This is a genomic window from Helicobacter cetorum, from assembly GCF_900198405.1.
Taxonomy (GTDB): Bacteria; Campylobacterota; Campylobacteria; order Campylobacterales; family Helicobacteraceae; genus Helicobacter; species Helicobacter cetorum_C.
The window spans coordinates 1-115343 of the sequence record NZ_FZMR01000002.1 but is presented as its reverse complement, the minus strand read 5'-3'; the positions used below and the strand labels follow the sequence as shown (position 1 = coordinate 115343).

Below are 115343 nucleotides of genomic sequence, written 5' to 3'. Positions count from 1 at the left end.
TTAATAGATGGTTTGATAGCTTTAGCATAGCGTTTCATAACAACAGAAACAGACACGGCTGTAGTGATAGGGTCAAGATTGTTTGTTGGAGCGAGTAAGGAATATTGAATAGTAACAATTTGATTGATAATACTAGCAACCATAAACTCTGTAGGCTGATAGATTGAAACATCAAAATTCTTTTGGCACACCTTAAGGGCATGGGATTTATTAGAAAGATTGGTAAAAATAGTGTTTAGGGTATCTTGTTTAATTTTTTGATAAGCATCATTGACTACAAACGCACTTCTTGGAGTTAAATAAGTTTCGCTTGTTAAAAAACCGATTAACCCTAAAACAAGAATAACTACACGCATTAAAAACCAAACACATAATTCAAATAGATAGAATACACCCTTCTTAGCTCCACATCAGTTCCATGGCTTGTATAGTAGGGGGCATTGATAGTGGGGATACGCACGCCATATTCTGCACCATGCAAGTAATTAGGCACATTATAAAGGCGTTTTTTAAACTTAGCCCCAATGCTTGAACCTCCTTTTTGAGACATGCTCACACCGCTTGCACTCGTCCAATGCACCCGCACCCCAAAATTAAATATAAACTGCACATAAGTGGGATCAACCTTACCTACATGCTCATATTTACGCAATAAATCAGACTTCCAGCTTTGCCCCGCAATAGCCACGCCTGTAAAAAACCCTACATCAACATGGCGGTTACACATCTCTTTATGATAGACATTCCATAACGCATCGATGCCAGCTCCCCAAGTGAATAAATCTAAATTATTATTATAAAGCCCTAAATCCACTTGAGCATGGTTATAATCAAAAAGTCCGTAATATCTCAAACCAAACCAATTCTTTTTGCCAAAGAATTGGCGATAACCTAGCATGATATTCAAACCATTGAGTGTTGCGGTCTGTTGGCTTTTACCCGGACGAAACGCTGGAACATAAGGAGTAGAGCCGGGTCTGCTTGGATTGTTATTGACCATAGCGATTTGATTTTGAATGAATTGGTTTTTGCTTTGGTGGCTATTGGCAAATTCTTGCATGCCACCTACTTGATAGCCAATCCCAAAAAAATATCCGTTTTGCTCCGCTTGTAAAGCTCCTCCAAAAAGTCCTATAGCTAAAGCATATTTTTTCATTTTTTATTCCATTGTGTAGTTGGTGTCATTACTTTTTCAAACCATACTCAAAGAAAGTAAACTCAAAAAGCTAAAAGAGCATCAAAGAGGCGTTAAAAAACACATTTGTTAAGCAATAGAATTTAAAAGGGTTTGACTTTGAGCTTCTAACTGCTTAAAGCCTTCTACAAGCTCATGCATGTTATGTTGGTCATATCCCTCTAAACAACGCTTGGAAAAATCTCTTGTAGTTGTTAGAAAAGCTTGCATAGGATACGCCTGCAAAATTGAAGAAAGTTCATCTAAATCTGCCTCTAATCGTTCAGCTTGAGCGTTAGAATGCACCGTATCTCTATACAAACGCATTTTAAATGCCATAAGATGAAAAGAGGCAACAATCTTAGAAAGTTGTTCTTTAGCAGAATTTGCAATGCTAGAACCTTGCTGGCTTTGAGCATGAAAAGAATTAAGCGTTTGGCTAAAGACTTGAATTGTTCCTAATGCGGTTTGCAAAAGTTCATTAGCCTCATTAAAAGCTTTTAAGAGAGCGCTTGTTTGCTCATTAAAGATTTTAAAAGTTCTTTGCACACTTTCTACTGACTCTGAAGTTTTTTCACTTAATTTTCTTACTTCATCAGCCACTACAGCAAAACCTCTGCCATGCTCACCTGCTCTTGCAGCCTCAATGGCAGCATTCAAAGCTAAGAGATTGGTTTGACTAGCTACTTCATCAATGCTAGAGACCACTTTTGAGGCCTCTTGGAGTTCTTGATTTAGAGTATTAAGCGTATTGCTAGAATGCTCATTAGTCGCACTTAGGGTATTCATATGCTCTTGCATAAGAGCAAAATCCTTAAGTGCCTCTTGGCTATTTTGAGCCACTTCTGCACAAATAGAATTAGACTGCATAAGTAAATCCGAGCTATGAGAAAGCCCTTCTAAAATCTTGGGCATTCCAGCTGTCCCCATACCCAATTTTTCTAATTCATTATTAAGCTCATGCATAACTAATGCTTGCTTAGCACTCAAGATTCCATTTACGCCATCTTTAATCGCTTCAGCATTTGAGCGAAAAGCCTTACGAAATCCTAAAGTAAAAACATTACGATAGGTTACGCCCTTTTGAGCCAAATTAGTGCAAGTAGAAACTTCTCTTTGAAACGCCTCCACTTGATCCAATAAATCATTAACTTTTAATGACAGAGGATAATATATGCTTGATGGGTCAATTGTCGTAATGCGAGATTCCAATTCGCCATTAGAGGCTTCATCTACAACTTTTTCAATCAGTTTTAAATCTTTTGAATAGGTCTTTTTGCTGAGTCCAAACATTTTTGAGAAACCTTTTTTAGGAATTTTGCAATGCGTTCATAAGCGCATCAAAAGTGGTTTTATGAGTTTGTAAAAGTTCGCCTAAAGCTTTTTGAGCCAGTGCCATTCCACCAACTTGTCGTTCGCATTTTAAAAGAGTTTGATAAATTGATGAAATCTCATTTACAGCCTTAGGATTAGGCTTTCTACGCACTGAATAATAGCCAATAACATTGCCATGCATATCAAATGATGGCGTTACATTGGCAAACACCCAATAAAAATCTCTTTTATCTAAACTCATGTTTTTTACAAAAACATTCGCCTCATTTTTAGCTTGAATAGTTTCCCAAAGGTATTTAAAGGCAGTCTTTGGCATATCAGGGTGGCGGATAATATTATGAGGTTTTCCTAACAATTCTTGCAAGCTTTTAGCTCCAACAATCTGAACAAAAGGCTCATTAGCGTAAGTAATCACACCCTTAGTAGTGGTCTTAGAAACCAAGAAACCCTCTTCTTCTACAAAGCGTTCCATAAAAATCCTTGAAATTTCTTATAAAGTTTTGAATTGCTGAATTGCTGAATGAATTATACCAAACTATTAGTAAAAACAAGCTTAATTTAAATAAAAGATATTCGTGTAATTTTTTATTTAAAATTCTTGCATTTTAAGCTTTAAGATTTTTATGTTTTCATAGAGCTATGGGGTATGTTGGTTATGATAAACAAATGATTTGCATGGATTTAAAATGCGTTTGGTATCAAAAGCAGGGTTTAATAAATCTTTTGTAGGGTCATAATCTTTGGTTCTAATGCCAATAAGCTCTAATAAAGTGTGCAAGAAATTATCGCTCATAAAGGGTTTATTGAGGGCGTTTTGCATGGCTTTGATTTTATCTTGGTGGCGTTTAACATAAAGGGGCGAGGCATAGATAATAAAGGGTATTTCTACGCCATAAGCATTGCAATGATGTAAGGCTTTATCCCAGCTTTCATAGACATCTTGAGCATGGTCGCTGATATAAATAATCAAACTTTCTTTATCTTTAAAAAACGAAACAATATGCTTTAAAACACTATCGGTATAATATAAAGAGTTAACATAGTCTGCTACCACTTGTTTATCGGCATTAGTGCGTGTTTTTAGATGAGAAAAATCAATATCTTTGGGTTTAAATTTTTCAAAACTTTTGGGGAAACGGACATTATAAAGAATGTGAGAGCCACTTAAATGGAACACAATAAAATTTTTATCTTTAAGATGGGCTTGCTTTAAAAAAGGCAATAGCTCTTCATCATAAGTGTTAATATAATCTGCTTTAATAAAGTGGCGGTGTTTAAAGGCAGAAGATAGGATTCCAAAGCTATTGCTATGTTCTTCCCAACCTTTTTCTTGATTGGAAAACCAAAAGCTTTCATAACCAGCTGTATTGATAATAGACCCTAAATTAGCATAAGTATACCATGGCTTTTTTGCTGTAGGTTTTTGTGTGTCATTATTGGCATAGGTTAATAACACCTTAAAGCTTGCAGATGTGTGTGAGGCAGGACTAATCACTGCATTAAAAATATAGGCTTGAGAATGTGTAGGGCTTACCACCCCCCCAATATTTTGGGCTAACGCACTCGTAAAGGGGGTGTCTAAAAGGGGGTAGCCATAAGCTTGCATAAATTGATGAGACGCTTTTATGGCATGGGGGATTTCTATAAATAAAACAATCGCACTTAGAAAAAGGGCTATTTTTTGAGGTATTTTTATTTGATAATTAACTCTATAGATTAAAAAGATGCCTAGGGTAATAACTAAAATTGCTATAAATAAAACACCTTTAGAGTGTAAGATAAATTCCTTGCCTTCGTTTAAATTGGTAGAGAGTATAATATCTACTAGCTCTTGGTCTAATGGCATATCAAAAACAAGTTTGCCTATAATAGCCAACATGCTAAACCCTAGCCAAAGAGTAAAAACGAATGGTTCTAGAATCTTTTTTAAAAAACGATTACAAAAAGAAAGAACACAATACCATACCAAACACCAACTCAGAGCATAAAAGAAAGCCTTAAAAACAAATTTTAAAGAGCTATCTATATAAAAACAGCTGGCTAAAGTGTTAGCAAGCACAAGCAATAAAAAAGAAAAGTTTATGGCAACAAAAGAACGAGATTTAAGCATTAAATTCCTTTTAAGATTTTACAAAAAGTTATATAAGGGCTATTCTAATCCTAATTCTTTGGCTAAAAATTTTCCGGTATAGCTTTTAGTTTGTTGATGATTTTGTGCGACTTCTAAGGGCGTGCCACTAGCAATGACTTTTCCGCCCTTATCCCCCCCATCAGGCCCCATATCTATAATATAATCAGCGTTTTTTATGATGTCTAAATTATGCTCAATCACTAACATAGAGTTTCCTAATGCCACTAAGGAGTGTAAAACTTGTAAGAGATTATTTACATCTTCAAAATGCAAGCCTGTGGTAGGCTCATCTAAAACATAGAGCGTTTTTCCGGTGTCTTTTCTACTCAATTCTTTAGCTAACTTAATCCTTTGGGCTTCGCCCCCACTTAGCGTAGTAGCGTTTTGCCCTAAAGTGATATAGCCTAAGCCCACATCTATAAGCGTTTTTAACTTCACAGCGATTTTAGGAAATTTAGCAAAAAACTCATAAGCTTCTTCTACGCTCATGCTTAGCACATCAGCAATAGATTTTCCTTTAACCTTGATTTCTAAGGTTTGGGGGTTGTATTTAGTGCCTTTACAGCTATCACATTGCACTAACACATCAGGTAAGAAGTGCATTTCTATTTTAATATCCCCATCGCCTTGACATTTTTCACACCGCCCCCCCTTAACATTAAAACTAAAACGACTCGCACTATAGCCTAAAACCTTAGCTTCTTTTTGCTCAGCAAACAAATTTCTAATCTCATCCATAACCCCTGTATAAGTAGCAGGATTGCTTCGTGGGGTTTTTCCTATAGGAGCTTGGTCTAAATAAATCACTTTATCCAAATGCTCCAAACCTAAGATTTCTACACCATTTAAGCTTTTAGCTTTTTTGGCATGGTTTAAGAGAGTTTGAGCTGTGGGTAAAAGGGTTTGCAAAATAAGTGAGCTTTTACCGCTCCCACTCACCCCTGTAATACACACTAATTGTTTTAAGGGGATAGTTACGCTTAAATTCTTAATGTTATTGATATTCACATTTTTAATTTCTAAAAAATGTTTTTCTTTAGGCAATTCAAATTTAGGGCGTTCAATCTTTTTAGTGCCATTGAGATACAAAGCAGTAGAATGCTTATTTTGTAATAATTCTTTTACACTCCCACTAAAGACTACTTCACCCCCATGTCTTCCAGCCTTTGGTCCTATATCTACAATAAAATCCGCATGCTTAATCGTCTCTTTGTCATGTTCTACCACAATGAGCGTGTTCCCTTTTTTTTGTAAATTTCTAAGGGTATTGATGAGTTTGAGCGTGTCTTTTTCATGCAGACCGATACTAGGCTCATCTAAAACATATAAAACTCCTGTCAAGCCACTTCCGATTTGACTAGCAATTCTTATTCTTTGACTCTCCCCCCCACTAATGGTTCTTGCATCTCGCCCTAAAGTTAAATACCCTAGCCCCACATCATATAAGAAAAACACCCTTTCTAAAATCTCTTTTAAAATCGGTTCAGCGATTTGCTTTTCTTGCTGATTAAGATAGCTAAAATGGTTAGGTTCTTTGAAAAAGTGATAGACTTCTTCAATAGGCTTAGTTAAAAAATCCGCCATTTTCAAGCCAGCCACCTGAACGCTCAAACTTGATGCTTTTAAGCGATGCCCCTTACAAGTAGAACAAGTTTTCTCACTCATATAATCGCTTAAATCCTTTTGCTCTTTAAACATATCATAGGCAATTTGGATAATGCCTTTCCAAGGGCGTTTTAAGGGGCTATTTTTAAAATTAAAGCTAATTTCAGTGCCATTTCCATATAAAAGAGCGTCTTGTTGCTCTTTATTTAATTCATTAAAACAAAGTGTGGTATCAATACCATTACATTCACAAAAGCCTTCAAACATTTGAGCGTAATAATTGCGGTTATACCCAAAAATCACTTTGATAGCCCCATTATTTAAGGGGGTGCTAGGCTCTAAAATCTTACCTACATCTAGGCTAAATTTTGTCCCTAAGCCTAAGCAACTCTCACACGCCCCCTTAGGCGAATTGAATGAAAAACTAAGTGGCTCTAATTCTTCAAAACTAATCTTGCATTTAAAGCATGCCTTATGCTCGCTATAATGTTTTTTAATGCTAGGAGCGTTTTCTTGCAAGATTTCTATTTCTAACTCGCCATAGCTTTCTTTAAGGGCTTTTTCTACAGCACTAGCAATTCGTGAATGATTTTCACTATTGACTACAACTCTATCTACCACAGCTTTAATGGTGTGCTTTTTGGTCTTGTGTAGATTGATTTCTTCATCTAAACGCACCATCACCCCATCAATAAAGGCTCTCACATACCCCTTTAAGCGTAAGCTCTCTAATTTATCATTAAAAGTGCCTTTTTTATCCTTAATAATAGGGGCTAGAATAATGATTTTAGAGTTTTCTTCTAAGTTACAAATTTGAGAGATAATATCTGTCGCACTCATAGAGCTAATAGGCTCTGAACATGTAGGGCAAAATTGCTCTCCAATCCTTGCAAATAATAACCTTAAATAATCATAAATTTCAGTGATAGTGCCAACGGTTGAGCGAGGGTTTTTAGAAGTGGTCTTTTGCTCAATGGCAATGGCAGGGGTAAGCCCATCAATTTTATCTACATTAGGCTTACCCACCTTATCTAAAAATTGTCTCGCATAACTAGATAAACTCTCTAAATACCGCCTTTGTCCTTCAGCATATAAGGTATCAAACGCTAGAGTAGATTTGCCTGAGCCACTCAGTCCGGTAAAAACAACAAACCGATTTTTAGGGATTTCTAAAAAAATATTTTTAAGATTATTTTCCTTAGCCCCTTGAATAATGATTTTATCTTGCAAGAGTTTCCTTAATAAAGAGAGTAGATTTAAAAAACGCTATTATACTTTAAATAGACTAGACAAACTAGCTTTATTATGCTTTTATAAACGATTAGATTTAAAAATGTTTGCTTGTAAGCGTAAAATATGCTATTATTTCGCAAGAATGAATTTAGAAATAGGAATGCAAAGGAATGGAATTGATGAAGAAGTTTGTAGCTTTGGGGCTTTTGTCCTCCGTTTTGAGCTCCTCATTATTGGCTGAGGGTGATGGTGTTTATGTAGGAGCAGGTTATGAAATCGGTCAAGCTCGTGTAAAAACCAATGTTTTTAATTGGACAGACGGTGGTTGCGGTTGGCAAGGGTGTCCTCCGGGATTAACAACGACTAGACATAACATTCAAGGCACGCCTATAAATTGGCACTCTCAGTTTGCTACCGGTGCATTAAATGGTTTTGGGCTTACGCTAGGCTATAAGAAATTCTTCCAATTCAAGTCTTTGGGAATGACAAGTAGATGGCTAGGCTTTAGAGTTTATTCAATGTTTGATTATGGGCATGCGACTTTAGGTCATCAAAACAACTATACTGGCAAGCTTCAATTAGATATGGTTTCTTGGGGATTTGGCTTAGATGCGTTGTTTAATATCATTGATAAAGATAATGCATCTTTTGGTGTTTTCTCTGGATTCTCACTTGGCGGAAATACTTGGAAGAGTTCTGCAACAATGGCTTGGAGAAGACAAATTGAAGCTTTAAAAGGCTATAGCAACGCTCCTTCAACCGTTGATTGGCAAGTATGGCTAAACTTTGGTGTGAGGACTAATCTATACAAGCATAATGGCGTAGAATTTGGCGTTAGACTTCCTATGCTAATCAATAATTACTTGAGTGCTGGGCCTTTATCCTCACAATATTACTATCATTTAAAAAGAGACTTTTCGCTTTATGTGCGCTATCTCTACACATTTTAGTAGGGGGTTCTTGTGCCTTAAGGCACTGGCTTTTTTATAAGTGTATTTTTAACTCTAAAAGGTTTGTTTAAATTCCAAAAAGAGAGGTTTAATTTTGAATTTACACACTCTAAAAAGCAAAATCATTATTGGATTAAGTTTAAGTTTCAGTGTTCTTTTGATTGCTGTATGGATTTTTTTAAGCAGAGATTATAAGAGTGTAGCACACGAGCAAGGCCTACATGTAACTAAAATGCTTAATCAAAGCATTCTTAATACCGTAGTTCAAGCTATTACCGTAGGCACTAAAGAGGCTATTCATAAGGCTATTGAAGATAGTAATAAGATTGATGGCGTTAAAGTAAAGTTTTTTCCGGGCGAGGGGGATATTCGCTTATTTAAATACAACATAAGATTTGGTGAAAATTACCCACAAGAAGTTTTAGAATATTTTAAAGATGTAGCTAAACCTCAATACAATGTAGTGAATGAAAAAGATGGTTTTGTATGGCTCTTACAGCCCTTGACTAATGCTAAGTCTTGCATGGTTTGTCATGTCAATAATAAAGAAGGCGAAATGCTTGGGGTTATGGAGCTTAAACTAAACCTAAATAAGATTTATGCCTCTATTTCTCATCACCAACACAATACGATTGTTACAATCATCATAGTAGTATTGGTGCTATTAGCTATCTTGCTAATTACGGTTAGAAGAGATTTATTTAAGCCGTTAAGAAAACTGATTGAATTAAGTAATGGCTTTGTTAACACTTCTAAAGTGGATTTAAGCAAACGCTTAGGCATTAAAACTAAAGATGAAATTGGGATTGCTGCTCAAAATATTGATGGCTTTTTGGATAAAGTGCAAGAAGTGATTGTAGAGAGTGGGAAGATTTTTGAAAAGGATAAAATTCTTTATAGCGATTTAGGTAAAGTAAGCAATGAATTGGTTGGCATGGGTAAAACTCAAGTAGAGCATATGAATAACATGAATGAGGCTATTGTTAATAGCAATGAGTTGCTTTCTCATGCTCAAAATAATCTTAATGAAAGCACAGAAAACCTAAACAACTCTTTTGGAGTTTTGCAAGAGTTTCGCATGGAATTGGAGGCTGTAGTTGATGCTAATACCAACATGAATGAAAAGCAAAACATGATGAGAGAGAATTTTAGCCATTTGCAAACCCAAGCTAATGAAATTAAAAATATTGGTGCGATTATTAATGATATTGCTGATAGAACTAATCTCTTAGCTTTAAATGCTGCTATTGAGGCTGCAAGAGCGGGCGAACATGGTAGAGGCTTTGCAGTCGTGGCTGATGAAGTGCGAAAACTCAGCGAACAGATTAAAAAATCTTTGGGTGAAATCAATGTCTTAGTAGGGACTTTAAATGAAAGCATAGGTTCTAATGGTGCGAACGCTAATGAAATTGTAGAAGAAAGCAACAGCGTGAATGAGAAAATTAGAGAGCTTATGGAGAAAAACCACGATGTAGTGCGTATGCTAGAAGAAAGTCGCAATAAGATTGTAGGTGGTATTGAAGAAAATAGTGAAGTTTCTAGCAAGATTAATGGTATTAAGAGCTTGAGTGCGTCTGTATTAGAGACCTTTAATGTGGTTAAAGAAACTCGTGAGCGTTTGGATAATAATATCAAGCAATTACAAGAAAATACCATTCTTTGGGGTAAGGAATTTGATAAATTTAGCTAAAGGTTTTAGGGGAGATTTTTGCAAACGATAGAAAATTTGCATAAAAGCGTTTTATTACAAGAAGTCTTGCAAACTTTTATGCCTTTAGAAAAAGGGATTTTTATAGATTGCACCTTGGGATTAGGGGGGCATTCTAAGGCTATTTTATCTCAAAAACCACATCTTAAGCTTGTGGGCATTGATAAGGATAAATTTGCTAGAGAAAAGGCCAAAGAGCGTTTAAAAGCATTTGAAGGTCGCTATAGTATTTTAAAAGGGGGTTTTGCAAAATGCTTTAAAAAAGCCCTAGAAACTTATGGCGAGCAAATCAAGGGTGTTTTAATAGATTTGGGGGTAAGCTCCTTGCAACTTGATGATAAAAATAGGGGCTTTGGTTTTCAATCACACACGCTAGATATGCGTATGGACTTAGAGAGTGAGCTGAATGCTAAAAAAGTTATCAACTCTTATTCTGTGGTAGCTTTAGAAAAAATCTTTAGAGATTATGGCGAAATAAGAGAATACAAAAAAATTGCTTCTAAAATTGTAGAGAGACGAACTAAAAAACCCTTTGAGGACGCTAAGGATTTAAGCGATTTTTTAAGCTCTCTTTCCAAGAATAAAAAAATCCACCCAGCTACCTTGATTTTCCAAGCTGTTCGTATAGAAGTGAATAACGAATTAGGGGAGTTAAAAGAGTTTTTAGAGTGCGCTAAAAATCTTAGGGGAGCGATTTTATGTATTATTTCTTTTCATTCTTTAGAGGATATGCTAGTGAAAAACGCCTTTAAAAATTATGCAAAAAATTGTATTTGTGATGCTTTAAGTTTCAAATGCACTTGCTCTAATGATAACGCCCTAGGCGAGATACTTACCAAAAAGCCCATTGTTCCAAGCCAACAAGAAATTGCTAATAACAGACGCTCAAGAAGTGCTAAAATGAGAGTTTTTAGGTTTAAAGCATGAATACGCTAGAGGAAAATCCTCTAATTCACCAAGAACGCTTTGTGCGTGTAGAGGATAAGGAAAAAAAAGAACTTTTTTTTGAAGACCAAGAGGAAGTTTCGTATGGACTTTCTTTAAAATCTTTATTATTGGTTTTAATTATAGGGGGGATATTTTTAGGGATGCTAGTGCCTAAGATTTATTTCAGTAATAACATTTATTATACAAGCCGTAAAATTAATGCCCTAGAAGACCAAAAACGCCTGCTTTTAGAAGAACAACAAATCCTAAAAAACGAATTAGAAAAAGAGCGTTTTAGATACTACATAGAAAATAGCGAAAATATCGGCGATATTGCATTTTAAAGAGAGTTTGGGGGGGGGGGGGTGAAAAAGCTGGGCGCTAACTATCTCATTATGTCTTATCCTTTTTGGGTTAAAAAGACATCTAGCCTTTATTGAACCCTCTAATACCTACAAGACCTTTAAATACTATTGCTTAACGCTTTTGGCGTTTAGCTCTCTATAAAAACAGCTTGACATATAGATAAGTTGATTAAATTTAAAAGGTTTTAGAAGTTTTGAAATTTTTAAGATTAGATTTTTTAAAACTCACTCTCTTTTATAGCCCTTTAGGGCAAAAAATAGCACATAAAAGTAGCATAAAATCGGCACGATATAAGCCCATAGCAGTGAATGATGATTTTCAATCAATTTGTCAATGATGTAGCCTTGCAAAGGAGTGATGATAGCCCCTCCAATAATAGCGATATTCATAAAGCCTGCTCCAAGCGCTGTGAGATGTTCCAAATTTTTGAGAGTTAAAGCACTGATAGTGGGGTATATAATAGAGTTAAACACCCCAACTAAAATAAACAGCCATAGGGGGCTTTTCTCTTTTAAGATTAAAATAAGGCTTAATACCAAAATGCCCATGCAAGTGTTAAAAGCCAAACAGATGTTAGGGGAGATTTTTCTCATCATAGTTTCGCCTAGTAAACACCCCAAAAACGCACTCCCCCAAAAATAAGTTAAATAAACAGACGCATCTTGCTTAGATATATGAAACACATCTTTTAAGGTTAGAACTAGAAATGACCCAACACTTGTTTCTGCCCCCATAAAAAAGAAAATTCCTAAACACCCTAGTATAAAATGCTTGTGAGACAAAAGGTTTTTAAAAGAAATAGGAGTGTTTTTTGGAAGTTTTTGAGAGATTAAATGAGAATAAAAATAATGCAAAGCAAGAAAGACAAAAACAAGAGCTAAAAAAGCGCTTGCAAGATATAAATAAGGGAGTTCTACTTTTCTCATTTCAGCGATTTTGTCTAAATGAATAGGGGTATTAAAGATAAAATGCGTGCCAACAAAGGGGGCTAAAGTCGTGCCTAAAAGAAAAAAGATTTGCACAAAGAGCATGGTGCGTTCTTCCTTGCCACTAGAAATACGCAAGATAAAAGGGTTGCTCGCATTAGATAAAAAGACCATGCCAGAAGAAAGGATAAATAACGCCACTAGCATTAAAGAATAAGAAAAAAAGCTTGCGATAAAAAACATTAAAAAACACCCCAAAGCACTCAATATTGCTCCTAAGACAATGCCTAGAGCATAACCTAAATGACCCACAATTCTGCCTGAAACACCCCCTATAAAATACGCCCCAAAAAAGACAAGCTGTATAAAAGAGGATTGAAAATACGAAAGGTTAAAAAGGGGTTTTAAATGAGGGATTAGCACATCATTAAGCACCATAGAAAATCCGATTAAAAACGCAAGCGATGCGAGACTTGCCAAAGAAGTGGTCTTAAACAAAACAATCGCCCCCTAAGAGATAAATCAAGACTAAATTGTAATCAAATGGATTTAATATTAGTTTTATGAGAGTATAATTGCAATGTATTTTCTAAAAAATTTAGGGAGTTTATAACAATGACAATCATTCTTAAAAATTTGTCTTCTCTCTCTCTCTCTCTCTTGTAAGATTAAAATTCCTTACCACTCTTTATCTAGGCTCTTACCTAACCACTCAATTTTTCAAATTTCGCATTTAATTTTTTCAACCCCATATTTGAGGCGTTTTCTAAGCGTTTGTGGGGTTAATAAAGTTAAAAAAAAGGACAAAAATGGCGTATTCAAAAATCAAAGCTTTTAATAGCAAGTTTAAAGAAAATGAAAATCAAGGTCTTGTAATTTGTGGGCTACAATTTGGAACTGATGGAGATAATAAGCCACATAGAATTGCTAATTTATTAGATGATTATCAGGGCAAAAAGCATTGCTTTTCTAATTTTGTCAATTATCCTAGCAAAAATGATTTTGCTTTTCAAAAACGCATTACTAAATTTTTTGGTTTATGGGATTGTTGCTTGGAAACAGACTTTGATAAAGTGGGGGCGTTTGAAAGAAGTCTTATAGGGATAAACTGGCTTAGCAATGGAGCAGACAGCATGGATAACGAAAACTACCATTCATTTTTTCAAACAGAACATAAAGAAAACTTTTTATATCATTTAGAAGTCCTAGAGCCTAAGTTATTATTCTTTTTTGGAATCAATATGCTAGAAGCCTTAAATGATGAGAGAATTAAACCTTATGCTGAAAATTTTCTAGGTAAGGCTAAAAATGAGCCAAATTATATCACTAAGCCTTTTGAAGGCAAGTCTTTTAGAGTAGGGTTTCAAAGTTTTGAAAAATGCGAAGTGGTAGCTTTCCCACACCCTACAGGCACTATAGGGCTAAGTGATGAATACATCGCTCTTTTTAAAGATGATGTTAAACCTTTAATTGAAAATTATAGAAAGTTTAAAGGTGTGTGAAATTTAAGAGTTTCTAGCGTTACAGCTTTGTAACGCACTTTTTTTGTGTTTAAAAATACTAATAAAGGATTTAAAAATGGATAAAGAACAAATAAGAGCGATGATAAATAAAAGAAAAGAAAATTATTCTAAGCATTTACTCAGACAATTTGATGAGTTAGAAGAATGTGTTATTAAAGATTTTTTGGCGAATTTAAAAGAGTATTTAAAAGAACAGGGATTTGAGAAAGTAAATCATTGTGGGAATTTAGTTTATATAGAGATTGAAGATTTTGGCATTCAAATTGTCTTGCAAAGTCGTAAGTGTTCTATGGTTTTTTCTATTCAAGGAACGGGGTTAAAAGATAGCACGCTGATGAGCTGTAATCTTATAGAGCAATTCAAGCTTAAAGAAAAAATGTTAGATAATATCATAGAAAGTGAGCTATGTGAAATGGAGTTAGGGGATTTTGTTTTAAACTTTTTTAAAGAAAACAAGCAAAAATTATTAAAGCTCAAAGAAAAATACAAACAAGACAGACAAATTGAAGATGAGTTTTTAAAAACAGCTGTTAGTCTTATTCAAGCTAAAATCCCTACAAATTATCAAGTAGAATATTCTAATTTAATAGAACATGAGATTTCTATTATTTTTAATGGTAATGATAGTTGCTGTATTCAAATAAAAGGGTTTGAAGAAAGTGGCGAAATGAGTTGCAAGGGTTGTTATAAGAATGAAGAATTAGAAGATAATCTACTTGATTGGATAAGAACAAACAAAATAAGTGTAGAAGAGTTTGTTAAAATAGTGCTATGCTTTTTTGACAAACATATAGGCTGTATAACACAACAATACACACAAGAACAAGAAAAACAAGAATCTACAAAGTCCTTAATTGCAGTATTGCAAGAGAAGTTTAAGGGGACTAATTTTTATGTGTATCCAAAAGAAGATGCGTTTGGAGGGTTTTATATCAGCACGATAGAAAAGAGCGTTAAATTAATCAATGCTAACGCAAGTGCAATAGATTATGATGGGCGTAGCAGTTTGATTAGATGCTATCAGGCAGGCGACACTAACTTTAGACAAATCCAAGAGATTTTACAACAAACTGAGCCACATTTTAATAAAACGCAACGCAATCATTGTTCTTTTGATATAAGAAGCTTAAAAAAAGAGCTTAGTTTAGAAACGCTAAGCGCTAAAGATATTGTAAAAATCGCTGATTATATTTATGCGTATTGTTTAGAGCATAAAGAATGGCTTATATATATGGATAATCTTATTAAAAAATCTAATTCTTTAGTAAGAGATTTTATAACAAAGACTTATGAATTTTTAAAAGAAAAGTTTGAAAAAGAACCTAATTGGGAGCTAGAATTAAAAGAGAGTAAGGGTATTTTAGAATTAAATCTTAATTTTAAGGGCGAAATCAAAGAGGCGCAATTTGCTTTTAAGTTGCTAAAAATTAGAGGGCTTTCTTGTGTGGAATATATAGTAAATTGTGGCATTTTTGAAAAATGTAGGCGTAGTGGAATAGATTTGTTAAAAACGGCTTATTTAATTGAAAATAGCGCACAAAACTTCAATACCTACTTTAGTAGTGCATGGCTAGATTATCGCCTTGTAGAAGACGCCCTAAATTTAGAAAAAAGCTTTTTAGAGAGCTTAGAAAATACAAGTTTGAACGCTGAAAATTACAGCGTCTTTGTCTATAATTATTTCAAAAAACGCCAAGAAGTAATAGAAGTCCTAAATGAGAATATAGAAGAATTGATTTTAACATAAAGGGTAAGAATGCTAGATTGTTTTATTAAAAAGTTCACGCATTATTTAGAAGAACAAGCCAAAAGCTTAGAACAAAAGGGTGTTATCGCTAAGACTGATTTAGATGAATTTTTTGCTAGATTGCAAGACATAAGAGAACACCATGCTAAAAAGCAAGAATTGATTATGGAATTATTAGAGCTAATTTTTAAAAAGGCTCAAATAGATAGCATAGAAGGGCTTGTAAATAGCTTGTATTTTTTTGGATTAGATGAGGATATTAAGATTAGAGATAAGACTTGTATTGATGGTGGTTTGCAAAAATTATTAGATAAACTATTGTATGAAATTGCAACACCACTTATTTGTTCTAAAGAAGAGTTAGAAGCCTTTATTCAAAAGGCAGAAACTTTAGAAGAAGAGTTTGCAAAACTTGATGCCAAGCATAGAAACCATGCGAATTTAAAAACCATGATGAAAGTTTCTAGTTTAGGCGAAAATTTAAGAGCGGTTTTTCAAAGGAATTTAGATTATGAAAGGAACAGACATGAATAAAGAAAAATTTAGTCAAGAGGTTTTAAAAGAACTTAGAGATTTATTCAACGAAAATCTATGGAAAAAAAAGCAAGATATTAATGATGAATCGCTAGAACAATTTTTGAGAATGCTTGAAAAAGGGCAAAAGGAAAAATCAACATTTACTAAGGCGTATTTTAAGCACATCATCAATTTTGATTTAAAAGATTGTAAACTTGTCTTAGAGATGTTAGAAAAAGAAGGCATGGTTTCTAAGCCTAATATTTTTGGCTGGCGTAAGATTACTAGGGATTTTCAAACAGAGTTGTGCGAAAGGATACAATCTTTAGAAGAAATGGTGTTGTATGCTAATGGAGGAGCAGGGTGGGGGGGTGATTGGCATTATGATAGGTTGCGTTATATTGGTGAGCAAGTTTATGAGATTGCTGATGAAAAAAGAAAAACGAATGACTTGCTTAGAAATATTAATTTAGAGCTTAAAAACGCTAATAACGAAAGACAAAGAACAAATGAATTGCTAGATAAAATAGCTGATTGCTTAGATTATTTGTCTAATGAGATGAGGTTTTCAAAATGAGTGGTTATAAGCGATTTTTAATGAAGTAAAGTTTTTGCTTAAAACAAGTTTGAAATAAAAGTCTCAAAAAAATGAGACCAAATATTTTTAAAGGCATTTTTTAAAATCTTTTGAATGTGGAATAACACGCTATTTATTGCGCATTAAAGATTTTTAATTATAATGCTTTTAAAGTTTATGGAGTGTATAACAATGACAATCATTCTTAAAATTTTGTCTTCTCTCTCTCTCTCTCTCTTGTAAGCTTAAGATTTTTTATTATTCTTTTATCTAGTCTTTCAGTTTTTAAAAATCACAATTTAATTTTTTCAACCCCATATTTGAGGCGTTTTCTAAGCGTTTGTGGGGTTAATAAAGTTAAAAAAGGAGAAACTAATGGTCTTAACTCGCTTTTTAGGGAGTAGAAAATGAGCGATTATAAAACTTTTTTTAGAAGAGCAAAACTCGCTTTAAAAGAGCTTGAGATAAAAAGAGCTAGGGGCTTGCATGATTACAATGTGTTTAGTGTGCTGATGTGTGATGAAAAAAGGCATTCTAGCTTTTTGCATTCATTCTTAGACCCTATGGGAGTACACTACCAAAAAGACTTGTTTTTAAAGGCGTTTTTAAAGGCGTGTCATCTAGAGAGTTTTGGTTTTAATAGCATGAATGCGAAAGCAGATAGAGAACATGATTTTATAGATATTTATTTAGGCGATGGTATTAAGCATATCATTTTAGAGAATAAAATCCATGATGCTGAAGATAAACCAAAGCAAATTTTTCGTTATATTCAGCAAGTAGTTGAAAAATATCAAGTTAAAGATACACAAGATATTTGTGTTTTGTATTTGACTAGAGAAAAGCGCTTACCTAGTCAAAACAGCTTAGGCGATTTCAAGTTAGATGAGAGCAATACAAAGCTATTTTATACGGGTAGTGATGAAAACATTCTTAAATTAGAAAATGTAGAGCAAGGCATATTTTTTAAAAACCTTTGCTATAAGGTAGAGATAAAAGAATGGATACAAGAATGCTTAAAAGAAGTGGCGAATTTGCATGATTTGAGCGTGATTTTCAAACAATACGACAAATTATTAGACAAAATTTATCATAAGGAGCAACAAGTGAATAAAGACTTAAGAGAGTTAATTGAGAATGATTACGAAGTAGCAGAAGAAATAAGCAAACATTTTGATGTGATAAAAAAAGAGAGAGAAGCAACAATACATATGGAAAAAGCCACAAAAGTCGTTACTTTTCTAGCACAAGTTAAAGAACAAGTAGAGCAAAAAATGAGCGCTGATGATAGAGCAAAGTGGGTTGTGAGCAGTAGTTGCACGGCACAAGATTTTAATAAAAGATATGTAGGTTGTTTGGAGATTAAGCAAAATAATGAAAAAATGCAATTTTTTCTTGAAACAGAAAATTTGAATGTGTATTTTGGAATTACAGGGCACAAAGCACTCAAAGGTAAAAACGAGCAAATAAAAAAAGATTTTAATCTTGTCAATTTTAAAAAACCTGGAGAATGGGGGCTAGATTGGTGGTATCTGTCTGAAAAGCTTGGTGGTAGTAAAAACTTTGCAGACAATATCTTTAATGGAACTTGGAGTGTAGAAAATTTTAGTCAAGCTATTTTAGACTACTTCAACAAGCATAAAGAATTAGTAGAGATGCTAAACGCTAACATGGATAAATACATCTCATAATCAAAGGAATTTTGATGTCATATTCAATGGAGCATTTATATTAAAAAGATTGTGGGGTTAAAATCCCACAAGATATGCAAAAAAATTATAGATAAAAGAGTGGTGTGCGATAAAAACGAAGTTTTTCTTGTATGAACGCTATTAAAAGAGATGTTTTTAACTCAAGGGGGGACTAATATTGCCATAGCGGATTTAAAAATGATAGCCACTCATAAGCATGGCGTAAAGGAAACCTATCTTATAGCACTTAAAAATGCCCTAAGCCCTTTGGGCTATAGTCTTAAAGATTTACGACAAGCTTAAAAGTAAAGCCTTCTTTTTGTGGTGCTATGGCGTGGTTTTATATGTAAAAGGGTTATGAAAGTGAGAGTTAGAAAGTTATAGATTGTATTGAAGAAATATTGGCTGAAGATGCAGAATTAAAGTTTGGGTCAAAAACAATCGATGCTGAAGATAATATTAAGGCAATCTTAATGTTAAAAATTTTTTATCAAGCCTTAAAGACTTTTCTTAAGATTTTAAACAAAGTCTTGGCTTTAAAAAATCTTTTGATGATTTTTATTTAAACCCTTTTTTAATATTTGGGCTTAAATAAAGCTTTATTAAGCAATAGATTGGTTGTAACACCCACGCCCACACCTATAGCCAAATTATCCGTAGCTAATACAACCGCTACAACAATAAGCATGTTGATAGTGTCTTGGACTTTTATATTCCTAATGTTAGTAATGGACTGAATGTTAAAGGTTGTGATAGAAATCATAATCATTACAGCAACCACCGCTGCAATAGGAATTTTGGTAACATATTCATTAAAGACAAGCACCAAAACCAATAGAGAAAAGCCTGCAAAAAATGTAGAAAGCCTTGTGGTAGCTCCTGATTTAGCGTTGATAATAGATTGTCCCACTAATGCGCATCCGGTCATTCCACCCAAAATCCCCGAAGTAATGTTTCCTAATCCTTGTGCTTTGGCCTCTCTATTTTTATCGCTATTATCTCCAATAATATCATCTAAGGTTTTTGCGGTGAGTAAGCTTTCTATCGTTCCTACAAGCGCTAAGGATAGGGCATAGGGAAGTAATTCTATAAAGATCTTTATGTCTAGTGGGGGCAATACCATGAACTGAAATTCCATTTTACCTTGTTCAATAGTGCCTAGATTAGGAACTTGAAAATCAAAGATGAGAGCTATAGCACTAACAGCTATAATACACACGAGATTTGAGGGGATTTTTTTAGTGATTAAAGGGAACAGATAAATGATAAGAATGCCTATAAGAACCAACAGATACATTGCATAAGACTGATTTTCAAAAAATTTGAACTGCTCTTTTAAAAGCAAAAGTCCTAGAGCGTTCACAAACCCAAACATGACTGATTGGGGAATGTATTTTAAAAGTTTGCCAATTTTAAAAATCCCAAAAAAGATTTGTATCACGCCTGCCATAATGGTAGCAATACCAACATACTCTAGCCCATAATTTTTGCAAACACCAACTAACACCAAAGCTACTGAGCCAGCCGCAGCACTAATCATAGCCTTTCTCGCACCAAAGAGAGCTAATATAAGCGCCATATAAAAGGTAGTAAAAAAAGCAATGCTAGGGCTTAAGCCCACCATAATAGCAAATCCTGCTGTTTCTGGTATCATAGAGAGTCCTACCACAAAGCTAGATAACAAATCTTTATGGATATTTGAAAGCCATTCATTTTTGATTTTTTTTATCATTAAGAACCCCTTATTACAATATAGGTTATCAACATTGAGACTGAAGAGAGTTTTTGAGCTTGTTTTCTTATTTGATTTTATCTGTATTTAAATAGATTTTAATTGCTTAGAATAAATCTTTTAATATATTCTAAGATGCAGAATTGGCGTTATGCTTTCTTAAACTTTTAAATACTAGACTGCTATCTGCTATGTAAAAACTGCTTAGTCTTATGTTTTGTTAAATAAAATTTTAATAAATTTATTTAAATATAAAGTTTTTTGCATTAGAAAAGACATTATTTTTTAGTCTTTGTTTTTCATTGAGTGTTGATTTTAAAAAATATTTGTTTTATAAAAATCAATCTCATTTTTTCTAGTTGTATTCAACTAAAAACGCTATAAAAACGCCTTTTATTTTCTCTTTAAATTTCATTTTTTAGATAATTTTATCAACTTAAATTCTTTTATTTTTTAAGGAGATATGAATGCTAATAAATGCTATCACATCATTCATTATTTTTAAAAAGTGCATTTAGCACTTTTAAAAATACTCACTGATAATACCCATTTTATCCCCCTTTGGTTTTAAAGACATCTAGTCTTTTTTAACTCCCCAAACCACCTAATAACGCCTAAATAGTTACTGCTTAGACTTAGTCAAGCTATTTGTATTGTTTATTTTAAAAACGCTAAAAGCATTTTTTTATTTTTTAGTTATCCATACATAACTAGAACAGAGATTTTTTAATCTCATGGATTATTGCAAACATTGATAGAATTTATTATTCAGCTATAGAATACTTATGATGATAATTTAAAACGAACTTGATTTTTTAAAAAAGCTTCTTAGAAATTTGAGATTTAAATATTTTTAAGCGGTTTGATTTTGCTCTAAGAAAGAGCCAAAAGACATGAGCTTTTGATAGCGTTTATCAAGGAAATGAGGGTCTTGTTGAATGGTTTGCAAGCTGTCTAAAAAGTATTCTTTAATGGTATTAGCTGCTAGGAGTTTGTCTCTGTGTGCCCCCTTGCTTGGCTCTAAGATAATATCATCAATAAGCCCCGCCTCTTTTAAGTCTGTTGGAGTGATTTTCATCGCTTTTATAGCTACTTCAGTTTTGCTTGGGTCATTCCATAAAATGGCTGCACAACCCTCTGGAGAAATCACGCTAAAAATTGAATATTGCATCATGGCTAGTTTGTCAGCTACTGCAATCGCTAACGCACCGCCACTACCACCCTCGCCAATAATCACTGAAATTGTAGGGACTTTTAGGGTGGAAAATTCTTGCAAGTTTTTTGCGATGGCCTCACTCTGCCCTCTTTCTTCTGCACCAAGTCCGGGATACGCACCAGCAGTATCCACTAGCATAAGGATAGGCAAATTAAATTTCTCAGCAAACTTTGCAACTCTTAAGGCTTTGCGATAACCTTCAGGGTTTGGCATACCAAAATTCCTTGAAAGTTTGTTTTTAGTGCCTCGCCCCTTTTCTTCGCCAATAACCACTGCCGGAATATTATCAATCTTGCCAATAAAGCACACAATAGCTTTATCGTCTGCATAATGTCTATCGCCAAAAATCTCATATTTATCTTTCAAAATCAAGTCAATATAATCCATAGCATAAGGTCTATCGGGGTGTCTTGCTAATTGGAGTTTTTGAAAGTCGGTAAGATTAGAATAAATGGTTTTTACTTCTTTATCTAGCCTTGATTCTAAGATTTCCTTAGCATCTTCATCACCTCTAATGAGAGCTAATTCAATCTCGTTTTGAATCTCTTTAATATGATTTTCAAAGTCTAAATAAGTCGCCATGTAAAAGTCCTAATCTTAAGTGTTTGGCATTAAGCTTTTTTAAAGATTACAACACCATTAGTGCCACCAAAACCAAATGAATTACTCATAACAGCATTGACTTGCTTTTCTCTAGCTACATTAGGAATATAGTCTAAATCGCATTCTGGGTCAGGCGTCTCTTGATTGATGGTTGGAGGTAAGATTCCTTTATTCATAGCCATGATAGAAATGACCGCCTCTATAGCACCTGCTGCACCTAGACAATGCCCAATCTGCCCTTTTGTAGAGCTTACCGGAGGCACATTGTCCTTGCCACCAAAGACATTACGCATAGCAATAGTCTCATACAAATCGTTGTAATGAGTGCTAGTTCCATGTGCATTGATGTAACCAACTTCTACTTGAGCCATTTCTAAAGCCATTTTCATAGCTCTATAAGCTCCCTCGCCATCAGGTGCTGGGGCAGTAATATGATTCGCATCGCCACTTTCGCCATATCCAGCAAATTCAGCATAAATCTTTGCCCCCCTCTTTTTAGCACTCTCATATTCTTCAAGCACTAAAGCCCCAGAACCCTCTCCCATAACAAAGCCATTGCGCTCTTTATCAAAGGGTCTTGAGGCTTTTGTAGGCTCTTCATTCCTTGTAGAAAGCGCTCTAATACTAGCAAATCCACCAATACCCACAGGACAAATCGTAGATTCTGCTCCTACTACAAGCATTCTATCCGCTCCGCCAAGCAAAATCGTTTTCACTGCCTCAATAATCGCATGAGTTCCTGCTGCACAAGCAGTTACACTAGAAAGATTAGGTCCTTTAATGCCAAATTCAATAGAGGTAAAGCCACCAATCATATTGACTAATGCTGAAGTAATGAAGAAAGGATTGACTTTTCTAGGCCCTTTTTCAAAGCAATAAATAGAGTTAGCCTCAATATTTCCTAATCCACCAATGCCAGAACCAGAGCTTACACCCATGCGATTAGCTAATTCTTCGGGGCATCTATTTTGAGCGTCTAAAATCCCACTATCTTTCATGGCCTCTCTTGTAGCTTTTAAGGCTAGTTGTATAAAACGCCCTGCCTTTTTTACATCTCTAGGATTCATCACCTCTGTAGGGTCAAAATTAGTAATTTCTCCAGCAATACGCACAGGAAAAGCACTAGCATCAAAACTTTCTATAGTTTTGATACCGCATTCACCCTTAGCGATAGCCAAAAACGAATCTTCTTTATTTAATCCTAGCGAATTGATCATTCCCATACCAGTTACTACAATCCGACGCACAAATAGCTCCTCACTTCAAAACTTTATATTTAAATTCAATTAAGCTTTTTAAAATCAAAGCTTGAGGGGCTAAACCCTCAAGCTAATAGACAATTAGGCTAATTTCTTATCTTCAATAAATTTGACAACATCGCCTACATTAACAATTTTTTCTGCTTCCTCATCAGGAATCTCAATGCCAAACTTTTCTTCTAGTGCCATAATCAACTCTACAACATCTAAAGAGTCAGCTCCTAAATCTTTTACAAATTCTGCCTCTTCAGTAACTTGTGCTACATCTACATTCAACTGCTCAGTAATCACTGCTTGAATTTCTTCAAATAATGCCATTTTTAAAACTCCTTAATTAAAAGTATTCTTTAATATCAAATCTGCTTTAAGCAAAAAACTACGCAATTAGACATCTTTAAAGCACTTATTTATGCTCTAAAACATCTAAAATCCTATATAACAAATAAATCACGATGAGAAAAAGTATTAGGTAAATAATCCCCATTTGACGATAACCTCTTTGTATTTCGGAATAACAATAAAACGACATAATGATAGCATGGTTTTTGTTACTTGCCAAATATTACCATTAAAAGTCGTCCCACTAGGACTACATATAAAGTCCGCCATTAACCTTAAGTGTCTCTCCGGTAATATAACTAGAATGATCGCTCAAAAGAAATGCTACCGCTCCTGCCACTTCTTTAGCAGAACCTAATCTGTTTAAAGGGATATTTTTAACATAATCCGCTTTTAAGTCATCTTTCAAATTAGCGTTCATATCTGTTTCTATAAAGCCGGGGGTTACACAATTAAAACGAATGTTCCTCAAAGCTCCCTCATAGGCAAAAGATTTACTCATAGCAATCATACCACCTTTGCTTGCAGAGTAGTTTGTCTGCCCCATATTACCTCTTTCACCAATGATAGAGGCGATATTGACCACACTTCCAAAGCGACTTTTACTCATCGCTTTTAAAGCCTCTCTGCAACCAATAAAGGCTGAAGTCAAATTATTTTCAATTACATGATGAAAATCTTCTGTTTTCATTTTAATGGCTAGTTTATCTCGCACAATGCCAGCATTATTTACTAAGTAAGACAATGAGCCATCGCTTTCAACAATAGTGCGTATCGCCTCAGTAAAATCAGCCTCAGAAGTCGCATCAAATTTAATTACTGCCGCTTGATGACCTTGAGCCTCAATCTCAGCTTTTAAAGCATCTGCTACTTCAGCGTTACTGCGATAATTTATCCATACCTTTAAACCCATAGATGCGAGTGTTCTTGCGATTTCTGCACCAATGCCTTTGGAGGCTCCGGTAATGAGAACATTTTTTCCTGTAAATTGCATTACTCAATAATCCTTAAAATTTAATCTCTAACGCTTGCGTTGCATTAGAATCTTTTAGGCTTGTCAATTATAGTCTTGACTCATAGCGTCTTAACATATAAAGGCGCTTTAAGATTTTTTTCTTAGCACTGATTTTTTGCTTTTTACGCTTTTCAGTTTTAGATTCAAAAAATCTTCTTGCACGACACTCAGTTACGACTAAGTTGCGGTCAGTCTGTTTTTTAAATCTTCTGTAAGCCTCATCAAACGCATCAGCATCTCTTACTTTAATACCCGGCACTTGCTATCACCTCTTTTCTATGGCTTAAAGTCATTGCATTTTGCAATAGCCACAAACGAAGTGGCATTATATAAGACTAAAAGGGATATTGTCAATAAAACAATCCCTTTTTAATATTTATTTTGTTTAAATCAATGATAAATTCATTTTTTTCTTGCGATAGAATTAATGAGATTATAGGGGTCAAAGGCTACGGTCATATAGACTTGATAGGACTGCATCCAAGGGGTATTGTTTTTAAAACCTTCATGCATAGAGTTTAAGACAAAGTTTACTTTAACTGACGCAAAGTCGTTTTTCCAATTATAATACAAGTCAAAACGATTATACATGTTAGCTTGGAAGAATTGCACCCCACGATAAATAGGGGTAGGGCAATAAGAAGGAGTGCAATACAAATCAATATCCTTATACTGATTGTAATAGGGCATTTCTGGGTTTTGAGCAAAGTAAAATAGATTGTGAATGCCAAAGCCTTTAAATTGGAGTTCCACATCAAATTGCCCCCCAACGCTGTTATTAAAAGGCACATTTTTTTCTTTATTTCTTAATCTTGAGGCTTCAGAGACCATGCCAAAACGAGCGTTGATTTTATCCATAAAGGGTGCAAGCTCAAGCAAACTGCTTTCTACATAAGCGTTATAATAAAGTCTATCTAAAAGATAAATAGCGCTACTATTAATAGCTCTTTGTGTATTGAAAGTAGAGCCATCAGCCCCATTTAAGAGATACTTATCTTCATTGTGGAATAATACAAAATTCCCCCCAACTCCAAGGTAGCCCTTAAAGAAATGATAATCCACAGAGCCATTCATTTGGAATCTATCCATTGCATTACCATAGGGGTTTCTTCCAAATTTACAAGTGCTATAGCAATTACCGCCAAACCAATCTAGCATAAACTCTGCATGCCCATAGTAAGATTTTAAGGGGGAATAGTGGCTTTGATATTGCAGTAAAAATCCTCTTGCGTTGGGGTCAATGAACCAATAATATGGGGCAAAAACATTCAAGCCATAACTTCCTAGTTGGTTTTTTCTAGGAAAGATGCCTCCATAAAAACTAAAATGCTTGCCTCTAGCCTTATAATACATCGTAGGACCCCAAGAAGAGGGGAAGTTTGTGGTGTAATTGTGGAAATTTTGAAAAAAATATGCCCCAACAATAAGGCTTTGCTCGCCATATTTAGTATTAAATTGAATGCCAAATTCTGGAGTGAGACGGCTTTTTAGGGTTGTATTGGTATTAACCCAATAAGGTGTCATGCCCTCATGGTCCATAATAAACATATTAAAGCCTAGATTATACTTAAAGATATTCCAATCAAATGCTTGAGCGTTTGCTATGAGCAAGGAAACAAAAGAGAGGTTTTTAAGGAAAGTTTTTTTAAACACTATGTTACCACCATTATTTATTGAGATTAAAAGATTAATGTGGGGTGAATGGGAATATTCTATCATGCCATGCTTTGAGTATGGCTTAAAAAATTGTTTATTTTAGATTTAATGTAAAATAGTGTTTAATTTATGCTAGAATAATTATTACTATATAACTTAAACAAGGAGATTTTATTATGGATTCTGTAAATAAAAATATGAGACCTGGTCGTAAGCGTGTTTCTGTAGATGAGTTAAAAAGAAACTTTTCAGTTACTTTCTATTTATCTAGGGAAGAACATAATATTTTAAAGGATTTGGCTACTGAAGAAGCAGAAAGTGTCAATTCATTCGTTAAGCGTCATATTTTAAAGACTATCATTTATAAAAAGAGCTAATTAGCTCAAAGGGTTTTACAAGCTCCTAGCTTGTAAAAACTTCTTCTTAATTTTTAAGAACAGCATCCATTGGAGCAATTCTTTGTTTTAATCCCCATAGAAGAGCGATTCATTAAGCAAAATCCCTTGCCCTCTAGGTAGCGTTTGGCATCAAATCCAGCTACAAATAGTCCTCCAGCAAACAGGGCTAAATCTTTAATAACCAATCTTCCTGCACCAGCTAACCATGGAAAATGTTGGTTGACAAATACTTCAGGTGTGGTAAATAAAAAGGATAGGGTAGTAATAGTCATTCCAGCGACAAGTAAGCCCCCAATAATTCCAAGTAATGGCATCCAAAGTCCTAAAAACACTAAAACGCCTAAGGTCATAATGGTAATTCCAAGCGCCTCAGAAACAAGGTAAGTGCGATTTTCTTTGTGCCATTCTTTGTTTTCAATGATTTTAGGGTCGCTTTGCATTTCTTCTTTCATAGATTGCCCCTCAGCCATTTTATGTTCTTTATATTCAGGTTTTTTAAATTTATACATAAAAGAAAAGAATGGTGAGTTAGCCACAAAAGGTGCAATTCCTTCGGCCTCATAGGCAACAAATTTTAAGCCACCAATCCAAATAAAAATGATAAAGATAGCTATGTGCATTAAATAGCCACCTAAATTTTGAAGTTTTGTGATTGATTCTAGCAATGGTTTTAATATTGGCATATGTAAATCCCTTTTTATGATATTTTTTAGTTGCTAAAAATAGCGTTCACTATGATAGCATATCGCATGTCAAATTACTATAAATTCATTTTGATTATCATTATAAGAAGATAGATTCTGTAACACTCATGCCAATATAACGCACCGCACCCTTATAAAAGATTTCATTATTTTTAAGAGATAGCTCTAAACGCTCTTGACTTTTGGGGATAAGTGTGGATTGATTTGATGCATTATAAAATAAATGTGCGATGATAAATGTAGCTGCCATGCCTGTGCCACAAGCGAGCGTAAAATCCTCAACCCCTCTTTCATAAGTTTGTAAAAAAATATTTTTTTCATCTTGTATATAGGCAATATTAACATTAGCATTATATTTTAAACGCAAAGCTCTCAGCTCTAATAAGTTTAAAGAATGTAAAAGCTCTTTGTTTTTAACAAAACCTACTAAATGTGGCACACCGGTATCTATGAGATAGAAAGTAGGAATATTTTCTAAAATAGCATGGTTTGAAAAAGATTCTTCATAACAACTTTTTAATTCACTAGTAGATATTTTATCTAACATTTGATAATTCCCTAAATTGCTTTCTACAATATTAGGTTCTTCTACTTGGATAGAGATTTCTCTTTTTGCAGCTAAAAATATATGTTTAGCTTTAGCTAGTTGGTGTCTATAAGCATGCAGTCCTACACAACGGCTTGCATTCCCACACATGCTCGCTTTAGAACCATCAGAATTGTAAAAATCCCATGCATAAGCATAATGAGAGTGGGGCAGTAGCACTACAAGCCCATCAGCACCAAAGCCCTCATGCCTATGGCACACTTGTTTGGCTAGTTGCGAAAAATCTTGTTTTTTTAAGCAATGTGTTATTAAAAAATCATTCCCACTGCCTGAATATTTATAAAATACCATTGAACGAACCCTTTTTAGTCAATTATAAAGTAAAAGAAAAATTTTATCCTTAAAAAATAATGGTTTTTTAGCTAACATTTTACTATTTAGTTTTTGGATTATAAGGGTGAATTTTAAATGAAAGCGCAGTATTTTTTCTGGATTCTTTTTGGAGCTGGATTTTATTGGATGTTGTATCTTTACCAAGATTTTTTAATGGATGCATTGATTGCTGGGCTTTTATGCGTGGGGCTTTTTCAAGTTAAAGTATTTTTGAACCGCCGTTTTTCTAATGCTATAAGCTCGCTTATATGCGTGTTAGCTTTAGCGAGCGTGATAGTAGTTCCCTTATATTTTATTGCCTATAGAGGGTCTAATTTTATTTTTGAAATCAATTTCAACAATCTTTCAGCACTAATTAGTTGGTTTAAGGTAGCGGTATTGGAGTTATTATCGCATTTTCCAACTATTAGTGAGGGAGCTAGAAAGCTTTTAGAAAATATTAATGCCTCTTCTGTTACAAGCTCTTTATTTAAAATAAGCAGTTACATTGGAAAGTATAGCTTAAAGCTCATTACAGATACAGCGTTTGTATTAGGGCTATTATTTTTCTTTTTTTATTATAGCGAACGCTTTTATCATTATTTGCTAGGGGTTTTACCCCTTGAAACCAAGCAAAGTGAGGGGATTTTTCAAGAGGTAGCAGGAATTTTGCGTATCGTGCTTTTAACTTCTATGATTACGGTGTTTTTAGAGGGGCTTGCTTTTGGTGTGATGATTGTTTGGTTTGGGCATGATGGCTTATTTTTAGGGATTTTATATGGGTTAGCGAGTTTGGTGCCTATTGTAGGGGGGGCTTTAATTTGGGTTCCTGTAGTGGTTTATGAGCTTTATTATGGGCATGTGAATAGCGCTATTTTTATTACTGCGTATTCTATTCTACTTATTGGTGTGCTAATTGATAGTGTGGTTAAGCCAATTTTAATTGTTTTTATCAAGCAAAGAATGTTTAAAACAACCCTTAAAATTAATGAAATGCTTATTTTCTTTTCTATGATTGCTGGTATTTCACAATTTGGTTTTTGGGGGATTGCTGTAGGGCCTACGATTACAGCGTTTTTTATCGCCTTATTGCGTTTGTATGAAAGCTATTTTTCTAAACATAGGGAGTTGTGCGAATGCTAGGAATGTTGCTGTTGGCGTATTTTGGCATAGGTGCATCGTTGGCATAAAGGCTCAATAGCCTGATTTTTTAAAAAATGTGTTTTAATAGCTATGGCTTTTGGGCTGTTTAAAATAGTCTTTAAGGGTGTAGTTTGGATAGTGCCAAGATTGATAGTAGCGTTAGTATCCATACAACATGGCACAACTACACCACTAGCTAAAATAGCGATTTGTTCTATTAAGCCATAGCAATAGGGGGTTTGTGGTGTTGTTTGAGAATGTGTAATGGGTGCTGTTTGGAGGCTTGGCCATTCAAAAGTTTTTTGAATGTTTAAAAAACTTTTTTTGAATAAACGCACTCTATTTTGTGTTTCTAAACTTTCTAAAGAGACATAATTGAAAGCTTTTAAAAATCTTTGAATAAAAGGAAAATGTTTTTTAAGGGTGGTGTTTTGAATGCGTAAATTGAGAAACACTTCACTACTTACTTTGAATTTATAATGACAAAGTTCTAAAACACGCTCTATATATCGCTCTTTATCTAATCTATTTGCTGTATCTAGCCCTGCGTCTAGGGATATAGAGACTTGCCAAAGCGCTTGGTGTAGCAATAAAGAAAAATCGTATAGATACGCTCCGCTTGTAACTAAATCTATTTTTAAGCCAAAATGTTTAGCTACATCTAAATAGAGTTTTAAATTTTTAAGCTTGCAAGGGTCGCCTAAAACATGCAAGGTAATCATTTTAGTTAGGGGTGCGACTTGTTCGCAAGCTTTTTGAAACAGCTCTAAGCTCATCACTCCCCTTGTATTCTTGGGGTTAGGGCAAAAGCTACATTTTAGCCCACAAACATCACTTAATTCTACATAGATTTTTTTAAAACGGATTTAAAATCCTTATTAGACATTAAAGCGGAAGTGCAATATATCGCCATCTTGAACGATATAGTCTTTGCCCTCAATGCGTAATGCTCCTTTTTCTTTCGCACCTAATTCGCCCTTATGGGTTATGAAATCTTCATAGGCAATCGTTTCAGCCCTAATGAAACCTTTTTCAAAATCTTTATGGATAACCCCAGCAGCTACAGGTGCACTACTACCTTTTTTGATTGTCCAAGAACGCACTTCTTTAACTCCAGCAGTAAAATAGCTAATCAGACCTAGTTCTTTAAAGCTTAAGCGAATGGTTTTTTCTAGTCCGCTCTCTTCTGCTCCTAAACTCTGTAAAAATTCTTTCACTTCTCTTTCGTCCATAGAGACCATTTCTTCTTCTAACTTAGCACATAAAACAACAAATTCGCAATTTTGAGTTTTTGCATGATTTTCTACTTTTAGGGCATGTTCATTGAGAGTGCTTAGATTTTCTTCATTGACATTAGCCACATAAATCATTTTTTTATTGGATAAAAAGCGCAATTCTTTATCTAATTCTAAAAAGCTCTCACTATCTTTTTCTTTAAAAGACTTAGCCGGCTTTAACTCTTCTAAATGCGTTTTTAAGCTCAAGGCACATTCTAAAAGATTTTTAGCATCTTTGGAGCTTTTTAGCGATTTTTGCAAGCGTTCAATGCGTTTGTCTAAAGTGGCAATATCTGCTAAAATCAACTCTAATTCAATCGTTTCAATATCATTGAGTGGGTCAATTTTATCGTTCACATGCGTGATATTGCCATCTTCAAAGCAACGCACTACATGTAAAATCACTTCGCATTCTTTAATATTGGCTAAAAACTGATTGCCTAATCCCTCGCCCTTACTAGCCCCTTTAATCAATCCTGCAATATCTACAAATTCTACTACAGAATATAAAATGCGTTCAGGGTTGACAATCTTAGCGAGTTCATCTAAGCGCGGGTCAGGAACATTTACGATTGCTTTATTGGGTTCAATCGTGCAGAAAGGGTAATTCGCACTCTGAGCGTTTTGGGTTTTTGTGAGTGCGTTAAAAGCACTAGACTTGCCTACATTAGGCAAGCCAACAATACCTACAGAAAGCCCCATTCTATGCCTTTTTCAAAAAGTCTTGCACGAATGCTACACATGCTCTAACGCCAGCACCACTAGCTCCATAGCTATTGACATCCCATTCTTTTTCTACATAAGCAGGCCCTGCAATATCAATGTGTAGCCACTTGTCTTTGTATTCTTCACGCACAAATTCGCTTAAGAATAATCCAGCTGTCAAGGCACCACCATAGCGTGAAGATGAAATGTTGCAAACATCAGCGATTTTAGTTTCAATAAGTTTAGCTAAATGGCGGTTGAATGGAAGTTTTGCTAAAAGTTCGCCTGATTCTAGTCCGGCTGTTTCAAACGCGCTTTTTAGTGCCTCATCATGCCCCATAACCGCAGAGGTGTATTGTCCAAGTCCTACTACGCAAGCTCCGGTTAAAGTAGCGAAATCTACCATTACATCAGGGTTTAAATCTTGGGCATAGCTCAAGCAGTCAGCTAACACTAAGCGTCCTTCAGCATCGGTATTACGCACTTCAATGCTTTTACCCTCTTTAGAAACAAGAATGTCATCAGGTTTATAAGCATCTTTACCAATCATATTTTCTGTGGCACCAATAATGCCATGCACTTCAGCATCTACTTTGAGTTTAGCCAAAGCATTTAGGATACCAATAACCGCACAGCCACCGCTTTTATCAGCTTTCATGGTTACCATAAATTCAGAGGGCTTTAAGCTTAAGCCTCCGCAATCATAAGTCAAGCCCTTACCTACAAGCACAATTTTTTTCTTAGCGTTTTTAGGCTTATAAACTAAATGGATTAAGCGTGGGGGATTGCTAGAAAGAGATGCTTTATTAACGGCTAAGAAAGCATTCATCTTTTTTTCTTCTAGGAATTTTTCATCATGGGCGTGAAATTCTAGGTGGTTTTCTTTAGCAACTTTCTCTGCCACTTCAGCCATATAAATGGGAGTAGCCACCATAGGGGGAGTATTGATTAAGTCTTTAGCTAAATTCATGCTCTCTGTTAAGATGTTAGCATACTCTAAAGCACTTTCAGCAACCTTATGCAAGGTTTTAGAACATGCTTTTTCGCAAGGAGTATATAAATCTAAAGCCACGACAACTTCTTTAAGTGCGACTTCTTTTTTCTTAGATTTATAGGTATCATATTCATACATGCCTAGTTTTAGCCCCAAAAAGAGTGCTTTGAGATTTTCTAAAAGCGCTTTATCTTCAGCATAAGGTTTATGACAATTATAAACCCCCACTTTCACGCTTTTAAAAGGGAGTTTTTTAAGGGCTCTAATAGCTTGAAAACTAGCCTCCCTTAATAAGTGGGTGTCATTTTCTTTAACGCCTACATACAAAATTTTGTTTTTTTGGTCTAAAAAAGTGTCTTCGCCCTCATAGTTAAAAGTTTTAAAAACTTCTTTATCTTTTACCCAAGCATGTTCAAGGTCTTTATTGAAAATAAAAACTAAGCTTGCCTCAGCATGCGTTTTCTCAAATGTTGTAGATTCTAGTTTAATGTGTAACATTGAAATAACCTCTCTTTAATTTAATTACAAAATTATAAAACATTTACCTATCTTTTTTGCTGTAATATTGGAAATACCATATTACTAAACTCAAAAAAGACGCCAACAACAATAATAGCATATAAGGGTGTTCTTTCAACCAACTCAAAGATTGTAATAATTCTTCTCCTAAATGCCATGCTAAGATGATAGTAATGCTTGCCCATACCATCGCACTAACTAGGTTGATAAGTGCGAATTTTAAGGCACTATAGCGAGTTAATCCAATGCTGATAGGAATTATTGTGCGCATGCCATACATGTAGCGTTGGATAAAGATGATAAACCAACCGTATTTTTGTAATAATAAATGCGCTAATGCTAATTTTCTTCGTTGTTTTTCTAGCTTTTTTTGAATATAAGTTTTGTTAGTGCGACCAATATAAAAATAGATTTGATCGCCTGCAAAACCTCCAAGTCCTGCTACTAAAATAGCTAAACCCAAGTGCATATGTCCTGTATAGCTTGCAATGCCAGCTAGAATTAAGCCAATCTCACCTTCTAAGATACTCCAACCAAATAAAATCAAATAGCCCCAAGTGGGTGCATGCTGATTCCATAAATTGATAATATGCTCTTCCATGTTTTATCCAACTAGCATTCTAGCACGCAAAAAGTTTTGACTTGGTCTTCTAAGAGTTTTATGCCGGGTAAGTCTCTAAGCCCTAGTAAAAAACAAGCCTCTACACATATAACTTGCAAAGATTTTATCATTTTAAGGCTTGCTAGAGCTGTGCCTCCTGTAGCAATTAAATCATCTATAAGCAATACTCTAGCCCCCTTAATCCCCCTAAAAGCATCGGTGTGCATTTCTATGCTGTCTGTGCCATATTCAAGCGCATAAGTTTGTGATATAGTTTGACTAGGGAGCTTGCCTTTTTTCCTAATAGGCACAAACCCTACACCAAGCGCATAAGCTAGAGCAGAGCCTAAAATAAATCCTCTAGCCTCAATGCCTACCACAAAGTCAAGTGGCGTATTTTCATAGCGTTTTTTAAGTTTGTCAATAAGTTCTTTAAATAATTTATGATGATTAATAAGAGTGGTTATATCTTTGAATAAAATGCCTTTTTTTGGGTAGTCTTTGACTTCTCTAATGTGTTGTAAAAGTTCGTTTCTAAAAGCCTCATTCATTGTGTTTTTTATCCTTCAATACCTATTTTTATATTATATTATAGCGTTTTTATAGAAGTGCCTCTATTTTTTGCTCTAATTCTTTAATGCGGTTTTTGTATTTGTCTGATTCGCTTTTGTATTGTGTGTTGCGTTGCTTGAGAGTTTTTAACTCTGTTTTTAAAGAGCTCATTTCTTGAGTGAGAATATCAATATTGCCTAAAGCCCTTTGAAGCTGTAATTGGTGTTTTTGGATTAAAATTTCAGCCTCTTGTAAGGTGAGTTTCATAGAGGCTGTAGTGCGTTCTTGGCGTTTAGCCACAGTTTTAAAAAAGAAAGTTCGCACACCCATATAAACCACCAAAACAATAGCAATGGTAAATAAAAGCCATTGAGAAAACATCTTAAATTACTATCCCTTAAAAAGAATTGTGGATAATTTTAGCACAATTCTTTTAATTCCTTTTTTAATTTCTATCTATCTTTTGGGTGCGTTCTATATGTCTGCCTCCCTCAAAATCTGTAGAAAAGAAAGCCTCTAAAATGCTCTCTACAACTCCTAAGCCACTAATCCTTTCGCCCAAACACAATACATTAGCGTTATTATGTAAGCGAGTCATTTTAGCCATAAACATGTCTGTGCAAAGGGCTGCTCTAATGCCTTTAAAGCGATTGGCTGACATACTCATGCCAATTCCTGTAGCACACACTAAAATGCCAAAATTATGTTCGCAAGATAAAGTTTTTTCGCAAATAATTTTTGCATAATCAGGGTAGTCTACTCGCTCTTTAGCTAAAAAGGCATGCACCTTAAAATCTCTTTGTTCTAAAAATTGCTTGACAAAAGTTGCAAGCTGATAGCCTGCATGGTCGCTTCCAATAAAAATTTCATGGATAGTTAGAGGAGTTTGTAGGGTATTCATAAAGAAGTCCTTAGTATTAAAGATATGTGTTGAAAATTCTTACCAAGATAGCAAGAAAGAAAATAAAAATCGTGTGGGTGCATGGATAAAAAATTCTGATAACTGAGGGATAAATAAAAATAAGAATACAACTAGCATAGAGTAACGCTCCATTTTAGAAAACCACGCCAATATGCTTGTATTTCCAAAGTGCAAGGCTAAAAAACCAAGTGCTTTTGAGCCATCTAATGGAGGAATAGGGAGGCTATTAAATATCCCTAAGATAATATTATAAAGCATGCCTTGAGCTAAAAAGGTTACCAATATAAGTTGCCAAAGCTTTAAGTTTTCAAGCCCTAAATTGACAACACCAAAACTTTGAAAAACAAAATGTGCTATTAGTGCCAAAACCACTGCCAGAATAAAATTATACATAACGCCCGCTAAACTCACTACTACACAAGCTAAAGCTCCCTTTTTTAATACAATATGGCGTATATCTATAGGAACAGGTTTAGCCCACCCAAATAAAAAGGGGGCTTGAAAAATGAGTAGTAAAGCCGGTAAAAGCACAGAACCCATCATATCCAAATGCCTAATAGGATTTAGGCTCAAGCGTTTAGCATCTTTAGCACTTGTATCGCCAAACAATAAAGCGCTATAACCATGCATGATTTCATGCCCAATAATTGCAATTAACAAAGCAAGAATTTTAACGAGGGTTAAAAGAATGCTTTCTATTGAAAAATCCCACGACGGCATAAAATATCTTAATGGTGCGATATAGGCTGAGGCTTTTGCTGCTCTTTTTTGAGAGCTTTTTCTAAAGCATCTATGGTCTTAAACATGCGTTTCCAACGCACCAAATAGCGTTTTTTAGGATTATTTTCAGCATCAACTTCCAAACTATTTTTTAAGTTAAGACTGAAATAGACAAGCCATGGCGAACCTACAACATTTTTATAAGGAATACTCCCCCAAAAGCGCGAATCGCTAGAATTATCTCTGTTATCGCCTATCATAAAAAACTCATTGGGGTTAATCTTTTTGTAAAAAACGCTTTCGCCATCTACTTGCACAAGTTGCATACTCAAGCTATTACCTCCGCCTTGATTGGCAAGTTGTTCCATTACATTAAAGGTTTCATTATTTTTTTGGTAGTGGATTCCTAGGTGTTTTGGGGCATAGGGGTTTAAAACAAAGGTTTTTCCCATAAATTGTTTGGTTTGAGCGTTAGGAAAATGTTTAGCAATATAGTTTTCATCGCCATCGCTTTCAAAAGGGTACAAATAAAGCCCTTCTTGGGTAAATAGCACCTCATCGCCCCCAACAGCAAAATTTCTTTTAACATAGTAAGATTTTTTTTCATGTGGAGGGATAAAAACAACAATCTCTCCACGCTCAGGGTGCTTGCCCTCTATCAAATGTCCATTATTTTTAAAATCGGGTATTATAGGGAGTTCAATCCATGGGATTTTAGGAATGGGTATGCCATAAGAAAACTTTTTGACAAAAAGCATATCGCCCTCATAAAGTGTGCCAACCATAGAGCGAGAGGGGATAATAAAAGCTTGTGCGACAAAAAAGACTACCAATAAAACAATGATAATTGTTCCAACCCAACTAGAGCAAAACTGATAAAGGGAGCGTAAAAATTTCATATCAATAACTAATCCTTAAAAATTTTGTTGTTTTTGAAAAGCTAACAGAGTGTTTTCTAAGAGTGAGACTATCGTCATAGGCCCTACACCTTTAGGCACAGGAGTGATAAAGCTCGTTTTTTGCTTAGCGTTTTCAAAATCTACATCGCCAACAATATGCCCATTGGTTAAACGATTAATGCCTATATCTACAACGATAGCACTATCTTTAAGCATATCTGCAGTAATTAAATTAGGTTTGCCAACTCCTACGCATACAATATCAGCTTTCTTGGTATAAAGAGAAATATCTTTAGTTAAGATATGACACACACTAATAGTAGCACCAGCATTTAACATAAGCATGCTTAGGGGTTTTCCAATAATATTGCTCGCTCCAATAATGGCTACATCTTTGCCTTTCACATCAATATGATAATGTTCTAAAAGACGCATAACTCCCATAGGGGTGGCTGGTAAAAACGCCTCTTTTTGTGTGCAAACTCTGCCTACATTAAGCGGATGAAAGCCATCTACATCTTTATTTGGGTCAATGGCCTCTAAAACTTCTTTAGAGTCAATATGACTAGGCAAGGGGAGCTGAACTAAAATTCCTGAAATATCGTTACTAGCATTAAAAGTTGCGATAAGCTTTAAAAGCTCTTCTTGGGTAATACTAGCTTCTAAAGTTTGCAAATCAAATTTCATGCCAACCCTTTCGCAAGCTTTCACTTTCATATTGACATAAGTAACGCTCGCAGGGTCTTTGCCCACTAAAATAACAGCTAGTTTAGGGCATTTATTAGAATTTGAGGTAATGGTATGGATTTTATTTTTCAAGTCTTCTTCTATAGAACAAGCCAATGCTTGTCCATCTAATAAAACACAGCCCTTATCTGCCATATCGGCTATCCTTTAAATACGATTAAAATTAAAACGGACTTATTTTAGCAAAAATTACTCTTTTAGCCAAAATTTATTGATGAGTGTTTTGCAAGATGTCTGCTTTGATAGCTAGAATTTCTTTGGCTGTTTGTTCTAAAGTATGAAAAGTAATGCTATAAGAGCTAGGGGATTTTTTATAAACTAAATCATAGTATTTGGTGGTTAGAATCTCAGCGATTTTTTCTAAATCTCTATGTTCCCAAAGGCGTTTTAAATCTTCAAAAATAGCTTTAGTGGTGTAGGGCTTAATGGTTGTTATTGCCTCTTTAAAAACGCTATCTTTTAGGTTGGAATACATGCTAACTAGGCGTTTAATGCGGTGTTCTAAGGGGGCGTTAACAAAAATAGTATGAACGGAATGCTGATAGGCACTAAAAATAGAATTAGGGATAACCAAGCCTCCAAGGGCTTTTGGCTCTTTTTCTATCAATAAAAGCGGTTCATGTTTTTTAGAGTGCAATTCGTAATATAGAAGGTTTTCAAACATTTTTTGCGTGGGGCGTTTGGCGTTTGTAGGGTTGCCAAAGCTAGAGCCATAATGCTTGGCTAATCTTTCTAAATCAATGCTCCACGAAGAAAAATACTCTATTAATTCTGTTTTTCCACAACCGGTTAGCCCGTCTAAAACGATTAATGGTTTTACAAAAGGTTTTTTAAATTCATTTAAGACTATGTTGCGATAGGTTTTATAGCCCCCTTCAAATTTTTGCACTTGAAAGCCCACTTCTTCTAAAATAATGCCAAGTGCTGAACTGCGTTTACCCCCTCTAGCGCAATAAACTAAAAGCTTGTTTTTAAGGTGTAGTGCGGTAGTGGGGTCATTAAGGCTTTTTTCTAAAAATTGTGCGATATTTCTGCATGCTATGCTTGAGCCTAAAATGCGTGCTTTTAGGGGCGATTCTTGTTTATAAATTGTGCCTACAAGCGCGTGTTCTTCATTGCTAAAAACCGGAAAATTTAAAGCGTTAGGAATGTGAGATTCTTCAAATTCTTTAGGAGTTCTTGCATCTAAAATAACATCAAAAGGTTCTAAGGTTTGAGTAGTATTCATTATTTAGGGCTTTTTAGGAATGTCTTGCCCTTGATAGAGTAAATACCAGCTAATAGCTCTCATGTATTCTAGTTGCTGATAGAGCTTTGGAGCGGTTATTTTATCTTCTTTTAAGGGTTGTTGGTTATTTAGGTAGCGGAAGTTAAAAGAGGGGCTATAAAAATAATTTTTTGTAGCAATCGCTTCAAAGCCAAGAGCATAATTAGGGTGGCTTTTTGGATTTGCAATATTATTAGAAAATAAAGGCTTGCCAAAACTTACGAATTTAAAATCTTTAGGAGCGACTAATTCTATAATGGTTGGGGCGATGTCTAGATGAGAGCCAACTTCACTAATCATTTTAGGTTTTAAGGTGGGGGCATAGAGAATGAGGGGGATAGATTTGATAGTATAAAGGTCATTTTTAGCGTATTCATAGCTCCTATCAAAATGGTCTCCTGTAATGATAAAAAGCGAGTTTGGGAATTTTTGACTTGCTTTTTTAATAAAATTTACCACCACTTTATCATACCAATAGACATGCCCTAAAAAATTAGCGTTGGGTAAGTTCTCAGATTTTGGGGTTTGTTCTACAAAATGCTGAATTTTTTCTATTGGCACATCAAAAGCTTTAAGATTCACATTTCTAGTTACATGATTACTTAAAGTCATCACCATGCTGAAAGTTTTTTCATTAGGGTTTGTATTATCTATAATATAATCAAATAAAATATTGTCATGCACACCCCAATTACTCTCTATGGGTTTGGGGTAGGGCTTATTTTTAGCGTATTCTAGTAAGTGGGTGTTGAAATAGAGCGCATCAAAGCCTTGTTTTTTAGTGAAACTATCTAGTTTATTCCAAATGCCACTACCGGCATAATAAAAATTATTTTTAAAGCCTAAGTTTTTCATTTGAACGCCAATAGCTGTAGGAAAGCTAGGCATAGCAACCCCAGAGTTTACTAGATTGTTATCGTTGATATAGGGTAAGCCCGTGATTTGCACATCTAGGCTTTTAACGGTGCGTGGAGCACTCTCAATAAAAGTAGGGAGCATATAGCCATGTTCTTCTTTGGCTAAATTTTGTAACGCACTTGTTAGCCCTATGCTATCAAACTTTTTATCAAAATGCCATGAGCTTAGAGATTCTGAAATGATGTAAAAAACATGCTCAATTTTTTGATTAGAATTATTATAACTTGTTTGAGTTAGTAACTCATAGAGATTATAAGGGGGGTTAGCTTGTGTGTTAAAATAGCTTTGAATGACTTCTAATAAAGGGGTTTTGGTAAAATCGCTTAGCTTGAGATTATGACTGCGTCTGTAGTTTCGCACCACTAGATAAAAGCTACGGAAAGCCCCCGGAGTGATTTTGCGTAAAAATGGGTCTTTGACCGGTTCAAGATGAAAATCTAAAGACGCGCCAACAAAGCTAAATTGGGCATTAATATAAAGCATCATGCAAAGCGAAAAGCTTAAAAATAAGCCAAGGGTTTTTGAAACTTTTATATTGCTTGCATTAAAGAAAGTGTTTAAAAAGGTCATTTTTGAAAAAAGAATTTTTTGGAGCTTGAGATAGATAAAAAAGACTACCCCTAAAAGCCCCAAAAAGAGTATAAAGCTAGAGATAATAGGGTATTCCCCACTTAATCCCATGCTCAAAAGTGTGAGTTTGTCTTCAAATAACACTTCTAGTAAATTTTCATCAAAGACATTGCCATAAATGCCATAATAGACTATATTAGCTATGTTAAAAAATAGGGCAAGACCCAAAGAAAAACAAGCAAAAAAATTAAGGGTTTTATTTTGGCGTTGAGGATTGAATAGTGAGAAAAGCCCCACCACCATAAAAATAATCGCCATAGTTGCCACGACACGATTATCGTATTTACCCCCATCTAGTAAGACCTTTATTATATCGCCTAAACTAGCCTCTTGCAAAGCTTTTTTGTAAAAACCGGTATAAAGGATAAAGCCTATACGATTAAAAACAAACAACAAGCTCATAAAAAAGGTGAAATAAAAACCTTTTAAAAAGAGTTGGGATAAAGGGTGTAATAAAGTTTTCATAGGATTTATTATAACCTTTTTTTATAACAATATAAAAGATTTAAGCAAGAGATAAGGAATAAGGGGGCATCAAATAAGGTATCTAAGAGTTGCAAATTGGTTGAGAATATATAGCTAAGGAGTGCTAAAAGGGCTAAAAAGCCTAGCAAGGAATTACTTAAAAATAAGAACGCACAAAAAATTCCTGCAAAACCTACCGAAATATAAAAGTGATGATAGATTGAAAAAGATAAAAAACCTAAAATATCGCTTAATAATAGTAGGCTAAAACACGCAATGATAAGATTAGAATAGAAATTATCTAAAGGAGCTTTTTTAAAGAGATTGAAAAAAAATCCTACATAAGCGAATATTATAAGCGTGCTAAAAGTGCTTAAAGGAGATATAAAGCTTAATGCCCATTGGTTTAAGGATAAATGGTAGATAATGGGGATATTGCTGAGTATCAAAATAAAAACAGAAAAGAAAAATTTAATCTTAAAAGCTTGGTTTTTAAAAAAAGAAAGCATAAGAGCGAGCCATACGAGCGAAAAAGAAAGGGCAGAAGTCATGGGTGTGTGTAAGAAAGCGAATTGAGATAGGCTAAATTAAAGCGGATATGGCGAATCATTTTGCGGTTATAAGTGTAGGTAATGTCTATAAAATCATCATTAATGATTGAGCTTGGGTAACTCACTTCTTCGCTCTTGTCTAAAACGCTTAGAGTATGAAAGGTGCTTGGGTTTGTTAATTGTGAAAGCAATAATTCTTGACGGCGTAAAGAAGGGTTGTCTGGATTATGGATTAGATAAAGCGTTTGATTAAGGTTGAATAAATTTAGTGAATCGTCTAAATTTTTAAGGTTTGTGGTTATTGGGGGTTGCCATTTTTTAAAGGAAGTGCAAGTTTGCAACATCAATGAATCAAAAAAATTATGGTTTCTAAAAGCCATTATGGCACAATTTTTAAAAGGTGTGATTGAGGGTTGTAATTGGTGGTTGAGCGAATTGGGGCGTAAAAGTTGCACAGGCTTGGCTAAAGCGTCAAATTTTAATAACAAAGGGTATTGAGTGGCTAACTCATGATAGAGTGGTAGCACAAAACCGCCATCAGTGGTGTTTAAGGGTTTGGTTCTTACTAAATGGCTCAAATTTAAAAAAGGGCTTAAATGAAGACTTCTTATAAATTGAAAAGGTTTATCAATAGAGAGGCTTTCAAGTTGGTAGATTTTAGAAGTTGCCCATCCGCCCATGCTCACTCCTACTACAAACAATATGATTTTATTTTGATGCCAAAAGAGTAGGGGATTTCCTAGTTTTTTAATGTATTCATGGGTTTTTTGTGAGAGTAATTCTCTAGTTAAAAGGGTAAAAGCTTTGCTCCATTGATTAGTTTTAAAATCATAAAGATTAGCGCTAATTTTAACATCTTTTGCCCCCTCTCTAGTCCCACTAAAATATGCTACTAGGAGCGTTTGATTAGGTAAGCTTATAAGAGAGCTTGCATGCACCATTAAAGCCTCTTTAGGCTTAGGTATATCAAGTTTTGAAAAATAGGGTGTGCTTTGAGCAGATATATTTTCATTATGTATAAAGGCGTAATTAGGGTTTTTATGCCAATAAACAATGATGACTAGCACGCTTAAAAGCGTTAAAAAAAACGCTAGATTTTTAAGCGTTAAGAAATGCTTTGAATCTTCCAAGAAAGCGTTTCGCCTCCCCTTAAAATAGAGATTTGTTTATCATTAGTATGTGTGGGAACTTTAAAAGGCTCTTTAGTTAAAAGAACTTGTTTTTTAGGTAAGTTTTTTAACCCATAGATAAATTTAGCGTTATCACTCACAAAAGCTTGTAAATTATCTAAAGCGTTGTGTCGCTCAAAAAGTTCGCATAATGCAGGGAGTAAAATGGGTGCAGAAAAAATCCCAGCTGGAGCTTTATTGCTGTGTTTTTTAGAAACTAAGTGTGGAGCGCTATCAGAGCCAAAAGAGACTTTTTTATGTGCTTTTAATGAAAGGGCCAAAAGAGCGTTTTGGTCTTCTTTGGTTTTAATGAGAGGTTTGCAAAAGCAATGTGGATTTAAGGCTTGACCTAGTAAATCGTCTAAAGTCATGCTTAAGTGGTGCAATGTTAAGGTTGCATAAAGGTTTTTATGTTTTTCTAATAAATCAATGCTACGCCTATCGCTTAAATGCTCTAAAATGATTTTAAGCTTAGGAAAAGTGGTAGCAAAGGTTTCTATCGTGCTATGGCATAAAAACTCTCTATCCATACAAAAACCCTCTTGTTCTGCATGAATACAAAGGATAAAATCTAATTTTTGGGCGTTTTCTAAGATTTCTAGGGTTTTTTCACTGAGTAAATTAGAAGTGCCACTTTGAGCGTTTGTTGTCATGCCTTTAGGATAGAGTTTTAAAAGTCTAATACCTTGATCTTTAGCGTTTTGTAGTTCGCTCAAACTCAAATCATCATTAAAATACAAACTCATTAAAGGCTTAAAGTTTTGACAATTTTCTAAAATCTCTTTTTCATAATCAAGTGTAATTTGAGTATCAATAAGGGGCTTAGTGAGATTTGGCATAATCACAGCAGAGCTAAAAGGCTCGCTAGAGTAATTTAATACTGCTTTTAAAATCTCTCCCTCACGCACATGCAAATGAGCGTCTATTGGGTCATTTAAAGTTAAATGCAAAGCTCCCCCCTTTTTAGCGATACATAAAATAACGCACTTTAATGCGGATTAAAGTGGTGGTTTTGGGGCGTGGATAATCCTTATAAGCAATTTGAATGGTCTTTAAGGTGTTATCATCTAGCATTTTATATTCAGATCCAATGATAATTTTAAGACCTGTAATATCGCCATTAGGATGCAAGTAAAATTCTACCGCATTCAATCCATCTTGTCCTAAATAAGCCGCAGCTGAGGGGTATTCTAAATATTTTTGTGTGATACGCCCAATTTCACGCAAATTGCTCTTAATAAAATCTTTTTCAGCCGTGCCTAAATCGCCAAATTCTTCGCCATATAAGTCATCAATATCTTTTCTAGTTTGTTGGTCTAGCCCTTTGTTATTGTCATTTCTTGCTTGTTGTGGAGGTGTGGTCTCTGTAGGCAAGAAAGAGAGTTTGTTGGGGTCAAACTTTTTCTCAACAGGTTTTTTCTCAATAGGTTTTTTCTCAACCTTTTTTTCTACTTTTTCAATTTTTTTCTCTTCTACTTTTTCTACTTTCTTAAGTGCTTTATGGTGAGTAGGTTTTGGCTTAGGCTTAGGCTTGGGTTTTGGCTTAGGCTTGGGTTGAGGCTTTGGTGGGGTAGGAGGCGTGGGCGGAGTTGGTGGAGTAGGGGGTTGTTTAGGACCAGATAGCGTTGGCTTTGGAGCTCCGGGTTGGTTCTTGCTTGGGTCTTGTGAATGCCCTCTTTTTAAAACAAGCAAATTGCTAGGGTCGACTTTAACTAACTTTTTGTTGCTTGGACCAAGTATTTTAGCACTATACTGAAAAAGAAAATAAATCAGTGCATGCAATAATAAAGACAAGAGCAAAGAGAAGAAAAAATTCCTATTAGAATAATCAACAGGGTCAAAATTACGCCCTAATTTAGGCTGTGGCTTAGAAATATCTGGCATATAAATTTCCTAATTTTGAATTCTTAACATTAAGTTCAGCTTCTTTAATAAGAGCTTCTTTAGACGGCTTGAGACTGACCTTTCCTAAAAGTAAGCTATGTTTGTCGCTAAGTAGCACGAGATAGCGTTCCCATTCTATATCTATAGAAATAATTTTATGGCGTGCATCAATTTGTTTTATAGTATTTATCTCTAGTTTAGCCCCTTTACTTAAGGGTAACTTTTCAGTAATAAACTTTTTTCTAACAAAATATAGAGTAATTAACAAGACAACAATCACGCCTAGAACCTTATACGCTTGATGGCTTAAATCTAAAGGGTTTTTTAATCCAAGCGCATTCAAAGGACTTTCCACTCGCACTTCTTTGGGCGAAAGCGTTGGGGTTAGCTCTTTTGTTATTGACTCTTTATTTTCTGTGTTAAGTGTCGTTTGAGAGTTGTGAGAGATTATGCTAAAACCTTTAGGCACAAATACAAAGCGCACTTGTTTAGAATCCTTGCTTTTGAGTGCTTGAATTTCTAAATCTAAGGGACTTTTAGCCTTTTGAGACAAGAGATACAAATCATTTTGATAAGAAAAAATTTCCAAAGATTTTAGAGAGGCTAGAGAAAATTCCATAGTCTTTTTAGAGTCAATACTCACGCCCTTTAGCACGATAACCTTTTGCCCCTCAGCATCTACAATTTTGGGGGTTTTATCTATGGGTTTTTCAAAGCTAAGTGTGGTTTGCACAGCTTTTAAAAGAAGTGGGGGTTTAGAGCTTGTGGAGTTAGTGAAATTAGGTTGAATGTCTATAAGAGTGTTTTGCCAATCAACAAGTTTAATAGGAGTATTATCTTGTAAGGTTAATGGCTTTGTCTCTTCAGCAAACAGCATAAAAAAAGCACTCAATAGCAAGGATAAAATTCTCATGAATTTTTAGCTAAGTAATATACAATGGCGTTAGAATCAAGAATTTCATTCAAACGAATCGCTAAGTTACGCTCAAATACCATGACCTCGCCCTTGCCTATAACACGCCCATTTACAAAGGTATCCACACTCTCCCCAGCTGGCTTTTGCAAATCAATGACAGAGCCTTTTTCAAAGCGTAAGATTTGTAAAAGAGGGATTTGTGTAGAACCTAACTCCGCACTAAACACCACTTCCATATCCAATAAACCTTTATAGTCATGGATTAGTTCTTCTAAATAAGTGGAAAGCTCAAGCTCTTTTTCTTTATGAGCTTTTTCTCTCTCTATGACTTCTAATCTACTGACCTCTGATTTTTCTGGCATGGAAATTTACTTCTTTCAAGATTTATAATTTACTCTGACTCTAAAGCTTAATGATACTATAATTCTTGCAATAAATCAAAGCTATTAAGCTTTAAAACTTTTCTTAGAAACGCAAAATTCTTGCAAAAAACATTTTTCACACAGCGGATTTTTAGCCCTACAAGTATAACGCCCAAATAAAATGAATGCATGATGAAGTTTAGAAAGTTCTGTTTCAAAAAGTTCATTCAAGTCATTTTCAGTTTTTATAGGTGTATTAGCCTTGCTTAGCCCCAAGCGGTGTGAGGTGCGAAACACATGAGTATCTACTGCCATATAATTAGCGTTAAAACACACTGATAGCACCACATTAGCGGTTTTTTGTCCCACGCCATTTAAGCTCATCAATTCTTTTTGGGTTGAAGGGATTATCCCTTTAAAATCTCTCACTACTTTTTGCGCCATTTTAATTAAATGTTCGCTTTTATTATTGAAGTAAGAAATAGATTTAATGATTTCTTTAACTTCTTCTAAAGGAGCTAGGGCTAAATCTTGCACGCTTGGATAGGTTTCAAAAAGTTTTGGCGTTATGCTATTAACCCTAGCGTCTGTGCATTGCGCGCTTAAAATGGTAGCCACTAGCAATTCATAGGGGTTTTTATGATGTAATTCTGTGGTTAAATTTGGATAATGGGCTAAAAGTAATTCCTTGATTTTTAAGGCTTTTTGGTAGCGTTTAGTGCGTTTTAAGCTCATTTTAAATTCTCTAGAGGTTTAACAATAAGACATTTAGCCTCATGAACTCTTAAAGCCACTTGAATATGATTGATTTTAATAGAAAGCGTAGCTTTTTGCATAGAATGGTGCAATAAAGTGCAAACTACTCCATTAAAAATACCAAAAGATAAAAAGCGTTTTTTTAATCCTTCATCGCAGTTAGTAATTTCTATAATTTCGTATTGTTGGTTTTTTTGAGCCTCGTTTAAAGTCATTTTACTTCCTTTCTTTTTCTCTAATATTCTTTTTGATTTCTTCTACAATCACATCAATGGGTGTAAAAATACGGCGTAGAATTTTTAAGGGGGCTTGGGCAATGTCTTTTGCTAGAGTAACTTTAGTAGTAGGATTATCTAGCGTGCCTTTCACACTCACATTAGTAGAGATTTTTCCATTTTTACCTAAGATGAGATACCCCACAATAGGGATATTACTGATAACATTGCTTAAAGCTTTGATAGTAGAAACTTCTAAATTTAAATCTAGTTTGTTTCTGTCTAGTTCTATGATGCCATTGCCTACAATATCTAAGGTTTTTCCAACGAGATTGATTTGTTCTAGTCCTAAATATTGTTTAGTAACTCCAAAAACAATGGAACCTTTTTTAATGTCATAGCCATTCGCTCCTAGATGAGGGTTTCTAAAAACAATAAGCGAAGGAATAGTGTTGATAAGATTGACCATATTTTGCATGAGAGCGAAATTTTTTAAGCTTGTATTTTGAACTTTTAATTCGCCATTAAAAACTTGGTCTTTAAAGGTTCCAATAAGAGTGTATAGCCCCCCTTCTACAAAATCTTTTTGTAAGACTGAGTTGATAAAATCCCCACTAAAATTATGGGCTTTAAGATACAAAGCTCCATGCACTAAGTCTGCAAAAATCATGCCATTTTTATAATTACCATCTACTTTTACTCTATTATCTTGAGCGACTATGTCAAGGTTTTCTAAAGGGATAGGCATTTTTTTATACACTAAAACAATGTCTTTAGCTTGAATATGTGTCGCTATAGGAATAATTTTACGAGCTTTTTCATAGCGTTGTTTAGCAGCTATGAAAATGTCTTCATCATGGATTTCTTTTGGCGTGGGCTTTTCTCTACGCTCTTTTGAGAGCAATTTAACAATGGCTGGCATTTTGCTATCTAAAAATTCATCAATATTAAAATCAATATTATTGATGACAATATCCTTTTGGTCTCCTTTTATCATTACAGACACATTTTTATTGGGAGTATAAACATAAATTTCATCTTTATTGATAGAGCCAAGCAAGGAAAGCATATTGATATGCGAGCCGTCGGCGCGATAAGCGGGCAAATCTACTTTCAAGTCTTTAGCTAAAAAATCAATATTTAAAAAATCGCTTGTAGAGACCTCTAAAGAGCCATCTTCTAAAGTGAAATAATTCATAATGGGGGAGTAGGGCTTGATTTTTTTCAAATCCTTGAGTCTAAAGATATAAGCATTATTTTTAAATTCACCCTCCAATAACAATTCAGGGACATTCCATTGCATATGTGTTGGGTCAGAAAAATCAAAGCTTAAAGAAAGGCTTTTAAGGGTATCTTGCGTAGCATAAAACACATTCTTGCTGAATTTATCTTCGCTTTGAGCTTTAATGGTGTCTATGATTTTTCTTCTAAAAATGGCTGAATTTTCGCCTGCTTGAATAATGGAGTGCAAGCTTTTTAAATCTAAGGCAAAACTAGGTCTTATATCATCTTCAGCATTGCTTAAGCTATAAGAACGCATGTTGATATTGTTATTAGTATTAAGCTGTATTTTATGAACTTGAGATTCAATAGAAAGCTTTTTTTTGTGAATATCCAAAGCGATTTTAGCGTCTAGGTCTAACATGTTTTCATAGCGAGTGTGGATAGTATCTATATAGATGTATTGGTATTCTGGAGTAATATCTAAATCAATATCAGCACTCTGTGTGTAAAGGGGGATATTGTAAAGTAAAAAGCTCCCTTCTTGTAATTCTACATTGCCTTGCACGCTAAAAAGGGGTGGCATGTTCTTTAAAAATTGCAAAGTTAGTTTTAAATCAGCGCTTGATGGGGTGCTGATTTTATCTAAAGGCAGAGTGATTTTATATGCACTCAATAAGTCTTTAATCGTATCGCCATAATAATCAGGCTTAGTTCTTAGAAAGATTTCTAGTTTAGATGCTGTTAGCATGTTAGATAAAATAGCGTTAGAGCCGGCTAAGTCCATAGTTTCATAAGTGATTTTTTGAGGCTCTATTAGCAGTTGTTTGTCTTTAAGAACAAGTTCAGCTTTGTTGATTTTAATTGGCGATAAACCATCATTAAATAATATGGAAGAATTAGTAATAGTCGCTTTTACATAGGAGTTTTCTAAAAGTGAGGGGAGAAGTTTATTTTTAGCTAAATTGGCTTTAATTAAGGCATTTTCAATTTTAAGGCTAGAGAATTGAATTTTGTCAAAAATCCATGTTTTTAAAGTCTTTTGAGATTGTTTTTGGAAAAGAGGTTTTAAAAAGGCAATGCTTTTCATTTTTGAGGTATTGGCTTTTAATTCTATGGTTTTTAAATCGGTTAGCCCTTGTAAATAGAGCGTAGCACTTGGTTCATCTAAAGGCTTAACGATAAAATGAAAAGCCATTTTTTTAGCTTTAGGTGAATAGTGTGCGCTTCCATCTACTTGAATTTTAATGTCTTTAAAAAGCAATTCAATGATTTTAAGTTTGATATTTTTACTATCCTCTAGGGAAAATTCGCCTCTAACTCCGGGAAATTCTAATTCATATTTATGCCCATCAAAAAAAATGCGAGCTTTATTTTTAGCATCTAAAATGATTTCTTTAATTTTAAATTTTTCAAAATATGAAACTGCCCAAATGCCATAGCGAATGCTTTTGATTAAGTCATTCACATCTAAGTGGTGGTCGCCATCTGATTTTTTATTTAAAAGAGAGGATAAGTCAATGCTATTGATATTTAAAGAAAGTTTATTATCAAGCTTTAGATATAATTCTGAAATACCAAGTTTGCCGATTTTTAAATTCTGTATATGGAGACCATTAGAAAGGGTTTTATGTATGACACATAAGAGAGTAAGCACCACTACAAAAAGAATAACTACATTAAATACCTTTTTAGATGCGTGCTTTCTTTTCTTCATTTCCATTCTTTTTTATCTAAGTATACCAATTTATTCCAAGAAAATCATCGTTGTTCCTTCAGGTTCTTTAAATAAAGTGTTGCATTCTTTGCAAGCTAGTGGCATAGATGTGAATGGACTAGATAAGGTGCTGTTAAAAATCTTTGGTTCGCCTAAAAAGGGCTACATTGATATGGGGGCTAATGTTTTAAGAAAAGGGGATTTTTTAGCCCGTTTGGTTGAGGGAAAAATGGCAAGTAAAAATATCACGCTAATTCCCGGAGAAACCCGCTACTTTTTTACCCAAGCGTTGAGTTCCGCTTACAATATAGAAGTAGAACTTCTAAATATGGCATATGAAAGCATTGCACCACGATTAAATGGGCATGTTTTAGAAGATGGTGTCATTTTTCCTAACACCTATAGTTTACTTTTAGGACAAGATGCTAATCAAATTATGCAGACTTTAGTTAAGCAGTCTATGAAAAAACATGAAAGTTTGAGTAAAGAATGGCTTGGATACTACCATAAAGAAGAGTGGTTTGAAAAAATCATTCTAGCTTCTATTGTGCAAAAAGAAGCTGCCAATATTGAAGAAATGCCTATTATTGCAAGCGTGATTTTTAATCGCTTGAAAAAGAATATGCCCTTGCAAATGGATGGGGCTTTGAATTACCAAGAGTTTTCTCATACTAAAATTACCAAAGAACGAGTGCAACAAGACAATACCCCCTATAATACCTATAAATTTAAGGGGTTGCCTAAAAATCCTGTAGGAAGTGTGAGTATAGAGGCTATTAGGGCGGTTGTTTTTCCTAAAGAGACTAATTTTTTGTATTTTGTAAAAATGCCTAACAAAAAGCATGCTTTTAGTGCGACCTATAAAGAGCATTTGAATAATATTAAGATTTCTAATAATCATTTTTAATTTTAAAATTTAGATTAAAAGTTTCTTTTTTTATTATCTTTGAAAAAAAGTGTTAAGTATTTTCACATTTTAATTTTCTGTTCTTATTATTAAATAATTTTAGAATTTATTTAACAAGCCTTGCTACAATTTTAAGCAAAATTTTGATTGTTAGAAGTTCAAATCATATTTTTTTGATAGGCTTTGACATGAAGGAGATTGAATGGCTAAAATGAGTGCACCTGATGGTGTTCCTGTTTGGGTAAATGAAGACCGCTGTAAGGGTTGTGATATTTGCGTATCTGTGTGTCCTGCTGGGGTTCTTGGCATGGGAGTTGAAAAAGAAAGGGTGCTTGGCAAGGTAGCAAAAGTAGCTTATCCTGAGAGTTGCATAGGTTGCACACAATGTGAGTTGCACTGCCCTGATTTTGCAATTTATGTAGCTGATAGGAAGGACTTTAAATTTGCTAAAGTTTCTAAAGAGGCAGAGGCACGCCGTGATAAAGTTAAAGAAAATCACTACATGCTCTTAGAAGAGACTATTTTAGAAGGGAGAGGCAAGTAATGCGTGAGATTATTTCTGATGGAAATGAGTTGGTAGCCAAAGCGGCTATTGAAGTGGGGTGTAGATTTTTTGGAGGCTATCCTATCACACCAAGCTCGGATATTATGCATGCGATGAGTGTTGCCTTACCTAAGCATAGTGGGCATTTTATCCAAATGGAAGATGAAATCAGTGGGATTAGTGTAGCTTTAGGGGCGAGCATGAGTGGGACTAAGTCTATGACAGCAAGCTCAGGACCGGGTATTTCATTAAAAGTAGAGCAAATTGGCTATGGCTTTATGGCAGAAATTCCTTTAGTCATTGTTGATGTAATGCGTTCAGGTCCATCAACCGGTATGCCTACTCGTGTAGCACAAGGTGATGTAAATTTCTTAAAGCACCCAATCCATGGGGATTTTAAATCAGTTGCACTAGCTCCTGCTAGTTTACAAGAAGCTTATACAGAGACTATTAGAGCGTTTAATCTAGCTGAAATGTTAATGACTCCGGTATTCTTACTTATGGATGAGACCGTAGGGCATATGTATGGTAAGGTGCAAATTCCTACTTTAGAAGAAGTGCAAAAAATGACTATCAATCGTAAGGAATTTATGGGCGATAAAAAAGACTATAAGCCTTATGGGGTAAATCAAGATGAACCAGCCATTTTAAATCCTTTCTTTAAGGGCTATCGCTACCATGTTTCAGGCTTACACCATGGGCCTATTGGTTTTCCTACTGAAGATGCCAAAATTGGTGGGGATTTAATGGACAGATTATTCAATAAGATTGAATCTAAGCAAGATATTATCAACGAAAATGAAGAAATGGATTTAGAGGGGGCTGATATTGTCATTATTGCTTATGGTTCTGTTTCTTTAGCGGTCAAAGAAGCTTTAAAAGATTACAAAAAAGAGAGTAAGCAAAAAGTTGGTTTCTTTAGACCTAAGACCTTATGGCCAAGCCCTAACAAACGATTGAAAGAAATAGGGGATAAATACGAGAAAATCCTTGTGATTGAATTGAATAAAGGGCAGTATTTAGAAGAGATTGAAAGGGTTATGCAAAGAAAAGTGCATTTCTTTGGTCAAGCAAATGGGCGCACGATTTCGCCTAAACAAATCATCGCAAAGTTGAAGGAGCTTTAAAATGGCGTTTAATTATGATGAATACTTGCGTGTGGATAAAATGCCCACTTTATGGTGCTGGGGCTGTGGCGATGGCGTGATTTTAAAATCCATTATCCGCACTATTGATGCACTAGGCTGGAAAATGGATGATGTGTGCTTAGTGAGTGGGATTGGCTGTAGTGGGCGTATGAGTTCGTATGTGAATTGTAACACTGTTCATACTACACATGGTAGAGCAGTAGCCTATGCGACAGGAATTAAGTTAGCAAACCCAGACAAGCATGTGATTGTAGTTTCTGGCGATGGCGATGGCTTTGCTATTGGGGGTAATCACACCATGCATGCATGCAGAAGAAATATTGATTTGAACTTTATTTTGGTAGATAATTTTATTTATGGTTTGACTAACTCTCAAACTTCGCCCACCACTCCAAATGGCATGTGGACGGTTACGGCTCAATGGGGGAATATTGATAACCAATTTGACCCATGTGCTTTAACTACAGCTGCTGGAGCTAGTTTTGTAGCTAGAGAGAGTGTGTTAGACCCTCAGAGACTAGAAAAAACTTTAAAAGAGGGGTTTTCACATAAAGGCTTTAGTTTCTTTGATATTCATAGTAATTGCCATATTAATTTAGGGCGTAAGAATAAAATGGGCGAGGCAGCTGATATGTTAAAATGGATTGAAAGCCGATTAGTTAGCAAACGCAAATTTGAAGAAATGAGTCCTGAAGAAAGAGAGGGTAAATTCCCTACAGGTATCTTAAAACATGACTCTAATAGAAAAGAATATTGCGAGGCGTATCAAGAAATCATTGAAAAAGCACAAGGAAAGAAATAATGGAAGCACAATTACGATTTACCGGAGTTGGAGGGCAAGGCGTGTTGTTAGCTGGAGAAATTCTAGCAGAGGCTAAGATTGTGAGTGGGGGCTATGGCACTAAGACTTCTACTTATACTTCCCAAGTGCGTGGGGGGCCCACTAAGGTGGATATTTTATTAGATAAAGATGAAATCATTTTTCCTTATGCTAAAGAGGGTGAAATTGATTTTATGCTTTCAGTCGCACAAGTGAGTTATAATCAATTTAAAAGCGACATTAAAGAAGGTGGTATTGTAGTCATTGACCCTAATTTGGTAACGCCCACTAAAGAAGATGAAGAAAAGTATCAAATCTATAAAATCCCCATTATTAGTATCGCTAAAGATGAAGTGGGTAATATTATCACGCAATCTGTAGTGGCATTAGCTATTACCGTGGAGCTTACTAAATGCGTGGAAGAAAATATCGTGCTAGATACCATGCTTAAAAAAGTTCCCGCAAAAGTTGCTGAAACGAACAAAAAAGCCTTTGAAATTGGTAAAAAGCATGCTTTAGAGGCACTAAAAGCTAGGGCTTAATTTATTCTTCTCAAACAAAAGGCATTTATAAAAGTGCTTTTTGTTTATCCTAAATTTTTTTTAATTTTTAGTTAAAAGATGTGGGGTTTTCTTAATTTTAATCTAAAGTTTTTGATTTGCTTATGAGTTTGGTTTGTTTTTTTAAAAAAATTTGTTGGCTTGTCTTATGATAAAGAAAAGCCTTATTAAAACTAAGCTATTTATTTATTAAAAAAGATAGAACTTTTCAGAAAATAGGCAGATATGCGATAGTTATCCGCATAAGAGCCTAATCTTTTTAAAGTTTCCACACTAATTCGGTAAAAATATGACTTCTATCTTGGTCAGTTGCTGGCTGACTATCTAGCTTTGGTCCATTCCAACCCATTTTATACCCTTGATGCATCAGCACATTGTAGTATTCAAACTTAATGTCTGCTGAAAAGTTTTTAGAAAACTTATAGCCTAAGTTTAGGGCTAGACTTTGCTCATTAGCCCTTGGTCCATAGGTTAAGCGCCCTAATAAGCCCCAAACAAGTCTTCTATGCACGCCACCACCAAAGGCAAACACGGTAAAGGCGTTCGCATCCATCATGTAGGATAAGGAGTTAATAGTGTTGGCATAGACGCTATTAGTCCAAAAGTCAAAGCCTAAGCGGTTACCATGGTAGCCTATCATCCAGTTGGCATTCCCCCAAGTCTTATAAATGCCCGCACCAAAATTGTATTCGTTCCAATAAAATTTTTGCTTAATCATCAAGCTATTGCCATGTGTTCCTGCTAACATACCAAATTGGTAAGTATCCCAATATCGTTTAGGGTAAATAGGGTTTAGCAGAGTAATATCAGTTTGTGAGCGAAACCCTAAGCCATGAAAGTGTGGGTTACTATCATAGGTAATAGTAAAGTTTGGGCTGTATTCATTGGAGGGTGAAAAGTAGAAAAAGGGTTGAATCATAAAACCCTTATAACTCCATGTAGCATAGAAAGCATGAACACCGGGATTGATGACTTTACCATTTTTAAGGGTATAAGTTTTAGGCGAATAAAAATTATAAAGCCACTCATTATAGGCAAAACCACGCCCAAAGGAGCTAAACCACCAAAATTTAAAACGCCCTAAATTTAAGGTCATATCTAATCCTTGCGTATAGCCACTCATATAATCTGCTGGGGATTCATATCTTCCGCCTCTAAATTCAAAAATATCTTTATATTTATAGTGCAAGTAGGCGTTATAAATTACATAGTTTCTTGTGTGATTAGCAAAAGTTTGTGCACAAGTGGAGGCATTGAGAGCTTCTTCATCAGATAATTGAGTCATTTGAGCTTGTGTCATGGTGTCGTATTGGGTTTGTCTTAGATTTCCTGTAGCTAACCCACACCCAGCCCATGGCTTTTGCCCTACAAGTCCTCCCCACATACCTACATAGTTCCACCCCATAGCTCCATAAGGCTTGCCATTTACCTCATTGATAAAATTTTTAGTGCTATCATAGATAATGGCTCCTCCCCAACCACCTAAGCTCCCCTCTAAATGATGTCCGTTAGCCGTAGCGCTTTTAGGTAACATTTCGCTAAAGTCTAATTGCATGTAAGCCATAACAGTCATAAAAGTTTCTGTAGGATAAAGACCTTTGTTAGTGTTGATAGGCTTGTTATTGAAACCAATTTTAGAGAAAGATTCTGCACCGGCTTTAACTTTGGCAATTTTGCCTAAATCAAAGGCCTCAGCTTGAGAGAGAAAAATAATAAGCGTTGCTATATTTTTGACAGATACAACATTTTTTTTCATTTTTACCCTTTGCTAAAATTAAAAGATTTCCATTTATAGAGCAAGCCAATACAAATAAGAATTGATGTTTTTCTTTCTAATCTTTTAATATGGTGTTTTCTGTCTAGTCTTTTCATTTTCATTCCTTTTTACATAGAGTTTAACTAACAAGGTTTTACATCAACCAAGTTTTGACTATATTAGCATAATATTATGCTAATTTTTGGCATTTTATGATAATCAAACTTTTAATCTAGGACAAAATGAGAGTTTTTAAGAAATAAAAACCTTTATTTGTTAATTGTTTAAGAAAATACCAAAAAAATAAACTATTTTTTGCAAAAATTTTTAAATAATTATTGACAAGATAGTTTTTGTTGGTTTGATAACTAAAATAAATATTTAATATTCATAATAAAATATTGTATTTTATACATTTTAATTCTTAATGATTTTAATTAAAAGAAAGAATATTTTTATAAAGTGTTAAATGTTTCAAATATAAATGATGATAATACGGATTATTTAGATAAAATCAAAGAAATAGTTGTATTAAAAATATATTGGAAATTGAGATGAAACGATTGATAAAAATTTTGTTCCTTATATCGTTTGTAGTGTGTAGTAGTGTGTTTGCAGTAAGCTTAGAAATAGGTTCTAATCTTAAAAGCAACAAAAAACTTTACAAACTCACCAAAAATCGTGGTCTAGAAAGGGTGAGTATACCTATCGTTAAGTTTAATAAAGCCTTGTCTTTTGGGTCTTATATTGAAATGCCTAAAACCACAAGAAGCCATTTTTTAGGGCGTGTGGATGGCGGAGTGATGATGCGTATTCGCTTTTAAGTAAAATCTAGGAACTTATGCTCTTTGAGCGTAAGGGTCTTGGGGAAGTATTGCATAAATAAATCCAAAAACACTTTTTCGCCAAAGAAATCTCCCGCAATAGTTACTTCTTCTATACTAAAATTCTGTGCATTATCCCAAATAAAGTTTCCTAAAAACTCTGCTAAAGAATCTAAAATACCAAAACTCAAGGTTTCATTATCCACGCCAGCTAGTCTAAAACTCATCGCACTATGAATAATTTTTGAAAAGTTTAAAGCCATTTTAAAAGAATTGTCTTTAATGATTTTATAATCAATTCTAGGACCTTTAGGGCGTAAAAATTCTTTAGCCAAGGACACAATACTATAAGAATTTAAACTATCACTATAGCCTAAAACAAACCCTAAGATTTGAAAAAATTCTAATAAATTCACACCCTTTAGCTGATGATTAGAAAGCTCTGATAAACGCTCATAAAGATTAGGGAATTTGGTAGCGTAGTTTTGTAGCATTCTAGACGCTTTTTCATCTTGTTTTAGAAGATTAAAAATTTCATTTAAATCAAAACTAACATTTAAAAGTGTTTTTAAAGAATCATTAGCGTGCAATAATAACCTTGTAGGGTGCTTGAAACTAAGATATAGGACAATAGAATGTGAAGTCGTGCTTAAAAATTCTAACTCATCTTTAAAATGAAGGGTTGTAATGTTATTTTCTAGCACAAAGTTTTTAGTGGGAGTAATTAAGCGATTAGGGGTGTTAAAAAGCGTTTGATAATCTAAAAGCACTTCTTTAGAATGGTGTTCATGCACAAAGACAAATTCTATATTCTCATCTTGTAAGATTTGACACAATAAACTTAATATAGGGTCATAGGGTAGCTCTATAACCACTTCATTATTTCTAAAAGTATCTTTAAACACGCTCTTTAAGGGGGCTTTGATACAAGGTTTTTCTAAGCTTGCTAAAATTTTAGCGTCTTCTAAAAGTAATTTGGTGTAGGTTAAAACACTAGAAAGAGAATTAAAAATTACCTTTTGAGATGGCTTTTTTAAAGAAAGGCATAATTGCCCCCTAGAAGTATGAATGGATACAAAATCTTTTGTCTTAAGCTCTTTTTTTAATTGCGTCAAACTTTCTACAAGCTCTTTAGGATTATGAATGGTGTTTTGATTAAAAGTGATGTTTTTAACTAAGCCTAGAGTAGAAGCATAAAAAGATGAGTTCTTATCTAAAAAATCCTTATGCTCTTTAGCGTTCATAAACAAGGGCTTTGAAAGGCTAGTATTGTGAAAAAGTTTTTCATCTAAGGTTTCTGTAACTTCATTTAAAGACAAAAAGCTAAAATCTAAAGAAAAGGGTAAGACTTCACTCAGTTTTTGAGCAAATTCTAAGGTGGTCTCAGCACTTGCTTGAAGATAAAAAGAAGTTATTTTATCCTTGTAAGTGCTATAAAAACTCGCTTGCAAACTCCATGCCATTTGCTCTAAAAGGGGTGTGAAAATTAAGCTCGTTGCTTCATCAACACATTTAAAAAGAAAAACAAAACCCATTCAAAAGCCCTTGTAAGAAAGCTCAGCAATACAATCTAGGGCAATATTATCAATGCGTTGCATTTCTACTCCCCATGTTTTTAATTGTGTTTCTATGGCGTTTAAGGCTATCTCTAGAGCGTTTAAAATTTCTTTTGAAAGCTTGAAAGTGGTTTCACTTCCTATTACAAAAGGCACAAGCCCCACAATAAAAGTCTTAGGCAAATCCCCTAAAAACTCTGTAAGTCTTAGAGTGTGTAGCATTTCTACTTCATGTGCACTCCCAGCCCATGTGATTTCTCTAGGGGCATTATTAAAATCAAAGGCATAGACTGAGCCTATCTCAACGCCTTTTGCACTCACGCAATCTAAAATCAAGACCTTTTCATACGAAGTAATTAAAGGAATGAGTTGTTGAGCCATAGTCCCCCCATCTACAATATCCAAAGAAGGCGAAAAAGAAAAATTTCTTTTGAGATAGTGGGCTAAATGCACCCCAATACCTTCATCACCAAAAAGGATATTGCCAATGCCTAGAATTAAGATTTTGCTCATTCTTTGGTATAAGTGTAGCCATTAATCATTGCATCTGCTCCAGCACTTTTATATCTAATAGAATGGAAAAATATCATATAAATATGCACCGGAACAAACAGGATAAATCCCCAAGTCGCTAAGTGGTGGATAAAACGCACATTAGCTAACCCCCCACAAAGCACTTCAAACCACTTGAACGCACTTTCTAAAAACGCTCCAAGCCCAGCGTGATAGACATTATAATACAGCACCACTCCGCTTAAACTCATCAATACCATTAAGGCTATTAATGTGAAATAAGCCACAAATTGAATAGGGTTATAAGCCCCCTTAGTAATAGGTCTATCACTAATAAGAAAATACGCCTTCATTTGATTTATCCAAGCTTTTAAGCTCAAAACCTGGCTAAAACTTTTGCGTTCTATGGAGCTTTCTTTGCTGAAGAAAAGATAGATTCTAAAAAACAACGCACTAATGAGTAAAAATCCAAACATAACATGAAAAGAACGGATATAGGCTTGTAAAAAATACATCTCTTTATAAAAACTAGATTTAGGCTGTAAAAAGGGGTAAGCAATATAAAACCCCGTAGCAATCAACATAAAAATACTTATTGCCCTAACCCAGTGAAAAAACCGCACAAAACCCGAAAACTCTTTATGTAAAACGACCTTATCCATGCGTATTCCTTTTTAGAATTTAGCAAAATTAGGCTCTACTTTAAATTCATTTAAAGACTGCCCCTTAAAATCCATCACATGCACCGAGCATGCAATGCATGGGTCAAAAGAATGGATAGTTCTAATGATTTCTAAAGGCTGGGTCAAATCATCAATTTTAGTGCCAATCAAGCTCATTTCATAAGCTCCCCTTTGCCCTTTAGAATCCCTAGGTCCTGCATTCCAAGTAGAAGGCACAACGGCTTGATAATTTTCTACTACACCATTTTTAATACGCACCCAATGACTCAGCATGCCCCGTGGCACTTGACCGATATAACGCCCTTTATACTCTTTATTTTTATCAATTTTGTAAGGAGCACAAGTGCTTTTATCACTCTTTAGATTTTCTACTAAAGCCTTAAAGGCTAAAAGGCCATTATCAGCAATCGTTTTAGCTTCAATACATCTTGCCGCTGTTCTGCCAAGTGTAGAAAACAACGCCTCCAAAGGTAATTTGGTATCTTTTAAAAATTTGGTTGCCACTTCACTAATATAAGGATTTTTAGCCGCTAAACCTACCACTACTGCACTCAAAGGACCCACTTCCATAGGTTTACTATCATATCTAGGCGATTTTATCCAAGAATATTTATCCTTAGTGTCAAGCACTTTAGTAGGGATTAATTTATTTTCAATGCCAATACTCTCGCCGTCTTTAAAGCCGGTATAATGCGGATTAGTTTGACCATCATAGGGGTGGAGCTGCACTTCTTTAGTGTTTTCATATTGATACCAAGAATGCGTAACTTCTTCTTTAATCAAATTTTCATCAATGGGGTGCAATTTAGAAATATCGCCATCACGCACAATCCCACTACTCAAAAGGTATTTATCTCTTCCCAGTAGCACTTCTTCATAAGCGATAAAATCTCTCAAGCCACAGCCCTTTAAAACAGATGGCTCATTAGCAAACATCTCGCCTGCCATAACTAAATCAGGATAATAGGCATGATTGACAAAATGCGCTACTATCTCAAACTTACTCTTCCATTCAGCTAATCTTGTGGGGTCTAGTATATCCATAACACTTGTTACACCCCCAACCGTTAGACTTTGTGGGTGGGGCTGCTTAGCTCCAAAAATAGCGGTCATTTTAGCCGCTTCTCTTTGGATTTCCAAAAGCTTGAGATAGTGGCTTAACACAATCAAGTTTTGCTCTGGACTCAAACGATAGGTTTTATGCCCATAATAGCCATTATTAAAAGGCCCTAAAGAGCCGCTTTTTGCAAAATCACTCAAGCGTTTTTGAACCGCCTTTAATTCGCCTTCGCCGGTATTGATAGGATAAGGGGTGTATTTAAAAGAAAGTTTTGAAGCTTTCGTAGGGTCAGCTTTCAAAGCACTCAAAATATCGCACCAATCAAGTCCATGCAAAGTGTAGAAATGCACTACATGGTCATGTAAAAGAAGTGCCATATTCATTAAAGAACGCACTAATTGTGCGTTTAAAGGGGCTGTAATGCCTAAAGCGTTTTCTACTGCACTAATACCGGCCTTATAGTGCGAATAAGTGCATACCCCACAAATCCTTTGAGCAATAAAGCCTGCATCTCGTGGGTCTCTACCCTTAATAATAGTTTCTAGTCCCCTAAAAAGTGTAGAAGAAGAAAACGCATCAGTAATCACATTGTTGTCATCTACTACAACTTCAATTCTTAAATGCCCTTCAATCCTAGTGATAGGGTCTACTACGATTCTTTTTGACATACTAATCCTTTATTGCTCTTTATTTTTGATGGCTTTAGAAAGAAGTGCATGCGCAGCAATGCCAATAGCGGTTGCACTAAGTAGGGTTGTGCCAACTTTATCAGCAACCTTATCAGCCCCAGAGCCATTAAAGGCGGTTTTTATAGAGCGATTAGCTAAAGGCTCTTCAAAGGGAGTCATCGTATCCCAAAAATTTGGCTCAGAACACCCTATACAGCCATGTCCTGCACCTATAGGCCAAGAAGTGTGCGAGTTAAAGCGCAGTTTGGAGCAATTATTGAAAGTATAAGGCCCTTTACAACCTACTTTGTATAAGCAAAAGCCCTTTTGTGCGTTTTCATCACCAAAATGCTCTACAAACTCGCCCGCATCAAAATGCCCTCTTCTTTCGCATAAATCATGGATTCTATTTCCATAAGCCCAAGCGGGGCGATTATATGCATCAAGCTTAGGGAGAGTCCCAAACATTAAGTAATAAAGCACATTACCCACGATATTTTTTTCACTAGGCGGGCAACCCGGCACATTAATAACAGGTTTGTCAATAATTTTGTGTAAAGGCTGTGCGTTAGAAGGGTTAGGATAGGCAGCTTGCACGCCCCCAAAACTTGAGCATGTGCCTATGGCAAAAATGGCGGCGGCATATTTAGCTGCCTTTCTACATTCTTCAGCCCCTGTGCTAGCGTTTGAGCCTTGAGTGAGAAAGTATTCTGTGCCTTGTGGGATACCGCCTTCTACCATCAAAATATAATTATTTTTGTGTTTTTCTATGGCTTCATGCAAACTTTTTTCAGCTTGAAAGCCACTTGCTACCATAATAGTCTCGTGGTATTCCAAACTGATATAATCAAAGATAATACTGTCAATGGTAGGGTCAGCACTTCTTAATAAACTCTCACTACAGCCGGTGCATTCTGCCATGTGTAGCCAAATCACAGGCAACCTATTAGCCACTTCTACAGCTTTTAAGGTCAAGGGAGCAAAACTAGCTGGTAAGGCTAAAGTAGCACTCATAGTGCCAGCCCACTTGAGTAAATCACGCCTAGAAATACCAGCACCTTTAAATTCATCTTGTAAGTTTTTATGCTCGTTATGAGCGTTAAACGAACCGATGATACTAAGGCGTTCTTCAATCTTTTGATAGGTCTTTTTTTCGTTATTTATAACCATAATTATCCTTGTAGCAAAGTTTTATCTATCATTACATGCTATCAATAGATAAATTCTATCATAAATAATATTGGCAATAAGTTAATAAAAATAGGAAAATAGACTAAAAAGATAATGTTATTAGTGTTTATTTTTTTAACACTATTTTTTGTTATTTATCTTTTTTAAATGTTTCAAACTCCTTAGGGATTTGATAATCTTCTATCATTTTGATAAGTTTTTGATTGAATAAATCAATATTGTTTTTATTCAATAAATATTTTTTGCTCTTAATAGCTTCTAAAACTTCATGGGCACCTTTTAAATCAAAATGTCCTGTATCCATGTATTGATGAATGCTTGATGCAAGGGGCATAGTGCGTAAATCATGGATTTCTACATTGGGATAGGCTACTATTTTCCTAGTAACAAACATATCAAATTCTAAAATATCTTTTATGCTAGATTGTGGGAAGGCTTTATAATACAAAATATTAGACGGATTAATCCAAAAAATAAAATGAATATTAGGGTGTTCTTTGACGAAACTTACTAATTGAAATGTCCATTTTTCATCAAATTCTTTACTATTGGTAAAATGAGGATCTTTTAATGTTTTGTCTTTTAAAAATTTTTCAACCTTATCTGTTAAAGTTTTATAAGAATGATAGAGATGCGAGCTATCATAAGTCTCTATCTCACTATTATTGTAGATATTAAACATTAAATCAAAGGGGGTTGGTTTTAAAATCTTTGCAATGCTTGGAATAAATCTAAAGGTATAATAAAGTGATTTTTTAAACACAGAAATATTAAATAAGTATAAAAGTGAATTGATTGGAGGATAATATTTTTGTAACATAAAATATGGTAATCGGTATTTTTCTCCATTTAAAAGTAAGGTTAAATCCATTAAAATATTTTTAATTGGCTTGTGTTGCAAGGCAAAGGATAGGGTTGGTATGGTTTCTATAGGAACGCTAGAAACCATACCAAGCTTAATCACTTTAGGCATGTTTAGAGTCTTTTCTGTATCCTTGAGACTGAAATTCATACTCACGCTTGAACCAGCAATAACATTTTCAAAATCATAGTGTTTAATCAAGCCATTGAACAATAAATAATCATCTTGGGAAGTGTAATCAATGGGATATTTGGCTTTTCTAAAATACTCAAATGGGTCAATAATGTAGTTAAAAATGCCTACACCCACAACAGCACTAAGCATAAATAAAAATATAAATACAATATACTTTTTATACGATTTTTCCATGATTATAACCTAGAAATTAAAGTATAGAAATTTTGTTTGAGCGCTATTGATGACACAAAAAAATCCTATTAAAAGAAAAATAGAAGTTAAGGTTGCTTTTTTAAAAGAAAAGGTGTTATCACAGTAGAGTAGAGTGCTATTTTTTGGCAATAGTATTAAAAAAAATAACACACAAAACAAGAGAAATAAAAAATATGCAAAAAGTGTGCTTTGATTAGGGTTGGCAAAAACATGGATAGTGGGAATCACACTTTGAAAGGTTGCAAATTTAAAATAAGCACCTAAAGAGCCTAATTTCTCTTCTAAGAAATGAGGTAAGATAATACCATTCAAGCCTAACATACCTTTTAATACCTTCAAGCTATCCTTTATCCCACTAGCCCTAAAAAACACCCAAGCAATATTGATAAAATTAAAGGTGATAAACCATGCTAAAATTTTTGGTATAGTAAAATGAAATCTTTTAGCCACATTAGAATACATTCTATGCACACTTAATGCAAACCCATGTAATAACCCCCAAATAATAAAAGTCCATCCAGCCCCATGCCAAAACCCTCCAATCAAAAACACTACAATTAAATTTCTATAAATTAAGGCTTCTTTCACTCTATTACCCCCTAAAGGGATATAAAGATATTCTTTTAAAAACCTACTCAAAGTGATATGCCATCTTCTCCAAAAATCTTGGATATTTAAAGCTTTATAAGGGCTATTAAAATTGACAGGGAGCTTAATGTTAAAAAGTAGGGCAATGCCTATTGCCATATCACAATACCCACTAAAATCAAAATACAATTGAAAGCTATAAGACAAAGAAGTCATCCAAGATTGGATAAAACTTAAGCTAGTAGCCTTATCAAATCCAAAATCTGCAAAATGAGCGATATTATCTGCAATCACAACCTTTTTAAACAAACCTATAGAAAAAATAAACAAGCCTATGGCTATATTTTTGTAATTTAAAAATTGATTATTCTTAAATTGAGGCATCATTTCACTATGATGCACAATGGGCCCAGCTATGAGTTGAGGGAAAAAGCTTACAAATAAAGCGTAATCTAAGAAATGCGAAAAAAAGAAAGTTTTATGAGGGGTTAAAGAATGAGATGTTTTGTTAGAGGGGTTTAATAAAGTGGGAGTGTTTTTACTCTCTCTCTCTCTCTCTCTCTCTCGTTGCTGGCTACATTACATTGTTTGTAAGTATCTAGTAAATAAGCGATTTGTTGCAAGGTAAAAAAGCTAATCGCTAAAGGTAGGACTAAGTGTAATAATTCAATATGACTATTAAACACTCTATTAAGATTGTGTAAGAAAAAATCCGTGTATTTAAAAAAGCCTAAGAGTAAAATATTAGCGCTTAAACCTATAATCAGTAACATTTTTCTTTGTGTTCTTAAGGGGGCTTGAGCTATTTTTAAGGCAATAAAATAATTAAAGATAATAGAGCTACAAAGTAAAGGTAAGTATTTAACACTCCAAAAACCATAAAAGAACAAACTTGATAGAACAAGCCATGCTTTAGGGAGATTAAGATTTTTAACATAAGCTTGTAAGATGAAATAAATACTAAAGACAATCGGCAAGAAAGCAAAGATAAATAGGGGAGTGTTGAATAGCATAGGGTTCTTTCTTTAGGTTTGGGTTATGGAATTATTGAGAGATTATAGCGAAAAATAGGGGGGATTTGTAGGGGTTTTAATTAGTTGGATTAGTTAAGAGGGTTTCAAAACCCTTTTTTGTTATCCCACAAGCGGATATGAAGCCTATCGCTAAGGTTATAGCCATTTTCTAGGGCTAGGGGGGCTAGGGCTTTTAGATTTTTGTCTAGTTCAAGACTTGTTGTGCCTAAGGGCATTAAAAAGATTTCATTGTTGTTTAAGCTGAGTTGTTTTAAAAGGTTTTGAATTTCCATAATCAATTGAGTAGCATTAATGCTATCTAAGACAAACTTAAAATTCACGCTTTTGGCGTTATCTAAGATATTCTGTAGGGCTTTAAGATTAATGCGTTTGTTTTCTTTCTCTAAAGAAAGAGAGAGTTTCACGCTTAGAGTAAAATGCAATTCTTTTAAAATAGGGCTAAACTCAAAAAAGATAGAGCCATTACTCTCCACATATAAGGGGATAGAATGATGATGAAAATGCTCTAAAACACTCAATAAAATAGGGTTATTGAAATGTAAACTTGGCTCTCCGCCTGTAAGAACAAAATCAAAGTTTTTATCATTTGGAGTTAGGGTTTCTAGGCGTTCAATTAAAGATTTAGGGTTACTATAATAATCCCAAGAATCTTTAAACTTAGAATGCACAGCATACAAACTATCACAACCCACTAGAATTTCATCATTTAATGGGGTTTTACAATCAAAGCCCTTACAAGAGAGATTGCACCCCCCTAAGCGTAAAAAAAGGCTTGGTCTGCCTATCCTTTTGCCCTCGCCTTGGAGAGAAAAAAAGCTTTCAACTACCGGAAGTTTCATATTCTAAGGGATTTGATGCAAGGGTTTAGCGTGAAAAAAGCATTTTTCTTCATCGCTAATGATTTTGTTAAAAAAGTCCTTGTCTTGCCATAAATTTTGAATGCCTTGTGAAAAAGACACGCAATTTTTATGGAGTAGGGGCTGAAAATTAGGGTTTTCTAAATCTTTTAAAAACGCTTGAGCATAGCCATTTTTAGTCTCATGCACACGCACGCTAGAGACTTTTAACTCCCCTTCGTTATTAGAAAAAGCGCTTTTTTGTAAAATCAAGCTTAGGTAGTATAAAAACATCAGAGCATAACTTTCCGCACTCAAATTAAACGAGCATTTCACATAACGCACACAATGAGTTTCTATAAAATGCTGAAATTCTGCACTTTCTTTATCCCAAAAATGATGGGCATGGTCAAAGGAGTCTATGAAAATTTGCATTTCTTGTTGCATAAGCCCAAAATCTAATGCCATACACGCATTATCTAAGCGATTAGTTTCAATAAAGACTTCTACTTCATAATTATGCCCATGAATATTTTGAGCGCATTTTAAAGATGAGCAGTTACGCACCACATGACTAGCACAGAATTTATACAATCTTCTAATAATCATTCAAATCTCATTGTTGATAGCAAGGTTGGTAAAAAGGTAGTCTTAAGCGGTAGTAGTAACGCTCAGGGCGGTTAAAATCAATGCGTTTAATCGTACTTTTAATCAAATCTCTATAAAGCATTTGATAGCCACAAGTCTTTCCGCTCACGCTTCCATCTACATACAGAACTCGTTTTTGTAGCACCATATCATACCAGTCCAAAATAAAATGCGAATTAGCACTCATAAAAATCTGTTCACTAAAGCCATTAATAGCGTAATAATCTGTGGGGGTAGAAGAGCAATAAAACTGCCCCCCAAGCCAATAACAAGGCTTATTGTCCCTTTCAATTAACTGATAGTTATAATGATAGATAGGTATAGAGGCGATATTACGCACTACTCGTGCATAAATAACATTTTTAGCCCTATCTAGTGGGAACTCTTCTTGCGTGAAAACATTATAAAAGCCCAATTTTTGCAACTCATAAATAATCGTATTGATATAATAAGAAGTCATCATATCATTTCTATTGTAAGCCACAACAATCGTAGAATTATAATTGAAAAGATAATCCCCCGTAACTTCTGAATAATACCCCATATGCAATCGGTGTTGACACGCACTAAAGAAAAAAATAAACCCTATAATAAGCCCTAAAAAAAAGTGTTTTCTATTCACTTACTTTGTCCTATCCATGTTTGTAAAACATTTAAGTCCTCATAGCTTGTTAGGTCTAAAAGTAGAGGGGTAACAGAGATGTAATTGTCTTGGATAGCTTGAAAATCAGAGAGTTTGCTCTCTTGTTCTCGCTCTTTAAAAACTAGGGGGTGTAACCCTAACCAAAAATAATTTTTGCCTTTAGGGTCTGTGCGTTTATGCACTTCTTTTTGATATATTCTATAGCCTTTTGGAGTAACTAGTGTGCCTTGACAATCTTTAGGCAAGCAAGTTGGGATATTGACATTTAAGAGTTTACGCCCTTTTAAAGGATAGCCTTGCGTAAAAATGCTTTGGACTAAATCTTGTATGGTTTGTTTAGCTAAATCAAAATTTAAAGGAATGCTTTTATCTTTATTAGAGATAATTTGAGAAATCGCAATGGAGGGAATACCTTGGATAGTGCCTTCAATCGCTCCAGCGACCGTGCCAGAATAAATCGTATCTTCGCCCATGTTAGAGCCTAGATTGATACCTGAAATCACTAAATCAAATACAACATCTTTAAACAGCTCATTGATAGCTAAATACACGCAATCACTTGGTGTGCCATCATCAATTCTATAGTGCCTATCTTTGACTTTCTCCGCTCTTAAAGGCTCAGTAATAGTGATACTTTGTGAGCATGCACTTTTTTCATGTTTTGGGGCAACAACATAAATTTCTGCCATTTGTTCTAAGGCTTTTTCTAAAGCTTTAATACCTTGTGCATGGTAGCCATCATCATTAGTGAGTAAAATTTTTTTCATTTCTTGCCTTTAAATAAAGCATTCAACAATGCGTTTAAATTTTCTTGTAATAAAGCATAGGTAGGCTCTAATGAATTTAAATCGTTTAAAATCTCTGTTTTTAAAGTGTTAGCATAATTGTTTGCTTTATCTAATCCTAATAAATTCACAAAGCTGTTTTTAACGCTATCTAAATGGGTGGTTTTACCGCTTTCTTCTTCATTTTGTGTAACATCTATAATATCATCTAGCACTTGAAAACACAGACCCACTTTTAACCCAAAAGCACTAAGCCATTTTAAAAGCTCTGTATCTTTAATACCACTTGCAACAAGCCCCATAATGAGACTCGCACTAATGAGTTTAGCGGTTTTATGCTCGTGTAAAAAAGTGAGTTGCTCCAAGTTCAAAGGCGTGTTTTCAAAATAGCAATCTATGGCTTGCCCTAAAACCATTCCCTTAATCCCGCCATTAGTGCTTAAGATTTGAACTAATTCTACAATGATAGGACTTTCTAATAGAGAGCTTGAGAGTAACTCAAAAGCGTAAGTATTTAAGGCATCGCCTATTAATACAGCTGTAGTCTCATCGTATTTGGCGTGTAAGGTAGGGTGGTTTCTCCTTAAAGTAGCATTATCCATGCAAGGCAAGTCATCATGAATGAGTGAATAGGTATGCAAACATTCAATACTTAAAGCGATTTTAAAATATTCTGTTTGTTTTGTAAGATAATCTTGTTGATTGACTAAGGCACAAAGCACCGCTAAAAAAAGCTTGGGGCGAAACCTTTTGCCCCCATTAAGCACCATTTCAAAAAAGGCTTTTTCAAGATAAGGGTGAAAGCTCTTAAGCTCTAAATTATGACTCTTTAAAAAGCTCTCAAAATTTTCACATTCATTGTAGTAAAAGGATAATTTAGGATTATTCATGTGTAAAATTATAGCCTAAGATTTTAAGAGTTGCATAAATTCAGCTCTAGTTTTAGGGTCTTTTTTAAACAAGCCTTTTAAGGCACTCGTTTTTATTATCGCATTTTGCTTTTGCACCCCTTGCATGCTCATGCATAAATGCTTGGCTTCACAGACCACTATTACGCCCTTTGGTTCAATGATTTCATTAAAGGTTTCTGCAATTTGAGTAGTAAGTCTTTCTTGGATTTGTAAGCGTTTGCTATAAATTTCAATAAGCTTAGCTATCGCACTAATGCCCACAATCTTTTCATTAGGAATGTATCCTACGCTAATATGCCCAAAAAAGGGCAATAAATGATGTTCGCAAGTGGAGTAAAACTCAATGTGTTGAGCGATAACCATTTCATCACAAACGCCTTGAAAATAAGCGCTTTTTAGAGCAATTTTTGGGTCTTCTTTATAGCCTTTATATAAGAAATTCCATAACTCAGCAACTCTTTTAGGCGTATCCTTTAAACCTTCTCTGTTCTTGTCTTCGCCGATGTTGTCAAAAAATTGATTGAAAAAATTCTCCATTATTCTGCACGCCTTGTGAGTGATTGAATACGATTTTTAATGCTAGGGTGTGTGCTAAACATTTCAGAATTAAAAATATAAGCCGAGTAGCGAGTGCTGTTGGTGTCTATTTCTTTATAATCGTTCTTGCTATAATCATTAGAAATTTTTTGTAAGGCTCTAATCATAGGCTTACTATCATGCATTAAAAATGCTGCTCCACTATCAGCCATGTATTCTCGTGTGCGGCTTAGATACATTTGTAAAATGAGCGTTAAAAAAGGCAAGATGATTTGTAAAACTAACAAAATATTTCTAGCTAAATTCGCTCCATTATTCCTGCGATTACCCATAAAAAAATACACGCTAAAATTAGCCACTAAGAGCATGATATTGCTTAAAACCCCCACACACATAGTTAAGCGAATATCATTATGCCTGATGTGGCTAAGTTCATGGGCTATCACTGCTTTTAATTCATCTCTATCTAATCTCTCTATTAAGGCACTTGTAAGAGCAATAAGAGAGTTAGATTCATCCCACCCACTTGCAAAGGCATTCATATAAGGGGCGTTAATGATATAAAGCTTGGGCTCAAAATTAAGCTTAGCTTCTTCTAAAAGCTCTGAAAAAACGCCATAAATTTGATTTTCTTTAGAGCTTAAAACCTTGTTAGGGTCAATGAGCTTATATTCATCACCACTTAGCATGATAGAGCTAAAATTTTGAATACAAATGAAAATAATGACAGAAGCTATAAGAAACATAGTAATGGTAATGGTAGGAAAAATTTGAAAAGTGATGAGTTTAAAAAGAGCTATGCCTAAATCATTGGCATTAATTCTAATGACATCTACTAACAAACCTATAAAAGCAAAAATCGCACAATATGTTGCTAAAACCGCATTCGTTTTAAGCCTATTTTGTGCGATAATCTTTTCAAAATTCATTGCGATTATTCCTCCTTTTCGTGTTTGATTTCTTTAAGCAACGTGCTTGCATAACTCCCCTTAGGCAAGTAAAATTCTAGCTCAAATTGTGCTTTTTCTTTCACATATTTAGAAGTCAAATTTTCTACAAACACCCAAAAAAACCGCCTAGAACCTAGCGTTTTAGCATGATTATTTAAAACTTCGTGTTGAAATTCTTTTTCAATTTCTAGGCTCAAATTTTTTGCATAAAGAGCTTTTTTGCCATCTAATAAACCGGTAGGCACAACTTTTTGACTAAAAAATCTCTCGCTTTCTTTTTCTAAGTCTAAAACATCAAAAAATTTCCCATAAGGGTAATGGCACATCACATCGCCTTCTAAGATTTTAAAGGGGTGGGCTTGTTGTTTAAGGGCTTTTAGAGCGTTTGAATGGATATTTAAATGCTTTTGTTTAAAAAACTCTAAACTCTCTTTCAAACTAAAATCACTAATCATTTTACTTAACTCTAATCGTTTGCTTAAATGTGAGTTAAACAAATAACTTTGATAGCTTGAGATTAAAAAAGCGTTTAATTTCTTATTTTTGAAATGCCTTTCATTTTGCAAGATTTTTAAACCTTCTTTGTGGTTGTCATTAAACTTCCCAAAGCGTTGCGAGCCAAAATAATTAGGCATGCCAAACTCGGCGATTTTTTCTAAGACAAGCTCGGTTTTTTGAGCGTTTAAGGGGGTCATTTTTTTAAAACGCATAAAAAATTTATTCCCTTTCAAATGCCCTAATTTGATTTTATTATGATGATAAGTTAGAGATAGGATTTTAATGTTTCTTGCTTGTAAGTTACTCGCATTATTCTCTAGCAGGGGGGCGTATTTTTTAGGGAGTGAGATAAATTGTGTGGTTAGTGCGTTTTTATCTTTCAAGCCTGCATAACCCATTTCTCTAACTTTTATGCCTAAAATTTCAGAAAAAATTTGAAGCATTTCCAAAGTGCTTAAGCCACTTTTTCTTACTTGAATAATGGCATGTTCGCCTGTGTTGCTAAACTCATATAAAGGCACTTCATGCACACAAAAATCTCTCGCACTAGAATTGAAAACAAAATCAATACTCGCATGATTATAAGCATGCAAAAGGGGCATAAAATTTAAATTCATGCTTTTATCCTTGCATTAAACGCTCTTGAAAGTGAGACTAAATCAATGTTTTCAAAATTCACTCCAGTAGGCACGCCTTGAGCGATTTTAGTAAAAGTGAGATGAAAATTTTGCAATTTGTCCTCTATATAGAGCATTAAAGAATCATTAGCTAGAGTGGGGGGAAAAGCAAAGATGATTTCTTTAATATTTTCTTCAACTAGGCGTTTTTCTAGGGCGTTAAAATTCAAATCTTCTATGGAATTTAGCACATAGTAGCGTCCTAAAAAGTCCTTTAAATCTTCTAAAATAAACACATCTCTTGGGTGTAAAACCATGCAAAGCTGAGAGTTAAGCCTATTCTCATCAGAACAAATCTCACAAATCTCACTCTCACTCAAGGCATTACAAGATGAACAAGTTTTAAGATTTTCTAGGGCGTTTTCTAAAGCGTGAGTGAGTTTTAGTGCCAAATAGGGGTTCTCTAAACCTAAATGATACGCCATTTTAAAAGCAGATTTTTTACCCACACTTGGGATTTTTTCTAAACAATCCACTAAATTTAAAAAATGATTCAAGCTATTTTTATAAGTATTCATGTTTGTATTATACTAATATTTTAAATTAGTGCTTTAAAGCGTGATACAATAAAACAAAAATTTAAGGAATGACATGAAAATCGGTGTTTATGGAGCTAATGGGCGTATAGGAAAATTGCTTTTAGAAGAATTAAAACATGGCTATAAGGGGCTTGTTTTAGCAAGTGTGTTTGTAAGAAATAAATGCGAAGTAGATTTTAGTAATTTTTCACACGCCCCCTTAGTAACCAATGATTTAAAGGTGTTTGTAAAAGCGTGTGAATGCGTGATTGATTTTTCTTTGCCAAAAGGGACTAGTAGCTTATTAGATACTCTTTTAGAATATCCAAAGATTCTAGTTTCTGGCACAACCGGATTAGAAGAAAAAACGCTAGAAAAAATGCAAAACCTTTCTTTAAAAACTCCTATTTTACACGCTCATAACATGTCTTTAGGTATTGCAATATTAAATCAATTAGCTTTTTTAGCGTCTTTAAAATTAAAAGATGCAGATATTGAAATAGTAGAAACGCATCATAATCTTAAAAAAGACGCACCAAGCGGCACGGCACTAAGCTTGTATCAAACTTGCGCTAAGGCTAGAGGCTATGATGAAAAAAAGGCTCTAATAACTCATAGAGAAGATTTACGCTCTAAAGAAAGTATTGGCGTGGTTGCGCTAAGGGGGGGTGATGTAGCTGGCAAACATACGATAGGCTTTTATTTACAAGGCGAATATATAGAACTCACTCATACAGCTACAAATCGCTCTATCTTCGCTAAGGGGGCTTTGGAAGTGGCTCTATGGCTTAAAGATAAAAAAGCTAAAAAATACGAGATTAAAGAGATGTTTGAGTAGTTAGGATATGCATGACAGAAAAAGCTTTATGTTGGAAGTTTTTGGTTAATTCAGTATTGAATAGTATTGGTTCTAAGAATGTGTTGTTTGCGAGAAAATAAAGAGATTTTTTCTAATTTATTGTTTTTATAGATTAGGGCAAATATTAACTATTCAAGATTTTTTAAACAATAGCGTTAATCTTTATGAAAAAACTGAGAACAGAAAAAGATAGGATTCTATTATCCTAAAATATATATTTGTAATTCTATAATTAAAAAAAATAATATTAAGGAATGATTATTTGTTACAAAAAGTATTTTTAATCCCTACTTGTAGCGATGGGGAGTTTCTTTTACATTTTGATTACATTATTGGTAGTTCTTCTCTATGTTGGAGACATTAGAAATTTTGATGAGATTTGCTTAGAAAAAGATAAAGTTATAAAATCTTTTCATTTTTAAAAAGGTTGTTTTGATAGATATGCTCTATTTGTGTTGCGATACACTATTAATTTTTTATCTGCATAAAAACTTATGTGCAAGTTCATCTCATAGAGAAATTACAACAATAGAAACCAAATTTATTCAGATTTTATCAATTTTTTTGGAAAACAAGATGATTTTAAAATATATGTTTATCAAGGTCTCAATTATATAGAATTTATTATAAAATACTTTAAATTATTAAATTGTAAAATTTTTATTGCAAACAACAAAAAATTGCTCTTAGTAGTATATAAAGATGGCAAAGAGTTACAAGAGTTTGTGCAAGACCTAAAGGATAGGTAAAATCACTTTTATTTTGCGGTTTATGGGTGTGGTGCGTAGCGATTGTATTGGAACGCACCATTTAAAAATTACCCCGCTTGATAGTTTTTGAAAATGTCTTGGCTGACTTTGTAGCTACAAAATTTAGGGCCACACATAGAGCAAAATTCTGCCCCTTTAAAGACTTCTTCTGGCAGTGCCTCATCGTGGTATTCTCTGGCTCTTTCTGGGTCTAGGGCTAGTTCAAATTGTTTGTTCCATTCAAACGCATACCTTGCATCACTCATTAAATCATCTCGCACTCTTGCACCCACTCTTCCTCGTGCTATATCAGCGGCATGTGCAGCGATTTTATAAGCAATAATGCCCTCTCTCACATCTTTAGCATTGGGTAAGCCTAAATGCTCTTTAGGGGTTACATAGCAAAGCATGGCTACGCCTTTATAAGCCGCTAAACATGCACCAATAGCACTTGCAATATGGTCATACCCTGCAGCAATATCAGTAACCAAAGGCCCTAAAACATAAAAAGGAGCATCGTTGCAATACTCTCTTTGCAATCTTACATTTCTTTCAATTTGATTTAAAGGCACATGTCCTGGCCCTTCAATCATCACTTGCACATCTTTTTCATACGCTCTTTTGGCAAGTTCGCCTAAGACTTTTAATTCTGCAAATTGGGCTGTATCACTTGCATCAGCCAAGCAACCCGGACGCAAGGAATCGCCCAAACTTAAACTTACATCATATTCCCTACAAATAGCTAGAATATCATCAAAAGCGCTGTAGAAAGGGTTTTCTTTATGATAGTGCATCATCCAAGATGCCATTAAGCTCCCTCCACGACTTACAATTCCCATTTTTCGCTTGCTTACATAGGGCATATGCTCTAGTAAAAATCCGCAATGGATAGTAAAATAGCTCACACCTTGCTTGGCTTGCTTTTCTAAAGTTTTTAGCATGGTAGGAATATCAAGTTTCGTTACATCATTGTTTACATCATGTAAGATTTGATACATCGGCACGGTTCCAATAGGCACGCTAGAATGAGCGATAATAGCTTTTCTAATCTCATCTAAATCGCCCCCCGTAGATAAATCCATAACCGTATCTGCACCATATTTAATAGAAATGTTTAATTTTTCTACTTCTTCATCAATGCTATGAATAATGGCTGAACTTCCAATATTAGCATTAATCTTAGTGCGTAGGGCTATGCCTATACCCATAGGGTTTAAGTTGGTATGATTGATATTAGCTGGGACAATCAAACGCCCTTTAGCGATTTCTTTTCTAACAACTTCTGCCTCAATGTTTTCAATATTGGCGATATATGCCATTTCTTCAGTAATCACCCCATTTTTAGCGTAGTAGAGCTGAGTTTGTGGGTTTTTTCTGTTTTTTAAATATTCTGTTCGCATTCTTTTAACTCCTTAAATTTAGCATGAATAAGTGGTAATAAATTCAAAAGGATGGGGCTTACTTTCCCATGGAAACACTTCAGTAGTGAATTTAAAGCGTTGATAAGCTTGAATAAACTCTTCGCTAAAAACTTGCCCTTCTTTTAAATATTGTTTGTTGGCCAACATTTCTTCTAACGCACTTCTTAAAGTGTGGGGCATTTGCTTAATGTCTTTTTCTCTAATTTCATCTAAAGTGAGTTTAAAAAGGTTAATATCCATTGCTTTACCCGGCTCAACCTTATTTTTAATGCCATCAACGCCTGCCATTAAAATGGCTGAAAAAGCTAGATAAGGGTTTGAGGAGCTATCTGGAAATCTAAACTCTAATCTTGCACTTTTATTTGAAATGCCATAAGGAATACGCACGCTCGCACTCCTATTATTAGCTGAATAGGTCAAAATAGAGGGTGCTTCAAACCCCGGAATTAAGCGCTTATAAGAATTAGTTGAGGCGTTTGTAAAAGCGGCTAACCCTCTAGCATGGCGTAAAACTCCGCCTAAGAAATGCAAAGCAAATTCGCTCAAGCCTTTATAAGTCTCGCCACTAAAAAGATTTTCGTTATCTTTCCAAACGCTCACATGCGTATGCATGCCACTTCCGCTATCGCCATAAAGGGGCTTTGGCATAAAAGTAGCGGTTTTTCCATTGAGATGAGCGACCATTTTAACCACATATTTGAGTTTTTGCACATTATCAGCCGCCTCTACTAAATTGCCAAATTTCACGCCTACTTCGCCTTGACCTTGAGCAACTTCATGGTGGACTACAAAGGTTTCTAAGCCGACTTGATTTAAGACTTTGACAATCTCAGTGCGAATATCCATCATAGAATCCATAGGAGGCACAGGTAAATAGCCCCCTTGCTTGCCCGGTCTATGACCATAATTCACGCCTCCCTCAAAGCTTTTATCCCTATTCCAATCGCCCTCTTCGCTATCTACTTCATAATACTGACAATTTGAGGCATCTTTCATTTTAATGGAATCAAAGATAAAAAATTCATTCTCCGCACCAAAATACGCCACATCGCCTAAACCTAAATCCTTTAAATGCTGTAAGGCTTTTTTGGCGATACTTCTAGGGCATTTTTCATAGGGCTGGTTTTTATACACATCATAAATATCACAAAAGACCACTACGCTCACATCAGCACTAAAAGGGTCAATAAAATAACGCACCAAATCAGGGATTAGGAGCATATCTGATTGCTCTATACTCTGCCATGCCTTAAATGAGCTTGCATCAAAAGGGATTCCCTCTTTGAGCATGCCATCATTTAAGGCACTGAAAGAATAAGTCATGTGATTCCAAGTGCCTTTAATGTCGGTGAAACGAAAATCTACAAATTCTACTTCGTTATCTTTACAAAAATTCCAAAATTCTTGAATACTGCTTTCATTATTACAAACTTTCATAATTAGTGCCTTTTAACTAAATAGTAGCGATTATATCATAGACTTGAAATATAACCTACTATTTAAACCAAATGTCAAATACAAACTTTTAAATAGTTGAGTTTAATTTATTCTATTTTTTAGTATTAAGTTTTTAAATATTTTTAAATGTTAAACAAAGTAAATATTTGGTTAGTAAAAATAGTATTAAGTAATGCTATAATCAACAGAGCTTTAGGGTATTTTATATCCTTTAAAAATCTTAATTTAGAGGAGAATTTAATAATGTCTTCCAACTTAGATTCTAAGTCAACTAAAAGTATTGGCACTCAATTATTATTCGTATTAATTGCATTAGCTATACTGATTATTTTTGTTGTATTTTTTCTCTATCGTTACAACCAAAACATGCTTTTAAGTGCCTTGAATAATCAGTCTTCAGTAAGAACAGATAATAATGCCAGAGGGTTTTTAAAATCTGGTGCAGATTTAATCTTGCTAAACATTAAGCAAATTTATGACTCTAACCTTAGTCTTAAAGAAAATCGTGAACATATCATTGAGAGTGCTGCAAGTATTAATGAACTTAAAGGACAAATTTACTTAGTTATTGCCGATACCAATGGCGTGGTGCTTTTTGATTCTAGTGTACCTGAGAGCGTTGGAAAAAATTATAGCAATGTGGCTAGCGTAGATGGTGTATATTATGTGCGTGAATATTTAGAGAATGCCAAAAAAGGTGGTGGCTATGTAAAATATTCTAAAGCCAAGCTTGCTGGCACTAAGCCTCAGCCCAAAATTGCCTACGCTTTTTTAGAAAAAAACACACAAATGGTCATAGCTGTTACAGCCTATTATTCAGATTTAGATAAAAATTATGCAACCAATAAAGCCCAAGTGCAAGAATTGATGAATAAAACAACTATTAGTTTTCTAACAGAGATTATTTCGTTGTTGGTTTTGGTTTTTGGAGTAGCACTTTTTGTTGTATATGCAGGGGTTGTAAAACGTGCTAGTATTATGGTGAAAAATGTAAATAATTTGAGTGAGGGCGATAGGGATTTATCTTTAAAATTACAAGAAAGTGCTAGGAATGATGAGCTTAATCAAATGGCAGTAGGGATTAACACTTTTATTGAGCGTATCCGCACCTTTATGATAGGGGCTAAGGAAAATTCTTTATCTAATCTCAATTCGTCAAATCAATTGAATAAAAGTGCTCATTTAGCTGAAGAAGGCATTGCTGAAACGAGTCATAGACTTCAGGGATTGGTTGCATTTTTTGAACAGACTAACGAAAAGCTTAAAGCACTGGCCAATAACTCAGGGCAAAATATTTCTGATTTAGAGTCAAGTAAGGTTTCTACACAAAATTCTCAAAAATCTTTAGGTAATTTGGCGAATCAAGTGGAAAAATCTGCTCAAACAGAGAGAGACTTAGGCTCAAAAATTGAGATACTTAATCAGAGCACACAAAATGTCAAATCGGTATTAGATATCATTGATAATATTGCAAAACAAACTAATCTTTTAGCCTTGAACGCCGCTATTGAAGCTGCAAGAGCTGGTGAACATGGAAGAGGTTTTGCAGTGGTAGCTGATGAAGTGCGTAAATTAGCTGAAAATACACAAAAATCTTTGAATGAAATTTCCACGACTATTCAAATGCTTACTCAAGAGATTGCAGATATCAATTCCGTAATGAATGCCAATGTAGAAACTATGGAAAAATTATCATTACTTTCTAATGATACTATGAATCAATTTGATGAAGTGGTTACTACTTTAGAAAATGTAGTTGGTGTCATTAGCGATGGGATTCAGGGGCAAATAAGTATTACAAAAGAGATTGCTAATGCAACTAAGAATGTGGAGAGTATTTCTAATATTGCTAAAGAAAATGCTAGTCATTTAGATGAGATTGTAAAGGTTGCTGAAAGTTTACATAAGAATACAGCACTATTAGATAGCAAGATTAAAGAATACCGCACCTAGTTTCACCAAGATTGATTAAAGTGCCTCCAAATAATCACTTGGGGGCATAAGTTTATTGAGTTTTGTTTTTAAAAGTCTCAAGAGCATTCTGTAAATCTTCTTTAGTGTCAATGCCGATACTATCGCTTTTGACCACTTCAACTTGAATGCTTTTTTGATAATATAAAGCCCTTAATTGCTCTAGTTTTTCTATTTCTTCTAACGCACAAGGCTTGAGAGAGCATAATTCTTCTAAGACTTCTTGGCTAGAAAACCCATAAATGCCAATATGTCCTAAAAGGGGTGTTTGGTATTTAGTGTTATCACGCAAATAAGGGATTATGGAGCGTGAAAAATACAGAGCGTTATGTTGGTTATCCAAGATGACTTTTACTAAATTGGGGTTACTCGCTTCTGTTTCATCAATCACTTTTGCACAAGTTGCCATAAAAGGAGTGTGTTGAGTGGTTTTTAGCAAAGCTAAAATAACTTCTTTTTCTAAAAAGGGTTCATCGCCTTGTAGATTTAAAATGATTTCATCTTTTTTTAACCCTAAAGTTTGAGCTGCTTCAAAACAGCGTTCGGTGCCGCTATTATGGCACTTAGAAGTAAGCACCGCTTTAATGTGAAATTGGTTACACACTTCTAAAATGCTCTCATCATCGCAAGCGACTATACAATCATCTACTAAACTCGCATTTTTAGCACACCTAACTATCATGGGTAATCCAAAAATATCTGCTAGAACCTTATTTTCAAAACGACTAGACTTTAATCTAGCGGGAATGATAATCATCTTTGAACCTTTAAAATATGGGCTTTTTATGGTATTATACTCACATTTTTAACTTGTCATTTCTAAGATTTTTGAAGAATTGACTATATTTTAGTTTTACAGATTAAGGAGTTTGTTCATAATGGTATTAAGAACTATCATATTAAGTGCATTACTTGCAGTGGGAGTTAGTGCAGCTCCAAAGTTTAGCCCTCAAGAAAAACAAATGCAAATCAATTTGAAAAAGGTTGTTGAAAAGCAGACCGGTAAAAAAATCAGCGTTTTAGAGCTGAAGTCATTGAAATCTACGAGTGAATTTAAAATTGCTGTTGTAGAAGACCCAGATACTAAGTATCATATCCCTCTTTTAGTGAGTAAAGATGGTAATTTAGTGGTAGGGCTTAGTAATTTGTTTTTTAGCAGTAAAGATTCTGATGTGCAAATGGTTAATGAGCTAAACCAAAAAATCCAATCTTTTAATGTGGCTCAGCAAAATAGCGGTAAATTAAATGCCATATTTGAAGAAATTCCTAGTGATTATGTTGTGGAATTGCCAGCTAATGATGTGAAAAATAGGGATAAAATCCTTTATATTGTCTCAGACCCTATGTGTCCACATTGTCAAAAAGAGCTTACTAAGCTTAGAGACCATCTAAAAGAAAATACTATAAGAATGGTTATAGTAGGGTGGCTTGGAGCTAATTCAGCTAAAAAAGCGGCTATCATTCAAGAGGAGATGACTCAAGCAAAAGCTAGGGGAGCGAGCGTTGAGGATAAAATCGCTATTATTGAAAAAGTGTATTCTACTCAATATGATATTAACGCTCAAAAAGAGCCAGCAGAGATGCGCACTAAAGTCGAGACCATAACCAAAAAAATCTTTGAATCTGGAACTATTAAATATGTGCCTTTCTTGTATGAATATAAGGCTAAAAAATGAAAAAACCTTATAGAAAAATCTCTGACTATGCGATTATTGGAGGGTTGAGTGCGTTGGTTATGGTTGGCATTGTAGGGTGTAAGGGCAATGCTGATGATAAGCAACAGCAAACTAAAAATCTTACCGAGAGCGTTAAAAAAGGGGCGTTTGTTATTTTGGAAGAGCAACCAGATAAATCTTATAAGGTTGCTGAGGAATATCCAAGTGCTAAGACGCATATTGTGGTGCGTGATTTGCAAGGCAATGAAAAAGTATTGAGCGATGAAGAAGTTCAAAAGCTTATCAAAGAAGAAGAGGCTAAGATTGATAATGGCACTAGCAAGCTTACTCAGCCTAATAATGGGGGCGAGAGTGGAGGGCTTGGTTTAGGGAGTGCGATTTTGGGGAGTGCTGCTGGGGCGATTTTAGGAAGCTATATCGGCAACAAGCTTTTTAATAACCCTAATTACCAGCAAAACGCTCAGCGCAACTACAAGTCCCCACAAGCCTACCAACGCTCGCACAATTCTTTTTCTAGGGGAGCAAGCACGCCTAACGCTTCAAGTGCTAGTGGTGTGAGCAAAGGAAAAAGCGGTTTTTTTGGCTCTAGCAGACCATCAAACTCCTTTGGGACAACCACAAATTCAAGAGGCAGTTTTGGGGCATAGGCTTTCTTGATTGGTGTTTTGGGCGTTAAGCTTGAAGTTTTAATTTTAAATTTAGGAGTGTGTTATGCAAGTAATTTCTTTAAACCCTTTAGATAATGAGACCTTAGAAGAAATCGGTCTAGAATGGCATACTGATAGCGATAACTCAGCCTATATCGCTGATGAAATGGTGGTTGTCTCTCAAAAAGAAGCTGATGCCTATTATGAAGCTTGTAATGAGCTTTATGACATGTTTGTAGAAACCGCTGAAGATGTCATAGAAAACGAGCGGTTTTTTGAGCTAGATATTCCTAACGCACTCATTCCTATGATTAAACAAAGTTTTGAAGAAGAAGTGCATTGGCATATTTATGGGCGTTTTGATTTAGCGGGGGGGCTAGATGGAAAGCAAATTAAATTATTAGAGTTTAACGCTGACACCCCGACCATGCTCTATGAGACAGCCGTGATTCAATGGGCGTTACTCAAAGCAAATGGCTATGATGAAAACGCACAATTTAACAATCTCTATGAAGCCATTGGCGAGAATTTTAAACGCATGGTTACTTTGGGCGATGATGTGAGCCGTTTTGATGAGATGTATGAGGGGTGGAAAATCCTTTTTTCAAGTGTGAAAGGCAATGTTGAAGAAGAACGCACCATGCGGTTTTTACAAGACATCGCTCAAAGCGTAGGGTTTGAAACGGATTTTTCTTACATTGATGAAGTGGAGTTTAATGCAGAAGAGGGCGTGTTTAAAAATGGCATGAATTATGAATTTTTATTCAAGCTTCTACCTTGGGAGAATATTGCCATTGATGAGCCAGAATTAGCCCTTTTGATGCAAAGCATGATGGAAAATAAAAACACGATTTTTCTAAACCCTGCTTATACTATCCTTTTTCAATCTAAGCGTTTTTTAAAGCTTTTATGGGACAGATACCCAAACCACCCCTTATTGTTAGAAACGAGCTATGAACCTTTGCGAAATAAAAAGCAAATCAAAAAGGTGGCTTTTGGTAGAGAAGGAGCAAATAGTGAAATCTTTGATTCTTCTATGCAATCACTCTTCAAAACAGAAGGGGTTTATGCAAACCATAAGCCTATCTATCAAGAGTTTTATGAGCTAAATTCGCATGATGGTGTGTATTACCAGCCTAATGTGTTTTTTGCCTATGAAGCTTGTGCGTTAGGGTTTAGAAAAGGGGGCTTAGTGCTAGATAATTTTTCTAAATTTGTGAGCCACATGTTAAAATAATGCGTTCATTCCACACTTATGCAACGACTTTTTTCTTCCCCTTAGTGTTGCTCTTTGCTCTCACAGGGTTTTTGATGCTCTTTGGAGTGCGGCAAAACACTAATGCCAATATTCAAGAATGGACTTTAAATAAAGAGCTTAAGAGTGAAGAACGCCTAGAGTTTTTGCTCCAATTTTTGAAAGAAAACCAACTAGCCTTACCCAAAAGAATAGAGCCTAGAGACTATAGGGGGACGTTAGTCATTGGCACCCCTTTATATGAAATCAGCCTTGAGATTAAAGGCACTCAAGCTAAAATCAAAACCATTGAAAGGGGTTTTTTAGGGGCGTTAGTCATGTTACACAAGGCTAAAGTGGGCATTGTATTTAAAGTGCTTTTAGGGGTTTTTTGTGTGTTCTTGCTCTTATTTTATTTGAGTGCTTTTTTAATGGTGGCTTTTAAGAATACTAAGAGCATGTTTTTAAGTGCGTTAGTGGGGAGTGCTGTAGTAGCTCTAACACTTTCTTTGTCGCTATAAAAAGAGTGATTGGAAAATAATTTTTTTGAAATGTTACTCTAAAATATCCATTTTATACTAGAATAAGCTTGAAATAACCATTTAGCTAAATTTTAAGGAAGATAGAATTGATAAGATTTGAAGTCAAGGCTTTAATGTTAGCAAGTGCTTTAGTTTGGGTAGGTTGTTCAGCAACGGCAACTTATGTGAGCCAAAACGATAAAAAGACCAAACGCTATGTAACAGGTGGTTTGGATTTTGAAGATGTTCAAGATTCGGCTAAGAGAGCGGTTGATTCTATGCTAGCAGATGAAAGCGTTAAGGCTCTTATGGCTAAGGGGAAGAAGATTGTTGCGGTTTCTGATGTGCTTAATGACACTACAGAACATTTTGATGTGCAACAACTTACCAATTTAGTGTTGCAAGATTTAAAAAGAGGTTCTAATAATCGTTTTTATATTACTCGCTCTATTTCAGGCACAGGTGGAATGACTGATGGCTTGATAGAAAAATCACGAGCCTTAAGAAATAATGCGGATTTTGACCAAGATACTACGATTGATAAGGGGCATTTGAAAGCCCCCGATTTATCTTTAATGGGTAAGGTTACTCAAAGAAACGCACGCATTTCAGCTACCAAGCAGAAGGTTGTTTTTGTATTTTCGCTAGAATTAGTGGATTTAAAGAGTGGCTTGCAAGTATGGGGCGACACCTTTGATATTGCTAAGATTACAAGCAATAAGAATGTTTCATTTTAATTTTAATTAAGGAGTTTAGTCATGAAAATGAGTTCAAAGTGGTTTTTAGGTTTGAGTATTACAGCTATTTTAGCGATTGTGGGTTGTTCTGGTGCTCCTAAATCTGGCATTAGCAAGAGTAATCAAGAATACAGACAAGCTATTAAGGGTGCTCCTGATTGGGTTTATGGTGATTTAAATAAAATTGCTAAAACCCAAGGCAAAGAGTATTCAGGCGTATTTTTGGGTAGAGCGGAAGAAAAAATTATTGATGGTAATGTAGAGTTTGCTACTGATACAGCCAAAACTAAAGCAAAAGCTGATTTAGCTGAAAATTTAAAATCTCAGCTTAAAAAAGAACTAAAAGAAGATATTAGTGCTAGTGAGTCGCATTTATCCCAATCTAAGACTAGGCATATTGAGCAAGTGGTAGATAAGGAGCTGGTTGCTACTAAAATGTTAGCTAGGTATGTAGGTAAGGATAGAGTGTTTGTATTAGTGGGCTTGGATAGAGAGGTTATGCAAAAAGTTCGTGATGAGCTTGGCATGAATAAAAAGAAAAAGTAATTGAGGGGTATCATTCACTAAGGATAACTCATGCGTGCATATTTTTTGGTTTGCTTGTTTTTATTGGCATTTTTGCATGCTGAGAGTTTGCCAAAGTGGGCGAAAGAGTGTGTTGTGGTTGCTAAAAAAGATAGGGTTTTGGCTTGTGGGGAGGGTATGATTATGAGCGGTAATATAGACTACGCGCTAGATTTGGCTAAAACTAACGCTACAGATAAAATCCTTTCTTTTTTACATGACAATGTTTCTAACGCTACAATGGAAGTTAATGCTAAGAGTGTGAAAACAAGCTATATTGGTGCTAAAAAAGTGTATGTATTGCTTGAGATTAAAAAGAGTCTTATAAAAAATGTGAAAGACAAAGGAGAGTAGTCTTGAAAAAAGCCGTTTCAATGTTGAGTAAGGTTTGTGCCACTTGCTTGTTGGGAGCTGTGCTTTCAAGCACTTTGCAAGCCAAAGAGCATAATAAAGCTCCTAAGTGGTATATACACTACAAGCAAGATAGTGCCTATTTTTATGGTAATGGTGCAAGCAAAGATAGAGAGGTCTCTAAACAAAAGGCTTTAAATGATTTGGCAAGCTCTATTTTGGTGCATGTGAAGTCTAAAACCACGCTTGCAACTAAGCTTGAAAATAACCACATTACTACTAATAACACACAAAAGATTGAATTAGGCACAGATTCCTTGTTGCTCTCTAATGTTGAGGTGGTGCGTCAAGGCAATAGAGATGGCTTATATTACACCATTCTTAAGCTTAACAAACAGAAATTTTTAAATGATTTAGAAAGACGCTATTTGGCATTAAAGATGCAATTAAACCCTCTTTTGCCAGAGCGTTGTCAAGGAGTCTTTTTAAAAGAATCTCGTAAAATGCAAGAAATCTTTGACAAATTAGAACCAATGCAAAGTATTTTGAGTGCTTTTGATAAGCCTGTTGGCACATTGGAACGCTACAAGAAAATTTATTTAGATAATACTCCTAAGCCCAAGGTGCGATTGATTTTTGATAGTGGGGTTGATGAAGAAATCAAAGAGGCTGTTTATGGTTCTTATATGCGCTTAATGCAAGAGGGGCAAGAACCTAATCTCTATAGCCTCAGAACAACAATTTATACTCAAGATGGAGGGAGCTATATTGGAGTGAGTTTTGTAGTAAAAGATTGCCAAAATAGGGTTATTCTCACTAAAGAGTTGCATGCAGAGCAAGATAATAGGGGCGATGCGATAGAAAATATTAAGGCACAAGTTTTTAAGGCACTGCGAGACTACAGAAATTCTGATGGGCAAGGCAATAGCGATGTGAGCGACAAGGATAGCATAGGCTTTTAAATTTTTAGGTGGTTTAAAGAATACCTTTGACTAAAAATGCAAAGATAAGAAACAATCACGCTCTAGTAGCGAGTTTATTGATTGCTTCTGCGTTCATGTCATCTTGGTGGGTTTTAAGCACTTTAGAATACATATCCAACATGCGATTGATTTCAATAAGGGCTGTCATCTCTTGCACTGCATTCACATTACTTTTCTCTAGCATAAATTGTCTTAGGGCGTTAGAGTTAGGTACATTATTAATCCCCTTGCTTTCATAGGTATAGAGATTTTGTCCCATTTTTTTAAGCATCTTAGGTTCGCTAAAACTCACTAAAGCTAGGGAACCCGCTTGAATTAGTTCGTTATTATCTCTAAAATTAATGTTACCATTTTTATCTACTTCAATTTGTGCGTTAGGCATCATCATAATGCCCCCACCCTCATTTAATCCAGAGCGCGAAAGCACCTTAAAACCATTTTGAGTAACTAAAAATCCCTCTTTATCAATACTAAAGCTCCCATTTCTTGTGTAGGCAACGCCTTGTGGAGTCTGCACGGCAAAATATAAATTAGGGCTTGTGAGAGCAAAGTCTAAAGAATTATCTGTTTGTTGCAAAGCCCCTAAGCTCTTATCGGTATAGATTTCTGATAGAATTGGCACACGATTAAGATTGCGATTGAGGTATTGTGCTGCCTCTTTGGTCTGGTCTTCTAGGGGAAGTTGGTCTCTATGCTCTTGATAGAGCCTTAAAAAATCCCCCGTAATGCTATCATCTCTTTTAAAGCCGTTGGTATTGAGATTGGCCAAATTGTTAGAGACTAAATCTAGGCGGTTAAATTGGGTAACCATACCTCCTGTGGTAGCATAATATCCATTTTGCATGTTGATTCCCTTTGTTTAAGTTTTTATGATTTCTTGATGAAAAATTTTCATAATTTCTTTTAAATCATCTTGTGTAACACAACCTTTGTATTTAAGGCAACGCTCTATTGCAAGAGTTCTTATTTGTGTAATATTGACATGCCCTTCTACCCCATCAATACTAATGGGGTAAGTAAAATCCCTCTCAGTCTTATGAATAGAAGTGCTTAAGAAAAATCCTACTAAAGTTTTGGATTTTTGATTGTATTTAGTGTTAGAGATAATCAAAAAGGGGCGATTGTCTCTTTGCTCATGCCCTATACAATTCTTTTCGCCTAAGCTAACCATCCAGATACTACCTTGTCTTTTAGGAATTTTATCTGCTATCGCATTCATTTATCAATTCTACTTACTAAGACAAATTAAAACCATATTTTACCATTTACTAAAGCATTAATCACTACAACTTAACAATTTTAACCCCACTACCGCCTAAATTGATAGGGGCATCGCTAAAGCTACTGACCTTAGGGTGTTTTTTTAAAAATTCTTTCACAAACTTTTCTAAAATCCCACTTCCTTTACCATGGCAAATTAGCACTTCTTCAAAGCCCCCTAAAAGAGCGTTGTTTAAAAAGGCGTCTAGTAAATCCAAAGCCTCTTCAGTGCGTTGTCCCCTTAAATCAATGCTTAAATTCGCCTCTTTAGGCTTAGGAATAATCGCTGGGGTTGGTTTAATCTTGTTTTGCTTAATCTTATTTTGGGGTTTTTGAATTTTTTTCAATAAACTTCCATGCACTTTCAAACGCATGCCAAGCTCTGTTTCTATGGAGTAATAGCCCTTATCTAGCGTTTGAAGAATGAGCACGCTTTCATTTTTATAGCGTGCTTTTTGGTGCACTTGAAAACTTGTTATAGTTTTTTCTCTTTCAGAACTAATTTTATGCTGGTTTAAAATCTCGTTAGCTTTTTGGATTTCTTTATGCATGGAGCTGGTATTTTTTAAAGCAACTTCACTTTTTAATAAATTTAAGGCTTGTTGATAGGATTTTTCTAATTCAAGTTTTTTCTTTTGAAACATTTCTTTTTGTTTTTCAACTTCTAGAAGCCATGCGTTTTTCAAATTTTCTTGCTCTTTTAAGGCGTTCTCTAAGCTCTCATTTTTTTGTTTCAGCTCTCTTTCTAACGCGCTTGAATTTTCAATCAAAACATTTAATCTTTCTTTATCTTCGCCATAAAATGCCTTAGCTTCTTTAATTAAAAAGTGTGGCACACCATAGCGAAGAGCCGTTTCAAACGCATAGCTTTTGCCTATAACACCTTTCAAAAAGGTGTAAGTGGGGCGTTCTTTTTCTTCATCATAAAGAGCGGCTAGTAATTCCACTTCTTTATTTTCTGCCATTAAAACGCTTAGGCGTTTGTGGTGTGTGGTAATAATGATTTTATTGTTTTGTTTGAGCAACTTTTCTAACAAGGTTTTATACAAACTGCTTGCTTCATCAGCATCGGTTCCTAGCTCAATTTCATCAATGCCTAAGAGCATGTTCTCTTTGGATAAAAGAGTGCTAAATTGCTTCATTCTACCAGCAAAAGTAGAGATATTGTTCGCACTATTTTGGGGGTCATTAATAATGGCGTGAATTTCTTTAAAATAAGGGATAACAGACTTGTTAGCATTAATTTTCATAGGAATGAGATATTTACTTAAAAAAGCTGCGCTTAAAAGCGATTTTAAAAGCATGGTTTTTCCACCAGCATTCACACCTGTTACTGCGAGCATTGATTTTTCAAACTTCAAGTTTAGGGGCTTTGGCTCTTTTAGAATGGGGTGTGAAAAGTTTTCTAAAATCATTTTTTTTTGCGTAAAACTTGGCATGACAAATTCTAAATTATATTCTTTAGCAAAATTTAGCCGAGCTTGTAAGCTATCTAAAAAGTCAAATTCTTTGAAAATGAATTTTAAAAATAAAAGGTGTTTTTGTAGGCTATTACTTAAAGTTTGACAAATTTCAGCGATACAACTTTCTATTTCGTTATGAACTTGCGTGATTTTTTGCGTGATTTTTTGAGCGTTTTCAGGCAAGAGATAAAAATAACCATTGCTACTTCTTTCTAGCACAACGCCTTTAATCGCACTAGAAAACCCACTCTTTAATAAAAGGCACTCATAGCCATGCTTAAGGTGGCTTTGCGTATCCACTAAATAAGGGGCAAGCTCTTTAGAATGGGCGTAATTTTGAATGATTTTTGCACTCTCTTTTTTAAGGCGATTTAAGCTCTCATTTAAAGCATCTAGCGTGGCATTAGCCCCTTTTTTAATCGCTCCTTCATCATCAAGCATGTGCATTAAATCATCAAAAAAAGTGGGTAAAATAATAGCGTTAAGGCGTTCATAAAATTTTAAATGCGTGAAATTTTTAAAAGTGTTTTTTAGAATGACAATGTAGCGTAATCTTTTGACAATCTCATCAATTTCATCTAAATGAAGCACACCAAATTTTTGGAGTTTTACAAAAATAAGTTCGCTCTCTCTCACACTTTTTGGGGTAGGTAAGCCAATCGTATCCACTTCATTTAAATAAGTGAAAGCTTGTTTCAAATCATTTTCTAAAATAATACTACTTTCTTTTGCAAAAAAAGTTTTGAAAAGAGCGATAAACTCTTTTAAATCCAGATTTTCTTCTAAGGGTTTTTGTGGCGTATTCATTGTTATTAGGGTTGTATCAAGGGGTCATCATTTAACACATGGCAAAAATCTAAATCCACAAAAACATCTTTCATGGGGGTTTGTTTTTTACCTAAAAAGCTCAAAGTCCCACTCACCAAATTAAAGGTTTGATTACTCACTTTAATGTCTTTACATAGCAAGGTTTCTCCCCTTAAAAATGCTCTTTGTAAGGCGATTTCTCGCCTATTTTGTTTGTTTTGCTTGTAAGTATAAACACCTATACTTACACCTATAATGCCTACGATTAAAAAAGCTAAAATTTTTTGTTTAGGGCTAATTAAACCAAAATCCTTTAAAACTAAGAATAACAAAAACAGCGTTAATAATAAAACAACAGCCACACCCATTACATTTCACCCCTTAATTGATAGGTAATATCCCCCGCTCCAAAGCCTATAACAAAGCCCTTTTTGATAGTTTCTAGTACCTCATCATTGACTAAAAGCTCTAAAAAATCCCCATTTTTACGCACTCTATCTATAAAAGTAGGGTTATAATGCTTAAAATGCTCTTTTAAATCAATTTCTTTTTTAGTTTCGCTCGCACTATAAACGGGTAAAATAATCAATCTATCGCAATGTTCTAAAAAACATTTTTTAAACTCTTCTAAATTATCCATTAAGCGAGAGTATTTGTGGGCTTGCCAAATGACTATAATTTTTTCCTGTGTGTTTAACAAATTCGCATAGATTGAAGCGCTCTTTAAAGTCGCACTTATTTCTGTAGGGTGGTGGGCGTAATCATCAATGAGAATTAATGCACCTTTTTGCAGAATATCAAAGCGTTTTTTAATGCCTTTGAAGTTTAATAGATTACTTCTAATTTCTTCTAAATTTAATTCATCTAATGCACTTAAAATCGCTAAACTCGCATTAGTAGCGTTATGTTCGCCTAGTCCCCATACAAGAAAAGTCCCCAAGTTTTTTAACTCAAATGAAGTGTAAGGCTCATCATCTTTTAAAATATACTGAATGTTTTTAATGTCTTTTTTTTCTAAAACTATGGCGTTTTTAGAATAGTTTTTTAAAAAGGGGTCTTCTTTGTAGATTACTCTTTTTTTGGCGTGGTCTAAAAAATATTGATAAGCGAAGAAAAAACGCTCTAAATCGTGGTTATAATGCTCTAAATGTTCTGGCTCGGTATTTGGCACAATCGCACAATAGGGGTTAGAAAACAAGAAGCTTGAATCGCTTTCATCAGCTTCAAAAACCAAGCTATTATTCGCACTCTCTCGCACATTAGAACCAAACTCTTTAGAATGCGCTCCAATAATCGCCCCAAAAGTCGGGCAAATTGCACTAAGCATGGCAGTGATACTACTCTTGCCATGAGCTCCACACACGCTAAAAACTCGCTTGTCTTTAAGGATAGAATATAAAGCGTCTTTACGAGATAAAATAGGGATTTCTAATTCTTTAGCTCTTTGTATTTCTATATTGTCTTCTTTAATAATGGCTGAATGAATCACAACATCTTGTTCTTTTAAGGCATTTTGATTATGCGGGATATTAATCTCTACCCCTAAGGCTCTTAAAGACTTTACGCTGGGGCTACTAGCAATATCAGAGCCACTAATTTTTGCTCCTTGAGCCTTAAGATATTTGGCTAAACCTGAAATGCCAATGCCCCCTATGCCGATAAAATGGATTTTACAATTTTGTAGGTTTTTTAATAAAACTTTTGGGGTTTCAAGCATGATTTTCTCTATAAGTTTCTATAATTTCTAAAGGCTTTTCTAAAAGGGGGGTGTCATAGACAAGGGCTAAACGCACATAATTTATGCCAATATGATTACGCCCTAAATACAAGGCTGGTAAGGTTGTAATGCCTTCGTTTTGATAAAGCATTTTGGCAAAACTTTCGCCATTTTTAACCGGCAAATACACATAAAAGCTATTAGGATAAATGAGTGTGTCTTTAAAAATTTTTCGTGCTAGTTTGAGATTGTTTGCATAAATATTGCGGAAAAATTTTGCATGTTCTTCATCTAGCCAAGCGGCTTCACTAGCCTTTTGGATTGCATTAGCGCTTGTATAACCTAAATAAGTGCGAAAAGCTTTGTATTTTTCCAAAATATGGTTATCTCCTGCAATAAAGCCACTTCTAAGACCCGGAGCACTAGAGCGTTTAGAGAGTGAATGGACAACCAAAACATTTTTAAACTCTTTATTATCAGCAAGAATAGAAGCTTCTAAAAGCGAAGGGGGGGGCGAATATTCATAGATTTCACTATAACATTCATCATTAATTAAAATAAAATCATATTTTAAGGCGAGTTTGACCCAAACGACTAATTCTTCTAAAGAAAGGGTTCTTCCGGTTGGGTTATTAGGGGAATTTAAAATGACTAGATTGACTTCTTCTAACTCTTTTTCATTCAAACTTGGAGTAAAATTATTTTCTTTAGTTAAGGGCATTAAAATGCTTTTTGCTTTAACAAATTTACTTGCCCCTTCATAGATTTGATAAAAGGGGTTAGGATAAGCTATGGTAGGGTTTTTATGATTGAATAAAACAAAACTTGGAAAATTAAAAAGCACTTCCCTAGAACCTAGCGTAGAGACTAATTCGTTTTCTTTTAACTCTATATTAAAACGGCGTTTGAAAAAACTTCTTTGAGCCATTCTCAAGCTCTCTTCAAACGCGCTTTTAGGGTAGATATTAAGCGAATTTGTGTGTTCTTTTAGAGTGTCTTGAATGAATTTAGGCGTCTCAAATCGTGGCTCACCTATGCCTAAATCTAGCCCTTTTTTTAAAGGCGTAATATCTTTAAACAAGGCTCTTAATTTCTCAAAAGGATAAGGTTCAAAATTCATAATGATTTCAATTCCGTATTAGATTAGCTTAATATAAGGCGTGATTATAGAATAATATTGCTTAATCATAATAAAAAATAATTAGTTTGAACAAACAATAAAACGATTTTAGATAGAATGACTTCTTAATTTTTAATTTTATAGACTTGTGCGTAAAAAGGATTTTTTGAGTGTTGTTTAAAATCAAAATGGGATTATTGCTTGGGGTTATTATGCTGTGTTTTAGTGGTTGCTTTAGCCATCAAGGCATGTTTGCCCCTCCTAATCTAAATTTTAATTACGCTTTTCAAAATAAAAAACTCTCTCTGCTTAATCCTACACAAAGCGTTATAATCGCTCCTATTGATTTTAATTTTGTAGATTCTAAAATCAATCCTTATTATTCTAAAAAATACGCTCTAGCCTTAAAAGAGGGGCTTCAAAACATTTTAAAAAATCAAGGCTATGAAGTCTTAAAAAAGCCTCATAGAAATCTTAAAAACCTATTTTTAAAATTAAAGCCATTAAAACAAATCCCACTTTTTAAGCTCAAAACTCAAGCGTATCTCAAGCTAGATTTTAAAGAAGTGGGGTTTGAAGAGCAAGAAAAAAACAATCTCAAAAGATTTGTTTTATTGGCTAAAGGAGCTGTGCGTTTAGAATTTTATAATCGCAATGAGGAGAGATTAGGGTTTTTAATTGTGCCTATAGAAACTAAAGAGCTTATGCTAGAACATGATGATAGTATTGAAACTTACCCTTATGTTAGAGCGAAAGAAAATATGGATAATAACGCTAATTTCAAGCAAGCATTGAGCCAAATTTATCATTTTACAATGCAACGCTTAGAGGCAGAATTAAGCCAACAAGTCCTTAAATCTATTCTTAAGCCAACAGACAGCAGAGAAAAATCAACTGCCTTTGGGTATAATTGATATTTAAAAAGGGAAGTTTAATGCTAGAAAACAGAGTTAAAACTAAGCAAATTTTTATTGGTAATGTTGCTATAGGGGGTGATGCCCAAATAAGTGTGCAAAGCATGACCTTTAGCAAAACCGCTGATATCAAAAGCACTAAAAATCAAATTGATAGGCTCAAACTCGCTGGGGCTGATTTAGTAAGAGTGGCGGTGAGTAATGAAAAGGACGCTCTAGCTTTAAAAGAATTAAAAAAAGTGTCTTCTTTGCCCTTAATTGCAGATATTCATTTCCATTATAAATTCGCTTTGATTGCAAGTGAAAGCGTAGATGCCATTAGAATTAATCCCGGAAACATCGGCTCTAAAGACAAAATTAAAGCGGTGGTTAATGCTTGTAAAGAAAAAAATATTCCTATAAGAATTGGCGTGAATGCTGGAAGTTTAGAAAAGCAATTTGACCAAAAATATGGGGCGACTCCAAAAGGCATGGTAGAAAGCGCTTTGTATAACGCAAAGCTTTTAGAAGATTTTGATTTTACTAATTTTAAGATTTCTTTAAAAGCGAGTGATGTTGAACGCACCATGCAAGCTTATAGAATGCTACGCCCATTAGTGAATTATCCTTTTCATTTAGGCGTTACAGAAGCAGGCAATCTCTTTAGCTCAAGCATAAAATCTGCCATGGCTTTGGGGGGGCTTTTAATGGAAGGCATCGGCGATACCATGCGAGTGTCTATCACAGGTGAGTTAGAAAATGAAATCAAAGTGGCTAGAGCGATTTTACGCCATAGTGGGCGTTTGAAAGAAGGGATTAATCTAATATCTTGTCCTACTTGTGGGAGGATTGAAGCGAATTTAGTGGAGATGGCAAGCAAGGTAGAAAAACGCCTAAGCCATATTAAAACCCCTTTAGATATTAGCGTGATGGGCTGTGTGGTGAATGCCTTAGGCGAGGCTAAACATGCAGATATGGCGATTGCATTTGGAAATCGCAGTGGTTTGATTATTAAAGAAGGTAAAGTCATTCATAAATTAGCTGAAAAGGATTTGTTTGAAACTTTTGTAATAGAAGTGGAAAATTTAGCTAAAGAAAGAGAAAAAAGCTTAAATTAAAGGAAAAACATGACTAATAAATTCAAAAATTTTGTAAGCAACTACCAGCAATCTAATAGTTATAAAGAGCCTTTAGGCTTTGGCATTGCTAGAGTAGAAATTGCGCCTATTTCAAAAAAGATTTTATGTGCGACTTATCCGATACTCAATTGGAAAAATGAAAATCTAGGCTCTTATGCGGTGTTTTGCAATTCATTTTCTAAAGAAAGAGTAATTAAAGAGAGTGCGAGTGAATGCGTAGTAGAGATAGATGAGAGTTTTGTTTTAAAAGCACTAGAATTTTATACGCCTTTTTTGAATGAAGCGTATTCTAGTAAGACAACTCATAAAAATATTCAAGTTATCTTAGAACTTCAAAAAGCCTTAGAAGAAAATCGTTTGAAAAATAGTAATGGCGAATACCTTTATCATTTAGTGATTTTATATGAAGATAAGCCTTGTGAGAGTGTAGAAAGTGCGTATATGAAACTTTTAGCTTTATCTTTGGGTAAAGCCCCTTTAAGAAGTTTGAATTTAGATGGTATTTTTAAAGAGCTTTCTAATGTGGCTTGGAGTGGTAACAAGCCTTATGAGTTAGAATGGCTTAGAGAGAATGAAATAGCCCTAAAAATGCGAAATAGTTTTCCTAGCATTGATTTTGTGGATAAGTTTCCACGCTATTTAATGCAAGTAATTCCTGAGTTTGACAATATCCGCTTACTAGATAGCTCTAAAACTCGCTTTGGAGCGTATTTAGGAACAGGTGGTTATACCCAAATGCCCGGAGCTAGTTATGTGAATTTCAATGCAGGTGCGATGGGAGTGTGTATGAATGAAGGGCGTATCTCTTCATCAGTAGTTGTTGGCGAAGGCACTGATATTGGTGGGGGAGCGAGTATCTTAGGCGTTTTAAGCGGGGGAAATAACAATCCCATTAGTATTGGAAAAAATTGTTTGCTAGGGGCTAATAGCGTTACAGGCATTAGTTTAGGCGATGGCTGTATTATTGATGCAGGCATTGCTATCTTAGCTGGAAGTGTCATAGAAATTGAAGAAAATGAGTTTAAAAAGCTCATTGAAGTGAATAGTAATTTAGAAAAACATGCTAACAATCTTTATAAAGGCAAAGAGCTTTCAGGAAAAAATGGCGTGCATTTTCGCTTGAATAGTCAAAATGGTAAGCTCATTGCTTTTAGAAGTGTGAAAAAAATTGAGTTGAATCAAAATCTACACTAAGGATTGAAAGAATGCTAAAAAAAAGTTTATTACTACTTATTTTTTTAGTCTTACAGCTTGGTAGTGCTGAAGAAACCCCTAACGCTCAAACTCCCAAAAATACTCCCCCTGAGCTTAACTCCGCTAACACTAAAGGTGTGCCAAACCCTAACGCTCAAATCAATCCTAAAGAAAATAATAACTCTAATTTATTAGACCAACTAGGTTCGCCTGAAAACGCTGAAACTAAGCTTTCAGCTGGTATTGATTTAGCCAAAAAGGGCGATTATGAAGGGGCTTTTAGACTTTTTTCTCAATCGTGCGATAATGGTAATGCTGCAGGGTGTTTTGCAGTAGGAGCAATGTATTCAAATGGAGTAGGGATTCAAACTAATAAGCTCAAAGCTGCTCGCTATTATGAAATGGGCTGTAGTGGGGGTGATGCAACCGCTTGTGCGAACTTGGCTCAAATGTATGAAAATAAAAAAAATGCTAGTCTGAGCGATAAAGAAAACGCTTTGCAACTTTATGCGGTAGCTTGTCAGGGGGGGGATATGCTTGCATGCAATAATTTAGGATGGATGTTCGCTAATGGGAGTGGGGTTCAAAAAGATTATTACAAAGCAATGGGTTATTATAAATTTTCATGCGAAAATGGGAATGATATGGGGTGCTATAACTTAGGCCTAATGTCTAATGTGAATAATATCTATGGCGTAGATAAGGCACAGCTTAGTCAAGTGGATTTGAATTACTTAGCTTGTAATGCGGGGGATATGATGGGGTGTGCGAATCTAGGCTGGATTTATGCTAATGGAGCTTTAGGGGCCCCTGTAAATAACCACTATGCGGCTAAGTATTTTCAAATCGCATGCGATGGGGGGATTTTGGGGAGTTGCAATAATTTAGGCGTATTATATCAAAAGGGCTTAGGCGTGCCACAAGATGACCAAAGAGCTTTAGATTTATTCTCCTATGCATGTGATAATGGTTTTGAGTCAAGTTGTCGTAATTATGGGAATTTTAAGGAGCGTTTGCTACGCATAAATCCTAATTATGGGCGTTTGTTTATGCCCCCTAGCTATTATAATACCCCTTAATTTTTTAAGTTAAATTTTCTAAGAGTTTAGAGTAAAAAACAATATTTTGTTTTAATTTTTCTCTTAAAGTTTTATAATTGGGACAAAAAGTTTCTACGCAACGCCAAAAATCTTTAGAGTGGTTTTTGTGGATGGTGTGAGCGAGTTCATGAACGATTACATAATTAATTTCTTCTTTTTTGGCACAAATCAATAATAGGGCAAAACTCAAGCGGTTGTTATAAGAGCAACTTCCTAAAACCTTAGTGTTATTTCTAATGCTAAAACTTGCATAAGAAGTTTGCATTTTTTGAGCGATTAGGGGGAGTTCTTGTTCCAAATAAGTTCTTAGGGTTTTTTTAAGCTCTGTTAGGGTACAATCGTTTGCATTTTTTATTTCATCAAATACAAGAATTTTATCTCTATACTTTTCTAAGCGATTGTGTAGGACTAGATGTTTTTCTTGCATAGATAAAAGAGTTTTTTTAAGCCAAATTTCTTGTTCTTGTAAAAAAGCGTTAGCTCTAGCTTGAGAGCAAGAATAAGGCATTTTTAGAATGACTTCTAAGGTAGGCGTTACACTTAAACTAAGAGTTCTAATTTTCTTGCTTTTTTGAATAGTAATAGGAATATCGCTTAACATGATAGAAGTATTTTACTAAAGTTTATGTTAGAATTGCAAGATTAAAGATTTTATATCCTAAAAAGGGGTAGTGATGAAAGTTCTATTACTAGAAGATGTGAAAAATTTAGGTAAAGCTGGTGAGGTGTGTGAGGTCAAAGATGGTTATGGAAATAACTTTTTAATCGCTAATAAAAAAGCCAAATTAGCCACTAACGAAGTGATTAATAAATATAAAGCTGAAGTTAAGAAGAAAGCTGAGTTAGAAGCCTTAGAAAAAGCACAAAAATTACAAATGGTAGAAACTTTACAAACTATCACGCTTGTGATGAGTAAAAAAGTTGGTGCGAATGGTTCATTATTTGGAGCGATTACCAAAGAAGAAATTATAGAGCATTTGAAAAAAAAGCATGCGAGTTTAAATTTAGATAAAAAAGATATTGAGCTTAAACACCCTATTAAAAGCACCGGAGTTTATGAAATTGAAGTCAAACTTGGGGCTGGGATTGTAGGCACATTTAAAATTGATGTAGTGGCTGAGTAGAAAATGTTTGAAGCGACAACGATTTTAGGTTATAGAGGGGAGATTGATGGCAAGAAATTTGCTATCATTGGGGGCGATGGACAAGTTACTTTAGGTAATTGTGTAGTCAAAGCTAATGCGACTAAAATTAGAAGCTTGTATCATAATCAAGTTTTAAGTGGGTTTGCTGGAAGCACCGCTGATGCCTTTAGTTTGTTTGATATGTTTGAACGCATTTTAGAGAGTAAAAAAGGGGATTTATTTAAAAGTGTGGTGGATTTTAGCAAAGAATGGCGTAAGGATAAGTATTTACGCCGTTTGGAAGCGATGATGATAGTGCTTGATTTGGAGCATATTTTTATCTTAAGTGGCATGGGCGATGTTTTAGAAGCACAAGATAACAAGATTGCTGCTATTGGAAGTGGAGGAAATTATGCTTTGAGTGCGGCTAGGGCTTTAGATAGTTTCGCCCACTTAGAGCCTAAAAAACTCGTAGAAGAATCCTTAAAAATTGCAGGGAATCTCTGCATTTACACAAACACTAATATCAAAATTTTGGAGCTTTGATGTCTAAATTAAATATGACCCCAAGAGAAATTGTCGCCTATTTAGATGAATACATTATTGAGCAAAAGGAAGCTAAGAAGTTTATCGCTATTGCTCTAAGAAACCGCTATAGGCGTTTGCAGCTTGAGAAATCCTTACAAGAAGAAATCACGCCTAAAAATATTTTAATGATTGGTTCTACTGGTGTGGGTAAAACAGAAATCGCAAGAAGAATGGCAAAAATTATGAAACTCCCTTTTGTGAAAGTAGAAGCGAGTAAATACACTGAAGTAGGTTTTGTAGGGCGTGATGTGGAATCTATGGTAAGAGATTTAGTCAATAATAGCGTTCTTTTAGTAGAAAATGAGCATAAAGAAAAATTAAGAGATAAAATTGAAGAGGCTGTTGTAGAAAAAATTGCTAAAAAACTTTTGCCCCCCTTACCTAATGGAGTGAGCGAAGAAAAAAAACAAGAATATAAGAATAGTCTTCTAAAAATGCAACAAAGAATCGCACAAGGCGAGTTGGATAATCAAGAAATTGAAATTGAGGTGCGTAAAAAAAGCGTAGAAATTGATTCAAATGTGCCGCCTGAGATTTTAAAAGTTCAAGAAAACTTGATTAAGGTTTTTCATAAGGAACAAGATAGAATTAAAAAAACTTTAAGCATCAAAGAGGCTAAAGAAGCTTTAAAAGCAGAAATTAGCGATACGCTTTTAGATAATGATGCTATCAAATTAGAAGGCTTGAAGCGTGCAGAAAATTCGGGGGTAATTTTTATTGATGAAATTGATAAAATCGCTATAAGTTCTAAAGAAGGCACTCGTCAAGACCCAAGTAAAGAGGGAGTTCAAAGGGATTTATTACCCATTGTAGAAGGCAGTGTGGTTAATACTAAGTATGGTGCTATTAAAACAGAGCATATTTTATTTATTGCAGCAGGGGCATTCCATCTCTCTAAGCCAAGCGATTTGATTCCTGAATTACAAGGGCGTTTTCCTTTAAGGGTGGAGTTAGAGAGTTTAACCGAAGAAATTATGTATATGATTTTAACTCAAACTAAAACATCTATTGTCAAGCAATATCAAGCCCTTTTAAAAGTAGAAGGCGTAGAAATTGTTTTTGAAGATGATGCGATTAAAGAATTAGCCAAACTTTCTTATAACGCTAATCAAAAAAGCGAAGACATAGGGGCTAGAAGGTTGCACACCACTATTGAAAAAGTTCTAGAAGATATTAGTTTTGAGGCTGAAAATTATTCTGGGCAAAGGATTGCTATCACTAAAGAGTTAGTTCAATCAAAGTTAGAGGATTTAGTGGCTGATGAGAATTTAGTGAAGTATATTTTATAATGAAAACTAAAACAGGCTTTGTAGCTCTTGTAGGCAAACCAAATGCTGGGAAAAGCACTCTTTTAAATACTTTACTTAATGTTAATTTAGCTTTAGTTTCACATAAGGCTAATGCGACAAGAAAGCTAATGAAATGTATTGTGCCTTTTGAAGATAAAGAAGGCTATCATAATCAAATTATTTTTTTAGACACACCAGGGCTTCATCATCAAGAAAAATTACTTAATCAATGCATGCTTTCTAGTGCTTTAAAAGCGATGAATGATTGTGAATTATGCGTTTTTTTAGCATCTATACATGATGATTTAAAGGGCTATGAAGAGTTTTTGAATTTGTGTAAAAAACCCCATATCCTTGCTTTAAGTAAGATTGATACAGCAACTCACAAGCAAGTTTTAAAAAAATTACAAGATTATCAAAGATATGCATCGCAATTTCTATCTCTTGTGCCATTGAGTGCGAAAAAATCTCAAAATTTAAACACGCTTTTAGAATGTATTAGTAAGTATTTAAGTCCTAGTGAATGGCTTTTTGAAGAAGATTTAATGAGCGATGAAAAAATGCGTGATATTTATAAGGAAATTATTAGGGAGAGTTTGTTTAAATTTTTGAGCGATGAAATTCCTTATGAAAGCGATGTTATTATAGATAAATTCATAGAAGAAGAGCGAATAGACAGGGTGTATGCACACATTATCGTAGAAAAAGAAAGTCAAAAAAAAATTGTTATCGGTAAAGGGGGGATTAATATTAAAAGAATAGGCACAAACGCACGATTAAAAATGCAAGAATTAGGCGAAAAAAAAGTTTTTTTAAACTTACAAGTGATAGCTCAAAAATCATGGAGTAAGGAAGAGAAGAGTTTGCAAAAACTAGGTTATATCCATGCGTTTGAGAAATAAAAATAAAATAATCTATTATTAAAGGAACAATAATGAAAAAAATGCTTTTTTGTTTGACTTTAGGGGGTGCATGCTTGTTGAATGCCAATGGGCGTTTGCTAGAGGTTATTCATCTTTATCAAAAGCATGGCTTACAAGCAGTTGGTAAAAAGCTTGATTCGTATTTAGAAGACAAGTCTTTTTGGATGGACGAACTAAAAGATAAAGACACTGATTTTGGTTATTATGAAAACAAGCAGTTTTTATTTGTGGCAGACAAGTCTAAGCCTAGCTTAAGACTTTATGAAGTCCATAATAACATGCTAAAAAAGATTAATGACTCTAAGGCTCTTGTAGGCTCTAAAAAAGGTGATAAAGCGATAGAGGGTGATTTAGCCACGCCTATTGGGGTGTATCGTATCACACAGAAATTAGAGCATTTAGACCAATATTATGGCCCTCTAGCTTTTGTAACTAATTACCCTAATTTGTATGACACGATTAAAAAACGCACAGGGCATGGCATTTGGGTGCATGGAATGCCCTTAAATGGCGATAGGAACGATTTGAATACTAAGGGTTGTATTGCGATTGAAAATCAAATTTTAAGCTCTTATGATAATTTATTGAAAGGCAACAAGGCTCTTTTGATTACTTATGAAGATAAGTTTTTGCCTAGCACCAAAGGGGAATTAGCTACTATTTTAAGCTCTCTCTATCAATGGAGAGATGCTTGGGTTAAGGGGGATTTTGAACATTATATAAGCTATTATGATAAAGACTTCACTCGCTATGATGGTATGAAAATCAATGCTTTTAAAGAATATAAAAAGCGTGTGTTCGCTAAGAATGAAAAAAAAGAAATTATATTCTTTTCTATCAATGTTATCCCTTATCCTAATTCTGAAAATAAGCGTTTGTTTTATGTGGTATTTGACCAAGATTATAAAGCGTTTAAGGATTCAAAAGTTTCTTATGCCTCTAATGCTAGAAAAGAATTGTATGTAGAGATTAAAGATAATGAGATGTCTATCTTAGTAGAAAAGTGAGAAAAATCTTAAGATTTTCTTTCGCCTTTTCTAAAAAATATAAAAGATAGAATATCAAGCTTTAAGCCAAATTTTGGCTTGCTTTTCTAGCCATTTAACATCGCCACTAGCAAAAAATTCTATTTTAGGAAATTCATATAAATTTTTTTTAAGGTCATGTTGATGTTCTAAATATTGCACAATAGCATCACCAGAATGAATGAGTAGGGGGGGGTGTGAAAGAGTAAAATGTTCCATAAAATAGCTCTCAATTTTTTTGGCTATCAAAGGAAAATGCGTACAACCTAAAATAATTGCTCTCGGTAAAACGCTTAATGGAGCAAAATAGTAATGCATGCACGTTTCTAAAAGCTCACCCTCTAAGATATTTTCCTCAATCAAAGGCACAAAAAGAGAAGTGGCTAAATGAGAAACATTAGAATAACCTTGTTGTTTTAGGGCATAATCATAAGCGTTAGACTGAATGGTAGCTTTTGTCCCTAGCACTAAAATAGGAGCGTTTTTATCTTTAACTTGTTGTTTGATAGCTAAAATGCTTGGCTCAATCACGCCTATAATAGGGATTTTTGAATGCTCTTGCATTTTCTTTAAAGCTAAAGCACTCGCTGTGTTGCATGCCACAATCAATAGCTCAATCTTGTGTGGCTTGAAAAAATCCAAAGCTTCTAAGCCAAATTGTTTGATAGTTGTAGGGTCTTTAGTGCCATAAGGCACTCTAGCAGTATCGCCATAATAGATAATTTCATTAAAAAGTTGAGCTTTTAAAAGACTTTTTAAAACGCTAAAACCACCCACACCACTATCAAAAACGCCTATTTTCATTATGCTATTTTTAGTTCAATAAGATTTTATTTTTCATTCATTAAATGTAAAAATTCTTCATTATCCTTGGTTTGTTGCATTTTAGAATATACAAAACTTAAGGCTTCTACATCATCCATTTGCTGCATCACATTTCTTAACACCCAAACTTTAGTTAAACGCTCTTTGCCAAGCAAAATATTATCTTTTCTTGTGCCTGATTTTAAAATATCAAAGGCTGGATAAATGCGTCTATCCGCAATGTTTCTAGCTAAGACAATTTCGCTATTTCCAGTGCCTTTAAATTCCTCAAAAATCACTTCGTCCATTCTAGAGCCCGTTTCAATCAATGCGGTGGCGATAATGGTTAGGCTTCCGCCTTCTTCAATATTTCTTGCGGCTCCAAAAAAGCGCTTGGGTCTGTGCAAGGCGTTGGCATCTACGCCCCCACTTAAGACCTTACCACTTGAAGGGGTTACAGCATTATAGGCTCTTGCTAAACGAGTGATAGAATCTAATAAAATCACGACATCTTTACCCATTTCTACTCTTCTTTTAGCTCTTTCTAGCACTAATTCAGCGATTCTTATGTGATTGTTTGCAGGCAAATCAAAAGTGGAGCTAAAGACTTGACCCTTAACACTTCGTTGCATGTCCGTTACTTCTTCAGGGCGTTCATCTACTAAAAGGATAATAAGCTCTACTTCAGGATGATTAGAAGTAATGCCTTGAGCGAGTTCTTTCATGAGTTCTGTTTTACCAGTTCTTGGGGGGGCGACAATTAAAGCTCTTTGACCCTTACCAATAGGGCTAAATAAATCTAGCATTCTACCGGTTACTTTAGTAGGCTCGTATTCCAATTTGATTTGTTCATTAGGAAATAGGGGGGTTAGGTTGTCAAATAAAGGACGATTTTTAATCTCATCTAAAGGCAAGTAGTTAACAGCCTCTATCTTTAAGAGTGCGTAATATTTTTCATTTTCTTTAGGTGAACGCACTTGACCAGTTACTATATCACCATTTCTTAAAGCAAAGCGTCTGATTTGAGCAGGACTTACATAAGCGTCATTATGTCCATCTGAAAAGCTCCCATCAAATCCCCTTAAAAACCCATACCCATCGTTCATGATTTCTAAAATACCGGTAAAAAGAATGTATCCACCTTGAGTTACTTGGGTTTTTAAAATTTCAAACATCAAATCTTGGCGTTTAAATTCTTGGGGGTTTTCTACTTTGAGTTTGTTAGCGATTTCTAAAAGCTTTTCAGTAGGATAGGTGCGTAAATCTTCAATGCGATACCCACTTACTGGCGTGTGTGTTTTGACTTTATGCGAACCCTTATGGGTTGGAGTTTGTTCGTTCATGTTAAGTTTATTTCCTTCAAAGTTAAATAATAAAGAGTTTTCGCAATGGCTAATACCGATGAAATATTCAAAAACAAGGCATTTCTAAATTTTAATATTGTAAAGATAATCAAAATATACCAAGTGGTTTATTTCCACATAGAAGTCATAATGATTTTGTCATGCTATCATAAAACTTTTACAAAAGTCAAATAATCTAAAGCTCTTTCGCTCACACAATCAAATGAAAATGTCTAATCGCTCAAATTTGAACTAAAAATGGTATAATCCAAAACTTAAAGTTTTAAAAACAGCACTATCTTAAAAATATTTTGATTTTAGGCAGTAGTGTTGTTTTATAATATAGTGCTTTAGATTTTAATTTTCTCTTAAGGAATACAACCAATGAAAAAAGGAATCCATCCAGAATATGTCCCTTGCAAGGTAACTTGTGTAACTAGTGGTAAAGAAATTGAGGTGTTAAGCACCAAATCTGAAATGCGTATTGATATTTCTAGTTTTTGCCACCCTTTCTATACCGGCAGTGATAAAATTGCTGATACCGCAGGAAGAGTAGAGAAGTTTAAGCAACGCTACAATTTGAAGTAACTCTTTGTAAAAAAGCGTGGCTTTTTTGTGCTGTATTTTTTGCCCACTCCTATAGGCAATCTATCTGACATTACGCTACGCACTTTGGAAGTTTTAGAAAGGTGCGAGTGTTTGTTGTGTGAAGACACAAGAGTCAGCAAGAGATTGTTGCACTTGCTCGCACAAAACCCCATTATTTGTAATTCTTTTCCTAAGATTGCCACTAAAAAGAGAGAGTTTATTGCTTTTCATTCGCATAATGACCAAGAATTTTTAGAGCAAGTGGAGCTTTCTTTTTTTGAAAGAGAAATTGCCGTAATGAGCGATGCGGGCATGCCAAGTCTAAGTGACCCATGCATGAGTTTGGTAGCTTATGCTTTGAAACATAACATTAAATATGATGTTTTACCTGGGGCTAATGCACTCATTACAGCGTTTTGTGCGAGCGGATTTTTAGAGGGGCGGTTTTTCTATGCAGGATTTTTACCCCATAAGAGCAAAGAAAGGCGTTTAAGAATTGCTAAGATTTTAAATGTTTTAGCGTTTTTAGAAGAGAAAACTCCTGTTGTTTTTTACGAAAGTCCGCACAGATTGCTAGAGACTTTAAAAGATTTAACAGATTTAGCCGATGGCATGCACTTGTTTGTTGCTAAGGAGCTTACAAAACTCCATCAGCAATATTATTTTGGAGAAGTTTCCAAAGTAGCTACGCAGTTGCAAAAGTGCAATATTCAAGGGGAGTGGGTCTTGGTGCTTTTAAATAAAAAAGATATTGAGCCTATTTTAGGGTTATCTAGCTTGCTAGAGTTGGATTTGCCCCCCAAAATTAAGGCTAAAATTGAGGCGGTTATGACGCATAAAAACGCTAAAGAACTTTACCAGCGGCGTTTGTTAGAGCAAAATAAATAGATGTAAGGTGTTAAAAAAGGGTTTAATATGCAAGCGGTTATTTATGGTAAGCAGGTTATTTCACATGTTCTAAACTCCCATAAAGAAAAGTTGCAAGAAATCTATCTTTCTAAAGAGATAGACAAGAAACTTTTTTTTGCCCTTAAAAAAGCATGCCCAAATATCATTAAAGTGGATAATAAAAAAGCACAAGCCCTTGCTAAGGGGGGGAATCATCAAGGGGTTTTAGCCAAAGTAGAAATGCCTTTGGCATCTTCATTAAAAGAAATCAAAAAAGGCGAAAAGCTTTTAGTGCTTTGTGGTATTACTGATGTGGGTAATATCGGAGGGATTTTTAGGAGTGCGTATTGCTTAGGAATGGATGGCATTATCTTAGACTTTGCTAGAGAATTTGCTTATGAAGGAATTGTGCGTTCAAGTCTAGGGCTTATGTATGATTTGCCTTTTAGTATTGTGCCTAATACACTAGATTTAATCAATGAATTAAAAACGAGTGGTTTTTTATGTTTAGGTGCTAGTATGCAAGGCTCTAGCCAAACAGAAAATTTAGACCAAGAAAAATGTGCTCTTTTTTTGGGGAGCGAACATGAAGGGTTGTCAAAAAAAATTCTTGCTAAAATGGATGCAGTATTAAGGATAAAAATGCGACGAGATTTTGATTCGCTCAATGTGAGTGTGGCAGCAGGAATCTTAATGGATAAAATCAATTAGGTGGTAAATTGAATGCAACAACAAGAAAATGCCCAACAAGACACTTTGGAAAACTTAGAAAATTCTAATGAGATTTTTAATATCTCTAAAAATAATGCTAATTTAGAAGAAATGCGTCATACCCTAGATAAAAACTTGCAAATTTTAAAAGATATTGGCGTTCAAGAGATTTCTAAAACCACCAAACTCTCTTCAACCAATATAAGCCATTTATTAGAAAAGCGTTATGAATCTTTATCAAGGGTGCATGCTAAGGGGTTTATACAAATTTTAGAGAGAGAATATAAAGTAGATTTAAGTGCTTGGATGAAAGAGTATGATAGAATTTGTGTGTTTAAAAGCGATGTGAAAACATATTCTTTTAACCAAGAAACAAGCACTAAAGATAATGTTAGCACCCATAAAATTGAGCTAGATTATAATATTAATCAAGCCAACCCTCTCTCATCTAAAAAACCATCAAAATTAAAATGGTTGATTTTATTGGGCGTCGCAATCATTCTTATTTGTGCTATTACTATGCACAACCATAATGAACATGCTCAAACTAATCATACTCAAGAAAATAATCCCCCTCAAACAACTTTAAAAATAAGCCCCACAGAAACAAACGCTAAAGACGATACTAGCACCTCAAAAAGCTCTCAAAGTCCTAAAGAAAGCATAAAAGAAGAGCCTGAAATTATTTATATTACTCCTAAAAGAGATATTTGGGTAGAAGTAATTGATTTAGATGATAGAGCTAATTCTTTTCAAAAAACTCTCAAAGAAACTTATTTGTTAGAGACTAATAAGCATCGTTTGTTACTACGCTTTGGGCATGGGAATTTTTCGTTAAAATTAGGCGAAGAATCACGAGCTTACAACGATAATAAAACCAAGCGTTTTTCTTATGAGCCTCAAAAAGGCTTAGAATTAATTAATGATCGCCAATACAAAAAGCTCCAGCAATGATTTATAAACATCTTTTTTTAGTCCTTATGATAGGGGGGGCTTTTTTAAAAGCAGATTCTTTAGACCTTAGGGCTAAAAGTTTAATGGGGGAGCGAGCTTATCAAATCAACAAGCACTTCTTGGAACGCTTGTTTAAAAATCGTAATACTTATTATAAATCAGGTCAAGTAGATTTAATCAAATTGCTTAATACCTTAAAAGAAAACGGGCTTTTATCGCTTAGTTTTGATAAACCAAGCGTTTTAAAAGTTACTTTTAAGGCTCAAAGCAACCCTATTTTATTTGCCAAAAGCATTAATAGTTCTTTAAACATGATGGGATATTCGTATGTTCTACCGATTAAAATGCAAAGCTCTTCTGGGGCAAGCACCTTTTCTTATGAGATTAAAACCGAATATGTTTTAGACCCTAATATTTTAATTGATACGATGAAAAAACATGGCTTTAATTTTATGGATATTAGGCGAGTGTCTCTAAAAGAATGGGAATATGATTTTGCTTTAGAGAATGCTAAGTTGCCAAATGCAAAAGCTATTTTTGTAGGTAGTGAGCCTATAGAATTAAAAGAGGCGAGCGGAAAGTATTGGCTAAGTGTCAATCAAAACGCCCGTTTAAGCATACATTCTAGTAGTCCTTTATGGCAACCAAAAGTTGTTTTTTATGACCGCAACCTTAAAATCATTCAGGTTATCGCCGAAAAAAATAAGACAAAAGAAATCGCTATCAATCTGCTTGATGGCGTGCGTTTTATTCAAATTACCGATGCAAGAAATCCTATCATTTTAAAAAATGGCATTAGTGTGGTTTATGGTGTGATACAAGAGTAGTAGAGGTGAGATAGGGCGATAGTGCCAGATTTATTGAAATTTAATATAAAAATGGTTTTGTTGAATTAGATGAGGAATTTGTGAATCTTTCATATTTTTGGGAAAGGAGTAAAAAACCGAAGGTAACCAAGGATTATTTTTAAAAACTCTTGTGGGATTACATGGGTTAAATCATAGAAAGTTATTAGAATTAGCTAGGAATGATTATTGTGTTTCTATTGCAAAGTTAGAGTGTGGTGTAAACCTTAGTGAGAGAAAATTCAAATCTAACTTAATAGTAAAACAATCACCAAAAAGCTAGGAACAACACCTATATTTTTATTGAAGCACGCTTGTCAGCGAGAGAGTGATTATTTGGTTTAATTAATGAGTTTATTTTGGATGTAGCTACACTTAAAATTAAGCTTAGGAATAAAAGGAATCTATAATAAAAAATGACAAAGACCAAGAAAAAAGTCTTTTTTTATGGCTTAAGTTTTTCTAGCAATTCTTCTTCATTCAAAATAGTAATACCATGTTTTTGTGCTAGAGCCAGTTTTGAGCCAGCGTTTTCTCCAGCGATGAGAAAATTAGTTTTAGCGCTCACACTTGAGGCAATTTTTGCCCCTAAGTTTTCTAGTATTTGAGTGTATTCTTGCCTTGGTTTAGAAAGTGTGCCAGTTATTACAACGGTTTTATTATTAAAAATAGAATGGTTTAAAGTCTCTATTTTTTCTTCAACAATAGGGTTTAACAAGTCAAATAAGGCTTGAATAAATTCCTTATTGCTTGCATAAAAATTTACTAAAGAATGTGCCATTTCAACCCCAAATCCTTCTATCTCTAAAAACTCTTCTTCGCTTTTTTCTAAGATATTCAAACCATATTTGGCTAGAGTTTTACTCGCTCCCTTACCGATATGCTCAATCCCTAAAGCATTGATTAAACGCCATAAGGGTGGGTTTTTGCTCTCATTAATGGCATCTAGTAGATTTTGAGCCTTTTTGATTTTAAATTTGTCTAGTTGCATTAAATCGTCTAATTTTAAAGTATATAAGTCTAGGGCATTAAGAATAAGCTTTTCTTCAAAAAGTTGCTCTATGACTTTATCGCCTAAGCCTTGAATATTTAGGGCATCCTTAGAAGCAAAATGAATCAAGCTTTCTTTAAGTCTTGCGGAACAATTAATGTTTTGACAATAAGTAAAAATCTCTTCACATAAAAGCTCATGCGAACATATGGGGCAATGTGTAGGGCGAATAATGGGGTGTTGTGAGCCATTCCTGTAATGCTCTAAAGGTTTGATAATTTTAGGAATCACATCGCCACTTCTGATGACTACAACCATATCATTAAGCATAATATTCTTTTTTTCAATTTCAGAATAATTGTGTAAAGTCGCTTTAGTAATCTTTGCCCCAGCAATTTCTACAGGCTCTAAAAGAGCTACTGGAGTTATGGCCCCACTACGCCCCACTTGGTTAATCACTTCTAAAATCTTGGTGTGTTTTTCTAGGGCTGGAAATTTATAAGCACAAGCAAATTTAGGGGATTTTTGGGTATAGCCTAGCTCATTTTGTGTGCTTAGTTCATCAATAACGATAACCATGCCATCTAAAAGGGCAAAAAAATCATCTCTTTTTTTAATCAGCGTGTGATAGCTTTGTTCTATCTCTTCGTGGTTTTTATTTAAGCTTAAATATTCAATCGCACTAAAACCTAAGGAAACAATAAAATCTAAGCATTCCTTAAAGCTTAGGAAATTTAAAGAATGTTTACCCACACCCCAGGGAATAAATTGCAATTTGCGTTTTTTAGTGATACTACTATCAAGCTGTCTCAAACTTCCTGCGGCGGCATTTCTAGGGTTAGCAAATAAAACTTCATTAGATTCTAAGCGTTCTTGATTTAAGGTTTCAAAATCATCTTTAGAAATAATCACTTCGCCCCTAATTTCTATCTTTTCATCATAAGAAATAATATGGGGAATGTTAGCGATATTTTTTGCATTCATTGTAACTAACTCCCCTTCTAAGCCATTGCCCCTAGTGGTCGCACTCACTAATTTGCCCTTATTGTATAAAAGATTTAAAGAAACCCCATCAAGTTTGGGCGAACACACAAATTTGGTGTTAGGATAGACTTTTAAAATGCGATTAAGCCAAGTTTGTAATTCGCTATTATCAAACACATCATCTAAGCTCCACATTCGCATTAAATGAGAATTTTTACTAAACTGATTTAATGTAGTAGCCCCAACTTTTTGGGTAGGGGAATTAGCCTGAATTAAAGTAGGATTTTTTTCTTCATAATCTTTTAATTCTTTATAGAGTTCATCATAAGTAGCATCGCTTACTAAGGGTTCATTGAGATTGTAATAATGGTGTGATAATGTGTTTAAATATTCAATTCTTTCTAAATATTCTTTTTGGCTTTTTATCATGGTAACGCCCTTATAAAACTTGAAATAGGGCGTTATTATAGTGGTTTAAAACTTATAGGCTACTTCAAAGCGTGCATTAAACCCTGGTTCTGCCATGCCTATTGCGTATTTATCTTGGTTAGGCTCATCAGGACTCATTACGGGGCTTGCTTGATTGACATATTGTTTATTAAAGATATTGTTAAAAACTAAATTCACGCTCAAACCCTGATATTTCTTTTGTGTGGGCTTGTAGGTTACAAAGAAACTGCTAATGCCATAGCCTGGTTTATGCACATGGAAAATGCCGGGTTTTTTAGCACAATTGCTAGGTCGTCTGTCAATATCTGTAGGGCCATTACGATAAGGGCTATAAGCACAATAATCTAAATTAGTAACAAAGCGTGAAAGCCAAGTAAAACTAAGACCAGCACGAGGAATTGTATAACTTGCCGTCAAAATAAATACATTGCCCGTAGTAGCTGCTAATTCGTATACATCAGCTAACATATGACCTTTTATGCTAGGCCATGAACGCCCCACACTTAGCCCCAAAGAAAATCCCTTGTATTTACCTGTTCCAGAGACTTCATATCCGGGAATATAAATAATATCTTTAATGTTAGTAACATAAAGAGTTGAAGTGAATTTATTGATGTAGTTTGAAAGTAATTGCGTAAAGCCTGCAGCTCTAAAATCAAAATACTCGCTATTGTATTCAATATTAAATTCAAAATTTTGACCAATTTCTGGTTTTAAATGTTTGTCGTATCGTAAATTATCTTGACGCATCCATACTAGGCCCACCGGTAAAGGCCCTCTAGTAACATATGCATAGGAGAGTCTAAAATTTAAGTTTTTTAAAGGCGAAACAATCAAAGCTGTGCTAGGGCTAAAGCCTTGAGTTACATGTAATTGCCAGTCTTTATCTACGAAAGTATAGACATCATAACGAGTTCCAGCACCCAAAGTTACCATGGGGTGTAGAGTATAGTTAGCTTGAGCATAGACCCCTATAACATTAGCCGTTTCGCCATTTCTTTGACAATGTCCACTCATATTAGGGTCATTAGGACCTGTTACTTGCTTACACGCATTAGGGGCATCTCCTGGTTTGACTAATTCACTTTTAGGAATAGCACTATCAAAAGTCGTTAAATTTTGGTAATTCAAGCCGTATTCAAAAAGATTTTCGCTATTATGATTGAGAGTGTGAGAAACATTAACATTCGCACCGGCATTAACAATATTTAAATCTTTTTTAGCTACCACAGAGCCACCTCCAAGGTTTCTAAAACTAATAGAGCAAGTTTGAGTCATAGCATTATAAATACCACCTTGTGCAACACATAGGTTTGAATCATCATTTTGTGTATTTGGTGCGGTATAATCGATGGTCTTAGCAATATCATTTGGAGAAAAAAGTGGATTGATTTTGACATTTCTAACACTTCCATACGCATCAATTTTTAATTTGGGGTCATTAAAGCTAGTTCCTCCTTCTCTTTCATAGGCTAAACTAATGTTATTTACCATATTAACGCTATCGGTTTTAAAAAGCCTTGCATCATTTTCAAACAAACATTTTCCTACTTCATTACGCTTAGAATAATCATTAAAATCATCGCAACTATAAGGCAAGAAAGTTCCTGTGAAATTCGCCCTCAAAGGTCTTTTAGCATTATCTCTTGTTAGGTTATAGCTTAAAGTAAGTGTATCTCTATCGCTTAAATAAGCGTTTGCTTTGACCAAGACATTGTTTTGTTCGCTTGGAGAGCCTGAAACTTTATCATTTTCTGTAGGGTTAAAAAGATTTTTCATAGCATTATTGCCATCTCTATAATAAAATATATTTTGATGTGTGTAATACAATAATATATCAAAATATTCGTTTTGATAAGCTCCGGTAATATTTTCTCTATCTCCAAAATTAGTATAAAAACTTGTTGCTCCGCTAACAGCGTAATTTTTACCCTTAGGGATAAAATCTCTCGCACTTTTAGTTTCCATTTTAATCGCCCCAATTAAGGCCATAGGTCCTGCACTAGCTTGTGCAGCTCCTTTAGTAACAATAACTTCTTTTAACATGCCCGGGTCAATCACGGTATTACCTTGATGCCCATAGCTTGCTCCCATTTGAGCTGCTCCATCTATGGTTACTCTAGCAAGTCTATCTTCAATGCCACGCACATAGATTTTTTGTGCCATTAAACTCCCACCACCTACATTGATATTGGGGTTTCTTCTAAACATGTCGCTGATTTGATTAGCCTGTCTTCTTTCTAATTCTTTAATAGATACATGAGTTTGATTATTATAGTTAAAGATTCTTTGAGCTTGGGTAGTAACTTTACCTAAAGTATGTGATTTTTTATTTTTGCTATTTTTATCATCTTCTTTGGCCTCTGCTAAATCAAAAGTTCCAAATAAAGCCAAAAGAAAAGATAATGATAAGTTTGTAGTTTTATTTAGTCGTGTTGGTATATATTGCATAATCAATCTCCAAAAAAAATAAAAAATAAAATTAAAAAATATTTTATTATTGTAATCAACAAAATATTAATTTTTTATTAAACTAAGCATTTATATTTTTGTTAAGATTAATGAATAGTTAATAAAGCAATTTGGTATAAATTTTTAATATTCATATGCAAAGTATAAGGTATTACATTGTAGAATTGCAGTCAAATATTTGTGATGACTAAGGGAATTGAATGGATGTCCAAAAAACAACTTCATTGCATTTGAATAATGAGGCTCAGTTTTTGTGTTTCAAATTAGATGAGGGCGAAGACGCTCAGCTCTATGGCATGAATATCTTTAAGATTAGAGAAATTATTCATTACGATGGGGAGCTTACAGAGACTATTGGAGGGGCTGAGGGCATGATGCTTGGATTCCTTATGGTTAGAGGAGAGTCTATTCCACTCGTAGATGTAAGAAGATGGTTGCATTATGATAGTAATTTTTCAGAGCGTTCATTAAAAGAGTATGGTATTTCTGATAAAGAAAAGTTGGTCATAGTGTGTCATTTTTCTAATCATTTGGTAGCTATGCGAGTCTTAAAGATTGAAAGTATTGTGCATAAAAGTTGGACAGAGATTAGCACAGGTGATAAGCAAGGGATTGATATAAGCGGAAAGGTTACAGCCATCACTCGCTTTGATAGTGAGAGGGTTATGCAAATCTTAGATGTAGAAAAGATGGTGAATGATATTTTTCCAACTATGAGAGACTTAGATGAATTAGATTTGCGTTGTGTTGAGGCAATTAAAAGTCAAAAAATGATTTTAATTGCTGAGGATTCTCAAGTCGCACTTAAAACTTTAGAAAAAATTGTGCAAACTCTAAACTTGAACTATTTAGCTTTTTCAAATGGAAAAGAGTTGCTAGACTATTTATATGAAAATGATAATTATAAAAAAGTTGGCGTTGTAATTACAGACTTAGAAATGCCTGTAACTTCAGGGTTTGAAGTGCTAAAAACCATTAAAGCTGATGGGAGAACTGAACTTATTCCTGTGATTATTAATTCATCTATGAGTAGCGATTCTAATCGCCAATTAGCCCAATCGTTGGAGGCAGATGGTTTTGTGGTAAAATCTAACGCTCTTGAAATCCATGAAATGCTTAAAAGAGCACTTTCATAACATTTAAATTATATATTAAAATAAAGGAGTAACAAATGCGGAGTCATTTATGTGCAGAAATTAGCGAAAAAGATATTGATAAAAGTGTCAAAATCGCTGGATGGTGCAACACCTATAGAGACCATGGGGGTGTAATCTTTATTGATTTAAGAGATAAAAGCGGTTTAGTGCAATTAGTGTGTGACCCTAGCTCTAAAGCTTATGAGAAAGCTTTAGAAGTGCGTAATGAATTTGTGCTAGTAGCCAAAGGAAAGGTGCGTTTAAGAGGAGAGGGACTAGAAAATCCTAAGCTAAAAACCGGAAAAATTGAAATTGTTTTAGAAGATTTAATCATTGAAAATAGGAGCGCTACTCCACCCATTGAAATTGGCGATAAAAGTGTAAATGAAGATTTGCGTTTAAAATACCGCTATTTGGATTTACGCTCTAAGGAGTCTTATGAAGTCTTTAAATTACGCAGTGATGTAGCTCTAGCTACTCGTAATGTTTTAGCTCAAAAAGGCTTTTTAGAGATTGAAACACCTATTTTATCTAAGACTACCCCAGAGGGTGCAAGAGATTATTTAGTGCCAAGTCGTGTGCATGATGGCGAATTTTTTGCACTGCCCCAAAGTCCGCAATTATTCAAGCAACTTCTAATGGTAGGGGGAATGGATAGGTATTTTCAAATCGCTCGTTGTTTTAGAGATGAAGATTTGAGAGCGGACAGACAGCCAGAATTTACGCAAATTGATGCAGAAATGAGTTTTTGTGATGAAAATGATGTTATGGGTGTGGTAGAAGATTTATTGCAAGAGATTTTTAAAGTAGCAGGGCATTCTATCTCTACACCTTTTAAACGCATGCCTTATAGTGAGGCTATGGAAAAATATGGGAGCGATAAACCGGATTTGCGTTTTGAGTTGCCCTTAGTGGAAGTAGGGGATTGTTTTATGGATAGCTCAAGCCCTATTTTTTCTAGCATTGCACAAGATAATAAATTCAAACGCATTAAAGCTTTGAATGTCAAGGGGGCTGATGAAAAGTTTAGTCGTAGCGTAATGAAAGAAATGTTTGACTTTGTGTGTAAATTTGGAGCTCAAGGCTTGGCGTATTTACAAATTAGAGACAATGAGATTAAAGGGCCTTTAGTTAAGTATTTAAGCGAACAAGGGCTTAAGACGATTTTAGAGAGAGTTAACGCACAAGTTGGGGATATTATCTTTTTTGGAGCAGGGGATAAGAAAATTGTATTAGATTACATGGGGCGCTTACGCTTGAAAGTAGCTGAAATGCTTAATCTCATTGATAAAGATGCCTTGAATTTCTTATGGGTAGTGGATTTTCCTATGTTTGAAAAAATTGATAATGGCTATCACGCTTTACACCACCCCTTTACTATGCCTAAAAATTTAGAGTGTGAGGATTTAGAAGAAATCAATTCTATTGCTTATGATGTGGTGCTTAATGGTGTGGAGCTTGGTGGGGGAAGTATTAGGATTCATAAAGAAGAAATTCAAAAGAAAATCTTTGAGAAACTCAATATTGGCGAAGAGGAGGCACAAAGTAAATTTGGCTTTTTGCTAGAGGCGTTAAAATTTGGTGCACCTCCCCATGGGGGTTTTGCGATAGGTTTTGATAGATTGATTATGCTTATGACTAAATCTAGTAGCATTAGAGATGTGATAGCATTCCCTAAAACGCAAAAAGCCTCATGTTTATTGACCGATGCACCAAGCCCTGCGAGCGAAGAGCAATTAAGAGAATTACATATTCGTTTAAGAAACCCTAAATAAATTTTAAAAAAGGACAACATTTGAAACAACTATTTTTGATTATTGGAGCCCCGGGTAGTGGTAAAACCACCGATGCAGAGATGATTGCCAAAAATAACAGCGAAAAAATCGCTCATTTTTCTACCGGAGACTTATTAAGAGCTGAGAGTGCTAAAAAAACAGAGAGAGGTTTGCTCATTGAGGGTTTTACTTCTAAGGGTGAATTAGTGCCTTTAAATATTGTAGTAGAAACGATTCTTTCAGCCATTAAGAGTTCTAATAAAGAAATCATTTTAATTGATGGCTATCCTAGAAGCGTGGAGCAAATGAATGCTTTAGATAAGGAATTAAACGCTCAAGATGAGGTCGTCTTAAAAAGTGTGATTGAAGTAGAGGTAAGCGAAAGTGTTGCTAAAGAGAGAGTTTTGGGGCGTTCTAGGGGGGCTGATGATAATGAAGTGGTGTTTAATAATCGCATGAGAGTGTTTTTAGACCCCTTAGCTGACATTCAAAACTTCTATAAGGCTAAGAATTTGCATAAAATTATCAATGGTGAAAGAAGCATTGAAGAAATTGTGAGTGAAATGCAAGAATATATTTTAAGGCATAGTTAAATGACACAAGTTTATATCATCTCTTTAAAAGATAGTAAAAGGCGTTTGGATACTGAAAAATTAATCGCTCAAGCCAATATTGATTTTAAAGAGCATTGTCATTTTCAAATCTTTGATGCGATTAGTCCTAAACACAAAGATTTTGAAAAATTAGTCAAAGAACTTTATGATGCTCAAAGTTTGTTAAAATCTGATTGGTTTCATTCGGATGCGTCTCTTGGAAAATTATTGCCTCAAGAATTTGGGTGCTATTTAAGCCATTATTTTTTGTGGCAAGAGTGTGTCAAATTAAATCAACCTATTATTGTTTTAGAAGATGATGTATCCTTAGAGTCCAATTTTATTCAAGCTTTAGAAGATTGTTTGAAAAGTCCTTTTGATTTTGTTAGACTATATGGAGATTATTGGAGACATCATCATACAGATTTAAATGCCTTGCCTATCCATGATGATAGGCTTACCCCCCCCCCCCCCTTCTTTTATACCCCA

113 protein-coding genes and 1 pseudogene (1 of these 114 running past the window's edge) are annotated in these 115343 nt (G+C 34.7%); 46 read left to right on the top strand and 68 right to left on the bottom strand.

All coding sequences use genetic code 11. The features are described 5' to 3' along the window. From C6H25_RS01090 to uvrA, 6 genes are all read right to left on the bottom strand, one after another. Positions 1 to 356 carry the 5' portion of a hypothetical protein gene (locus tag C6H25_RS01090; RefSeq protein WP_104747649.1) on the bottom strand. Its footprint begins 115 nt before the window's first position, so 356 of the gene's 471 nt are visible here — the first part of the coding sequence; its start codon is at positions 354 to 356; the stop codon falls past the left edge of the window. Continuing rightward, on the bottom strand, positions 356 to 1156 hold the full coding sequence (locus C6H25_RS01085; protein WP_104747648.1) for an outer membrane protein: 801 nt from the start codon (positions 1154 to 1156) through the stop codon (positions 356 to 358). The genes C6H25_RS01090 and C6H25_RS01085 overlap by 1 nt, the downstream gene beginning before the upstream one ends. A 108-nt stretch (positions 1157 to 1264) precedes the next feature. Further along, positions 1265 to 2467, bottom strand: coding sequence for a methyl-accepting chemotaxis protein (locus C6H25_RS01080; protein ID WP_104747647.1), 1203 nt, complete (start codon positions 2465 to 2467; stop codon positions 1265 to 1267). 16 nt (positions 2468 to 2483) lie between these two features. Next, positions 2484 to 2981 (bottom strand): PAS domain-containing protein, encoded by a 498-nt coding sequence (locus tag C6H25_RS01075; RefSeq protein ID WP_104747646.1) that lies wholly within the window; start codon positions 2979 to 2981, stop codon positions 2484 to 2486. A gap of 165 nt (positions 2982 to 3146) precedes the next feature. Beyond that, complete coding sequence (locus C6H25_RS01070; RefSeq protein ID WP_233707294.1) at positions 3147 to 4619, bottom strand: phosphoethanolamine transferase; 1473 nt, start codon at positions 4617 to 4619, stop codon at positions 3147 to 3149. Positions 4620 to 4658: 39 nt separating this feature from the next. After that, positions 4659 to 7475 carry an excinuclease ABC subunit UvrA gene (gene uvrA, locus C6H25_RS01065; RefSeq protein ID WP_104747645.1) on the bottom strand — a complete coding sequence of 939 codons (2817 nt, stop codon included), beginning with the start codon at positions 7473 to 7475 and terminating at the stop codon, positions 4659 to 4661. A 173-nt stretch (positions 7476 to 7648) separates the two neighbouring features. Here uvrA and C6H25_RS01060 point away from each other — a divergent pair, with 173 nt between their 5' ends. From C6H25_RS01060 to C6H25_RS01045, 4 genes are all read left to right on the top strand, one after another. Continuing rightward, positions 7649 to 8428 carry an outer membrane protein gene (locus C6H25_RS01060; protein ID WP_158653843.1) on the top strand — a complete coding sequence of 260 codons (780 nt, stop codon included), beginning with the start codon at positions 7649 to 7651 and terminating at the stop codon, positions 8426 to 8428. A gap of 94 nt (positions 8429 to 8522) precedes the next feature. After that, complete coding sequence (locus tag C6H25_RS01055; RefSeq protein ID WP_104747643.1) at positions 8523 to 10118, top strand: methyl-accepting chemotaxis protein; 1596 nt, start codon at positions 8523 to 8525, stop codon at positions 10116 to 10118. Positions 10119 to 10136: 18 nt separating this feature from the next. Further along, on the top strand, positions 10137 to 11063 hold the full coding sequence (gene rsmH, locus C6H25_RS01050) for a 16S rRNA (cytosine(1402)-N(4))-methyltransferase RsmH (RefSeq protein WP_104747642.1): 927 nt from the start codon (positions 10137 to 10139) through the stop codon (positions 11061 to 11063). After that, the gene (locus C6H25_RS01045) at positions 11060 to 11407 is read left to right on the top strand and encodes a hypothetical protein (RefSeq protein ID WP_104747641.1); all 348 of its coding nucleotides are present in this window, start codon (positions 11060 to 11062) and stop codon (positions 11405 to 11407) included. Before rsmH ends, C6H25_RS01045 begins: the two co-directional genes overlap by 4 nt. Positions 11408 to 11653: 246 nt before the next feature. Here the strand turns inward: C6H25_RS01045 and C6H25_RS01040 are convergent, their stop codons facing one another. Beyond that, entirely contained in the window at positions 11654 to 12853 is a 1200-nt protein-coding gene (locus C6H25_RS01040; RefSeq protein WP_104747640.1) for an MFS transporter, read from the bottom strand. A gap of 311 nt (positions 12854 to 13164) precedes the next feature. Here C6H25_RS01040 and C6H25_RS01035 point away from each other — a divergent pair, with 311 nt between their 5' ends. The 6 genes from C6H25_RS01035 to C6H25_RS08535 all read left to right on the top strand — a co-directional run bounded on the left by C6H25_RS01035 (position 13165) and on the right by C6H25_RS08535 (position 18712). Beyond that, a complete protein-coding gene (locus C6H25_RS01035) occupies positions 13165 to 13857 on the top strand; it encodes a hypothetical protein (RefSeq protein WP_104747639.1) in 693 nt (230 codons plus the stop codon). Positions 13858 to 13933: 76 nt separating this feature from the next. Continuing rightward, positions 13934 to 15625, top strand: a complete 1692-nt coding sequence (locus C6H25_RS01030) for a hypothetical protein (protein ID WP_104747638.1) — start codon at positions 13934 to 13936, stop codon at positions 15623 to 15625. 9 nt (positions 15626 to 15634) lie between these two features. After that, positions 15635 to 16159 (top strand): hypothetical protein, encoded by a 525-nt coding sequence (locus C6H25_RS01025; protein ID WP_104747637.1) that lies wholly within the window; start codon positions 15635 to 15637, stop codon positions 16157 to 16159. Continuing rightward, complete coding sequence (locus C6H25_RS01020) at positions 16152 to 16718, top strand: hypothetical protein (RefSeq protein WP_104747636.1); 567 nt, start codon at positions 16152 to 16154, stop codon at positions 16716 to 16718. Before C6H25_RS01025 ends, C6H25_RS01020 begins: the two co-directional genes overlap by 8 nt. A gap of 407 nt (positions 16719 to 17125) precedes the next feature. Next, a complete protein-coding gene (locus tag C6H25_RS01015) occupies positions 17126 to 18409 on the top strand; it encodes a PD-(D/E)XK nuclease family protein (RefSeq protein ID WP_104747635.1) in 1284 nt (427 codons plus the stop codon). A 150-nt stretch (positions 18410 to 18559) separates the two neighbouring features. Beyond that, positions 18560 to 18712, top strand: a complete 153-nt coding sequence (locus tag C6H25_RS08535; RefSeq protein ID WP_158653842.1) for a hypothetical protein — start codon at positions 18560 to 18562, stop codon at positions 18710 to 18712. Between the two features lie 271 nt (positions 18713 to 18983). On the opposite strand, the gene C6H25_RS01010 is transcribed toward C6H25_RS08535, so the two are convergent. The 7 genes from C6H25_RS01010 to C6H25_RS00980 all read right to left on the bottom strand — a co-directional run bounded on the left by C6H25_RS01010 (position 18984) and on the right by C6H25_RS00980 (position 26121). Next, entirely contained in the window at positions 18984 to 20141 is a 1158-nt protein-coding gene (locus C6H25_RS01010; protein ID WP_104747634.1) for a SulP family inorganic anion transporter, read from the bottom strand. Between the two features lie 853 nt (positions 20142 to 20994). Next, on the bottom strand, positions 20995 to 21939 hold the full coding sequence (accA, locus tag C6H25_RS01005) for an acetyl-CoA carboxylase carboxyl transferase subunit alpha (protein ID WP_104747633.1): 945 nt from the start codon (positions 21937 to 21939) through the stop codon (positions 20995 to 20997). Positions 21940 to 21968: 29 nt separating this feature from the next. Continuing rightward, positions 21969 to 23207: a beta-ketoacyl-ACP synthase II gene (locus C6H25_RS01000; RefSeq protein WP_104747632.1), complete on the bottom strand. Its 1239-nt coding sequence runs from the start codon at positions 23205 to 23207 to the stop codon at positions 21969 to 21971. Positions 23208 to 23300: 93 nt separating this feature from the next. Next, positions 23301 to 23537 carry an acyl carrier protein gene (gene acpP, locus C6H25_RS00995; protein WP_104747631.1) on the bottom strand — a complete coding sequence of 79 codons (237 nt, stop codon included), beginning with the start codon at positions 23535 to 23537 and terminating at the stop codon, positions 23301 to 23303. A 271-nt stretch (positions 23538 to 23808) separates the two neighbouring features. Further along, positions 23809 to 24552: a 3-oxoacyl-ACP reductase FabG gene (gene fabG, locus C6H25_RS00990; protein WP_104747630.1), complete on the bottom strand. Its 744-nt coding sequence runs from the start codon at positions 24550 to 24552 to the stop codon at positions 23809 to 23811. Between the two features lie 67 nt (positions 24553 to 24619). Further along, positions 24620 to 24832, bottom strand: a complete 213-nt coding sequence (rpsU, locus tag C6H25_RS00985) for a 30S ribosomal protein S21 (protein WP_014661394.1) — start codon at positions 24830 to 24832, stop codon at positions 24620 to 24622. Between the two features lie 143 nt (positions 24833 to 24975). Then, the gene (locus C6H25_RS00980) at positions 24976 to 26121 is read right to left on the bottom strand and encodes a hypothetical protein (RefSeq protein ID WP_418904534.1); all 1146 of its coding nucleotides are present in this window, start codon (positions 26119 to 26121) and stop codon (positions 24976 to 24978) included. Positions 26122 to 26405: 284 nt separating this feature from the next. On the opposite strand from C6H25_RS00980, the gene C6H25_RS00975 reads away from it, so the two are divergent. Then, positions 26406 to 26606 (top strand): ribbon-helix-helix domain-containing protein, encoded by a 201-nt coding sequence (locus C6H25_RS00975; protein ID WP_104747628.1) that lies wholly within the window; start codon positions 26406 to 26408, stop codon positions 26604 to 26606. Between the two features lie 53 nt (positions 26607 to 26659). Here C6H25_RS00975 and C6H25_RS00970 read toward each other — a convergent pair whose 3' ends face one another. Together C6H25_RS00970 and dapF are read right to left on the bottom strand one after the other, a co-directional pair. Continuing rightward, on the bottom strand, positions 26660 to 27310 hold the full coding sequence (locus C6H25_RS00970; protein WP_104747627.1) for a YkgB family protein: 651 nt from the start codon (positions 27308 to 27310) through the stop codon (positions 26660 to 26662). A gap of 100 nt (positions 27311 to 27410) precedes the next feature. Beyond that, a complete protein-coding gene (gene dapF, locus C6H25_RS00965; RefSeq protein ID WP_104747626.1) occupies positions 27411 to 28229 on the bottom strand; it encodes a diaminopimelate epimerase in 819 nt (272 codons plus the stop codon). A 117-nt stretch (positions 28230 to 28346) separates the two neighbouring features. On the opposite strand from dapF, the gene C6H25_RS00960 reads away from it, so the two are divergent. Continuing rightward, positions 28347 to 29393, top strand: coding sequence for an AI-2E family transporter (locus C6H25_RS00960; protein ID WP_104747625.1), 1047 nt, complete (start codon positions 28347 to 28349; stop codon positions 29391 to 29393). Here the strand turns inward: C6H25_RS00960 and C6H25_RS00955 are convergent. From C6H25_RS00955 to C6H25_RS00855, 21 genes are all read right to left on the bottom strand, one after another. Then, positions 29390 to 30169, bottom strand: coding sequence for an SPASM domain-containing protein (locus C6H25_RS00955; protein ID WP_104747624.1), 780 nt, complete (start codon positions 30167 to 30169; stop codon positions 29390 to 29392). The genes C6H25_RS00960 and C6H25_RS00955 overlap by 4 nt on opposite strands. 102 nt (positions 30170 to 30271) lie before the next feature. Further along, complete coding sequence (ychF, locus tag C6H25_RS00950; protein WP_104747623.1) at positions 30272 to 31372, bottom strand: redox-regulated ATPase YchF; 1101 nt, start codon at positions 31370 to 31372, stop codon at positions 30272 to 30274. Position 31373: 1 nt separating this feature from the next. After that, positions 31374 to 32867 carry a leucyl aminopeptidase gene (locus C6H25_RS00945; RefSeq protein WP_104747622.1) on the bottom strand — a complete coding sequence of 498 codons (1494 nt, stop codon included), beginning with the start codon at positions 32865 to 32867 and terminating at the stop codon, positions 31374 to 31376. A gap of 43 nt (positions 32868 to 32910) precedes the next feature. Next, positions 32911 to 33489 (bottom strand): DedA family protein, encoded by a 579-nt coding sequence (locus C6H25_RS00940; RefSeq protein WP_104747621.1) that lies wholly within the window; start codon positions 33487 to 33489, stop codon positions 32911 to 32913. A gap of 11 nt (positions 33490 to 33500) precedes the next feature. Beyond that, positions 33501 to 34040: an adenine phosphoribosyltransferase gene (gene apt / locus C6H25_RS00935; RefSeq protein ID WP_104747620.1), complete on the bottom strand. Its 540-nt coding sequence runs from the start codon at positions 34038 to 34040 to the stop codon at positions 33501 to 33503. A gap of 49 nt (positions 34041 to 34089) precedes the next feature. Further along, positions 34090 to 34422, bottom strand: coding sequence for a hypothetical protein (locus C6H25_RS00930; protein WP_104747619.1), 333 nt, complete (start codon positions 34420 to 34422; stop codon positions 34090 to 34092). A 64-nt stretch (positions 34423 to 34486) separates the two neighbouring features. Then, positions 34487 to 34942, bottom strand: a complete 456-nt coding sequence (gene rpiB, locus C6H25_RS00925; protein ID WP_104747618.1) for a ribose 5-phosphate isomerase B — start codon at positions 34940 to 34942, stop codon at positions 34487 to 34489. Between the two features lie 39 nt (positions 34943 to 34981). Further along, on the bottom strand, positions 34982 to 35683 hold the full coding sequence (locus C6H25_RS00920; RefSeq protein WP_104747617.1) for a site-2 protease family protein: 702 nt from the start codon (positions 35681 to 35683) through the stop codon (positions 34982 to 34984). An 8-nt stretch (positions 35684 to 35691) separates the two neighbouring features. Continuing rightward, on the bottom strand, positions 35692 to 36582 hold the full coding sequence (gene lepB / locus C6H25_RS00915) for a signal peptidase I (protein ID WP_104747616.1): 891 nt from the start codon (positions 36580 to 36582) through the stop codon (positions 35692 to 35694). Between the two features lie 15 nt (positions 36583 to 36597). Continuing rightward, positions 36598 to 37464, bottom strand: coding sequence for a bifunctional methylenetetrahydrofolate dehydrogenase/methenyltetrahydrofolate cyclohydrolase FolD (folD, locus tag C6H25_RS00910; RefSeq protein WP_104747615.1), 867 nt, complete (start codon positions 37462 to 37464; stop codon positions 36598 to 36600). Between the two features lie 73 nt (positions 37465 to 37537). After that, positions 37538 to 38557: a tRNA 2-selenouridine(34) synthase MnmH gene (gene mnmH / locus C6H25_RS00905; protein ID WP_104747614.1), complete on the bottom strand. Its 1020-nt coding sequence runs from the start codon at positions 38555 to 38557 to the stop codon at positions 37538 to 37540. 3 nt (positions 38558 to 38560) lie between these two features. After that, positions 38561 to 40609, bottom strand: coding sequence for an LTA synthase family protein (locus tag C6H25_RS00900; protein WP_104747613.1), 2049 nt, complete (start codon positions 40607 to 40609; stop codon positions 38561 to 38563). A gap of 8 nt (positions 40610 to 40617) precedes the next feature. Continuing rightward, positions 40618 to 41160, bottom strand: a complete 543-nt coding sequence (locus tag C6H25_RS00895; protein ID WP_104747612.1) for a hypothetical protein — start codon at positions 41158 to 41160, stop codon at positions 40618 to 40620. Next, a complete protein-coding gene (locus tag C6H25_RS00890; protein ID WP_418904535.1) occupies positions 41157 to 42227 on the bottom strand; it encodes an exo-alpha-sialidase in 1071 nt (356 codons plus the stop codon). The genes C6H25_RS00895 and C6H25_RS00890 overlap by 4 nt, the downstream gene beginning before the upstream one ends. Positions 42228 to 42265: 38 nt before the next feature. Then, positions 42266 to 43279, bottom strand: a complete 1014-nt coding sequence (gene pyrC, locus C6H25_RS00885) for a dihydroorotase (RefSeq protein ID WP_104747610.1) — start codon at positions 43277 to 43279, stop codon at positions 42266 to 42268. A gap of 13 nt (positions 43280 to 43292) precedes the next feature. After that, the gene (locus tag C6H25_RS00880) at positions 43293 to 44213 is read right to left on the bottom strand and encodes an energy transducer TonB (RefSeq protein ID WP_104747609.1); all 921 of its coding nucleotides are present in this window, start codon (positions 44211 to 44213) and stop codon (positions 43293 to 43295) included. Then, on the bottom strand, positions 44197 to 45126 hold the full coding sequence (locus C6H25_RS00875) for a hypothetical protein (RefSeq protein WP_104747608.1): 930 nt from the start codon (positions 45124 to 45126) through the stop codon (positions 44197 to 44199). The genes C6H25_RS00880 and C6H25_RS00875 overlap by 17 nt, the downstream gene beginning before the upstream one ends. Next, entirely contained in the window at positions 45123 to 45491 is a 369-nt protein-coding gene (gene fliN, locus C6H25_RS00870; protein ID WP_104747607.1) for a flagellar motor switch protein FliN, read from the bottom strand. Before fliN ends, C6H25_RS00875 begins: the two co-directional genes overlap by 4 nt. 84 nt (positions 45492 to 45575) lie before the next feature. Next, positions 45576 to 46226, bottom strand: a complete 651-nt coding sequence (nth, locus tag C6H25_RS00865) for an endonuclease III (protein WP_104747606.1) — start codon at positions 46224 to 46226, stop codon at positions 45576 to 45578. Continuing rightward, positions 46223 to 46462, bottom strand: a complete 240-nt coding sequence (locus tag C6H25_RS00860; protein WP_104747605.1) for a FeoA family protein — start codon at positions 46460 to 46462, stop codon at positions 46223 to 46225. Before C6H25_RS00860 ends, nth begins: the two co-directional genes overlap by 4 nt. Before the next feature lies 1 nt (position 46463). Beyond that, the gene (locus C6H25_RS00855) at positions 46464 to 49400 is read right to left on the bottom strand and encodes a DUF3971 domain-containing protein (RefSeq protein WP_104747604.1); all 2937 of its coding nucleotides are present in this window, start codon (positions 49398 to 49400) and stop codon (positions 46464 to 46466) included. On the opposite strand from C6H25_RS00855, the gene mltG reads away from it, so the two are divergent. The 5 genes from mltG (at position 49318) to C6H25_RS00830 (ending at position 53361) form a co-directional block, all read left to right on the top strand. Next, complete coding sequence (gene mltG / locus C6H25_RS00850) at positions 49318 to 50307, top strand: endolytic transglycosylase MltG (RefSeq protein ID WP_104747697.1); 990 nt, start codon at positions 49318 to 49320, stop codon at positions 50305 to 50307. The genes C6H25_RS00855 and mltG overlap by 83 nt on opposite strands. 202 nt (positions 50308 to 50509) lie before the next feature. After that, positions 50510 to 50851: a 4Fe-4S dicluster domain-containing protein gene (locus tag C6H25_RS00845; RefSeq protein WP_104747603.1), complete on the top strand. Its 342-nt coding sequence runs from the start codon at positions 50510 to 50512 to the stop codon at positions 50849 to 50851. Next, on the top strand, positions 50851 to 51978 hold the full coding sequence (locus C6H25_RS00840) for a 2-oxoglutarate synthase subunit alpha (RefSeq protein WP_104747602.1): 1128 nt from the start codon (positions 50851 to 50853) through the stop codon (positions 51976 to 51978). Before C6H25_RS00845 ends, C6H25_RS00840 begins: the two co-directional genes overlap by 1 nt. Before the next feature lies 1 nt (position 51979). After that, the gene (locus C6H25_RS00835; protein ID WP_104747601.1) at positions 51980 to 52801 is read left to right on the top strand and encodes a 2-oxoglutarate ferredoxin oxidoreductase subunit beta; all 822 of its coding nucleotides are present in this window, start codon (positions 51980 to 51982) and stop codon (positions 52799 to 52801) included. Continuing rightward, positions 52801 to 53361 carry a 2-oxoacid:acceptor oxidoreductase family protein gene (locus tag C6H25_RS00830; RefSeq protein WP_104747600.1) on the top strand — a complete coding sequence of 187 codons (561 nt, stop codon included), beginning with the start codon at positions 52801 to 52803 and terminating at the stop codon, positions 53359 to 53361. The genes C6H25_RS00835 and C6H25_RS00830 overlap by 1 nt, the downstream gene beginning before the upstream one ends. Positions 53362 to 53638: 277 nt before the next feature. On the opposite strand, the gene C6H25_RS00825 is transcribed toward C6H25_RS00830, so the two are convergent. Then, complete coding sequence (locus tag C6H25_RS00825) at positions 53639 to 55135, bottom strand: outer membrane family protein (protein WP_104747599.1); 1497 nt, start codon at positions 55133 to 55135, stop codon at positions 53639 to 53641. 554 nt (positions 55136 to 55689) lie between these two features. Here C6H25_RS00825 and C6H25_RS00820 point away from each other — a divergent pair. Beyond that, positions 55690 to 55959, top strand: a complete 270-nt coding sequence (locus C6H25_RS00820) for a hypothetical protein (protein WP_104747598.1) — start codon at positions 55690 to 55692, stop codon at positions 55957 to 55959. On the opposite strand, the gene C6H25_RS00815 is transcribed toward C6H25_RS00820, so the two are convergent. From C6H25_RS00815 to recR, 16 genes and pseudogenes are all read right to left on the bottom strand, one after another. Next, positions 55956 to 57494: a protein hydE gene (locus tag C6H25_RS00815; protein WP_104747597.1), complete on the bottom strand. Its 1539-nt coding sequence runs from the start codon at positions 57492 to 57494 to the stop codon at positions 55956 to 55958. The two genes, C6H25_RS00820 and C6H25_RS00815, sit on opposite strands and share 4 nt — an antisense overlap. Next, a complete protein-coding gene (locus tag C6H25_RS00810; protein ID WP_104747596.1) occupies positions 57495 to 58028 on the bottom strand; it encodes a HyaD/HybD family hydrogenase maturation endopeptidase in 534 nt (177 codons plus the stop codon). After that, complete coding sequence (gene cybH / locus C6H25_RS00805; RefSeq protein ID WP_104747595.1) at positions 58025 to 58690, bottom strand: Ni/Fe-hydrogenase, b-type cytochrome subunit; 666 nt, start codon at positions 58688 to 58690, stop codon at positions 58025 to 58027. Before cybH ends, C6H25_RS00810 begins: the two co-directional genes overlap by 4 nt. Positions 58691 to 58702: 12 nt before the next feature. Next, positions 58703 to 60439 (bottom strand): nickel-dependent hydrogenase large subunit, encoded by a 1737-nt coding sequence (locus C6H25_RS00800; RefSeq protein ID WP_104747594.1) that lies wholly within the window; start codon positions 60437 to 60439, stop codon positions 58703 to 58705. Between the two features lie 9 nt (positions 60440 to 60448). Then, complete coding sequence (locus C6H25_RS00795; protein ID WP_104747593.1) at positions 60449 to 61609, bottom strand: hydrogenase 1 small subunit; 1161 nt, start codon at positions 61607 to 61609, stop codon at positions 60449 to 60451. A 151-nt stretch (positions 61610 to 61760) separates the two neighbouring features. Next, a complete protein-coding gene (locus C6H25_RS00790; protein ID WP_104747592.1) occupies positions 61761 to 62861 on the bottom strand; it encodes a hypothetical protein in 1101 nt (366 codons plus the stop codon). Between the two features lie 9 nt (positions 62862 to 62870). Beyond that, positions 62871 to 64483, bottom strand: a pseudogene (locus C6H25_RS00785) (MBOAT family O-acyltransferase). Between the two features lie 104 nt (positions 64484 to 64587). Then, positions 64588 to 65343, bottom strand: coding sequence for a 7-carboxy-7-deazaguanine synthase QueE (locus tag C6H25_RS00780; protein WP_104747591.1), 756 nt, complete (start codon positions 65341 to 65343; stop codon positions 64588 to 64590). A 3-nt stretch (positions 65344 to 65346) separates the two neighbouring features. Further along, entirely contained in the window at positions 65347 to 65949 is a 603-nt protein-coding gene (locus tag C6H25_RS00775; protein WP_104747590.1) for a 6-pyruvoyl trahydropterin synthase family protein, read from the bottom strand. A 7-nt stretch (positions 65950 to 65956) separates the two neighbouring features. Then, on the bottom strand, positions 65957 to 66610 hold the full coding sequence (locus C6H25_RS00770; RefSeq protein WP_104747589.1) for a hypothetical protein: 654 nt from the start codon (positions 66608 to 66610) through the stop codon (positions 65957 to 65959). After that, positions 66607 to 67398, bottom strand: a complete 792-nt coding sequence (surE, locus tag C6H25_RS00765) for a 5'/3'-nucleotidase SurE (RefSeq protein WP_104747588.1) — start codon at positions 67396 to 67398, stop codon at positions 66607 to 66609. Before surE ends, C6H25_RS00770 begins: the two co-directional genes overlap by 4 nt. Continuing rightward, the gene (locus C6H25_RS00760) at positions 67395 to 68306 is read right to left on the bottom strand and encodes a polyprenyl synthetase family protein (protein WP_104747587.1); all 912 of its coding nucleotides are present in this window, start codon (positions 68304 to 68306) and stop codon (positions 67395 to 67397) included. Before C6H25_RS00760 ends, surE begins: the two co-directional genes overlap by 4 nt. A gap of 15 nt (positions 68307 to 68321) precedes the next feature. Next, complete coding sequence (gene folE, locus C6H25_RS00755; protein ID WP_104747586.1) at positions 68322 to 68864, bottom strand: GTP cyclohydrolase I FolE; 543 nt, start codon at positions 68862 to 68864, stop codon at positions 68322 to 68324. Then, positions 68864 to 69793 (bottom strand): zinc metalloprotease HtpX, encoded by a 930-nt coding sequence (gene htpX, locus C6H25_RS00750; protein WP_104747585.1) that lies wholly within the window; start codon positions 69791 to 69793, stop codon positions 68864 to 68866. The genes folE and htpX overlap by 1 nt, the downstream gene beginning before the upstream one ends. A gap of 5 nt (positions 69794 to 69798) precedes the next feature. Further along, a complete protein-coding gene (gene truD, locus C6H25_RS00745) occupies positions 69799 to 70929 on the bottom strand; it encodes a tRNA pseudouridine(13) synthase TruD (RefSeq protein WP_104747584.1) in 1131 nt (376 codons plus the stop codon). Beyond that, a complete protein-coding gene (recR, locus tag C6H25_RS00740; RefSeq protein WP_104747583.1) occupies positions 70926 to 71507 on the bottom strand; it encodes a recombination mediator RecR in 582 nt (193 codons plus the stop codon). Before recR ends, truD begins: the two co-directional genes overlap by 4 nt. A 73-nt stretch (positions 71508 to 71580) precedes the next feature. On the opposite strand from recR, the gene dapB reads away from it, so the two are divergent. Then, complete coding sequence (gene dapB / locus C6H25_RS00735; protein WP_104747582.1) at positions 71581 to 72345, top strand: 4-hydroxy-tetrahydrodipicolinate reductase; 765 nt, start codon at positions 71581 to 71583, stop codon at positions 72343 to 72345. 838 nt (positions 72346 to 73183) lie between these two features. On the opposite strand, the gene thiC is transcribed toward dapB, so the two are convergent. After that, positions 73184 to 74515, bottom strand: coding sequence for a phosphomethylpyrimidine synthase ThiC (gene thiC, locus C6H25_RS00730; RefSeq protein WP_104747581.1), 1332 nt, complete (start codon positions 74513 to 74515; stop codon positions 73184 to 73186). Between the two features lie 18 nt (positions 74516 to 74533). Further along, entirely contained in the window at positions 74534 to 75973 is a 1440-nt protein-coding gene (glnA, locus tag C6H25_RS00725; RefSeq protein ID WP_104747580.1) for a type I glutamate--ammonia ligase, read from the bottom strand. Positions 75974 to 76237: 264 nt separating this feature from the next. Here glnA and C6H25_RS00720 point away from each other — a divergent pair, with 264 nt between their 5' ends. Next, positions 76238 to 77947 carry a methyl-accepting chemotaxis protein gene (locus C6H25_RS00720; RefSeq protein WP_158653841.1) on the top strand — a complete coding sequence of 570 codons (1710 nt, stop codon included), beginning with the start codon at positions 76238 to 76240 and terminating at the stop codon, positions 77945 to 77947. A 52-nt stretch (positions 77948 to 77999) separates the two neighbouring features. Here C6H25_RS00720 and kdsB read toward each other — a convergent pair whose 3' ends face one another. Then, positions 78000 to 78722 (bottom strand): 3-deoxy-manno-octulosonate cytidylyltransferase, encoded by a 723-nt coding sequence (gene kdsB, locus C6H25_RS00715; RefSeq protein ID WP_104747578.1) that lies wholly within the window; start codon positions 78720 to 78722, stop codon positions 78000 to 78002. A gap of 121 nt (positions 78723 to 78843) precedes the next feature. Between kdsB and C6H25_RS00710 the strand changes: the two genes are divergently transcribed. The 8 genes from C6H25_RS00710 to C6H25_RS00675 all read left to right on the top strand — a co-directional run bounded on the left by C6H25_RS00710 (position 78844) and on the right by C6H25_RS00675 (position 84657). Beyond that, a complete protein-coding gene (locus tag C6H25_RS00710) occupies positions 78844 to 79641 on the top strand; it encodes a disulfide isomerase (RefSeq protein WP_104747577.1) in 798 nt (265 codons plus the stop codon). Then, positions 79638 to 80288 carry a UPF0323 family lipoprotein gene (locus C6H25_RS00705; protein ID WP_104747576.1) on the top strand — a complete coding sequence of 217 codons (651 nt, stop codon included), beginning with the start codon at positions 79638 to 79640 and terminating at the stop codon, positions 80286 to 80288. Before C6H25_RS00710 ends, C6H25_RS00705 begins: the two co-directional genes overlap by 4 nt. Positions 80289 to 80352: 64 nt before the next feature. Then, positions 80353 to 81525, top strand: coding sequence for a glutathionylspermidine synthase family protein (locus C6H25_RS00700; protein WP_104747575.1), 1173 nt, complete (start codon positions 80353 to 80355; stop codon positions 81523 to 81525). Continuing rightward, on the top strand, positions 81525 to 82043 hold the full coding sequence (locus C6H25_RS00695) for a hypothetical protein (RefSeq protein ID WP_104747574.1): 519 nt from the start codon (positions 81525 to 81527) through the stop codon (positions 82041 to 82043). The genes C6H25_RS00700 and C6H25_RS00695 overlap by 1 nt, the downstream gene beginning before the upstream one ends. Positions 82044 to 82150: 107 nt before the next feature. Then, positions 82151 to 82780: a penicillin-binding protein activator LpoB gene (gene lpoB, locus C6H25_RS00690; RefSeq protein WP_104747573.1), complete on the top strand. Its 630-nt coding sequence runs from the start codon at positions 82151 to 82153 to the stop codon at positions 82778 to 82780. 21 nt (positions 82781 to 82801) lie between these two features. Beyond that, the gene (locus C6H25_RS00685; RefSeq protein ID WP_104747572.1) at positions 82802 to 83326 is read left to right on the top strand and encodes an LPP20 family lipoprotein; all 525 of its coding nucleotides are present in this window, start codon (positions 82802 to 82804) and stop codon (positions 83324 to 83326) included. 30 nt (positions 83327 to 83356) lie between these two features. Then, a complete protein-coding gene (locus tag C6H25_RS00680) occupies positions 83357 to 83698 on the top strand; it encodes a hypothetical protein (RefSeq protein WP_104747571.1) in 342 nt (113 codons plus the stop codon). Between the two features lie 2 nt (positions 83699 to 83700). Next, entirely contained in the window at positions 83701 to 84657 is a 957-nt protein-coding gene (locus C6H25_RS00675) for an LPP20 family lipoprotein (RefSeq protein WP_104747570.1), read from the top strand. 55 nt (positions 84658 to 84712) lie between these two features. Here C6H25_RS00675 and C6H25_RS00670 read toward each other — a convergent pair whose 3' ends face one another. From C6H25_RS00670 to C6H25_RS00645, 6 genes are all read right to left on the bottom strand, one after another. Beyond that, positions 84713 to 85522, bottom strand: a complete 810-nt coding sequence (locus C6H25_RS00670) for a flagellar hook-basal body protein (protein WP_104747569.1) — start codon at positions 85520 to 85522, stop codon at positions 84713 to 84715. 15 nt (positions 85523 to 85537) lie between these two features. Next, positions 85538 to 85897, bottom strand: a complete 360-nt coding sequence (locus tag C6H25_RS00665; protein WP_104747568.1) for a type II toxin-antitoxin system PemK/MazF family toxin — start codon at positions 85895 to 85897, stop codon at positions 85538 to 85540. Positions 85898 to 85961: 64 nt separating this feature from the next. After that, positions 85962 to 88208 (bottom strand): endonuclease MutS2, encoded by a 2247-nt coding sequence (locus tag C6H25_RS00660; RefSeq protein WP_104747567.1) that lies wholly within the window; start codon positions 88206 to 88208, stop codon positions 85962 to 85964. Positions 88209 to 88213: 5 nt separating this feature from the next. Beyond that, positions 88214 to 88576: a hypothetical protein gene (locus C6H25_RS00655; RefSeq protein WP_104747566.1), complete on the bottom strand. Its 363-nt coding sequence runs from the start codon at positions 88574 to 88576 to the stop codon at positions 88214 to 88216. Beyond that, complete coding sequence (gene murC, locus C6H25_RS00650; RefSeq protein ID WP_104747565.1) at positions 88576 to 89925, bottom strand: UDP-N-acetylmuramate--L-alanine ligase; 1350 nt, start codon at positions 89923 to 89925, stop codon at positions 88576 to 88578. The genes C6H25_RS00655 and murC overlap by 1 nt, the downstream gene beginning before the upstream one ends. Continuing rightward, positions 89918 to 91045, bottom strand: coding sequence for a succinyldiaminopimelate transaminase (locus C6H25_RS00645; RefSeq protein WP_104747564.1), 1128 nt, complete (start codon positions 91043 to 91045; stop codon positions 89918 to 89920). Before C6H25_RS00645 ends, murC begins: the two co-directional genes overlap by 8 nt. 170 nt (positions 91046 to 91215) lie before the next feature. Between C6H25_RS00645 and C6H25_RS00640 the strand changes: the two genes are divergently transcribed. Genes C6H25_RS00640 through C6H25_RS00625 form a run of 4 tightly spaced genes read left to right on the top strand, consistent with a single transcriptional unit; the run spans position 91216 to position 95350 of the window. Beyond that, positions 91216 to 91959 carry an HpaA family protein gene (locus C6H25_RS00640; protein ID WP_104747563.1) on the top strand — a complete coding sequence of 248 codons (744 nt, stop codon included), beginning with the start codon at positions 91216 to 91218 and terminating at the stop codon, positions 91957 to 91959. Positions 91960 to 91979: 20 nt separating this feature from the next. Beyond that, positions 91980 to 93056 (top strand): flavodoxin-dependent (E)-4-hydroxy-3-methylbut-2-enyl-diphosphate synthase, encoded by a 1077-nt coding sequence (ispG, locus tag C6H25_RS00635; RefSeq protein WP_104747562.1) that lies wholly within the window; start codon positions 91980 to 91982, stop codon positions 93054 to 93056. A gap of 9 nt (positions 93057 to 93065) precedes the next feature. Further along, entirely contained in the window at positions 93066 to 94271 is a 1206-nt protein-coding gene (locus tag C6H25_RS00630; protein ID WP_104747561.1) for a 2,3,4,5-tetrahydropyridine-2,6-carboxylate N-succinyltransferase, read from the top strand. Positions 94272 to 94282: 11 nt separating this feature from the next. Continuing rightward, complete coding sequence (locus tag C6H25_RS00625; RefSeq protein ID WP_104747560.1) at positions 94283 to 95350, top strand: tetratricopeptide repeat protein; 1068 nt, start codon at positions 94283 to 94285, stop codon at positions 95348 to 95350. Between the two features lie 4 nt (positions 95351 to 95354). Here the strand turns inward: C6H25_RS00625 and C6H25_RS00620 are convergent, their stop codons facing one another. After that, a complete protein-coding gene (locus tag C6H25_RS00620) occupies positions 95355 to 95972 on the bottom strand; it encodes a M48 family metallopeptidase (protein ID WP_104747559.1) in 618 nt (205 codons plus the stop codon). A 73-nt stretch (positions 95973 to 96045) separates the two neighbouring features. Here C6H25_RS00620 and rplI point away from each other — a divergent pair, with 73 nt between their 5' ends. The 5 genes from rplI to C6H25_RS00595 are packed head-to-tail and all read left to right on the top strand — an operon-like array spanning position 96046 to position 100302. Next, positions 96046 to 96495 (top strand): 50S ribosomal protein L9, encoded by a 450-nt coding sequence (gene rplI / locus C6H25_RS00615; RefSeq protein WP_199768903.1) that lies wholly within the window; start codon positions 96046 to 96048, stop codon positions 96493 to 96495. A 3-nt stretch (positions 96496 to 96498) separates the two neighbouring features. After that, the gene (hslV, locus tag C6H25_RS00610; protein WP_104747557.1) at positions 96499 to 97041 is read left to right on the top strand and encodes an ATP-dependent protease subunit HslV; all 543 of its coding nucleotides are present in this window, start codon (positions 96499 to 96501) and stop codon (positions 97039 to 97041) included. Continuing rightward, positions 97041 to 98372: an HslU--HslV peptidase ATPase subunit gene (gene hslU, locus C6H25_RS00605; protein ID WP_104747556.1), complete on the top strand. Its 1332-nt coding sequence runs from the start codon at positions 97041 to 97043 to the stop codon at positions 98370 to 98372. The genes hslV and hslU overlap by 1 nt, the downstream gene beginning before the upstream one ends. Further along, entirely contained in the window at positions 98372 to 99274 is a 903-nt protein-coding gene (era, locus tag C6H25_RS00600) for a GTPase Era (protein ID WP_199768902.1), read from the top strand. The genes hslU and era overlap by 1 nt, the downstream gene beginning before the upstream one ends. A gap of 32 nt (positions 99275 to 99306) precedes the next feature. Then, the gene (locus tag C6H25_RS00595; protein ID WP_104747554.1) at positions 99307 to 100302 is read left to right on the top strand and encodes a L,D-transpeptidase family protein; all 996 of its coding nucleotides are present in this window, start codon (positions 99307 to 99309) and stop codon (positions 100300 to 100302) included. 54 nt (positions 100303 to 100356) lie between these two features. Here C6H25_RS00595 and murI read toward each other — a convergent pair whose 3' ends face one another. Both murI and rho read right to left on the bottom strand, forming a co-directional pair. Then, positions 100357 to 101124: a glutamate racemase gene (murI, locus tag C6H25_RS00590; RefSeq protein ID WP_104747553.1), complete on the bottom strand. Its 768-nt coding sequence runs from the start codon at positions 101122 to 101124 to the stop codon at positions 100357 to 100359. 26 nt (positions 101125 to 101150) lie between these two features. Then, positions 101151 to 102467 (bottom strand): transcription termination factor Rho, encoded by a 1317-nt coding sequence (gene rho, locus C6H25_RS00585; protein ID WP_104747552.1) that lies wholly within the window; start codon positions 102465 to 102467, stop codon positions 101151 to 101153. Between the two features lie 384 nt (positions 102468 to 102851). On the opposite strand from rho, the gene rpmE reads away from it, so the two are divergent. From rpmE to C6H25_RS00560, 5 genes are read left to right on the top strand one after another with little or no spacing between them, the layout of a single operon-like run. Next, a complete protein-coding gene (gene rpmE, locus C6H25_RS00580) occupies positions 102852 to 103055 on the top strand; it encodes a 50S ribosomal protein L31 (protein ID WP_104747551.1) in 204 nt (67 codons plus the stop codon). 27 nt (positions 103056 to 103082) lie between these two features. Further along, a complete protein-coding gene (gene rsmI, locus C6H25_RS00575; RefSeq protein WP_104747550.1) occupies positions 103083 to 103943 on the top strand; it encodes a 16S rRNA (cytidine(1402)-2'-O)-methyltransferase in 861 nt (286 codons plus the stop codon). A gap of 27 nt (positions 103944 to 103970) precedes the next feature. Further along, positions 103971 to 104654 carry a 23S rRNA (guanosine(2251)-2'-O)-methyltransferase RlmB gene (gene rlmB, locus C6H25_RS00570; protein ID WP_104747549.1) on the top strand — a complete coding sequence of 228 codons (684 nt, stop codon included), beginning with the start codon at positions 103971 to 103973 and terminating at the stop codon, positions 104652 to 104654. A gap of 12 nt (positions 104655 to 104666) precedes the next feature. After that, positions 104667 to 105608 (top strand): sialidase, encoded by a 942-nt coding sequence (locus tag C6H25_RS00565; RefSeq protein WP_104747548.1) that lies wholly within the window; start codon positions 104667 to 104669, stop codon positions 105606 to 105608. Beyond that, on the top strand, positions 105605 to 106435 hold the full coding sequence (locus C6H25_RS00560; protein WP_104747547.1) for a hypothetical protein: 831 nt from the start codon (positions 105605 to 105607) through the stop codon (positions 106433 to 106435). The genes C6H25_RS00565 and C6H25_RS00560 overlap by 4 nt, the downstream gene beginning before the upstream one ends. Before the next feature lie 463 nt (positions 106436 to 106898). Here the strand turns inward: C6H25_RS00560 and ligA are convergent, their stop codons facing one another. Together ligA and C6H25_RS00550 are read right to left on the bottom strand one after the other, a co-directional pair. Then, complete coding sequence (gene ligA, locus C6H25_RS00555) at positions 106899 to 108857, bottom strand: NAD-dependent DNA ligase LigA (protein ID WP_104747546.1); 1959 nt, start codon at positions 108855 to 108857, stop codon at positions 106899 to 106901. Positions 108858 to 108902: 45 nt separating this feature from the next. Further along, the gene (locus C6H25_RS00550) at positions 108903 to 111329 is read right to left on the bottom strand and encodes a TonB-dependent receptor domain-containing protein (RefSeq protein ID WP_104747545.1); all 2427 of its coding nucleotides are present in this window, start codon (positions 111327 to 111329) and stop codon (positions 108903 to 108905) included. A 221-nt stretch (positions 111330 to 111550) separates the two neighbouring features. Between C6H25_RS00550 and C6H25_RS00545 the strand changes: the two genes are divergently transcribed. The 4 genes from C6H25_RS00545 to C6H25_RS00530 form a co-directional block, all read left to right on the top strand. After that, positions 111551 to 112486: a chemotaxis protein gene (locus tag C6H25_RS00545; protein WP_104747544.1), complete on the top strand. Its 936-nt coding sequence runs from the start codon at positions 111551 to 111553 to the stop codon at positions 112484 to 112486. Positions 112487 to 112521: 35 nt separating this feature from the next. Continuing rightward, a complete protein-coding gene (aspS, locus tag C6H25_RS00540; protein WP_104747543.1) occupies positions 112522 to 114261 on the top strand; it encodes an aspartate--tRNA ligase in 1740 nt (579 codons plus the stop codon). 20 nt (positions 114262 to 114281) lie between these two features. Beyond that, positions 114282 to 114854 carry an adenylate kinase gene (locus C6H25_RS00535; protein ID WP_104747542.1) on the top strand — a complete coding sequence of 191 codons (573 nt, stop codon included), beginning with the start codon at positions 114282 to 114284 and terminating at the stop codon, positions 114852 to 114854. Further along, a partial coding sequence (locus tag C6H25_RS00530; protein ID WP_199768901.1) for a glycosyltransferase family 25 protein occupies positions 114855 to 115343 on the top strand: 489 nt, incomplete at its 3' end. It abuts the gene before it with no gap.

Excerpts from the sequence above, each read along its gene's own strand:
- C6H25_RS01085 (WP_104747648.1), bottom strand. The coding sequence starts at position 1,156 with ATGAAAAAATATGCTTTAGCTATAGGACTTTTTGGAGGAGCTTTACAA.
- C6H25_RS01080 (WP_104747647.1), bottom strand. The coding sequence starts at position 2,467 with ATGTTTGGACTCAGCAAAAAGACCTATTCAAAAGATTTAAAACTGATT.
- C6H25_RS01075 (WP_104747646.1), bottom strand. The coding sequence starts at position 2,981 with ATGGAACGCTTTGTAGAAGAAGAGGGTTTCTTGGTTTCTAAGACCACT.
- C6H25_RS01070 (WP_233707294.1), bottom strand. The coding sequence starts at position 4,619 with ATGCTTAAATCTCGTTCTTTTGTTGCCATAAACTTTTCTTTTTTATTG.
- C6H25_RS01060 (WP_158653843.1), top strand. The coding sequence starts at position 7,649 with ATGGAATTGATGAAGAAGTTTGTAGCTTTGGGGCTTTTGTCCTCCGTT.
- C6H25_RS01045 (WP_104747641.1), top strand. The coding sequence starts at position 11,060 with ATGAATACGCTAGAGGAAAATCCTCTAATTCACCAAGAACGCTTTGTG.
- C6H25_RS01035 (WP_104747639.1), top strand. The coding sequence starts at position 13,165 with ATGGCGTATTCAAAAATCAAAGCTTTTAATAGCAAGTTTAAAGAAAAT.
- C6H25_RS01030 (WP_104747638.1), top strand. The coding sequence starts at position 13,934 with ATGGATAAAGAACAAATAAGAGCGATGATAAATAAAAGAAAAGAAAAT.
- C6H25_RS01025 (WP_104747637.1), top strand. The coding sequence starts at position 15,635 with ATGCTAGATTGTTTTATTAAAAAGTTCACGCATTATTTAGAAGAACAA.
- C6H25_RS01020 (WP_104747636.1), top strand. The coding sequence starts at position 16,152 with ATGAATAAAGAAAAATTTAGTCAAGAGGTTTTAAAAGAACTTAGAGAT.
- C6H25_RS01015 (WP_104747635.1), top strand. The coding sequence starts at position 17,126 with ATGAGCGATTATAAAACTTTTTTTAGAAGAGCAAAACTCGCTTTAAAA.
- C6H25_RS08535 (WP_158653842.1), top strand. The coding sequence starts at position 18,560 with ATGTTTTTAACTCAAGGGGGGACTAATATTGCCATAGCGGATTTAAAA.
- C6H25_RS01010 (WP_104747634.1), bottom strand. The coding sequence starts at position 20,141 with ATGATAAAAAAAATCAAAAATGAATGGCTTTCAAATATCCATAAAGAT.
- accA (WP_104747633.1), bottom strand. The coding sequence starts at position 21,939 with ATGGCGACTTATTTAGACTTTGAAAATCATATTAAAGAGATTCAAAAC.
- acpP (WP_104747631.1), bottom strand. The coding sequence starts at position 23,537 with ATGGCATTATTTGAAGAAATTCAAGCAGTGATTACTGAGCAGTTGAAT.
- fabG (WP_104747630.1), bottom strand. The coding sequence starts at position 24,552 with ATGCAATTTACAGGAAAAAATGTTCTCATTACCGGAGCCTCCAAAGGC.
- C6H25_RS00980 (WP_418904534.1), bottom strand. The coding sequence starts at position 26,121 with ATGTTTATTATGGACCATGAGGGCATGACACCTTATTGGGTTAATACC.
- C6H25_RS00975 (WP_104747628.1), top strand. The coding sequence starts at position 26,406 with ATGGATTCTGTAAATAAAAATATGAGACCTGGTCGTAAGCGTGTTTCT.
- C6H25_RS00970 (WP_104747627.1), bottom strand. The coding sequence starts at position 27,310 with ATGCCAATATTAAAACCATTGCTAGAATCAATCACAAAACTTCAAAAT.
- dapF (WP_104747626.1), bottom strand. The coding sequence starts at position 28,229 with ATGGTATTTTATAAATATTCAGGCAGTGGGAATGATTTTTTAATAACA.
- C6H25_RS00960 (WP_104747625.1), top strand. The coding sequence starts at position 28,347 with ATGAAAGCGCAGTATTTTTTCTGGATTCTTTTTGGAGCTGGATTTTAT.
- C6H25_RS00955 (WP_104747624.1), bottom strand. The coding sequence starts at position 30,169 with ATGAGCTTAGAGCTGTTTCAAAAAGCTTGCGAACAAGTCGCACCCCTA.
- ychF (WP_104747623.1), bottom strand. The coding sequence starts at position 31,372 with ATGGGGCTTTCTGTAGGTATTGTTGGCTTGCCTAATGTAGGCAAGTCT.
- C6H25_RS00945 (WP_104747622.1), bottom strand. The coding sequence starts at position 32,867 with ATGTTACACATTAAACTAGAATCTACAACATTTGAGAAAACGCATGCT.
- C6H25_RS00940 (WP_104747621.1), bottom strand. The coding sequence starts at position 33,489 with ATGGAAGAGCATATTATCAATTTATGGAATCAGCATGCACCCACTTGG.
- apt (WP_104747620.1), bottom strand. The coding sequence starts at position 34,040 with ATGAATGAGGCTTTTAGAAACGAACTTTTACAACACATTAGAGAAGTC.
- C6H25_RS00930 (WP_104747619.1), bottom strand. The coding sequence starts at position 34,422 with ATGTTTTCTCAATGGCTTTTATTTACCATTGCTATTGTTTTGGTGGTT.
- rpiB (WP_104747618.1), bottom strand. The coding sequence starts at position 34,942 with ATGAATACCCTACAAACTCCTCTAACTATCCATGAAATTTTTATTGGA.
- C6H25_RS00920 (WP_104747617.1), bottom strand. The coding sequence starts at position 35,683 with ATGCCGTCGTGGGATTTTTCAATAGAAAGCATTCTTTTAACCCTCGTT.
- lepB (WP_104747616.1), bottom strand. The coding sequence starts at position 36,582 with ATGAAATTTTTACGCTCCCTTTATCAGTTTTGCTCTAGTTGGGTTGGA.
- folD (WP_104747615.1), bottom strand. The coding sequence starts at position 37,464 with ATGGCAGATAAGGGCTGTGTTTTATTAGATGGACAAGCATTGGCTTGT.
- mnmH (WP_104747614.1), bottom strand. The coding sequence starts at position 38,557 with ATGAATACTACTCAAACCTTAGAACCTTTTGATGTTATTTTAGATGCA.
- C6H25_RS00900 (WP_104747613.1), bottom strand. The coding sequence starts at position 40,609 with ATGAAAACTTTATTACACCCTTTATCCCAACTCTTTTTAAAAGGTTTT.
- C6H25_RS00895 (WP_104747612.1), bottom strand. The coding sequence starts at position 41,160 with ATGACTTCTGCCCTTTCTTTTTCGCTCGTATGGCTCGCTCTTATGCTT.
- C6H25_RS00880 (WP_104747609.1), bottom strand. The coding sequence starts at position 44,213 with ATGCCAGATATTTCTAAGCCACAGCCTAAATTAGGGCGTAATTTTGAC.
- C6H25_RS00875 (WP_104747608.1), bottom strand. The coding sequence starts at position 45,126 with ATGAGAATTTTATCCTTGCTATTGAGTGCTTTTTTTATGCTGTTTGCT.
- fliN (WP_104747607.1), bottom strand. The coding sequence starts at position 45,491 with ATGCCAGAAAAATCAGAGGTCAGTAGATTAGAAGTCATAGAGAGAGAA.
- nth (WP_104747606.1), bottom strand. The coding sequence starts at position 46,226 with ATGAGCTTAAAACGCACTAAACGCTACCAAAAAGCCTTAAAAATCAAG.
- C6H25_RS00860 (WP_104747605.1), bottom strand. The coding sequence starts at position 46,462 with ATGACTTTAAACGAGGCTCAAAAAAACCAACAATACGAAATTATAGAA.
- mltG (WP_104747697.1), top strand. The coding sequence starts at position 49,318 with ATGACACATAAGAGAGTAAGCACCACTACAAAAAGAATAACTACATTA.
- C6H25_RS00855 (WP_104747604.1), bottom strand. The coding sequence starts at position 49,400 with ATGAAGAAAAGAAAGCACGCATCTAAAAAGGTATTTAATGTAGTTATT.
- C6H25_RS00845 (WP_104747603.1), top strand. The coding sequence starts at position 50,510 with ATGGCTAAAATGAGTGCACCTGATGGTGTTCCTGTTTGGGTAAATGAA.
- C6H25_RS00840 (WP_104747602.1), top strand. The coding sequence starts at position 50,851 with ATGCGTGAGATTATTTCTGATGGAAATGAGTTGGTAGCCAAAGCGGCT.
- C6H25_RS00835 (WP_104747601.1), top strand. The coding sequence starts at position 51,980 with ATGGCGTTTAATTATGATGAATACTTGCGTGTGGATAAAATGCCCACT.
- C6H25_RS00830 (WP_104747600.1), top strand. The coding sequence starts at position 52,801 with ATGGAAGCACAATTACGATTTACCGGAGTTGGAGGGCAAGGCGTGTTG.
- C6H25_RS00825 (WP_104747599.1), bottom strand. The coding sequence starts at position 55,135 with ATGAAAAAAAATGTTGTATCTGTCAAAAATATAGCAACGCTTATTATT.
- C6H25_RS00820 (WP_104747598.1), top strand. The coding sequence starts at position 55,690 with ATGAAACGATTGATAAAAATTTTGTTCCTTATATCGTTTGTAGTGTGT.
- C6H25_RS00815 (WP_104747597.1), bottom strand. The coding sequence starts at position 57,494 with ATGGGTTTTGTTTTTCTTTTTAAATGTGTTGATGAAGCAACGAGCTTA.
- C6H25_RS00810 (WP_104747596.1), bottom strand. The coding sequence starts at position 58,028 with ATGAGCAAAATCTTAATTCTAGGCATTGGCAATATCCTTTTTGGTGAT.
- cybH (WP_104747595.1), bottom strand. The coding sequence starts at position 58,690 with ATGGATAAGGTCGTTTTACATAAAGAGTTTTCGGGTTTTGTGCGGTTT.
- C6H25_RS00800 (WP_104747594.1), bottom strand. The coding sequence starts at position 60,439 with ATGTCAAAAAGAATCGTAGTAGACCCTATCACTAGGATTGAAGGGCAT.
- C6H25_RS00795 (WP_104747593.1), bottom strand. The coding sequence starts at position 61,609 with ATGGTTATAAATAACGAAAAAAAGACCTATCAAAAGATTGAAGAACGC.
- C6H25_RS00790 (WP_104747592.1), bottom strand. The coding sequence starts at position 62,861 with ATGGAAAAATCGTATAAAAAGTATATTGTATTTATATTTTTATTTATG.
- C6H25_RS00780 (WP_104747591.1), bottom strand. The coding sequence starts at position 65,343 with ATGAAACTTCCGGTAGTTGAAAGCTTTTTTTCTCTCCAAGGCGAGGGC.
- C6H25_RS00775 (WP_104747590.1), bottom strand. The coding sequence starts at position 65,949 with ATGATTATTAGAAGATTGTATAAATTCTGTGCTAGTCATGTGGTGCGT.
- surE (WP_104747588.1), bottom strand. The coding sequence starts at position 67,398 with ATGAAAAAAATTTTACTCACTAATGATGATGGCTACCATGCACAAGGT.
- C6H25_RS00760 (WP_104747587.1), bottom strand. The coding sequence starts at position 68,306 with ATGAATAATCCTAAATTATCCTTTTACTACAATGAATGTGAAAATTTT.
- folE (WP_104747586.1), bottom strand. The coding sequence starts at position 68,864 with ATGGAGAATTTTTTCAATCAATTTTTTGACAACATCGGCGAAGACAAG.
- htpX (WP_104747585.1), bottom strand. The coding sequence starts at position 69,793 with ATGAATTTTGAAAAGATTATCGCACAAAATAGGCTTAAAACGAATGCG.
- truD (WP_104747584.1), bottom strand. The coding sequence starts at position 70,929 with ATGAATTTAAATTTTATGCCCCTTTTGCATGCTTATAATCATGCGAGT.
- recR (WP_104747583.1), bottom strand. The coding sequence starts at position 71,507 with ATGAATACTTATAAAAATAGCTTGAATCATTTTTTAAATTTAGTGGAT.
- dapB (WP_104747582.1), top strand. The coding sequence starts at position 71,581 with ATGAAAATCGGTGTTTATGGAGCTAATGGGCGTATAGGAAAATTGCTT.
- thiC (WP_104747581.1), bottom strand. The coding sequence starts at position 74,515 with ATGCGAACAGAATATTTAAAAAACAGAAAAAACCCACAAACTCAGCTC.
- glnA (WP_104747580.1), bottom strand. The coding sequence starts at position 75,973 with ATGAAAGTTTGTAATAATGAAAGCAGTATTCAAGAATTTTGGAATTTT.
- C6H25_RS00720 (WP_158653841.1), top strand. The coding sequence starts at position 76,238 with ATGTCTTCCAACTTAGATTCTAAGTCAACTAAAAGTATTGGCACTCAA.
- kdsB (WP_104747578.1), bottom strand. The coding sequence starts at position 78,722 with ATGATTATCATTCCCGCTAGATTAAAGTCTAGTCGTTTTGAAAATAAG.
- C6H25_RS00710 (WP_104747577.1), top strand. The coding sequence starts at position 78,844 with ATGGTATTAAGAACTATCATATTAAGTGCATTACTTGCAGTGGGAGTT.
- C6H25_RS00705 (WP_104747576.1), top strand. The coding sequence starts at position 79,638 with ATGAAAAAACCTTATAGAAAAATCTCTGACTATGCGATTATTGGAGGG.
- C6H25_RS00700 (WP_104747575.1), top strand. The coding sequence starts at position 80,353 with ATGCAAGTAATTTCTTTAAACCCTTTAGATAATGAGACCTTAGAAGAA.
- C6H25_RS00695 (WP_104747574.1), top strand. The coding sequence starts at position 81,525 with ATGCGTTCATTCCACACTTATGCAACGACTTTTTTCTTCCCCTTAGTG.
- C6H25_RS00685 (WP_104747572.1), top strand. The coding sequence starts at position 82,802 with ATGAAAATGAGTTCAAAGTGGTTTTTAGGTTTGAGTATTACAGCTATT.
- C6H25_RS00680 (WP_104747571.1), top strand. The coding sequence starts at position 83,357 with ATGCGTGCATATTTTTTGGTTTGCTTGTTTTTATTGGCATTTTTGCAT.
- C6H25_RS00670 (WP_104747569.1), bottom strand. The coding sequence starts at position 85,522 with ATGCAAAATGGATATTATGCTACCACAGGAGGTATGGTTACCCAATTT.
- C6H25_RS00665 (WP_104747568.1), bottom strand. The coding sequence starts at position 85,897 with ATGAATGCGATAGCAGATAAAATTCCTAAAAGACAAGGTAGTATCTGG.
- C6H25_RS00660 (WP_104747567.1), bottom strand. The coding sequence starts at position 88,208 with ATGAATACGCCACAAAAACCCTTAGAAGAAAATCTGGATTTAAAAGAG.
- C6H25_RS00655 (WP_104747566.1), bottom strand. The coding sequence starts at position 88,576 with ATGGGTGTGGCTGTTGTTTTATTATTAACGCTGTTTTTGTTATTCTTA.
- murC (WP_104747565.1), bottom strand. The coding sequence starts at position 89,925 with ATGCTTGAAACCCCAAAAGTTTTATTAAAAAACCTACAAAATTGTAAA.
- C6H25_RS00645 (WP_104747564.1), bottom strand. The coding sequence starts at position 91,045 with ATGAATTTTGAACCTTATCCTTTTGAGAAATTAAGAGCCTTGTTTAAA.
- ispG (WP_104747562.1), top strand. The coding sequence starts at position 91,980 with ATGCTAGAAAACAGAGTTAAAACTAAGCAAATTTTTATTGGTAATGTT.
- C6H25_RS00630 (WP_104747561.1), top strand. The coding sequence starts at position 93,066 with ATGACTAATAAATTCAAAAATTTTGTAAGCAACTACCAGCAATCTAAT.
- C6H25_RS00625 (WP_104747560.1), top strand. The coding sequence starts at position 94,283 with ATGCTAAAAAAAAGTTTATTACTACTTATTTTTTTAGTCTTACAGCTT.
- C6H25_RS00620 (WP_104747559.1), bottom strand. The coding sequence starts at position 95,972 with ATGTTAAGCGATATTCCTATTACTATTCAAAAAAGCAAGAAAATTAGA.
- rplI (WP_199768903.1), top strand. The coding sequence starts at position 96,046 with ATGAAAGTTCTATTACTAGAAGATGTGAAAAATTTAGGTAAAGCTGGT.
- hslV (WP_104747557.1), top strand. The coding sequence starts at position 96,499 with ATGTTTGAAGCGACAACGATTTTAGGTTATAGAGGGGAGATTGATGGC.
- hslU (WP_104747556.1), top strand. The coding sequence starts at position 97,041 with ATGTCTAAATTAAATATGACCCCAAGAGAAATTGTCGCCTATTTAGAT.
- era (WP_199768902.1), top strand. The coding sequence starts at position 98,372 with ATGAAAACTAAAACAGGCTTTGTAGCTCTTGTAGGCAAACCAAATGCT.
- C6H25_RS00595 (WP_104747554.1), top strand. The coding sequence starts at position 99,307 with ATGAAAAAAATGCTTTTTTGTTTGACTTTAGGGGGTGCATGCTTGTTG.
- murI (WP_104747553.1), bottom strand. The coding sequence starts at position 101,124 with ATGAAAATAGGCGTTTTTGATAGTGGTGTGGGTGGTTTTAGCGTTTTA.
- rho (WP_104747552.1), bottom strand. The coding sequence starts at position 102,467 with ATGAACGAACAAACTCCAACCCATAAGGGTTCGCATAAAGTCAAAACA.
- rpmE (WP_104747551.1), top strand. The coding sequence starts at position 102,852 with ATGAAAAAAGGAATCCATCCAGAATATGTCCCTTGCAAGGTAACTTGT.
- rlmB (WP_104747549.1), top strand. The coding sequence starts at position 103,971 with ATGCAAGCGGTTATTTATGGTAAGCAGGTTATTTCACATGTTCTAAAC.
- C6H25_RS00565 (WP_104747548.1), top strand. The coding sequence starts at position 104,667 with ATGCAACAACAAGAAAATGCCCAACAAGACACTTTGGAAAACTTAGAA.
- C6H25_RS00560 (WP_104747547.1), top strand. The coding sequence starts at position 105,605 with ATGATTTATAAACATCTTTTTTTAGTCCTTATGATAGGGGGGGCTTTT.
- ligA (WP_104747546.1), bottom strand. The coding sequence starts at position 108,857 with ATGATAAAAAGCCAAAAAGAATATTTAGAAAGAATTGAATATTTAAAC.
- C6H25_RS00550 (WP_104747545.1), bottom strand. The coding sequence starts at position 111,329 with ATGCAATATATACCAACACGACTAAATAAAACTACAAACTTATCATTA.
- C6H25_RS00545 (WP_104747544.1), top strand. The coding sequence starts at position 111,551 with ATGGATGTCCAAAAAACAACTTCATTGCATTTGAATAATGAGGCTCAG.
- aspS (WP_104747543.1), top strand. The coding sequence starts at position 112,522 with ATGCGGAGTCATTTATGTGCAGAAATTAGCGAAAAAGATATTGATAAA.